This window comes from Niveibacterium microcysteis (assembly GCF_017161445.1).
In the GTDB taxonomy this organism is placed as follows: domain Bacteria; phylum Pseudomonadota; class Gammaproteobacteria; order Burkholderiales; family Rhodocyclaceae; genus Niveibacterium; species Niveibacterium microcysteis.
This window is the reverse complement of record NZ_CP071060.1, coordinates 4,633,491-4,746,051: the sequence shown is the minus strand read 5'-3', so window position 1 is coordinate 4,746,051 and position 112,561 is coordinate 4,633,491. Positions and strand designations below refer to the sequence as shown.

The 112,561-nt window shown below is 66.2% G+C and carries 101 protein-coding genes (2 of these 101 only partly in view); 67 read left to right on the top strand and 34 right to left on the bottom strand.

Annotated features, from left to right (window positions below; genetic code table 11):
• Nucleotides 1-759: the 3' portion of an SLC13 family permease gene (locus JY500_RS21535; protein WP_206254563.1), read on the top strand. It extends 381 nt beyond the left edge of the window; only the last 759 of its 1,140 coding nucleotides appear in the window; its start codon lies beyond the left edge, outside the window; it ends in the stop codon at nt 757-759.
• Nucleotides 756-1,631 (top strand): trypsin-like serine protease, encoded by an 876-nt coding sequence (locus JY500_RS21530; RefSeq protein ID WP_206254562.1) that lies wholly within the window; start codon nt 756-758, stop codon nt 1,629-1,631. The genes JY500_RS21535 and JY500_RS21530 overlap by 4 nt, the downstream gene beginning before the upstream one ends.
• A 117-nt stretch (nt 1,632-1,748) precedes the next feature.
• Here the strand turns inward: JY500_RS21530 and JY500_RS21525 are convergent, their stop codons facing one another.
• On the bottom strand, nt 1,749-2,357 hold the full coding sequence (locus JY500_RS21525; protein WP_206254561.1) for a PEPxxWA-CTERM sorting domain-containing protein: 609 nt from the start codon (nt 2,355-2,357) through the stop codon (nt 1,749-1,751).
• A 557-nt stretch (nt 2,358-2,914) separates the two neighbouring features.
• Between JY500_RS21525 and JY500_RS21520 the strand changes: the two genes are divergently transcribed.
• Complete coding sequence (locus JY500_RS21520) at nt 2,915-4,138, top strand: glycoside hydrolase family 5 protein (protein ID WP_206254560.1); 1,224 nt, start codon at nt 2,915-2,917, stop codon at nt 4,136-4,138.
• Between the two features lie 123 nt (nt 4,139-4,261).
• Here JY500_RS21520 and JY500_RS21515 read toward each other — a convergent pair whose 3' ends face one another.
• The 3 genes from JY500_RS21515 to JY500_RS21505 all read right to left on the bottom strand — a co-directional run bounded on the left by JY500_RS21515 (nt 4,262) and on the right by JY500_RS21505 (nt 6,908).
• The gene (locus JY500_RS21515; RefSeq protein WP_206254559.1) at nt 4,262-5,047 is read right to left on the bottom strand and encodes a MetQ/NlpA family ABC transporter substrate-binding protein; all 786 of its coding nucleotides are present in this window, start codon (nt 5,045-5,047) and stop codon (nt 4,262-4,264) included.
• 146 nt (nt 5,048-5,193) lie between these two features.
• Nucleotides 5,194-5,868 (bottom strand): methionine ABC transporter permease, encoded by a 675-nt coding sequence (locus JY500_RS21510; protein ID WP_172202646.1) that lies wholly within the window; start codon nt 5,866-5,868, stop codon nt 5,194-5,196.
• A complete protein-coding gene (locus JY500_RS21505) occupies nt 5,868-6,908 on the bottom strand; it encodes a methionine ABC transporter ATP-binding protein (RefSeq protein WP_206254558.1) in 1,041 nt (346 codons plus the stop codon). Before JY500_RS21505 ends, JY500_RS21510 begins: the two co-directional genes overlap by 1 nt.
• Nucleotides 6,909-7,294: 386 nt before the next feature.
• Here JY500_RS21505 and JY500_RS21500 point away from each other — a divergent pair, with 386 nt between their 5' ends.
• From JY500_RS21500 to JY500_RS21440, 13 genes are all read left to right on the top strand, one after another.
• Nucleotides 7,295-8,101, top strand: coding sequence for an alpha/beta hydrolase (locus JY500_RS21500; protein WP_206254557.1), 807 nt, complete (start codon nt 7,295-7,297; stop codon nt 8,099-8,101).
• Between the two features lie 101 nt (nt 8,102-8,202).
• Nucleotides 8,203-9,033 carry a substrate-binding periplasmic protein gene (locus tag JY500_RS21495; protein WP_206254556.1) on the top strand — a complete coding sequence of 277 codons (831 nt, stop codon included), beginning with the start codon at nt 8,203-8,205 and terminating at the stop codon, nt 9,031-9,033.
• Nucleotides 9,034-9,080: 47 nt separating this feature from the next.
• Nucleotides 9,081-9,839: a trypsin-like serine peptidase gene (locus JY500_RS21490; protein WP_246479720.1), complete on the top strand. Its 759-nt coding sequence runs from the start codon at nt 9,081-9,083 to the stop codon at nt 9,837-9,839.
• Between the two features lie 104 nt (nt 9,840-9,943).
• On the top strand, nt 9,944-11,044 hold the full coding sequence (locus JY500_RS21485; RefSeq protein WP_206254555.1) for a GGDEF domain-containing protein: 1,101 nt from the start codon (nt 9,944-9,946) through the stop codon (nt 11,042-11,044).
• A 203-nt stretch (nt 11,045-11,247) separates the two neighbouring features.
• Entirely contained in the window at nt 11,248-11,913 is a 666-nt protein-coding gene (locus tag JY500_RS21480; RefSeq protein WP_206254554.1) for a CerR family C-terminal domain-containing protein, read from the top strand.
• Nucleotides 11,910-12,866 (top strand): HlyD family secretion protein, encoded by a 957-nt coding sequence (locus JY500_RS21475; protein ID WP_206254553.1) that lies wholly within the window; start codon nt 11,910-11,912, stop codon nt 12,864-12,866. The genes JY500_RS21480 and JY500_RS21475 overlap by 4 nt, the downstream gene beginning before the upstream one ends.
• A complete protein-coding gene (locus JY500_RS21470; protein WP_206254552.1) occupies nt 12,863-13,828 on the top strand; it encodes an ABC transporter ATP-binding protein in 966 nt (321 codons plus the stop codon). The genes JY500_RS21475 and JY500_RS21470 overlap by 4 nt, the downstream gene beginning before the upstream one ends.
• A 1-nt stretch (nt 13,829) precedes the next feature.
• Nucleotides 13,830-14,975, top strand: a complete 1,146-nt coding sequence (locus JY500_RS21465) for an ABC transporter permease (protein ID WP_246479719.1) — start codon at nt 13,830-13,832, stop codon at nt 14,973-14,975.
• A gap of 201 nt (nt 14,976-15,176) precedes the next feature.
• Complete coding sequence (locus JY500_RS21460; RefSeq protein ID WP_172202262.1) at nt 15,177-16,598, top strand: circularly permuted type 2 ATP-grasp protein; 1,422 nt, start codon at nt 15,177-15,179, stop codon at nt 16,596-16,598.
• A 4-nt stretch (nt 16,599-16,602) separates the two neighbouring features.
• Nucleotides 16,603-17,550, top strand: coding sequence for an alpha-E domain-containing protein (locus JY500_RS21455; RefSeq protein WP_172202263.1), 948 nt, complete (start codon nt 16,603-16,605; stop codon nt 17,548-17,550).
• 11 nt (nt 17,551-17,561) lie between these two features.
• A complete protein-coding gene (locus tag JY500_RS21450; protein WP_206254551.1) occupies nt 17,562-17,744 on the top strand; it encodes a hypothetical protein in 183 nt (60 codons plus the stop codon).
• A gap of 101 nt (nt 17,745-17,845) precedes the next feature.
• Complete coding sequence (locus JY500_RS21445) at nt 17,846-18,580, top strand: proteasome-type protease (protein ID WP_172202265.1); 735 nt, start codon at nt 17,846-17,848, stop codon at nt 18,578-18,580.
• 270 nt (nt 18,581-18,850) lie between these two features.
• Nucleotides 18,851-22,759, top strand: a complete 3,909-nt coding sequence (locus JY500_RS21440; protein WP_206254550.1) for a DUF3683 domain-containing protein — start codon at nt 18,851-18,853, stop codon at nt 22,757-22,759.
• Between the two features lie 76 nt (nt 22,760-22,835).
• Here JY500_RS21440 and JY500_RS21435 read toward each other — a convergent pair whose 3' ends face one another.
• Entirely contained in the window at nt 22,836-23,627 is a 792-nt protein-coding gene (locus JY500_RS21435; RefSeq protein ID WP_246479718.1) for a PEPxxWA-CTERM sorting domain-containing protein, read from the bottom strand.
• Between the two features lie 359 nt (nt 23,628-23,986).
• On the opposite strand from JY500_RS21435, the gene JY500_RS21430 reads away from it, so the two are divergent.
• Both JY500_RS21430 and JY500_RS21425 read left to right on the top strand, forming a co-directional pair.
• Nucleotides 23,987-24,445, top strand: a complete 459-nt coding sequence (locus JY500_RS21430; protein WP_206254549.1) for a YybH family protein — start codon at nt 23,987-23,989, stop codon at nt 24,443-24,445.
• A gap of 129 nt (nt 24,446-24,574) precedes the next feature.
• Nucleotides 24,575-26,590, top strand: a complete 2,016-nt coding sequence (locus JY500_RS21425; RefSeq protein ID WP_206254548.1) for a M13 family metallopeptidase — start codon at nt 24,575-24,577, stop codon at nt 26,588-26,590.
• A gap of 43 nt (nt 26,591-26,633) precedes the next feature.
• Here JY500_RS21425 and JY500_RS21420 read toward each other — a convergent pair whose 3' ends face one another.
• Nucleotides 26,634-27,524 carry a hypothetical protein gene (locus JY500_RS21420; RefSeq protein WP_206254547.1) on the bottom strand — a complete coding sequence of 297 codons (891 nt, stop codon included), beginning with the start codon at nt 27,522-27,524 and terminating at the stop codon, nt 26,634-26,636.
• A 229-nt stretch (nt 27,525-27,753) separates the two neighbouring features.
• Here JY500_RS21420 and JY500_RS21415 point away from each other — a divergent pair, with 229 nt between their 5' ends.
• Complete coding sequence (locus JY500_RS21415; protein WP_206254546.1) at nt 27,754-28,740, top strand: serine/threonine protein kinase; 987 nt, start codon at nt 27,754-27,756, stop codon at nt 28,738-28,740.
• 6 nt (nt 28,741-28,746) lie between these two features.
• On the opposite strand, the gene JY500_RS21410 is transcribed toward JY500_RS21415, so the two are convergent.
• Complete coding sequence (locus JY500_RS21410) at nt 28,747-29,091, bottom strand: antibiotic biosynthesis monooxygenase family protein (protein ID WP_172202271.1); 345 nt, start codon at nt 29,089-29,091, stop codon at nt 28,747-28,749.
• A 158-nt stretch (nt 29,092-29,249) separates the two neighbouring features.
• Between JY500_RS21410 and JY500_RS21405 the strand changes: the two genes are divergently transcribed.
• Nucleotides 29,250-30,026, top strand: a complete 777-nt coding sequence (locus JY500_RS21405) for a ferredoxin--NADP reductase (RefSeq protein WP_172202272.1) — start codon at nt 29,250-29,252, stop codon at nt 30,024-30,026.
• A gap of 202 nt (nt 30,027-30,228) precedes the next feature.
• Complete coding sequence (locus tag JY500_RS21400; RefSeq protein WP_206254545.1) at nt 30,229-30,909, top strand: ankyrin repeat domain-containing protein; 681 nt, start codon at nt 30,229-30,231, stop codon at nt 30,907-30,909.
• A 20-nt stretch (nt 30,910-30,929) separates the two neighbouring features.
• Here the strand turns inward: JY500_RS21400 and JY500_RS21395 are convergent, their stop codons facing one another.
• Together JY500_RS21395 and JY500_RS21390 are read right to left on the bottom strand one after the other, a co-directional pair.
• Entirely contained in the window at nt 30,930-31,691 is a 762-nt protein-coding gene (locus JY500_RS21395; RefSeq protein WP_206254544.1) for a substrate-binding periplasmic protein, read from the bottom strand.
• Nucleotides 31,692-31,747: 56 nt separating this feature from the next.
• On the bottom strand, nt 31,748-32,650 hold the full coding sequence (locus JY500_RS21390) for a LysR family transcriptional regulator (RefSeq protein ID WP_172202275.1): 903 nt from the start codon (nt 32,648-32,650) through the stop codon (nt 31,748-31,750).
• Between the two features lie 172 nt (nt 32,651-32,822).
• Here JY500_RS21390 and JY500_RS21385 point away from each other — a divergent pair, with 172 nt between their 5' ends.
• From JY500_RS21385 to JY500_RS21315, 15 genes are all read left to right on the top strand, one after another.
• Nucleotides 32,823-33,479 (top strand): glutathione S-transferase family protein, encoded by a 657-nt coding sequence (locus JY500_RS21385; RefSeq protein ID WP_206254543.1) that lies wholly within the window; start codon nt 32,823-32,825, stop codon nt 33,477-33,479.
• 121 nt (nt 33,480-33,600) lie between these two features.
• The gene (locus tag JY500_RS21380; RefSeq protein WP_206254542.1) at nt 33,601-36,234 is read left to right on the top strand and encodes a cation-translocating P-type ATPase; all 2,634 of its coding nucleotides are present in this window, start codon (nt 33,601-33,603) and stop codon (nt 36,232-36,234) included.
• 86 nt (nt 36,235-36,320) lie between these two features.
• Nucleotides 36,321-36,782, top strand: coding sequence for an outer membrane lipoprotein (locus JY500_RS21375; RefSeq protein ID WP_216661871.1), 462 nt, complete (start codon nt 36,321-36,323; stop codon nt 36,780-36,782).
• Between the two features lie 707 nt (nt 36,783-37,489).
• Nucleotides 37,490-42,214 carry a carbohydrate binding domain-containing protein gene (locus JY500_RS21370; protein ID WP_206254541.1) on the top strand — a complete coding sequence of 1,575 codons (4,725 nt, stop codon included), beginning with the start codon at nt 37,490-37,492 and terminating at the stop codon, nt 42,212-42,214.
• A gap of 119 nt (nt 42,215-42,333) precedes the next feature.
• Nucleotides 42,334-42,774: a type II secretion system major pseudopilin GspG gene (gene gspG / locus JY500_RS21365; RefSeq protein WP_172202279.1), complete on the top strand. Its 441-nt coding sequence runs from the start codon at nt 42,334-42,336 to the stop codon at nt 42,772-42,774.
• Nucleotides 42,775-42,786: 12 nt separating this feature from the next.
• Nucleotides 42,787-43,956, top strand: a complete 1,170-nt coding sequence (locus tag JY500_RS21360; RefSeq protein WP_206254540.1) for a type II secretion system F family protein — start codon at nt 42,787-42,789, stop codon at nt 43,954-43,956.
• Complete coding sequence (locus JY500_RS21355) at nt 43,953-45,638, top strand: GspE/PulE family protein (protein ID WP_206254539.1); 1,686 nt, start codon at nt 43,953-43,955, stop codon at nt 45,636-45,638. The genes JY500_RS21360 and JY500_RS21355 overlap by 4 nt, the downstream gene beginning before the upstream one ends.
• A gap of 8 nt (nt 45,639-45,646) precedes the next feature.
• The gene (locus tag JY500_RS21350; protein WP_206254538.1) at nt 45,647-46,375 is read left to right on the top strand and encodes a hypothetical protein; all 729 of its coding nucleotides are present in this window, start codon (nt 45,647-45,649) and stop codon (nt 46,373-46,375) included.
• Nucleotides 46,372-46,878, top strand: coding sequence for a hypothetical protein (locus JY500_RS21345; RefSeq protein WP_206254537.1), 507 nt, complete (start codon nt 46,372-46,374; stop codon nt 46,876-46,878). Before JY500_RS21350 ends, JY500_RS21345 begins: the two co-directional genes overlap by 4 nt.
• Nucleotides 46,875-47,453: a hypothetical protein gene (locus tag JY500_RS21340; RefSeq protein ID WP_206254536.1), complete on the top strand. Its 579-nt coding sequence runs from the start codon at nt 46,875-46,877 to the stop codon at nt 47,451-47,453. Before JY500_RS21345 ends, JY500_RS21340 begins: the two co-directional genes overlap by 4 nt.
• Nucleotides 47,450-47,956, top strand: coding sequence for a hypothetical protein (locus JY500_RS21335; protein WP_206254535.1), 507 nt, complete (start codon nt 47,450-47,452; stop codon nt 47,954-47,956). The genes JY500_RS21340 and JY500_RS21335 overlap by 4 nt, the downstream gene beginning before the upstream one ends.
• The gene (locus JY500_RS21330) at nt 47,949-49,979 is read left to right on the top strand and encodes a secretin N-terminal domain-containing protein (protein ID WP_172202286.1); all 2,031 of its coding nucleotides are present in this window, start codon (nt 47,949-47,951) and stop codon (nt 49,977-49,979) included. The genes JY500_RS21335 and JY500_RS21330 overlap by 8 nt, the downstream gene beginning before the upstream one ends.
• On the top strand, nt 49,976-50,449 hold the full coding sequence (locus tag JY500_RS21325; protein WP_206254534.1) for a type II secretion system protein: 474 nt from the start codon (nt 49,976-49,978) through the stop codon (nt 50,447-50,449). The genes JY500_RS21330 and JY500_RS21325 overlap by 4 nt, the downstream gene beginning before the upstream one ends.
• A 2-nt stretch (nt 50,450-50,451) precedes the next feature.
• A complete protein-coding gene (locus JY500_RS22355; RefSeq protein WP_216661872.1) occupies nt 50,452-50,823 on the top strand; it encodes a type II secretion system protein in 372 nt (123 codons plus the stop codon).
• A complete protein-coding gene (locus JY500_RS21315) occupies nt 50,820-51,374 on the top strand; it encodes a type II secretion system protein (protein WP_206254533.1) in 555 nt (184 codons plus the stop codon). Before JY500_RS22355 ends, JY500_RS21315 begins: the two co-directional genes overlap by 4 nt.
• Nucleotides 51,375-51,378: 4 nt before the next feature.
• On the opposite strand, the gene JY500_RS21310 is transcribed toward JY500_RS21315, so the two are convergent.
• Nucleotides 51,379-52,611, bottom strand: a complete 1,233-nt coding sequence (locus JY500_RS21310) for a cyanophycinase (RefSeq protein ID WP_206254532.1) — start codon at nt 52,609-52,611, stop codon at nt 51,379-51,381.
• Nucleotides 52,612-52,746: 135 nt separating this feature from the next.
• Nucleotides 52,747-53,262: a cysteine hydrolase family protein gene (locus tag JY500_RS21305; RefSeq protein WP_206254531.1), complete on the bottom strand. Its 516-nt coding sequence runs from the start codon at nt 53,260-53,262 to the stop codon at nt 52,747-52,749.
• Nucleotides 53,263-53,413: 151 nt separating this feature from the next.
• Here JY500_RS21305 and JY500_RS21300 point away from each other — a divergent pair, with 151 nt between their 5' ends.
• Nucleotides 53,414-54,364 (top strand): helix-turn-helix domain-containing protein, encoded by a 951-nt coding sequence (locus tag JY500_RS21300; RefSeq protein ID WP_206254530.1) that lies wholly within the window; start codon nt 53,414-53,416, stop codon nt 54,362-54,364.
• Nucleotides 54,365-54,375: 11 nt separating this feature from the next.
• Here the strand turns inward: JY500_RS21300 and JY500_RS21295 are convergent, their stop codons facing one another.
• Nucleotides 54,376-55,263 carry a LysR family transcriptional regulator gene (locus JY500_RS21295; protein WP_206254529.1) on the bottom strand — a complete coding sequence of 296 codons (888 nt, stop codon included), beginning with the start codon at nt 55,261-55,263 and terminating at the stop codon, nt 54,376-54,378.
• Between the two features lie 111 nt (nt 55,264-55,374).
• On the opposite strand from JY500_RS21295, the gene JY500_RS21290 reads away from it, so the two are divergent.
• The gene (locus JY500_RS21290; RefSeq protein WP_206254528.1) at nt 55,375-56,511 is read left to right on the top strand and encodes an aldo/keto reductase; all 1,137 of its coding nucleotides are present in this window, start codon (nt 55,375-55,377) and stop codon (nt 56,509-56,511) included.
• A gap of 73 nt (nt 56,512-56,584) precedes the next feature.
• Here the strand turns inward: JY500_RS21290 and JY500_RS21285 are convergent, their stop codons facing one another.
• The 6 genes from JY500_RS21285 to JY500_RS21260 all read right to left on the bottom strand — a co-directional run bounded on the left by JY500_RS21285 (nt 56,585) and on the right by JY500_RS21260 (nt 64,291).
• Complete coding sequence (locus JY500_RS21285; protein ID WP_343073375.1) at nt 56,585-57,715, bottom strand: branched-chain amino acid ABC transporter substrate-binding protein; 1,131 nt, start codon at nt 57,713-57,715, stop codon at nt 56,585-56,587.
• 91 nt (nt 57,716-57,806) lie between these two features.
• A complete protein-coding gene (gene putA / locus JY500_RS21280; protein ID WP_206254527.1) occupies nt 57,807-61,730 on the bottom strand; it encodes a trifunctional transcriptional regulator/proline dehydrogenase/L-glutamate gamma-semialdehyde dehydrogenase in 3,924 nt (1,307 codons plus the stop codon).
• 108 nt (nt 61,731-61,838) lie between these two features.
• Entirely contained in the window at nt 61,839-62,264 is a 426-nt protein-coding gene (gene arsC / locus JY500_RS21275) for an arsenate reductase (glutaredoxin) (protein WP_206254526.1), read from the bottom strand.
• Nucleotides 62,265-62,280: 16 nt separating this feature from the next.
• Nucleotides 62,281-63,345 carry an ACR3 family arsenite efflux transporter gene (gene arsB, locus JY500_RS21270; protein ID WP_206254525.1) on the bottom strand — a complete coding sequence of 355 codons (1,065 nt, stop codon included), beginning with the start codon at nt 63,343-63,345 and terminating at the stop codon, nt 62,281-62,283.
• A complete protein-coding gene (locus JY500_RS21265; protein ID WP_206254524.1) occupies nt 63,329-63,700 on the bottom strand; it encodes an ArsR/SmtB family transcription factor in 372 nt (123 codons plus the stop codon). The genes arsB and JY500_RS21265 overlap by 17 nt, the downstream gene beginning before the upstream one ends.
• Nucleotides 63,701-63,766: 66 nt before the next feature.
• Nucleotides 63,767-64,291 (bottom strand): bactofilin family protein, encoded by a 525-nt coding sequence (locus tag JY500_RS21260; protein WP_206254523.1) that lies wholly within the window; start codon nt 64,289-64,291, stop codon nt 63,767-63,769.
• A gap of 323 nt (nt 64,292-64,614) precedes the next feature.
• Between JY500_RS21260 and JY500_RS21255 the strand changes: the two genes are divergently transcribed.
• From JY500_RS21255 to JY500_RS21225, 7 genes are all read left to right on the top strand, one after another.
• Nucleotides 64,615-66,003 (top strand): sensor histidine kinase, encoded by a 1,389-nt coding sequence (locus JY500_RS21255; RefSeq protein ID WP_206254522.1) that lies wholly within the window; start codon nt 64,615-64,617, stop codon nt 66,001-66,003.
• Nucleotides 65,993-66,514: a hypothetical protein gene (locus JY500_RS21250; RefSeq protein WP_206254521.1), complete on the top strand. Its 522-nt coding sequence runs from the start codon at nt 65,993-65,995 to the stop codon at nt 66,512-66,514. The genes JY500_RS21255 and JY500_RS21250 overlap by 11 nt, the downstream gene beginning before the upstream one ends.
• A complete protein-coding gene (locus tag JY500_RS21245) occupies nt 66,511-67,899 on the top strand; it encodes a sigma 54-interacting transcriptional regulator (protein WP_172202300.1) in 1,389 nt (462 codons plus the stop codon). Before JY500_RS21250 ends, JY500_RS21245 begins: the two co-directional genes overlap by 4 nt.
• A gap of 238 nt (nt 67,900-68,137) precedes the next feature.
• Nucleotides 68,138-68,476: a BON domain-containing protein gene (locus JY500_RS21240; protein WP_172202301.1), complete on the top strand. Its 339-nt coding sequence runs from the start codon at nt 68,138-68,140 to the stop codon at nt 68,474-68,476.
• Between the two features lie 111 nt (nt 68,477-68,587).
• Nucleotides 68,588-69,343, top strand: a complete 756-nt coding sequence (locus JY500_RS21235) for a J domain-containing protein (RefSeq protein WP_206254520.1) — start codon at nt 68,588-68,590, stop codon at nt 69,341-69,343.
• Between the two features lie 48 nt (nt 69,344-69,391).
• Nucleotides 69,392-70,120, top strand: coding sequence for a J domain-containing protein (locus JY500_RS21230; RefSeq protein WP_206254519.1), 729 nt, complete (start codon nt 69,392-69,394; stop codon nt 70,118-70,120).
• A gap of 17 nt (nt 70,121-70,137) precedes the next feature.
• Nucleotides 70,138-70,938 (top strand): DnaJ domain-containing protein, encoded by an 801-nt coding sequence (locus tag JY500_RS21225; RefSeq protein ID WP_172202304.1) that lies wholly within the window; start codon nt 70,138-70,140, stop codon nt 70,936-70,938.
• 22 nt (nt 70,939-70,960) lie between these two features.
• Here the strand turns inward: JY500_RS21225 and JY500_RS21220 are convergent, their stop codons facing one another.
• The 7 genes from JY500_RS21220 to JY500_RS21190 form a co-directional block, all read right to left on the bottom strand.
• On the bottom strand, nt 70,961-72,223 hold the full coding sequence (locus JY500_RS21220) for a multidrug effflux MFS transporter (RefSeq protein WP_206254518.1): 1,263 nt from the start codon (nt 72,221-72,223) through the stop codon (nt 70,961-70,963).
• A 196-nt stretch (nt 72,224-72,419) separates the two neighbouring features.
• Entirely contained in the window at nt 72,420-75,683 is a 3,264-nt protein-coding gene (locus JY500_RS21215) for a hypothetical protein (RefSeq protein WP_206254517.1), read from the bottom strand.
• A gap of 171 nt (nt 75,684-75,854) precedes the next feature.
• Nucleotides 75,855-76,901 (bottom strand): CobW family GTP-binding protein, encoded by a 1,047-nt coding sequence (locus JY500_RS21210; RefSeq protein WP_206254516.1) that lies wholly within the window; start codon nt 76,899-76,901, stop codon nt 75,855-75,857.
• Nucleotides 76,902-76,919: 18 nt separating this feature from the next.
• Nucleotides 76,920-77,831 carry a PilZ domain-containing protein gene (locus JY500_RS21205; RefSeq protein ID WP_172202308.1) on the bottom strand — a complete coding sequence of 304 codons (912 nt, stop codon included), beginning with the start codon at nt 77,829-77,831 and terminating at the stop codon, nt 76,920-76,922.
• A 99-nt stretch (nt 77,832-77,930) separates the two neighbouring features.
• Nucleotides 77,931-79,421: a PepSY domain-containing protein gene (locus JY500_RS21200; RefSeq protein ID WP_206254515.1), complete on the bottom strand. Its 1,491-nt coding sequence runs from the start codon at nt 79,419-79,421 to the stop codon at nt 77,931-77,933.
• A complete protein-coding gene (locus tag JY500_RS21195) occupies nt 79,418-81,583 on the bottom strand; it encodes a TonB-dependent receptor family protein (protein WP_206254514.1) in 2,166 nt (721 codons plus the stop codon). The genes JY500_RS21200 and JY500_RS21195 overlap by 4 nt, the downstream gene beginning before the upstream one ends.
• Before the next feature lie 69 nt (nt 81,584-81,652).
• Nucleotides 81,653-82,069, bottom strand: a complete 417-nt coding sequence (locus tag JY500_RS21190; protein ID WP_206254513.1) for a DUF2946 family protein — start codon at nt 82,067-82,069, stop codon at nt 81,653-81,655.
• A gap of 161 nt (nt 82,070-82,230) precedes the next feature.
• Between JY500_RS21190 and JY500_RS21185 the strand changes: the two genes are divergently transcribed.
• Complete coding sequence (locus JY500_RS21185) at nt 82,231-83,031, top strand: YaeF family permuted papain-like enzyme (protein WP_206254512.1); 801 nt, start codon at nt 82,231-82,233, stop codon at nt 83,029-83,031.
• A 77-nt stretch (nt 83,032-83,108) separates the two neighbouring features.
• Here the strand turns inward: JY500_RS21185 and JY500_RS21180 are convergent, their stop codons facing one another.
• A complete protein-coding gene (locus tag JY500_RS21180) occupies nt 83,109-83,702 on the bottom strand; it encodes a TonB family protein (RefSeq protein ID WP_206254511.1) in 594 nt (197 codons plus the stop codon).
• Nucleotides 83,703-84,287: 585 nt separating this feature from the next.
• Here JY500_RS21180 and JY500_RS21175 point away from each other — a divergent pair.
• On the top strand, nt 84,288-85,301 hold the full coding sequence (locus tag JY500_RS21175; RefSeq protein WP_206254510.1) for a hypothetical protein: 1,014 nt from the start codon (nt 84,288-84,290) through the stop codon (nt 85,299-85,301).
• Nucleotides 85,302-85,341: 40 nt separating this feature from the next.
• On the opposite strand, the gene JY500_RS21170 is transcribed toward JY500_RS21175, so the two are convergent.
• Complete coding sequence (locus tag JY500_RS21170; RefSeq protein WP_206254509.1) at nt 85,342-85,896, bottom strand: flavodoxin family protein; 555 nt, start codon at nt 85,894-85,896, stop codon at nt 85,342-85,344.
• Nucleotides 85,897-85,936: 40 nt separating this feature from the next.
• Entirely contained in the window at nt 85,937-86,941 is a 1,005-nt protein-coding gene (locus JY500_RS21165) for a hypothetical protein (protein ID WP_206254508.1), read from the bottom strand.
• A 266-nt stretch (nt 86,942-87,207) separates the two neighbouring features.
• On the opposite strand from JY500_RS21165, the gene JY500_RS21160 reads away from it, so the two are divergent.
• Entirely contained in the window at nt 87,208-88,242 is a 1,035-nt protein-coding gene (locus tag JY500_RS21160) for a Leu/Phe/Val dehydrogenase (RefSeq protein ID WP_206254507.1), read from the top strand.
• Between the two features lie 23 nt (nt 88,243-88,265).
• Here JY500_RS21160 and JY500_RS21155 read toward each other — a convergent pair whose 3' ends face one another.
• Entirely contained in the window at nt 88,266-88,679 is a 414-nt protein-coding gene (locus JY500_RS21155) for a YbjN domain-containing protein (protein ID WP_206254506.1), read from the bottom strand.
• 203 nt (nt 88,680-88,882) lie between these two features.
• Between JY500_RS21155 and JY500_RS22390 the strand changes: the two genes are divergently transcribed.
• Nucleotides 88,883-89,917, top strand: a complete 1,035-nt coding sequence (locus tag JY500_RS22390) for an OmpA family protein (RefSeq protein ID WP_206254505.1) — start codon at nt 88,883-88,885, stop codon at nt 89,915-89,917.
• A gap of 63 nt (nt 89,918-89,980) precedes the next feature.
• Here the strand turns inward: JY500_RS22390 and JY500_RS21145 are convergent, their stop codons facing one another.
• On the bottom strand, nt 89,981-90,655 hold the full coding sequence (locus JY500_RS21145; protein ID WP_172202320.1) for a Crp/Fnr family transcriptional regulator: 675 nt from the start codon (nt 90,653-90,655) through the stop codon (nt 89,981-89,983).
• Nucleotides 90,656-90,952: 297 nt separating this feature from the next.
• Between JY500_RS21145 and JY500_RS21140 the strand changes: the two genes are divergently transcribed.
• The 6 genes from JY500_RS21140 (at nt 90,953) to JY500_RS21115 (ending at nt 98,053) form a co-directional block, all read left to right on the top strand.
• Nucleotides 90,953-92,935, top strand: coding sequence for an AMP-binding protein (locus tag JY500_RS21140; RefSeq protein WP_206254504.1), 1,983 nt, complete (start codon nt 90,953-90,955; stop codon nt 92,933-92,935).
• The gene (locus JY500_RS21135; protein ID WP_371814710.1) at nt 92,932-93,768 is read left to right on the top strand and encodes an ABC transporter ATP-binding protein; all 837 of its coding nucleotides are present in this window, start codon (nt 92,932-92,934) and stop codon (nt 93,766-93,768) included. The genes JY500_RS21140 and JY500_RS21135 overlap by 4 nt, the downstream gene beginning before the upstream one ends.
• Before the next feature lie 12 nt (nt 93,769-93,780).
• Nucleotides 93,781-94,695: a branched-chain amino acid ABC transporter permease gene (locus JY500_RS21130; protein WP_172202322.1), complete on the top strand. Its 915-nt coding sequence runs from the start codon at nt 93,781-93,783 to the stop codon at nt 94,693-94,695.
• 14 nt (nt 94,696-94,709) lie between these two features.
• Nucleotides 94,710-95,786, top strand: a complete 1,077-nt coding sequence (locus JY500_RS21125; RefSeq protein ID WP_172202323.1) for a branched-chain amino acid ABC transporter permease — start codon at nt 94,710-94,712, stop codon at nt 95,784-95,786.
• A gap of 58 nt (nt 95,787-95,844) precedes the next feature.
• Entirely contained in the window at nt 95,845-97,164 is a 1,320-nt protein-coding gene (locus JY500_RS21120) for an ABC transporter substrate-binding protein (protein ID WP_172202324.1), read from the top strand.
• Nucleotides 97,165-97,225: 61 nt separating this feature from the next.
• Nucleotides 97,226-98,053 (top strand): ABC transporter ATP-binding protein, encoded by an 828-nt coding sequence (locus JY500_RS21115; protein ID WP_172202325.1) that lies wholly within the window; start codon nt 97,226-97,228, stop codon nt 98,051-98,053.
• A 69-nt stretch (nt 98,054-98,122) separates the two neighbouring features.
• Here the strand turns inward: JY500_RS21115 and JY500_RS21110 are convergent, their stop codons facing one another.
• A complete protein-coding gene (locus JY500_RS21110; RefSeq protein WP_206254503.1) occupies nt 98,123-98,662 on the bottom strand; it encodes a hypothetical protein in 540 nt (179 codons plus the stop codon).
• A gap of 241 nt (nt 98,663-98,903) precedes the next feature.
• Between JY500_RS21110 and JY500_RS21105 the strand changes: the two genes are divergently transcribed.
• The 10 genes from JY500_RS21105 (at nt 98,904) to JY500_RS21060 (ending at nt 109,947) form a co-directional block, all read left to right on the top strand.
• Nucleotides 98,904-100,313: a sensor histidine kinase gene (locus JY500_RS21105; protein ID WP_206254502.1), complete on the top strand. Its 1,410-nt coding sequence runs from the start codon at nt 98,904-98,906 to the stop codon at nt 100,311-100,313.
• The gene (locus JY500_RS21100; RefSeq protein ID WP_206254501.1) at nt 100,310-102,727 is read left to right on the top strand and encodes a two-component system response regulator; all 2,418 of its coding nucleotides are present in this window, start codon (nt 100,310-100,312) and stop codon (nt 102,725-102,727) included. The genes JY500_RS21105 and JY500_RS21100 overlap by 4 nt, the downstream gene beginning before the upstream one ends.
• Before the next feature lie 169 nt (nt 102,728-102,896).
• Nucleotides 102,897-104,063 carry a hypothetical protein gene (locus JY500_RS21095; RefSeq protein WP_206254500.1) on the top strand — a complete coding sequence of 389 codons (1,167 nt, stop codon included), beginning with the start codon at nt 102,897-102,899 and terminating at the stop codon, nt 104,061-104,063.
• A 2-nt stretch (nt 104,064-104,065) separates the two neighbouring features.
• Nucleotides 104,066-104,506 (top strand): hypothetical protein, encoded by a 441-nt coding sequence (locus tag JY500_RS21090; RefSeq protein ID WP_206254499.1) that lies wholly within the window; start codon nt 104,066-104,068, stop codon nt 104,504-104,506.
• A 220-nt stretch (nt 104,507-104,726) separates the two neighbouring features.
• Nucleotides 104,727-105,167 carry a hypothetical protein gene (locus JY500_RS21085; RefSeq protein ID WP_206254498.1) on the top strand — a complete coding sequence of 147 codons (441 nt, stop codon included), beginning with the start codon at nt 104,727-104,729 and terminating at the stop codon, nt 105,165-105,167.
• Complete coding sequence (locus JY500_RS21080) at nt 105,164-105,946, top strand: DUF2145 domain-containing protein (RefSeq protein WP_206254497.1); 783 nt, start codon at nt 105,164-105,166, stop codon at nt 105,944-105,946. Before JY500_RS21085 ends, JY500_RS21080 begins: the two co-directional genes overlap by 4 nt.
• A gap of 45 nt (nt 105,947-105,991) precedes the next feature.
• Nucleotides 105,992-106,999, top strand: a complete 1,008-nt coding sequence (gene dusA / locus JY500_RS21075) for a tRNA dihydrouridine(20/20a) synthase DusA (RefSeq protein ID WP_206254496.1) — start codon at nt 105,992-105,994, stop codon at nt 106,997-106,999.
• 12 nt (nt 107,000-107,011) lie between these two features.
• Nucleotides 107,012-107,755, top strand: coding sequence for a pteridine reductase (locus JY500_RS21070; protein ID WP_206254495.1), 744 nt, complete (start codon nt 107,012-107,014; stop codon nt 107,753-107,755).
• Between the two features lie 284 nt (nt 107,756-108,039).
• Nucleotides 108,040-109,011 carry a tRNA 2-thiocytidine(32) synthetase TtcA gene (ttcA, locus tag JY500_RS21065; RefSeq protein WP_246479717.1) on the top strand — a complete coding sequence of 324 codons (972 nt, stop codon included), beginning with the start codon at nt 108,040-108,042 and terminating at the stop codon, nt 109,009-109,011.
• A 36-nt stretch (nt 109,012-109,047) separates the two neighbouring features.
• On the top strand, nt 109,048-109,947 hold the full coding sequence (locus JY500_RS21060; RefSeq protein ID WP_172202335.1) for an FHA domain-containing protein: 900 nt from the start codon (nt 109,048-109,050) through the stop codon (nt 109,945-109,947).
• A gap of 63 nt (nt 109,948-110,010) precedes the next feature.
• Here JY500_RS21060 and hemE read toward each other — a convergent pair whose 3' ends face one another.
• From hemE to JY500_RS21045, 3 genes are all read right to left on the bottom strand, one after another.
• Entirely contained in the window at nt 110,011-111,078 is a 1,068-nt protein-coding gene (hemE, locus tag JY500_RS21055; RefSeq protein ID WP_206254494.1) for a uroporphyrinogen decarboxylase, read from the bottom strand.
• Nucleotides 111,079-111,157: 79 nt separating this feature from the next.
• On the bottom strand, nt 111,158-111,568 hold the full coding sequence (locus JY500_RS21050; RefSeq protein ID WP_206254493.1) for an STY0301 family protein: 411 nt from the start codon (nt 111,566-111,568) through the stop codon (nt 111,158-111,160).
• Nucleotides 111,565-111,759 carry a DUF2905 family protein gene (locus JY500_RS21045; RefSeq protein ID WP_206254492.1) on the bottom strand — a complete coding sequence of 65 codons (195 nt, stop codon included), beginning with the start codon at nt 111,757-111,759 and terminating at the stop codon, nt 111,565-111,567. Before JY500_RS21045 ends, JY500_RS21050 begins: the two co-directional genes overlap by 4 nt.
• A 78-nt stretch (nt 111,760-111,837) precedes the next feature.
• Here JY500_RS21045 and JY500_RS21040 point away from each other — a divergent pair, with 78 nt between their 5' ends.
• Together JY500_RS21040 and JY500_RS21035 are read left to right on the top strand one after the other, a co-directional pair.
• Complete coding sequence (locus JY500_RS21040; protein ID WP_206254491.1) at nt 111,838-112,458, top strand: glutathione S-transferase family protein; 621 nt, start codon at nt 111,838-111,840, stop codon at nt 112,456-112,458.
• Nucleotides 112,455-112,561, top strand: partial view of an alpha/beta hydrolase gene (locus tag JY500_RS21035; protein ID WP_206254490.1) — the 5' end (the start) only. It continues 703 nt past the right edge of the window; the window shows 107 of its 810 coding nt (coding positions 1-107); it begins with the start codon at nt 112,455-112,457; its stop codon lies off the right edge, out of view. Before JY500_RS21040 ends, JY500_RS21035 begins: the two co-directional genes overlap by 4 nt.

The following is a 112,561-nucleotide window of genomic DNA, read 5'->3' as shown; positions in this document are numbered from 1 at the left end:
CGGCTGGTGATCTTCGAAGCGCTCGCGGTGAACGCCGGCTCGGTGCTGACTCCCATGGGCAACCCGCAGAACCTGTTCCTCTGGCATCGTTCCGGCGAGTCGTTCGGGCGCTTTGTCGCCGAAATGGCGCCCCTGGCTGCGATCCTGCTCGGCACCTTGGCGCTGTTTACCTGCGTCGCATTCCCGGCCCGCCGCATCGACACGCACGAAGACATCGCACCTCCGCCGCTCGGGCGCCGCTTGCTGTGGGTGAGTCTCGCGCTGTACCCGGTGTTTCTGCTGCTGCTCGATGCGCACCAGCCCTGGCTTGGTCTCGCCCTGGTGAGCGCGGTGTTCCTCGTTGCGTTTCGCGCCGTGGTGCGCGAAGTCGACTGGGCCCTGATCGTGGTGTTCATGTTGATGTTCATCGATCTGCGCCTGGTTGCCGAATTGCCAGCGGTCCGCGACGCGGTCGCCGCGATCGGCCTGCACGACCCGCAGCGGCTGTACGCGGCCGGCGTGCTGGCCTCACAGCTGATCAGCAACGTGCCGGCAGCGATCCTGCTCGCCGAGCATTCGGATCAGTGGCGCGTGATCGCCTGGGCGGTAAATGTCGGCGGTTTCGGTTTCCTGATCGGTTCGCTCGCGAACCTGATCGCCTTGCGCCTGCTGGGCGACCGTCGCGCCTGGCTGGGCTTCCACTTCTGGTCGCTGCCCTTTCTGGCCGTGGTCGCCACCCTGGTTTGGCTGTGGCTGTTCGTCGCACGGGGCGGGGCATGAGCGCATGGCGTTGCGCCTTGGTGGCGCTGTTCATCTCGGTGTCGCTGCCGGCGAGCGCGATTCTCGGCGGCTTGCCCGATGGCGATGCGCCGGACTCGCCGGAGCGTCGGGTCGATCCCGATGGTTGCGAATCGCCCTGGGCCGGTGTGGTGAGCGTGCTGATCGGCAACGGCGTGTTCTCCGGCGTCGTCGTGGGCGATCGTTGGGTGCTCACCGCGGGTCATGTGGCCGCTGGGCGGCGCCTGAGCCCCGGTGACGTGCGTGTGCGGGTGCCCTGCGGCCCGCTCACCGCGGGCGTGCTTGAAGTCGTGCCGCATCCCGGATTCGCGGGCTACAAGTCCGACCGCATCAACCTCGATGATCTGGCCTTGCTGAGGCTGCGCGAGCCGCTCCCCGAGGCCGTGCCGCGCTATCCGCTGTTCGATCGCCCGCCGGCGCGCGGCATTGTGCTGACGCTGGTTGGCTACGGTGGTGGCGGCAACCCGCGCGATGGTGTCACGGTCGGCGCGCGCGCCGACACCAAACGCGTTGGCGAGAATGTGCTGGACGATTGGGTGAGCCGCCCGGGCCAAGGCCCTGCCGCCTACGTGTGGGACTTCGATGGCCCCGACCCGGCCAGCAGCCTGCTCGGAGGCCCCAGCCTCGGTAACCGCCGCGAGGCCACGGTGGCGAGCGGCGACTCCGGCAGCCCGGCCTTCGTGCGCGACGGCGAGCACTGGTCATTGGTCGGCATCAACACCTTCCAGATCCAGCTGCCCGCGAAGCCGCCGAAGATCTCGGTGCCCCCGCCTCACTTCGGTTCAGGCGGCGGAGGCATGCTGATCGCGCCCTATGCCGCGTGGATTCGCGGCGTAATCGACGCGGCGCGTTGACATGCCGTGCGGTGGCGGCGCCAGCAGAGCGGAAGCCCCCTCGCGGCGCTGCTGCGGTACCTGCCAAGAAAAAGAGCACCGCTGATCGGTGCTCTTTTGTCGTCTGCGCGTAGCGCTTCAGCGCATGCGACGGCGCCGTGCGGCCGCTCCGACCAAGCCCAAGCCGGCGAGCAGCATCGCATAGGTCTCGGGTTCCGGCACCGCATGCACCGCGGTCAGCGTGAACTGCACGTCGCCACCGGTGCGCACGGCATCAAAGGTGTAGGTGTCGGAATGCGCACCCGCATGCGCGAGCAGCGACGTGGTGCTGCCGCTGAAGCTCGATACGTTGCTTTGCACCCAGACGTAATGGAAGGCATCGCCGGTACCCGCGTCGCCGCTGTGCGGGGCGCTCACGTGCTGCGCATCCAGCGTGGCGGCGAGCATCGCAAACGACCCCAGATCTGGCACCGATACCGATTTGGTGTAGGAGGCGAGGCTGACATTCCAGTTCACCAGCTTGGGTGTGGAGAACAGATTCAGCGTCGAACTCGCGTTGAGCAGATCCCAGGTCCACTGTACTTTCAGATCGGTCGCGGTGTCGGTGATCACCGTCGGCGTCAGATCAAGCGCCAGCGACGCGGGCAGCGCAGAGGGTTTGCTTGCGGCAGCAAAGGCGTGCGCATTGCCCGCCGCTAGGGTGGCCAGGGACAAGGCCATGGAGAGAACGATCGGCTTCAAACGCATGCATGACTCCCGGAGAGGGCATGCGGACAGGGTTTGCTGCGCATGCCGGATTCAGACTGGGTGTCGCCGGGGTTTGTGGCCCGCGGCGACGCTGCGCTGCACAAGCAGAAACAGTGCCAATGCGCTGCATGGTGGGCCGACGGGCCGCCGACGATGCGGTGATTGATCGGGCGTCGGACGATCAAATCAAGCATTGGCGCGGTTTTCGGGTGATCTAACCTGGCGCGGTGATGGCTGCGAAAGCGGGCACTTCCGCTACGGTCGGCGCAAGAACACGCCGGGCGCGCTGTAAATTGGGTCGACACCACGTCTGAGGTACCGCCTCCGCAGTGTGCCCGGTTGTCTATCCAGGCGACTTTGCACGCGATAAACGTCGTCGACTTCGCCGCCGACGGCGGGCTACCGGTGGTATTCGGTTCCTCGGCGATGCGGTGAGGCAGTCGATCAGCGCGCCCGACACGCAAACTGGAACAACTACGCAGCGTTGGCATGAAGTCTTAACCTTCGCGCAAATCGCATTGGCATACTTGTGGTCCCCCAATCGTTGGAGTGACGCGATGCCGTCCATTCGTCGCAGGAAGTTCTTGAAGTCTGTCAGCGCGGCCCTTGGCGCAGCACCGCTTCTTGGCGCATGCGGCGGTGGGGGCGGTGGCGGCGAGCCCGTGAGCAATGCACGGGAATGCACGGTGACAGGAGTTCCAAGCAGTAAGCCGCCCCAGCTGCCGAGCGGGCCGGCGCTGCCGGCGATCTCGAATACCGCCCTGCCACGGTTGCGCGGCGCGCACCTGAATGAATACGCCGACTGGACCGATCCGCATTACTCAGGCTGGATTCAGCTTCCCCAATTGCCTGCATGGGGCGCGAACGTGCTTCGTGTGTTTCTCTGCCCCTTCGACCAGACCGGCGCGCCGTATTTGCCAGGTAGCCCGTTGAAGGACCGGCTTGCTGCGTCGCTCGCGTCACGTCAGCCGGTCATCGAATGGTGTCTTTCGAACAATGTCCATGTGATGCTGTGCTTCAGCAGTTTCCTGATTTGGCCGGTATCCCGGAACTGGCCCGAAGACGACGGCCGTTCGCTGTGGCGAGACGCCAGCGCGCAGTCCGAACTGATAGCCGCGTGGGCCGCATTGGCCGAGCGTTTCAAAGGTCGCCCCGGTCTGATCTTCGAGATCCTCAACGAGCCTCAACCGCATTACCCTGGCAGCCCGAACGGTGACGAGCGTCTGTCCGCGGGGGCCTTGAACAAGCTCTATCCTCCGGTCATCGAGGCGATCCGAGCGGTCGATCCTGAGCGCTGGGTCGCCATCGGGCCAGAGTGGAACTTCGCCGACTATCTCGACGAACTTGCGCCCATTGCCGATCCGCGACTGCTATACGCCGTCCACTTCTACACGCCAAGCTCGGTGACCCACCAAGGGATCGCGGACCCGTCAACCGCCGGGACAGTCCACTATCCGACATCCGGTGGCCAATTCGAGACGGCCCTCAACAAGGCGACGCTGGAGGCTGCGCTGAAACCGGCGCTGGATTACCAGGCTGCGCATGGCGTGAGAATCGCGGTCACCGAATTCGGATGCAGCAAGACGGCACCCGCTGAGACGCGGCTTGCGTGGACGACCGACGTTTACAGCCTTTTCGAAGCATGGGGCTGGGATTCGGTGATATTCCGCTACGAGGCCGGGATGTGGCCTGCGTGCTTTCGCCAAAGCTGGGCGCTCGAGAATTCGGAGATCGAGGGGCTCTGCCGAAGCATCTTCGCGCGTAATCTGCCGACGGCTTAGGGCTTAGTCAGGGCAGGTGCGCGTCGTCGTGCAGTGTCGTACAAGACGGGCGCGTCCTGCCGACGTGCGAACGAAAACGGCCGCTTGCGCGGCCGTCGACGGTACTGCGCGAGAAGCCGGCGTTCAGAAGGCTGGCACCACCGCGCCCTTGTACCTCTCTTCGATGAACTTCTTCACCGCCGGCGTGCGCAACGCGGCGACGAGCTTCTTCAAGGCTGCATTGTTCTCGTTGCCGGCACGTACGACGAGGATGTTGGCGTAGGCCGATTCGCCGCCTTCAATTGCGAGCGCGTCGCGGGTCGGTAGGAGGCCGGCTTCCAGGGCGTAGTTGGTGTTGATCGCGGCGAGGTCCACCTGGTCGATCACGCGCGGCAGCGTCGCGGCTTCGAGTTCGCGGAACTTGAGCTTCTTCGGGTTGCTCGCGATGTCCTTCGCAGTGGCTTGCAGGTTCTTCGGATCTTTGAGCTTGATCAGGCCGGCCTTCTCTAGCAGCAGCAGGGCGCGCCCGCCGTTGGTCGGATCGTTCGGAATCGCCACCGTGGCGCCTTCCTTGACCTCTTGCAGAGACTTCACCTTGCGGCTGTAAACGCCGAAGGGCTCGACATGCACCGCGGCGATCGATACGAGGTGCGTGCCTTTCTCCTTGTTGAAGCTGTTCAGATAGGGCTGATGCTGGAAGAAGTTGGCGTCGAGGCGCTTTTCCTCGACCTGCACGTTCGGTTGCACGTAGTCGGTGAATACCTTGATATCGAGCTCGACACCTTGCTTGGCCAGTTCGGGCTTGATGAACTGGAGGATTTCGGCGTGCGGTACCGGCGTCGCGGCGACGGTGAGCTTGTCGGCGGCGGAGGCGTTCAGGGCAAGCGCGGCGAGCAGGCCGGCGGCGAGGGAGGGGATGATTTTCTTCATTACGCGTTCCTGCAATTCGGACGAAATAAGAAGGCCCGGGCAGTGCCGGGCCGGTGTGTTGATGATCCTTGCCGTGGCAGGCAGGGTCAATGGTCAGCTTGGAATGAGGAAATCAGAATTCGTGATTAGGACGAAGCGATATCGGCTCACTTGCGGCTGAAGTGGTGCACCAGCCGGTCGCCGGCCATTTGCAGCACTTGCACGAGGATCAACAGCAGCAAGACGGTGACCACCATCACGTCGGTGCGGAAGCGCTGATAGCCGAAGCGCACCGCGAGGTCGCCAAGACCACCGCCGCCGATGACGCCGGACATCGCGGTGTAGGCGACCAGCGTGATCGCGGTGACCGTCAGCGCAGCGATGATGCCCGGCAGGGCTTCCGGGAGCAGCGCCCACAGCACGATCTGCCGAGTACTGGCACCGCTGGCGAGCATCGCCTCGACAATGCCGCGGTCCACCTCGCGCAGCGATGTTTCGACCAGACGCGCGAAGAAGGGCGTGGTTGCGACGACGAGCGGCGGAATGGCCCCGGCAACACCTAAGGAGGTGCCGGTGATCTTCACCGTGATCGGGATCATCAGGATCAGCAGGATGATGAAGGGCAGCGAGCGCAGCACGTTCACCGCGAAGGACAGCGCACCGTAGACCGCCGGTTGACGCAGCAGCTGGCGCGGACCGGTGAGGAACAGCAGCACGCCCAGCGGCAGGCCGGCCAGCGCGGTGAACAGCAGCGACGCGCCAAGCATGATCAGCGTATCGAGCGAGGCGGTGCCGATCTCGGGCCAGTCGATCGCCAGGATGATTTCAAGCAGGGCCTGCATCATTGGCCTCCTTCGGTCGTTGCCGTAGCGCGCAGGGTTTCCACATGGACGCCGCGCCCGGCGAGTTGAGCGAGCGCCGCATCGACCGCGGCGGGATCGCCGTCTAGCGCGAGCGTCAGCTGGCCGCAGGGGGTGTGTTTGATGCGTTCAACGCGGCCGAAAAGGATCGAGAAATCCACGCCGTGCTCGCGCGCGACGCTGGCGAGCAGCGGCGCGTAGACCTGTTCGCCGACGAAACTCAGGCGCACGATGCGCCCGCCCACATGGGCGAAGTTGTCGTGTTCCTCGTCCGCGTCGAGGTGCTCGGATTCCTGCACGAAGCGGCGCGTTGTCGGGTGCTTCGGATGCAGGAAAACGTCGGTCACCGGCCCTTGCTCGACAACTTCGCCGCCGTCGAGAACCGCTACGTGGTCACAGATCGCGCGCACCACGTCCATCTCGTGGGTGATCAGCACGATGGTGAGCCCGAGGCGTTCGTTGATCTGCAGGAGCAGGTCCAGCACCGAACGGGTGGTCTGCGGGTCAAGCGCGCTGGTGGCCTCGTCGCACAGCAGCAGCTTCGGTTCGTTGGCGAGCGCGCGCGCAATGCCAACGCGCTGCTTCTGCCCGCCCGAGAGCTGCGAGGGGTATTTGTCGCCCTGGTCGGCGAGGCCCACCAGATCAAGCAGTTCGGCGACGCGTGCGGCGATCTTTGCCTTGTCGCGCACGCCTGCGATGCGCAAGGGCATCGCGACGTTCTGCGCAACGGTGCGCGAGCCGAGCAGGTTGAAGTGCTGGAAGATCATGCCGACACGCTGGCGTAGCTGGCGAAGGCCCGCATCGTCGAGCGCCGTGATGTCGTCGCCGGCCAGTTCGATGCGGCCGCTGCTCGGCGATTCGAGCCGGTTCAGCAGCCGGATCAGTGTGGATTTGCCCGCGCCCGAATGACCGATGATGCCGAAGATTTCGCCTGCGGCGATACTCAGGTTCACGTCGCGCAGGGCGTGGATGTCGCGATTGCCGGCCCGATAGATCTTGCCGACCGCTTGCAGTTGGATCATGCGCTCCTCGCTTGGCTTGCCCCGGCGCCAAAACGAAAAACCCGCAGAGCAAGGCTGTGCGGGCGGCCGGTAGCTTCGTGGGCGAGGCGGGAACTACCTCTTCGCGGTGGATTGCCCGGCAGACGTCTGACGGATCCGGCGTTGAGGCTGGCAGGCCTGCCGCGCCACGGCAAAGCGCAAGTATACCAAGTTCGCGCAGGCCGAGCCGGCGCCCAAGGGCGACCAACTCCGGGCCCGGATTCGCCCGGGCGCGGCGGTGTCGTTCTGACCCAAGTCATGCCTGCGAACGATGCAGGATGACAAGTTCATCGGTCGAACCTAGAGTGCCGGGGCGCCGTCTGCCTGCAAGGTGTGGCGCCTCCCCCCAACTCGCCGGGTCACGACCGATGATCGCTTTCCGCCGCGCGCTGCGCCAGCTTTGCCTTGTCCTCACCGTTTCGCTGTTGGCCGCATGTGGCGGCGGCGGTGATTCTACGCCGGTGGATCCGGCGACCCAGCCGACGCGTGATACCAGCCTACGGATCCAGTCGACCGGCAACCAGGTTAACTACCCGATTCACGTCTACCTGCCGCCCGGCTATGCGACGAGCACCAAAGACTACCCGGTGCTCTACACGATGGATGCGGAGTGGTCGTTCCTGCCGCTGAGCACCGAGCTCTTCGAGCAGCATAAAGAGGTGATCGTGATTTCGATCGGCAACTCCGATGGCCAAGCCACCGGCCAGCGCTGGATCGACTATCAGATGCCGGGCGCTGCGGCGCACTACCGCTTCCTGACGCAGCAGGTGATTCCATACGTCGAGGCGCGCTACCGCATCGACCCCACGCGACGCACGCTGATCGGCCATTCGATGGGTGGGCTCTTTGCCGGCCTGGTGCTGCTGCTGGAAGACCCGGCGCACCGGTATTTCGCGAACTACATTTCCCAGGACGGCAGCTTCTGGGTGCAAGAGGATGTCGTCGCCGGCCTGGAGGCGGCCCTGGCGCAGCGCACCCAATCCGTGCCCGCGCGACTTTTCATCTTTTCCGCGTCGCAGGGTGACGGTAACCTGTCCACGGTTGAACCGTTCCGCGATCTCTTCGTCGCACGCAACTACCAGAACCTCGTGTATAGCTACGAGGCATTCCCGACGACGCATTCCGGCATGGTGATACCGTCGTTTCGTCGCGCGATCGCCGAGCTCTATCCCTGAGCCCGGTCCGCACTCAAGACCTTGCATCACTGCGTCGTTGAAGCCTTGGGCTGCGCTGCAGCCCGGTTTCAATTCGCCGCTGCACGATCGGGGGGCTCGGGATGTTGCTGCAAGCAGGTCACACGGATGACGCAAGGCGCGGGCGCTGGCCTAGCCGTGCGCTGGTCTGTGCGCTGCTGGCCGCGATGCCGATTCTGGCCGCGGCGGCGGGGCCTGCTTGTCGCAAGGTCGTCATTTCCGCTGATCCGAAGTACCCGCCGTTGCACTGGTACGACGGCACGACGCTGACCGGCGCCAGCGTCGAGATCGCGACGCGGGTGTTCACTCGCCTCGGCGTGCGCTGGGAGCTGCAATACCTGGGCCCGTGGCCGCGCGTGCTGAGCGCTGCGGAGCATGGCGATGTGGACGTCGTGACGACCTTGAAGGACACGCCTGAGCGGCGTGCCTTCCTCGAGTTCACACAGCCGGTGCTGAACAACCCGATCGCGGTGTTTGTGAAAGTGGATTACCCGATCAACTACTTTGGCCGTGATTCGCTGATCGGCCGCAAAGGCGGCCTGACGCGCGGCAACCGCTTCGGTGAGGAAGCCGACCGTTTCATTCGCGAGCGTCTCGATGTGGAGGAGCTCAACGATCCGCTCACCGGCTTCCGCATGTTGATGGCGGGGCGTATCGACTATTTCATGACCGGGCTGCACGCTGGGCGCGCAACGCTGATCGAGGCCGGGCTCGAAGGCCGCATCGTTGCGCTGGCGCCGTATGTCGCCGAGACCGGCAACGCAATCGGCTTCGTACGTCACAGCCCATGCCGTGCGCTCGTGCCGGCGGCCAACCGTGTGTTGTCGGAGATGGCTGCACGTGGCGAGATCAAGCAGATTGTCGATCGCAACCTCGAGCGCTGGCGCCAGAACCCGGCGCTGCCGGAGGGCTGATCGACGCCGGGTTCGACAAAGGCGGGCGCTGCGGTGCCAATCGGTGCATGCTGGTCGACCATGCCCAGCAAACCGGCCGCACCATGATCGAATCCCTGTTGCTCAGCACCACGCCGATTGCCACCTTCTTCGGCAACCAGCGGCTCACCGGCGCAACCGGCTTCTTCTTTGAACGTAACGGTTGCAGCTATCTCGTCACCAGCCAGCATGTGCTGCTCGACGATGCCACCGGGCATCGGCCCGACCGCATCGAGTTCGAAGTCCATGTTGATGACAGCAACGTGGCCGCGGTGCACGTGATCAGCCTGTGGCTATACCGCGATGGCCTCTCGGTCTGGCATGTCGGCGACGACGCGGGCGGCGCGGTGGACATGGCAGCGATACCGCTCGACCCAGCCTGCTGGCCGCCTGGTTGCCGGCGCGCGGCCTTCGGCCCGCAGCATCTGGCGCAAAGTGCGCCGATCGAAGTCGGCGCCTCGGTGTTGATCGTTGGTTATCCGCTGGGCTTTCACGACACGCTGCATCACCTGCCGATTGTTCGACAAGGCGTCATCGCGTCGTCCTTCGGCCTTCGTTTTCAGGGTGTTGGCTATTTCCTGACCGATGCGCGCACGCATCGCGGCGCGAGCGGCGCGCCGGTCGTGATGCGCATCGAACACCCCTCGCCCGAGCAGGCGGCGCTGCCGTGGCAGCTCTTGGGCATCCACTCCTCGCGGCTCGACATGGGCGGACGCGACCGCGTCGAGGATGAAGCGCTGGGCCTCAATTGTGCGTGGTACGCCGACATGCTGATGGTCATCACCTAGGCCCTCGGGTAACGATTCCGTACGCGGCGGCGAGGCCGCGGCCGGTCTGGCGCAGTCCGGCGCTGGCGCGCAGAATGGCTGATCGTTTGCGCCGTGAGCTCGCCATGACCGCGCTACAGTCCCCCGCTCTGTACAAACTCGAACGCCTGCTGCGCCTGGCGCGAGAACTGATGCAGGCGGCCGGGCAGGAGGGCGTATTCGAACTGGTCGGCGCCGCGATGCGCGAGCTCTTCGAACCGGACCGCGCGCTGATGATGGCGCCGGTGGGCGATGCAGTGCTGGCGCGCGAGTTCGACACAAGCGGCGTGCCGCGCATCAAGGATGGCGATCCGCTGCTGCACTTTTGCGCCCAGCGGGCGATTGAACAAGGCCGCGCCCAGCTCGACCCGCCGGTGCCCGACGATGTGCGCGCCCGCGCGGCACTCGACGCACCGTTCCAGCTTTGCGCGGTGCCTTTCCCGGCGATCGAACCCAGTGGCGTGATCTGCCTGCTGTGGCGTCGGCGGCGCATCGGGCGCAGCAAGGAGCTTGCCGCCCTGCGCCACATCGGCGAGCTTGCGACCGCCGCCCTCATCAACGCTACCTTGCGGGACCAGCTCGAATGCCGCATCCGCGAGGGCTCGGAGAGCGCCGATCGCTTGGATCGCGCCCACGAAGCTGAGCTGACGCGGCGCAACCAATCCGAGCGCCTGCTGCACAGGTTGTCGGTGACCGATGTGATGACCGGTCTGCTGAACCGCCGGGGCTTCGATTTCTACGCGCAGCAAAGTCTTGTGCTGGCGCGTCAGCAGTGTCTGCCGGGCCTGCTGCTGTTTGCCGACATCAATGGCCTCAAGCAGGTGAACGACGAACTCGGGCACGAGCAGGGCGATGAGCTGATCCAGGATTGTGCCGGCATCCTGCGCGAGGCCTTCCGCAAGAGCGACGTCGTCGCGAGGCTGGGCGGCGACGAGTTTGCGGTCTTCAGCATCGACGACGAACTCCCCGACGGAGTGCGCGAGCGCGTGCAGCAGCGGGTGGCACGGTTCGTCGCCGAGCACCCGCGCCCGTATCCGGTCTCGATGAGTCTCGGCATCGTGCATAGCCCGTCTGGCAGCGAGCAGCCGCTGGCCGCGCTGGTCGCAGAGGCCGATGCGCTGATGTACGCGCAGAAGCGGCTCAGCCACGCGGTACGCGGCGCGCGCGACCCGCAGCGGGGCCGCTGATGCGCTTGGCGGCCTGCCACACGCGTCTTCGCTGAACGCGATCCCTCACGCCGCCTCGTTCCGGCCGCACGGCGCCTGATCCGCAGGCGTGCCGGACAATCCGCGCCGCCATACTCAGGCGGTCGCGTCCGCGCGTTCCAGTTGGCGCTTGACCCTGTGGAAAAAGTTTTCTAAAGTGAATTGGAAAACTATTTCCAATCGCCATGAAACCAGCCCAAAACGCGTCACTCCGCCTGCCTCCGGGCGACGAAACCCGGACCGCGCTGATCCTCGCCGCCACCGAAATCTTCATCGACGAGGGCTTCCGCGCCGCGCGGGTGCAAGACATCGCGCAGCGCGCCGGGGTGCGGCTGTCGGCGATCAACTATCACTTTGGCGGGAAGGAAGGGCTTTACCGCGCGGTGTTGCAGCACCATGCGGAGCTCGCCTTGAGCCGCACACCGTTGCCGGCACCTGACCCGGCCCATCCGCGTGCAGCGTTTGAGGCTGCGGTGCGAACCCTGGTCCGCCGCTTCCTCGACCCGGCGGGCGAGAGCCGCATCGCGGCACTGTTGATGCGCGAGCTGGTGAACCCGACCGAGGCGCTGGCGATGATGATCGAGCGCTTCACCCGCCCGCAGGCGCAGATGCTGCGGCCAATCATCGCGGCGGTGCTTGGGCCGCGTGCGAGCGACGAACAGCTGTCGCGCGCAATGCTCAGTGTGCTGAGCCAATGCATGGTCTACATCAGCGCGCGTCCCCTGATCCTGCAGGTCATGCCGGTCGCGCTGAACGGCGATGACCTCGTCGAACGGGTTGCGCAGCATGTCACCGCCTTCAGCTGGGGCGGGCTCAACGCGCTGCGCGCCGAACTGGAGTCCGCCGAATGAGCGCCCGCGCCGCCCTGCTTGTCCTGGTTTCGTCTGTCTTGCTCTGCGCCTGTGGGCCAAGCGGCGAGAGGCCATTGCTCGGCTATGTCGAGATCGAACCGACGCGCGTTGCCGCGCAGCAGGCCGGTCGCCTGGTCAGCCTGTCGGTGCAGCGTGGTGGCGAAGTGGCCGCCGGTGCACCGCTGTTTGCGCTGGATACCGAACTCGAGCGCCCGGCCCTCGACGAGGCCGAAGCGCGCCGCGCGCAAAGCGACGCGCAGGCGCAGGATCTGGCGAGCGGAAAGCGGCCGGCCGAGCTCGATTCCTTCCGCGCTCGCGAGGCCGCCGCGCGTTCTGCGCTATCGCTGGCTGAGAGCGACCTTGCCCGCCAGCAATCGCTCTCTGCCGAGGGCTTCGTCAGCCCGATGAGCCTCGACAGCCTGCGCGAGCGGGTCCGTAGTGCGCGCGCGCAGCTCGACCAGGCTGCGGCCGACTTGCGCGCGGCCGAACTTGCCGGGCGCGAGGCACAGCGCGCCGCGGCAACGGCGGCGGTGAAAGTGGCCGAAGCCCAGCGCGCGCAGGCACAGACACGCTTGGCGCAGAAGCAGCTCGTAGCACCGGTTGCCGCACATGTTGAGGACACCTACTACCGCATCGGTGAATGGGTGCCGGCCGGCAGCCCAGTTGTCAGCCTGTTGCCGGCGGGCAGCACCAAGCTGCGTTTCTACATTCCGCAAGCCAGGCTCGCGGCGATGCGGCCGGGCCAGCGCATCCGCGTTCTCTGCGATGGTTGTGGCGAGGGCTTCACCGCGCGCGTCACCTGGGTCGCCAGCAGCGCGGAATACACACCGCCGGTGATCTACTCGAAGGACAACCGCGCCAAGCTGGTCTTCAAGGCCGAGGCGCAACCCGAACGCGCAGTAGCCCTGGCGCCTGGGCTGCCGGTCGACGTGTTGCCCGAGGCGGGCCAATGAACGATCTGATCGCGCCGCTCGACATTCCGCCCGAACAGCGTGCGGTGGACGTGGTTGGCCTCACCAAGCGCTTCGGCGACAAGACGGTGGTCGACCAACTGTCGATGCGGGTGCGCCGGGGTGAGGTGTTCGGCTTTCTCGGCCCCAACGGCAGCGGCAAGACGACCTCGATCCGCATGATGTGCGGCCTGCTGACACCCGACGCTGGCAGTGGCCACACGCTGGGCTACGACATCCTGCGCGAGGCGGCGGCGATCAAGCGCGAAGTCGGCTACATGACCCAGCGCTTCGGGCTCTACGAAGACCTGACGATCCGCGAGAACCTCGACTTCGTGGCCGGCGTGTACCAGATGGACCGCCGCCGCCAGCGGGTGGATACCGCGATTGAGCGCCTCGGCCTCGGTGGCCGTGCGAACCAGCTTGCCGGCGGGCTTTCCGGCGGTTGGAAGCAGCGCATGGCGCTGGCGGCGTGCATGCTGCACGAACCTAAACTGCTGCTGCTCGACGAGCCCACCGCCGGCGTCGACCCCAAGGCGCGACGCGACTTCTGGGAAGAGATCCACGCACTCGCCGCCGAAGGCATCACCGTGCTGGTGTCCACCCACTACATGGATGAGGCGGAGCGTTGCCACCGTCTCGGCTACATCGCCTACGGTCAGCTACTGGCGCTGGGCACGCCGGCACAGCTTGTGGAACGCAGCGGGTTTGCGACCTGGCATGTGCGTGGCAACGATGTGTCGCCGCTGGCGGCACAGCTGCGCGGCGCACCCGGTGTCGACATGCTGACCCGCTTTGGCAACACCCTGCATGTCAGCGGCAGTGATGCGGCGGCGCTGGTCGCCGCGATCGCGCCGTGGCGCGACGAGCCGGCGCTCGAATGGTCGGCGGCGGCGCCGCAGCTGGAGGATGTGTTCATCCATCTGATGGGGCAGACGCGCGACAACTTCCAGGAGGCGCACTGACATGTTCGCCCTGCTGCGCGGCTTGTCGTTTGCGCGCCTGATCACCGTGATGCGCAAGGAATTCATCCAGCTGCGCCGCGACCGGCTGACCTTCGCGATGATGGTCGGCATACCGATCATCCAGCTGACGCTGTTCGGCTACGCAATCAACGGCGACCCCAAGCATCTGCCGACCGTGGTCGTGGCCGAGGAGCAGAGCGCATTTGCGCGCAGCCTGACCGCCGCGCTGACGGTGTCAGACTACTTCGACATCCTCAGCACCTCTGCCACGCAGGCCGACGCTGACCGCATGCTCGCCGAGGGCAGCGCACAGTTCGCGCTGGTGATCCCGCCAGATTTCTCGCGCAAGCTGATCCGCGGCGAACGCGCTCAGGTGCTGCTCGACGCCGATGCGACCGACCCAACGGCCACCGGCAACGCCATCGCCGCGCTCAACCAGCTGGCGCCCGGCGCGCTCGCGCGAGACCTGGGTGGCCCGCTGGCTTCCCACGCCGCCGCGCCACCGCCGTTCGACGTGGTGGTGCAGCGCCGCTACAACCCGGACGGGCTCACCGCGTGGAACGTCGTCCCCGGCCTGATGGGCGTGATCCTGACGATGACGATGATCATGATGACCGGGCTCGCGCTGACGCGCGAAGTCGAACGCGGCACGATGGAGAACCTGCTCGCCACGCCGGTGCGGCCGGTAGAGGTGATGGTCGGCAAGATCCTGCCCTTCATCCTGATCGGCTTCGTGCAGGTGGTGCTGATCCTGATTGCCGCGCGATTGCTGTTCAACGTGCCGTTCATCGGCACCAAGCCGGTACTGCTGCTCGGCGTGCTGGTCTTCATCGCCGCCAACCTGGTCGTCGGCATCACGATCTCGAGCGTGGCGCGCAACCAGATGCAGGCGATGCAGATGACCTTCTTCTTCTTCCTGCCGTCGATCCTGCTGTCCGGCTTCATGTTCCCCTTCCGTGGCATGCCGGGCTGGGCGCAGTTCATCGGTGAGGCGCTGCCACTGACCCATTTCCTGCGGCTGGCGCGTGGGGTGATGCTCAAGGGCAACGGTTTCGTCGAGATCTGGCCACACCTGTGGCCGCTGCTGTTGTTCATCACCGTCGTGCTGGCCATCGGGCTCAAACGCTTCCGCAAGACGCTGGACTGAGCGGGCACGCACCACGACGGGGCGCGTCCGGGCGATGCGCCGGATTGGTGCGCCGCCGCGTCGCCCCATCGTTTTCGCGCGCCGTAAGCGTGCATGAGCGGCCCTGGAAGACCCGGAAAGCCCATGTTTTCCGGTTGGCACAGTTCTCGCAAAGCCCCTGCTGCCGGCTCGCAACGCAGCGAGCCGTACGCGGAGGCGAGCATGGGAGCAAACGGGGCGTTCTTCGATGAGATGAACGGCGCGGCTGGCGAGACACGGCCGCATTACGAAGCCTTTGAGCGCTGGCTGGAGGCGACCGCGTCTTCACGCATCGAGCGCAAGCGGGTGCAGGCCGATGCGCTGTTCCGGCGCGTCGGCATTACCTTCGCCGTGTATGGCGAGGCGGCGGGGACAGAGCGGTTGATTCCGTTCGACCTGATTCCCCGCATCATTCCGGCTGCCGAATGGCAGCAGCTTTCCGCCGGCCTGTCGCAGCGGATCCGCACGCTCAACGCCTTCCTGCATGACATCTACCATGACCAGGAGATCCTCAAGGCCGGCGTGATTCCCTACGAGCAGGTGCTGCAGAACGCGCAGTACCGGCCCGAGATGAAGGGCGTGGACGTCGCTGGCGGCATCTATTCGCACATCTCCGGCGTCGACATCGTGCGTGCCGGCGCCGGCGAGTTCTACGTGCTGGAAGACAACCTGCGCGTGCCGTCCGGCGTCTCGTACATGATCGAAGACCGCCGCATGATGATGCGGCTCTTCCCCGACCTCTTCGCCACCCACCGCATCGCGCCGGTGGAGCACTACCCGGACCTGCTGCTCGATACGCTGCGCACCGTCGCGCCAAACGGGGTGTCGGACCCGACCGTGGTGCTGCTCACGCCCGGCAGCTACAACAGCGCCTACTTCGAGCACGCCTTCCTCGCGCAGCAGATGGGCATCGAACTGGTCGAAGGGCGCGATCTCTTCGTCACCCACGAAGGCGTGTTCATGAGCACCACCCGCGGCCGCCGCAAGGTGGACGTGATCTACCGCCGCATCGACGACGACTTCCTCGATCCGCAGGCCTTCCGCAAGGATTCGATGCTCGGCGTGCCGGGCCTGTTTGCCGCGTATCGCGCCGGCAAGGTCACGCTCGCCAACGCGATCGGCACGGGCGTGGCGGACGACAAGTCGATCTACCCGTATGTGCCGGACATGGTGCGCTTCTACCTTGGCGAGAAACCGCTGCTCAACAACGTGCCGACCTACATGCTGAGAAAGCCCGACGATCTGGCCTACACGCTCGATCACCTGGCCGAACTGGTGGTGAAGGAAGTGCACGGCGCCGGCGGCTACGGCATGCTGGTCGGGCCGGCATCGACCAAGGCGGAGATTGAAGCCTTCCGCCAGCGCATCATCGCCGCGCCGGAGAAATACATCGCCCAGCCAACGCTCGCGCTGTCCACCTGCCCGACCTTCGTCGAATCCGGCATCGCGCCGCGCCATATCGACCTGCGGCCCTTTGTCCTTTCGGGCAGCGAGATCCGTTTCGTACCCGGCGGCCTCACGCGCGTCGCGCTGAAGGAAGGCTCGCTGGTGGTGAATTCCTCGCAGGGCGGGGGCACCAAGGACACCTGGGTACTGGAGGCCTGAAAACATGTTGTCCCGTACCGCAGACCACGTTTACTGGATGGCGCGCTACATGGAGCGCGCCGAAAACCTCGCGCGCATCCTCGATGTGCACCACCGCATGTCGCTGTTGCCGCAGAGCGCCGGCGAGATCGAACGGCAGTGGACCGCCACGCTCGACATCATGGGCATGCTGGGCGCCTACCGCGCACAACATGACGTGATCGACACCGACACGGTGATGCACTTCCTGATGTTCGACCGCGACAACCCGTCGAGCATCGTCTCCTGCCTGCGCGCGGCGCGCGAAAACGCGCACACCGTGCGTGGCACGCTGACCTCCGAGCTGTGGGAGGCCATCAACGCGACCTGGCTGAAGGTGAATGACTTCGCCCCTTCGCGCCTCGCCGAAACCGGCCCGACCGAGTTCTTCGACTGGGTGAAGTACCGCTCACACCTGTCGCGCGGCGTCACCGTCGGCACCATGCTGCGCGACGAGGCCTTCCACTTCACCCGGCTGGGCACCTTCATCGAGCGCGCGGACAACACCCTGCGCATCCTCGACGTGAAGTACCACCTGCTGCGCGGCGCCCACACACCGAACGATGCCGCGGTCGACTACTACCAGTGGAGCGCGCTGCTGCACTCGGTGTCGGCCTTCGAAATCTACCGCCGCGTGTATCGCGATCAGATCACGCCGAGCCGCGTTGCCGAGCTGCTGCTGCTGCGCCCGGACATGCCGCGTTCGCTCGCCTACTGCATGCGCGAGGTGTACGGCCTGCTGCAGGCGGTGGCGAACGGCCGTTCGGCCGAGACCCAGCGCCGCGCCGGCGAGTTCGAGGCGAGCCTGCGGTTCGGCCGCATCGAGGAACTGATGCGCGACGGTTTGCATCCCTACCTCGACAGCGCGCTGGAACGCATCCTCGATCTCGGCCAGCGCATCTCCGACGACTTCCTGGTTCCCGTTACCACCTGAGGAGGCTTGCCATGACCCGTTCGCACCCGAATCAGCCAACGCCCGACGCGCCTGCCACGCCGCCCGCTGCGATGCTTGCGTTGTGGACCAATCCGCTGGAAGACACGCCCTACACACTGCAGCCCGAAGCCGGGCGCTTTGCGCCTGAGCCCTGGCAACTGACACCGGCCGAGCGCGGCGCGCCGCCCGGCTGATCCATGGTTCGCGGCGGCCCGCACGGTCGCCGCGAACAAGCGCTGGCCCCGCCCCGCAAGGGCGGCGACAATCCCGCCTTTCTGCGACCAAGCCTTTTCCCATGACCTACTGCGTCGGCATGCTCCTCGACGCCGGCATCGTGTGCCTGTCCGACTCGCGCACCAATGCCGGCGTTGATCACATCAACTCCTTCCGCAAACTCAATGTCTTCGAGCGCCCGGGCGAGCGGGTGATGGTATTGATGACGGCCGGCAACCTCGCGATCACGCAGGCGATCGTGACGATGCTCAACGAACGCCTCAGCAGCACCGAGGGCACCAGCCTGTGGAGCGTGCCCAACCTGTTCGAGGCGGCGCGCCATGTTGGCGACACGATTCGCGACGTGCACCGGCGCGACGCCGAATCGCTGCAGGCCTTCGGCATCGATTTTTCCGCCAGCCTGATCCTCGCCGGGCAGATTCGCGGCGAACGCCCGCGCTTGTTCAACATCTACGCCGCCGGCAACTTCATCGAGGCGACGCCCGAGACGCCGTACTTCCAGATCGGCGAATCGAAGTACGGCAAACCGATCATCGACCGCGTCATCACGCGCGGCACCTCGCTCGACGAAGCAACGAAGTGCGCGTTGATCTCGATGGATTCGACGATCCGCTCGAACCTGTCGGTCGGCCTGCCGCTCGATCTCGCGCTGATCCGCACCGACGAATGCCGCATCGCGCGCCACCGCTCGATCGAGTCGCAAGACCCGTACTTCAGCATCGTGCGCAGCGAATGGGGCCAGGCGCTGCGCGACGCCTTCAACGCGCTGCCCAACCCGGATTGGTCGCGCGACTGAGGCGCCAGCTGTCGCGGCGGCGCCACGCAAGGTGCTGAGCCGATTGCGGCGGCGGTCGGCCGGTTTGGGGCGTGCCAAAGGCCGGGCGGCCGCTGCACTGCAGCATCCGAACTGTGTTCGTGACCCGGTGTCCAACCCCCAATTCCCGCAATTTTCTTGCCCCCACAGCCCGTAAGGTCTTGAATTTTCGGGTGCATGGGCGGGTCCGGCGGGATAAAATGGCCGGCTTCCCCAGAAGCGTGCCGTGCCGCACACAAACAGGACACCCTGATGCAAGCCGCCCCCGAGTTTGTCCGCGAGACCCCCGCGTCGACCCGCCTGCGCGAGATTCCGTACAACTACACCTCCTTTTCCGACCGCGAGATCGTGATCCGCCTGCTCGGCGAGGAGATGTGGTCGGTGCTCGAATCGTTGCGCGCCGAGCGCGTGACCGGCCGCTCCGCCCGGATGCTCTACGAAGTGTTGGGCGACATCTGGGTCGTGCAGCGCAACCCCTACCTGGAAGACGACCTCGTCGCCAGCCGCGAGCGCCGTGGTGCGCTGCTGAGCGCGCTGCGCCACCGCCTTGACGAAGTGGAAAAGCGCCGTGCCGCGGCCGAGAGTGAAGACCCGGTGCGCGCCGGCATCGTCGCGCAGCTGGTGGCCGCCGCGAACAAGGCGGTCGACGCCTTCCAGCGCCACTTCGAGACCACCTACGACCTGCGCAAGCGCACCGAGAAGCTGCTTTCCAAGCACACGCGCCGCGACAACATCGCTTTTGATGGCATGGCGCGCGTCTCGCATGTCACCGACGCAACCGACTGGCGCGTCGAGTACCCCTTCGTCGTGCTGTACCCGGACACCGAGGAAGAGATCGGCCATCTGGTGCGCGGCTGTATCGAGCTGGGCCTGACCATCATCCCGCGTGGCGGCGGCACCGGCTACACCGGCGGCGCCGTGCCGCTGTCGCCGTATTCGGCCGTGATCAACACCGAGAAGCTGATCGATCTGGGCAAGGTCGAACAGCAGATGCTGCCGGGCGTTGACCGACCCTACGCGACCATCACCACCGGCGCGGGCGTCGTCACCCGCAGGGTCATGGATGCGGCAGAGGGTGTTGGCCTCGTATTCGCCTGCGACCCGACCTCGGCGGATGCCTCCTGTATCGGTGGCAACATCGCGATGAACGCCGGCGGCAAGAAGGCGGTGCTGTGGGGCACTGCGCTCGACAACCTGGCCTGGTGGAAGATGGTTACGCCGGACGGCAACTGGCTCGTTGTCGAACGCCTAAACCACAACCTCGGCAAGATCCACGATCAGGAAACCGTCCAGTTCCGCCTCAAGAAGTTCGACGAATCCGGCAAGCGTCCGCTCGGCGAAGAGATCATCGAGATGCCGGGCGCCGCCTTCCGCAAGGTCGGGCTGGGCAAGGACGTCACTGACAAGTTCCTCGGCGGTGTGCCGGGGGTGCAGAAGGAAGGCACCGACGGCATCATCACCTCGGCCTGCTGGATCCTGCATCGCCTGCCAACGCACACCCGCACCGTGTGTCTGGAGTTCTACGGCCAGGTGCGCGAAGCGGTGCCGGCGATCGTCGAGATCAAGGACTACCTCGACCAGCAGCCGGGCGGCGTGCAGCTTGCCGGCCTCGAACACCTCGACGAGCGCTATGTGAAGGCCGTCGGCTACGCGCCGAAAGCCAAGCGCCATGGCCGGCCGAAGATGGTGCTGATCGGCGACATCGTTGGTGACGATGAAAACGCGGTGATGCTAGCGACCTCCGAAGTCGTGCGGATGTGCAACGCGCGCGGCGCCGAGGGCTTCATCGCGGTGACGCCGGAAACGCGCAAGAAGTTCTGGCTCGACCGCTCGCGCACCGCTGCGATTGCGAAGCACACCAACGCGTTCAAGGTGAACGAGGACGTCGTGATCCCGCTCGATCGCATGGGCGACTACTGCGACGGTATCGAACGCCTCAACATCGAACTCTCGATCCGCAACAAGCTGCGGCTGGCTGACGCGCTGACCGAATTCCTGCACGGCGAGCTGCCGCTGCATCGCGGCGAAGCCACCGTGGATGCCGAGGAACTGATCGGCGATCGCCGCGCGCAAGCGCTCGAACTGCTGTCCAACGTGCGCAACCGCTGGCAGTGGATCTTCGATCACCTCGATACGCCATTGGCCGACGCCGAAGCGCGCTTCGCCGAGCTGGGCGTCGTCGCTGGCGAACTGACCAACAAGGCGGCGCAGCCGCGGCTCTTCCACCGCGTGCAGGATTATTCGGTGCGCATTTCGTGGAAGGCTGAACTGCAGCCGCAGCTCGAAGACATCTTCGAGGGTAAGGTCTTCGATCCGCTGCGCGAGCGCATCGTTGCGATCCACAAAGAAGTGCTGCGCGGCCGCGTGTTCGTGGCGCTGCACATGCACGCCGGCGACGGCAATGTGCACACCAACCTGCCGGTGAACTCCGATCACTACGAGATGCTGCAGGAGGCCAACGCCACCGTCGCCCGCATCATGGAACTCGCACGCAGCCTCAACGGCGTGATTTCCGGCGAGCACGGCATCGGCATCACCAAGCTCGAATTCCTCACCGACGCCGAGATGGCGCCGTTCCGCGCCTACAAGCAGAAGGTGGACCCGGAGGGCCGCTTCAACAAGGGCAAGCTGATGCCCGGCGGCGACCTGACGCATGCCTACACGCCCAGCTTCAACCTGATGGGGCATGAGTCGCTGATCATGCAGCAGAGCGACATCGGCTCGATCGCCGACTCGGTGTCCGATTGCCTGCGCTGCGGCAAGTGCAAGCCGGTCTGTACCACCCATGTGCCGCGCGCGAACCTGCTCTACTCGCCGCGCAACAAGATCCTCGCGACCTCGCTGCTGATCGAAGCCTTCCTGTACGAGGAGCAGACGCGGCGCGGCATCTCGATCCGCCACTGGGAAGAGTTCGAGGATGTGGCCGACCATTGCACCGTGTGCCACAAGTGCGTCACGCCTTGCCCGGTCGACATCGACTTCGGCGACGTGTCGATGAACATGCGCAACCTGCTGCGCAAGATGGGCAAGCAGAGCTTCAACCCGGCGAAGAAGCTGGGCATGGCCTTCCTCAACACGAAGAATCCGGAAACCATCAAGTTCCTGCGCAAGACCAGCATCGAGTGGGCCTACAAGGCGCAGCGCCTCGGCGTCGACCTGCTCAAGCCCTTGTCGAAGGAAACCACCAAGCAGCCGCCGTCCACCGTCGGCAAGGCGCCGCTCAAGGCGCAGGTGATCCACTTCGTGAACAAGAAGATGCCGGGCAAGCTGCCGAACAAGACGGCACGCGCGCTGCTGGACATCGAAGACGCGGCCGTGGTGCCGGTGATTCGCGATCCACAGAAGACGCGGCCGGATTCCGAGGCGGTGTTCTACTTCCCCGGGTGCGGCTCGGAGCGCCTGTTCTCACAGGTCGGGCTCGCGACCCAGGCGATGCTCTACAACGTCGGCGTGCAGACGGTGCTGCCGCCGGGCTACCTGTGCTGCGGCTACCCGCAGCGCGGCTCGGGCGACTACGACAAGGCCGACAAGATCACCACCGACAACCGGGTGCTCTTCCACCGCGTGGCGAACACGCTCAACTACCTCGACATCAAGACTGTGGTGGTCAGCTGCGGCACCTGCTACGACCAGCTCACGATGTACGAATTCGAGAAGATCTTCCCCGGCTGCCGGCTGATCGACATCCACGAGTTCCTGCTCGAGAAGGGCGTCAAGCTCGAAGGCGTGAAGGGCGTGCGCTACATGTACCACGAGCCCTGCCACAACCCGATGAAGCAGCAGGATTCGGTGAAGACGGTGAACGCACTGGTGCAGACCGCCGACGGCACGAAGATCACGAAGAACGACCGTTGCTGCGGCGAGGCCGGCACCTTCGCGATCGCGCGTCCGGAAATTGCGACACAGGTGCGCTTCCGCAAGGAAGAAGAGATGCAGAAGAACGCCAGCGCACTGCGTGCCGATGGCTTCGAAGGCGATCTCAAGATCCTGACTTCCTGCCCGGCCTGTCTGCAGGGGCTGCATCGCTACAAGGACGATATCGCCGGCCTCGACGCCGATTACATTGTCATTGAAATGGCGCGCCACCTGCTGGGTGAAGACTGGCTCGAACGCTTCGTCGAAACCGCCAACAAGGGCGGCATTGAGCGCGTGTTGCTGTAAGGCGACACAGCCTTCGGCGGATCAAAAAACAAGGGGCCTTTCGGCCCCTTGTTCATTCACACCGAAGTGCGAAGGTTTACTTCATGCGGCGACGGGCCATTGCGCCGACCATGCCGAGGCCAGCCAGCAGCATCGCGTAGGTCTGGGGTTCCGGCACGGCCGGCACGCCGTAGCTGTAACCCGACGCCGAGGTCAGGCCAACGCCGCTGCCGAGCGAGAAGTTCAGCGTGGCGGTGTCCTTGAAGTCGGCGATGCCGCCGTTCTTGGCGCTTGCGCTCAGCGTGGCGACCAGCGCGTAGGTCTTGCCGAACGTGAAGCTGAAGTCGCTTTCGTACTCGTTGCCGACAGTCAGCTTGCCCTTGCCGTAGGTGTGGCTATCGGACACGAGCAGCTGCGAGGTGCCTGCAGCGACGTCGAACAGCGAGATGTTGTACTCGTACGTCGCGGAGCCCTTGGCGCCGCCCTTCAGGCTGCCTTCCAGGGTCGACAGGAACAGGCCGTCGGCTGAACCCGAGCCACCGGTGAAGGTGACGTAATCGGTGAAGCTGGCGGTGCCAACGGCGTTGCTGGCCGAGCCGATTGCTGCGCCCGGTGCGAACGAGGTTGCGGCGTAAGCCTTCAACGCGCCGCCAACCGCTTCACCGCTGGCTTCGAAGCCGAAACCCTTGCTGCTGCCGCTGACAGAGGACTCGGCGCCGGTTGCATCGGAATCAGACCCAACGCCGCTGCCGGACTTGCCGCCAAGGGTGTACGTATAGTTGCCCGAGGCAGAGCTGGAGCCGGTGGCTGCCGGCAACGCCCAGGCGCTCGACGCGGTCACGGTGGCGACCAGCGCTACGACCAGGGGGGACATTTTTTTGGTAAGCATCTAACTCTCCTGAAAAACACACGTGTGCGACCGCGGGGTACGCGGCCGCTTCAGGAGTATGCAATTTGCACACCAGTGCACGATGAATCTTGCATGACGGGCATGAAATGCTGCATAGCACACTGATTCGTAAGGCCTTTTCGGTGCCGCTGACCATGTGCGGGTGACGGATCAATGCGGCGGCGCAGCAAAATGCCATCGCCATGTCAGCTTTTTCGACAGAGGGATGTTTGCGCTGCAGCAGGCTGCGCAGTGCTCATGGCGAACGATGCAAGGAAGCAACTTGTCGCCCGGTGGCGACACGACTAGGCTGAAGCCATCGGCGCCCGACCTCGGGCGCCCTCGCCTGGGAGTACGTCATGGCCCGACGGCATCGTTTCGCGCTGGTCCTGGTTCCGTTGCTGGCTGCTTGCGCTAGCGCACCCGCGCCCGTCGATCTCGCTCAGCTGCGTGCTGAAGTGATCGAGACCGAGACCGTGTTTGCGCAGACGATGGCGCGGCGCGACCACCCGGCTTTCGCCACATTCATCGCGGAAGACGCTGTGTTCTTCAACGGAGCGACAAGCTTGCGCGGGCGGGCGGCGGTGGTGGATGCCTGGCGGCGCTGGTACAGCGCGCCGCAGGCACCGTTCTCGTGGGCGCCGGAGCGGGTGGAGGTGCTGGCGACCGGTTCGCTCGCGCTGAGCAGTGGCCCGGTCCATGATCCACAGGGCAAGCGTATCGGCAGCTTTTCGTCGATCTGGCGGCGCGAGGCGCCGGGTGTCTGGCGCATCGTGTTCGACAAGGGTGAGAACAGCTGTGAGCCCGAAGCACATTGAGTTTTCACCGCTGCTACAAAACGATACGAAACGGATACGCAGCCGCGCTGCTCTCCGTTAATCTGCGCCCTCAGTCTGGCGTGGCCCGATCGGTCTCGCCTGTCGTTTTTGCTCCCACGAGGACATTGCATGAAAGCATTCCGCCTGGCGCCGCTTGCTGCGCTCCTGCTCGCGGCTGGCGTCGCCGCTGCCGCCCCACTCAATGCCGGTCTCGATTCGGCAGGTTTTGATCCCGCCTCGCGTGCTCAGGACGACCTGTTCCGCGCTGCCAACGGCCGTTGGGTCGACACCACCGAGATCCCCGCCGACAAGGCCGACTTCGGCACCTTCATCCAGTTGCGCGACAAGTCGGACAAGGAGGTCCGTGCGATCGTCGAGGAACTGGCCGCGAAGAAGCAGAAGGCGGGCAGTGTCGAGCAGAAGATCTCCGCCTTCTACGGCTCGTACATCGACACCGCTGCGATCGACAAGGCTGGCATGAAGCCGGTCAAGACGATGCTGGCCACGATCGACGCGATCAAGACGCGCCAGGATCTCGCCGTCTGGATGGGCACGGTGCAGGGCGCCATGGATACCCCGGTGAACCTGTGGGTGACGGCGGACTTCAAGGAGCCGACGGTCAACCGCGTGATGACCTGGCAGGGCGGGCTGGGCATGCCCGATCGCGATTACTACCTGAAGGACGACGAGCGCATCGCCAAGGCCCGTGGCGCCTACGAGCAATACCTTGCGACGCTGGCACGCCTTTCCGGCGACAAGCATCCGGACGCCACGGCAAAGCAGGTGCTGGCGCTGGAACGGCGCATCGCCGACGTGCATTGGGACAAGGTGGAAAACCGCAATCCGGTGAAGATCTACAACCCGATGACACCGGCCGAGCTGAAGAAGAGCGCGCCGGAGCTCGACTGGGATGCTTTCCTCAAGTCGGCCAAGCTCGAAGGCATCGATCGCCTGTCCGTGTCGCAACCCAGCGCCACGGTTGCGATCGCAAAGCTGCTGGCGGAGACGCCGCTGCCCGAAGTGAAGACCTATCTGAAGCTGCGTGCGCTCGATGAATCTGCGGACGTCCTGCCGAAGGCATTCCGTGACGCACGGTTCGCCTTCCGTGGTGCCGCGCTGACCGGGGCGAAGGAAGACAAGCCGCGCTGGCAAAAAGGCATCGCCGAAGTGAACGGCGCGCTCGGCGAGGCGGTCGGCCAGGTCTACGTGGCACGCCACTTCCCGCCGGCCTACAAGGCACGCATGCAGGAACTGGTCGCCAACCTGATGAAGGCGTACAGCGATTCGATCGACGGCCTCGCATGGATGTCGCCGACGACCAAGGCGCAGGCCAAGGACAAGCTGTCGAAGTACATGACCAAGATCGGGTACCCCGACAAGTGGCGCGACTACAGCAAGCTCGTGGTGAAGGAGGGCGACGCGCTCGGCAACCGCCAGCGCTCCACCCGCTTTGAGTGGGAGCGCCTCGCCGCCAAGGCCGGGAAGCCGGTCGACCGCGCCGAATGGGAGATGACGCCGCAGACGGTGAACGCGTACTACAACCCCTCGCTGAACGAGATCGTGTTCCCCGCTGCGATCCTGCAGCCGCCCTTCTTCGACATGGGCGCCGACGATGCGGTGAACTACGGTGCGATCGGTGCGGTGATCGGCCACGAGATCAGCCACGGCTTTGATGACCAGGGCAGCCAGTTCGACGGCGACGGCAAGTTGCAGAACTGGTGGACCGACGATGACCGCAAGGCCTTCGACGCACTGGGCGCCAAACTCGTCGCGCAGTACGAAACCTATGAGCCGATTCCGGGCCACAAGCTCAACGGCAAGCTGACGCTGGGCGAGAACATTGCTGACCTCTCTGGGCTGCAGATCGCCTACAAGGCCTACACGCTGTCGCTCGGTGGCAAGGAAGCACCGGTGATCGACGGCTACACCGGCGCCCAGCGCTTCTTCCTCGGCTGGTCGCAGGCGTGGCGGAACAAGGTGCGCGAAGAGCGCGCGCTGCAGTTGCTGACGATTGATCCGCACTCGCCGCCGCAATTCCGCGCCAACGGCGCAGCGGTGAACCACGATGGGTTCCATGCGGCCTTCGGCACCAAGCCGGGCGATGGCATGTACAAGGCGGACGCGGATCGTATCCGCATCTGGTAAGTCTGCCCGTTGCAATGTGAAGGCCGCCTGTGGGCGGCCTTTTTCATGGCGCGGGGCTGTCGCCGAGTGCGGTCAGCAGGGTGCGGTAGCGGGTGCGCTCCGATTCCGGCAGGAGCGCTGCATAGGCGTCCCGCAGTCGCCGGCGGGCATCGGCGAGTCGTGGCTGCGCGGCATCGATGGCGCGCAGCGCGCGGAGGGCGTCCGGGTGGCGGCTGCAGCCGATCTGCGCCGGCACCAGCGCGGGTGCCTCGGTTAGCGGGAAGTAACGCAGTTCCTCGATGCTGGGGTCGCTGAGCCGCAACTGCTCAACCTCCAGCGAGTAGCCGAGTGCCAGTTCGAAGCGCCCTCGCTGCATCAGCTTGAGCAGACCGGCGACGACGCCTTGTTCAGCAAATTCGAGCACCGAATCCGGATGCTGACGACGCGCCGCGGCGATGACTTCATCGATGCTCGGGCCGAAGCTGCGTTTCGGCACCACCCCGAGATGGAGCTTGCCGAGCGCCAGCGTGCCGCCGAGCGAAACCGAGCCGTTTCGCTCCACCGGCAAGGCGTTGTCTTGCGCCACTGCGCGCGGCACGATCAGCACCACTGGCAACTGCAGCTGGATCGGTTGCTGCGCGAAGTGCATGAAGCTCTCGCGTTCCGGAGTGCGCAGCATTGACAGCGTGCACACCGGCTGCGCGGCTCTCATCAGCGCCGTCTGGCGTTCCGCCCCGCTGACCTCGATCTCATGGCGAAAGCCGGGCAATTCGGCGATCAGGGTCTGCAGAAACTGGTCGCGCAAACCCTCGCCGCGATTCGGGCCGCTGACGATGTGGTAGGGCGGGAAGTCGAGGATCTGCCAGCGGATCAGGGGTAGCGGTGTCGTCGCGGCGAGTGCGGGCGCCGCACCGAGACCAAGGCAGAACAGGATGCCGAAAAGTCGCCGTTTCATTCGTGTCGCCCCCCTTGCCGTGCGCGCCGGCACGGTCTGCTGGGGAAACAGCTTACCCCCAGCCGCGCCCGCCGCGGTAGTCCGGCCGGGCGTGGGTTGGACATGAACGCCGGGAGTCCGCGCGAGAGGAGGCAGGAGACGCTTCTCGCAGCCGAACCCAAACACGCCTGGATGCTGGTGTGCAGCAAGCCGGGTGGTAAGGTGTGAGCTCACAGCAACCGGATTCACCATGACGCCCGACGCCGCGCACCCGTATTCCCGCCTCACGCCCGATACGCTGCTCGATGCGGTGGAGTCCGTCGGCTTGCGCGCAGACGGCCGCCTGCTTGCGCTCAACAGCTACGAAAACCGTGTCTGGCAGGTGTGGATCGAGGACGAGGCGCCCCTGGTCGCCAAGTTCTATCGGCCTGAACGCTGGAGCGACGAACAGATCCTCGAAGAACACGCCTTCGCGATCGAGCTGGCGGAGGCCGAGATTCCGGTGGTCGCGCCGCTCGCCTACGCGGGCCGCACGCTGCATGAACACGGGGGCTTTCGCTTCGCGCTGTTCCCGCGCCGCGGGGGCCGCGCGCCCGAGTTCGATGACCCGAAGGTGCTGGAATGGATTGGTCGTTTTCTCGGCCGCATCCATGCCCGCGGTGCGACGCGTGCGTTCGCGCATCGGCCGGCGCTGACCATCGCCAGCTTTGGCGAAGGCCCGCGCGACTGGATCGCCGCGCATGACTGCGTGCCACGCGATCTGCTGGAGAGCTGGACGACTACGGTGGACCACGCCCTCGCCGGGGTACGCCGTTGCTACGAGCGCGCCGGCGATGTCGCCACGATTCGCCTGCATGGCGACTGCCACGCTGGCAATATCCTGTGGACCGACGAGGGGCCGCATTTCGTTGACTTCGACGACGCGCGAAGCGGGCCGGCGATTCAGGATCTGTGGATGTTGCTGTCCGGCGAGCGCGCCGATCAGCAGCGGCAGCTGTGCGATGTACTCGCTGGCTACGAGGACTTCGCCGACTTCGATCCGCGCGAGCTCAACCTGATCGAGGCGCTGCGAACCCTGCGCCTGCTGCACTACGCCGCGTGGATCGCCAGCCGTTGGGACGACCCCGCCTTCCCGGCTGCCTTCCCGTGGTTTGCCACGCAGCGCTGGTGGCAGGACCAGATCCTCGGCCTGCGCGAGCAGATCGCGCTGATGGACGAGGCGCCGCTGGTGGTCTGACGCGGCTCAGGTGTCGTCGCGTCGCATCGAATAGGCACGCTCGACGCGTGCCACTCGCACCTCGAAGCCGGCGTACCACGCCGATCGCCCCATGCTGCGGGCGATCTGGTGTTCGGCGTTCGCCTTCCAGTCGGCGATCGCCTGCTCGCTTTCCCAGTACGACACCGTGATGCCCAGGCCGTCGGCGTCACGCGTGCTCTCCACGCCCAGAAATCCGGGTTGCTGTGCCGCCAGCTCAACCATGCGTGCCGCCATGTCGGCATAGCCGGTGTCGGCTGCGCTGCGCTGATTGGTGAAGATCACCGCCCAATAGGGCGGCTGCGGGGTCTTCGCAAAACGCGCTTCATTCATGCTTTCCCTCGTCTCGGGTGGGGTGCTTTATTACCCATGCGGCTAATAAGGCCTTGTTTTATTACTTTTTTGTCGTCACTTATACCCAACTGGTCGCGCCGATGCTGCAGTGCGTTCGTACAATGCACGCCTTCCGAATATTTTGCCCAGTTGCGACCATGGCGGCCTACATCACCGAAAAAGTACTCAGCGTGCACCACTGGAACGACACGCTGTTCTCGTTCACCACCACCCGCGATCGTGCGCTGCGCTACGAGAACGGCCAGTTCGTGATGATGGGGCTGGAGGTGGAGGGTCGCCCGCTGACGCGCGCCTACTCGATCGCCAGCGCCAACTACGAGGAAAGCCTCGAGTTCTTCAGCATCAAGGTACCGAATGGCCCGCTGACCTCGCGCTTGCAGCAGATCCAGCCCGGCGACGACATCCTGGTGTCGCGCAAGCCCACTGGCACGCTGGTGCTGCACGATCTGCTGCCGGGCAAGCACCTCTACCTGTTTTCCACCGGCACCGGCCTCGCACCGTTCATGAGCGTGATCCGCGATCTGGATGTGTATGACAAGTTTGAGAAGATCGTGCTGATCCACGGCGTGCGCACGGTGTCCGAGCTGGCGTACCAGCACTACATCGAGCATGAGCTGCCGCACCACGAGTTTCTCGGCGAGCTGGTCAGCGAGAAGCTGATCTACTACCCGACGGTGACGCGCGAGCCCTTCCGCAACCAGGGCCGCCTGACCGATCTGATCGAGTCCGGCAAGCTGTTCGAGGACATCGGTTTGCCGCCGCTCGATCCGGCTGTCGATCGCGTCATGATCTGCGGCAGCTCGGCGATGCTGAAGGATTCGCGCGAGCTGCTCGACCGTCGCGGCTTCAAGATGTCCAAGCGGATCGGCGAGCCCGGCGACTACGTGATCGAACACGCCTTCGTCGAAAAATAAGCGCCCCGACTGCTTGCCGTACCCAAAGCCCGGCCTCGTGCCGGGCTTTTTGTTTGTGCCTGCACGCAACTCGATTTGAAAACATTGCGGCATGACAAGGCGGCAATTCGCTCCACGATCGGTAATGTCGGATCAGGGCTTGGGGGGGCCATGGTGGTACGCCCTTGGCCGTTCGCAACCACGCAACCCGAGCGAGGGCATCATGACCGCCTTGCACAGCGCAGCCGAACGCGGCAACACCGAGGAAGTCCAACGTCTGCTGGCCGCGGGGGAGGACGTCAACCTGCTCGACGAATTCCGCCAGAGCGCGCTGCAGCTCGCGGCCCAGTCGGGCAACGAGGCGCTGGTAGGTTTGCTGTTGGCCGCCGGCGCCGACGTCAATTCGGCCGACCGCTTTGGCCGGCGCGCGCTTCACGGCGCCGCCTGTCACGGCCATTTGCGCATTGCGCAGCGCCTGCTGGCCGCCGGCGCAATGCCCGACGCAACCGACTCGGAACGCAGCACCGCTTTGTTCTGGGCGGCGGGTGATGGTCACGCCGCGCTGGTGACCGTACTTATCGCGGCGGGTGCGAACGTCAATGCACGCAACGTGTATCAGTCCAGCCCGCTCAACTGGGCGGCGCGTAACGGCTGGACCCAGGTGGTCGCGCTCTTGCTGGCGGACGGCGCCAAGGTGAACGTGGCCTGCGTGAATGGCTGGACGCCACTGCACGAGGCCGCGATGTACGGGCGCGATGCCGTTGTGCAGTGTCTGCTCGATGCCGGGGCGGACGTCTCGCTGGTCGATCGAAAAGGGCTGACCGCGCAGGCGCGGGCGCTGCAGCAAGGCCTGCACGCGACGGCCGATCTGCTGCAGCCGCATAACACGGCACAGGCTGCCTGATCGGCAAGCCCTCTGGCGTGTCAGCGCCGCGGGCTTGCGGGCGCGGCGGCTTCCAGCCGGCGCAAGCCTTCGGCGAGCAGTTTTCCGGCGCGCCGCCCGGCGCTGTCGGGGCGGAACGCAACATGCAGCGTCTTGCGTTCAAGCAGGTGCGGATTGATCACCAGCTCGCCGAGATACGGATGCAGCATCGGATCGTTGGCCATCAGCCAAGCGAAGACCATACGGTCCACCACCGCGACATCCACGCGGTGATGGGCGAGTTTCAGCAGGTTGATCCGGTCCGACACCGAGCGCTCGAACGGCTGATCGCCGCTTGCGATGCGGGCGTCCAGCGCGTCAGTGTTCACATAGTCCTGCACGACGCCCACGTGCAGTGGCGCGAGCGTGTCCGGGCCGCGCCACACGATCGGCCGGTCGTAGGGTTCGGCAAAGCCCAGCTCGCTGTTGCCGACCGGCTCCGACAGCAGCCAGTGCTTTCGTACCGTAGCGGCATCGTATTCGGGAAAGTAACCGATCACCGCCGGGTCGGTACGCGCCGCCATCACTGCGCGGGACCACGGCAAGTATTCAACCTGCAGTTGCACGCCGACCGCCGCATAGGCGTCGCGCAGGCGAGCGACTGCGGAGCCGCCGTCGGGCAGCGTCTCGCCGGTGTAAGGCGGCCATTCGAGTGATGCGATGCGAACCGTCATCGACTCGGCCGCGATGGCCGGCCCGGCGAGGACGGCGCCGGCGAGCAAGGCGGCAAGCAGGGCGCGGAGCGGTGACTTCAGTATCGACATGGGCCGCACGCTAGCCCACTTGGATGACGTGCGTACTGATCGGGCGCAGCCATGCCTCACGGCGGTGTGCCGATGCGTGCTGGCAGTTCGCGCCGCAGCCAGTCGACAAACAACCGGGTACGTGCTGGCAGCAAGCGTGCTTGCGGATACACCACGCTGACCGGCACCGGTGGCAGGCAGTATTCCGGCAACACCAGTTGCAGCCGTCCGGCGGCGAGCAGATCGCTCACCTGGTAGGAGAGGAACATGCCGATGCCAAGGCCGTCGACGCAGGCATCGATCAGCGGCGCGGCCTGGCTGGCAGCAAGCGGGCCGCTGACCACCACCTCATGCCGCACGCCATCTTCGAGGTACTGCCACTCCGCGCGCGGCGTAACAACGGTAAAGCGCAGGCAGGCGTGCCGGGCCAGTTCGCGCGGATGGCGCGGTGTGCCGGCGCGCGCGAGGTAGTCGGGGCTTGCACACCACATGCGGCGCACCTCGCCGACCGGATGCGCGATCAGGCCGGAGTCGGGCAGGTGGGCGATACGGATGCCGACATCCACGCCTTCCTCGACCATGTCCACGATGCGGTCGAACAGCAGGGCCTCGACGCGCACCTCGGGGTGCTGGCGCGTGAACGCACTCGCCAGCGGCACCACGTGCATGCGGCCGAAGAGCGCTGGCGCGGTAAAGCGCAACGGGCCGCGCGCCACCTCCCCCGGTTGCCCGAGCAGGGCCTCGGCATCGCTGATTTCGGCCAGGATGCGCTGGCAGCGCGCATGGAATTCGCGCCCCTCCGGCGTCAGCGCCATGCGCCGCGTGGTGCGGTTGAGCAAGCGCACGCCGACGCGTTGCTCCAGCCCGGCGAGCAGACGCACCATCGATGGGGTCGACAGTTGCATCGCCTCGGCCGCTGCCGTCAAGCTGCCGGCCTCCACGATGCGTACGAAGGCTTCCATCTCGCGCAGTTTGTCCATGGGCCGATTATTTATCCGAATTGCGGAACAATCCATTCCGGAATTACGCATTTATCCGGCGGACGAATCGATCGATCATGCGCGCCTTCCCCGCAGCCCAGTCGCACGCCGCGTCATCGTCCTGACATGTTGCGTCGCGCATGCTGCGCCCCTCGACTTCCGGAGGCCCGAGATGATCACGCTCTACACCTACGCCCAGTCCGGCAACTGTCACAAGGTTCGCCTCTTCCTTGGCCTGCTTGGTCTGGCCTTCGAGGCGCGCGAACTGAACCTCGCACAGGGCGAGCACAAGACCGAAGAGATGCTCGCGCTCAATCCGTTTGGCCAGGTGCCTGTGCTCTCCGATGGCGAGAAGACCTTCTCGGATTCGCAGGCGATTCTGGTCTACCTCGCACGTCGTTATGGCGCCGATCACTGGTTGCCGCTCGACCCCGAAGGCCTCGCCAAGGTGACCCGCTGGCTTGCGGCGGCGGCCGGCGAAGTGCAATACGGGCCTGCGGCCGCGCGCGTGGCGGTGATCTTCCGCGGCGAAGCACCCTCGGACGATGCTCGCACCCGCACCACCCGCCTGTTGCAGGCGATGTCGCGCACCCTCGCGCTGGGCGAATGGCTGGCGGGTGACCAGCCGACGATCGCCGATGTCGCGGTCTTCCCCTACCTCTCGGTCGCCCACCATGGCCTGATCGATCTGAGCCCCTTCCCACGTGTACGCGACTGGCTCGCCCGCGTGGCGGCGCTGCCCGGCTTCGTGCCCATGCCGGAACTGACGCCTGCCTTCGCCGACCGCCTCGCCACCGTCCAGGCTGCGCAGACGATCAAGGCGGCCTGAGTGGCGTAGCAGGGCCGATCGGCTTTGACCTGAGTCGCATCCGGCGCGCCACCAGCGCGCACAATGGGGCTGCCCGCCGGGTGCGCGCATTGGCTGCGTGCCGCGGGCGCGAGGGCAGCCGATGGCCCACATTGCATATCTACCGCCGGATCAGGCGCTCACCAGCCTGCGCAGTTCGCTGCAGGGCTTGAGCAGCGCCGAGGCTGCGCGCCGTCGTGTCGAGTTCGGCCCCAATCGCGTTGAAGCGGCCAGGCGGGTCTCGCCCTGGCTCTCGTTCCTGCGCGAGTTCACCCACTTCTTCGCGCTGATCCTGTGGCTCGCAGCGGGCCTCGCGCTGATGGCCGATTACTACCAGCCGGGTAGCGGTATGCGGCCGCTTGCCTTTGCGATTCTCGGCGTCATCGCGGTCAACGGCGTGTTCTCGTTCTGGCAGAGCTGGCGCGCAGAGCGCGCGCTTGCGGCCCTGCGCGAGCTGCTGCCGCAACGCGTTCGTCGCCTGCGCGACGGGGTCGAGCAAACCGTCGAGGCCGCCGAACTCGTGCCGGGCGACATCGTCATGCTTGGCGAGGGCGACAAGGTGCCGGCCGATTGCCGCATCCTCGCCACCGACGGCATCCGCATCAACCTTGCGACGCTCACCGGCGAGGCGCAGGCGCGTTCGGGCCTGGTCGAAGCGGTGGCGGAGCCGGATCCACTGGCAGCCCGCAACCTGCTGCTGGCGGGCACGCTGGTCGTGTCGGGCAACGCAACGGCGCTGGTCTTCGCCACCGGCATGCGCACCGAATTCGGCCGTATCGCTCATCTGACCCAGACCGCCGGCGAGCCGGAATCACCGCTGCAGCGCGAGATCCGCCGCGTCTCGCGCATCGTCGCGGTGCTCGCCGCCGCGTTGGGTGTGGTGTTCTTCGTCATCGGTCGCGCGATTGGCCTGCCGTTCTGGGACACCTTCATGTTCGCGATCGGCGTCATCGTCGCCAACGTGCCAGAGGGCCTGTTGCCTACTGTCACCCTGTCGCTCGCCATGGCGACGCAGCGCATGGCGCGGCGCAACGCCCTCGTGCGGCATCTGCCTGCGGTCGAGGCGCTCGGCTCCACGACCGTCATCTGTTCGGACAAGACCGGCACGCTGACCGAGAACCGGATGTCGGTGCGGCGCTGGCATGTCGCGCCGGGGGTGGATGCCGTACCGGAAGCGTTACGCGCCGTGGCGGGCCTCTGCCACGACCTGCGCTTCACGGCGGGCGACGCAAGCGGCGACCCGATGGAACTCGCACTCTGGCAGTTCGCCGGCAAACCGCCAGCCTCCCTGCGCTGCGGCGAACTGCCCTTTGACGCGGATCGGCGCCGCATGTCGGTGATGCACGCCGTCGACGACGCGGTTCATCTGCGCTGCAAAGGTGCGCCGGAATCGGTGATCGCCTGTTGCAGCACGCGCTGGACGCCCCAAGGCGAAGCGCCGCTCAACCATGCCGAGCGCGTCGAACTCACGCGCGTCCAGGAAGCCATGGCTGCCGACGGCCTGCGCGTGATCGCGTGTGCCGAGCGGCGTTTCGCGCCCGGTACGGCGGCGCATGAAGGCGGGCTTTGCCTGGTCGGTCTCATCGGGCTGGAAGATCCGCCACGCGCCGACGTGGCCGAGGCGGTGTCACGCTGCCACATCGCCGGGATACGCGTGATCATGGTGACCGGCGATCACCCCAGCACGGCGCTTGCGATCGGGCGCGAGATCGGGCTGGTCCGTGGCGCAACGCCGGTGGTGCTGCGCGGTGAATCGATTCGCCGCATGACGCCTGCGCAACTGCAACTGGCGCTCGATGCGCCCGAGGTGATCTGTGCCCGCGTGAGCGCGGAGCAGAAGATGCTCGTGGTGCAGGCACTGCAACGCAAGGGCGAGATCGTTGCGGTGACCGGCGATGGCGTGAACGACGCGCCGGCCTTGAAGACCGCCGACATCGGCATCGCGATGGGGCGCAGCGGCACCGACGTCGCGAAGGAAGCCGCCGATCTCGTGCTGCTCGACGACCACTTCGGCAGCATCGTCAATGCGGTGGAGGAGGGGCGTGCGGTGTTCGCCAACATCCGCAAGTTCCTCACCTACATTCTCACGTCGAACATCCCGGAGGTCGTGCCTTACCTCGCGTTCGTGTTGCTGCGCATTCCGCTGCCGCTGACGGTGATCCAGATTCTCGCCGTCGACCTCGGCACCGATCTGCTGCCGGCGCTGGCGCTGGGTGCCGAACCGCCGCGCGACGACGTGATGCACCAGGCGCCGCGCAGGCGAGGCGAAAGGCTGCTCAACTGGCCGCTGTTGCTGAGGGCTTACCTGTGGCTCGGCCTGATCCAGGCGGCGCTGGCGATGACGGCATTCTTCGTCGTGCTGCGGCACGATGGCTGGCGTTGGGGCGAGGTGCTCGGTCCGCAGGACCCGACTTACCTTGCGGCCACCACCGCTTGCCTGGCCGCGATTGTCTGCGCCCAGGTCGCGAATCTCTTTGTCTGCCGCGATCCGCTCGAAGCATCATGGCGGCTTCCGCTCTGGAGCAATCGTCTGCTCTGGGCCGGGCTGGGCTGCGAGCTGCTTCTGCTGGCTCTGATCGTTTACGCACCGGCACTGCAAAGCCTGTTCGGCACCGCTGCGCTGCCGCTTGGTCTGTGGCCCTGGCTGGCCTTGGGTGCTGCGCTGCTCTTCGCGCTCGAAGAAGGCCGCAAGGCTTGGATGCGGCATCGTCAGCGCGGGCGCTCGTCGCCGCGTTAATCGGTGTGTGAAATACGGCGATACGTTCCTGCCGTGGAAATTCCGGTAACGCCTGCCACACTGAAATCGAACCGGAGACCATCAAGATGATTCGATACTCGAAGCTGGTGCTCGCAGCGGGCGTTTGCATGGCGCTCAGCGGCTGCATGTCCACCTTGTCCGGCGACAGCTATTCGCGCGACGAGGCCAGGCGTGTTCAGACGGTCGAATACGGCCAGATCGTTGCGTTGAGACCGGTCGTGCTGGAAGGCACCAAGACGCCGATCGGCACGATTGCCGGTGCGGCGATTGGCGGGATTGCCGGCAGCGCCGTAGGGCAGGGCAAGGGTTCGGATATCGCTGCAGTGGTTGGCGCTGTCGCGGGCGGCATCGCAGGGTCGTCGGTGGAAGAGGCTGCGACGCGGTCGCAGGGCGTGGAGATCACCGTCAAGACGCAGCGCGGCGACACCATCGCGATCGTGCAGCAGACCTCACCACAGGACGATTTCAAGGTTGGCGATAGCGTGCGCCTGCTATCCAGCGGGGGCACGACGCGGGTCAGTCGCTGAGTGGGTGGCTGTTAGCGCCGGCAGCGGCCTTTTTCCAGTGCGCATGACAATGGCATTGATTTGCATCAGGCTAGCCTGATTTCCTGGTGCGACAACGTTTAATCATTTTTGCGGCGCAAAATCCAGTTCCGACAAGGGTTTGGTGTGGTTCGTGACATAGTTCACGGGCTGGGCGTGCTGCGATGCACCAACAAAAAATGTTGAAATCTGATCTATTCGCTGATTAACTGATAAAAATATTGAATCGAGGCACCTCAAGGTGCCCGTCACTCCGTTGCGGAGCCACGTGCCGTCCCTCCCGGGCCGGCTAGCGCGTCGTGGTAGGGCATCTCCGCCAATGGTCCTGGATGGTTCCATGGAGTTGCAGCATGAAGCTGAAGTGCGCGCGCGCAGCGCTTGATTTCCAGCCCCACCGGGCATTCCGTCGATCTTCCCGGCTACCCGCCGGCGTTGCCGTAACACCCATCCGACACCTGCGCTAGGCCTCAGGTCAAAGCCGTTTCCATGTCTGCCATCGCCGCCCCGCTTGACGGGCGGCCATGTGCTGCCTTGCACGCGTTCGCGCTGAGTCTCCTGCTCCGACTCCGCAATGCGCCCCCGCAAGGCTCTTCAACCCGATTCGCCGGCCGCCAGTTGCGGACCGGGGCAGCACCCGTCACAGCAGCGGAGCAGGCCCAAAACAACAGAAGGCTCTGAAGGAGACAACCATGCGTTTTCGCATGAAGCCCCTGGCGCTATGCGTGGCGACCCTGTTCGCCACTGGCCTGCCGGTGGCACAGGTGGAGGCCGGCATTCCTGCCGCGCACGTGTATCACAACCATATGCCGAACTTCTGGCCGTTCTACGGCGTCGACGTCACGGCAACGTACAACGGCACCGCAGTGGGTGCCCCCATCCGCTACATGTACGACGGCCAGGTGATCAACCTGAAGAAAAGCCCCCCGGCCGGCTACAGCTACTACCTGCCAGCCTCGGCTGGCGGCGGCATCATGCCGCACGACGATCTGGTGTCGTACTACACGCCGGACGCCAAGACCGGGGCCTACCAGTCGTGGCCGCAGACCGTGGCGAGCGAACTGCAGAGCTTCTCGGGTGGCAGCGGCCAGGTGCACGTGACGATGTCCGGCGCGGTCATCAACAACGTCAACAGCCTTGAAAACCTGCAGAACGTGCCGGGTTACACGAACCCGAGCTGGGGCACGTCCTGGACCAACACCTTCAACAGCCTTAAGACGACCAACGGCTACCGCACGCTGGATACGATCCACTTCACCGGCCACCATTCAATGGGGCCGCTGGTTGGGTCGGACTACTTCCTGAAGGACCTGATCTACCAGAACGCGACCCTGGCGCAGCCGTACTTCCTCGGCAGCAGCTTCACCTCGTCAAAGGGTTTCTTCCCGACCGAGCTGGGTTTTTCGGAGCGCCTGATCCCGGTGCTGGCGAAGATGGGTGTGCAGTGGTCGGTGCTCGGCAACAACCACTACTCGCGTACGCTGAAGGACTACCCGTACTCGACCTACGATGCGACCGGCGACACACTGGTTTCGCCGCCCAACCGCGCTGACCTGCGCAATACCTCGACGGTGGGCAGCTGGGTTGCGAACGGCATGGCCCACGAGCAGCAGGTCATCGTCAACAAGTTCCCGTTTGCCTCGACGCCGCACTATGTGCGCCATGTTGATCCGGCGACCGGCGCCGTTTCGCAGGTGGCCGGCATCCCCGTCAGCCAGAACGGTTCCTGGCTCGAAGGCTGGGATGGCTCGACCTCGGTGGACGAGGCCGTGCCCTATGCCAGCATCGAGCCGCGCCAGTTCTTCGTCGTCGCGCACGACGGCGACAACTCCGGCGGCCGTGCCGGCTCGCTCGACACCTGGCGTGCCGGATACAGCGCAACCTGTACCGGCAACGGGTACTGCCTCGGTATCGACGAGTACCTGAAGAAGTTCCCGATCCCGGCGACCGATGTGGCGCATGTGCAGGATGGCTCCTGGGTCGATACGCGCGACTCGTCGTCCGATCCGACCTGGTATCACTGGCATCTGCCGCTGCTGATCTGGAAGGGCCAGTTCACCGCCTTCAACACCGCGACCGGCATGAACCTCGCGCCGAAGAAGAACCTCAAGGGTCTTGAGGAAGGTGCAACGGTCTCGCTCGAATACGGCTGGCACTACCTAGAGCGCAACTTCGCGTTGCTGCAGGCTGCGCAGAACTATGCGAAGACGGCCGAGCAGATCTGGCTGGATGCGCACCCGAGCTACTGGTCGCCCAGCACCACGCTGGACAACCAGATCACCTACCCGGGCAACCAGCTCAATCCGTGGATGCTGTCCTACCCGGTCAAGGGCGATGCAAGCAAGGACTACGCAGGCGGCGCCAACCCGGCGGAACTTGCCTGGTACTTCCTGCTGCCGGCGATGGATTCGGGCTTCGGCTACTACGACGAGAACAAGGACGACAGCGTCAAGCCGACGCTGGCATTCAACAACTCGCTCGCGTTCTCCAAGCCCTACGTCACGGCGAACATCGCCAACGACAAGACCGGCCCGTCGGTCTGGTGGCCGCAGCGCTATCCGTACAACCCGGGCTCGGTAAATGGTTCCAAGGCCGAGGGCTGGACGGTTCAGCACTACAGCAAGGACTTCGCGATCTACACCTACGGCTACGATGTCTCGGGCATCGCCAGCGCGAAGGTGATGGTGCGTACCCACGCCACCAAGACGATCGACGCGAGCGACGACACCTACAAGGTCTATGACCCCGCCGCGATGGTGGGCAAGGCCGGGCTGTCGATCACGCCGTCCAGCGTCAGCGCCTGGAAGTCCTACCCGATGCAGATGCGTGACCTCAAGCCGGTCATGAACGGCGTCGCATGGAACAAGACCACGCAGGACACGCTGGCCGTGCTGCCCGCGCAGGAGATCGGCAACCTCTACTACAGCTACATCTCGGACTACCGCGACCAGTTGCTCGACTACTACGTCGAGATGACGGACTCGAAGGGTAACGTCACCAAGTCCGAGATCCAGCAGGTGTATGTGGGCGCCGGTACCTACACAGCGAGCGCCACCGGTTCCGGGTTCGTCGAAGACGTCAACGGCACGGTGCCGGGTGTGTATCCCTTCCTGGTCGTCGACACCACGGCGCCGACCGTACCGGGCACGCCGGCCGCTTTGGTCACCACCGACCGCAGCGTCACGCTGAGCTGGACTGCCGCCACCGACAACATCGGCGTCACCGGCTACCAGGTCTTCCGTAACGGCACCCTGGTCGGTACCAGCGCCACCAACAGCTACACCGACAGCGGCCTGACCGCTTCGACTGCCTACACCTACCAGGTGCTGGCGGTGGACGCGGCCGGCAACCAGTCGGCCAAGAGCGGCACGCTCAGCGTCACCACGCAGGCACCGGACACGGTTGCCCCGGGTGTGCCGGGTACGCCGGTGTCGTCGGCCGTGACCTCCAGCTCGGCCACGCTGACCTGGACCGCCGCAACCGACAACTACGGTGTCGCAAGCTACCTGGTGTTCCGCAACGGCGTGCAGGTGGGTACCACCACCGGGCTGAGCTACAGCGATAGCAACCTGTCGCCCTCGACCACCTACAGCTACACGATCAAGGCGCAGGACGCGGCCGGCAACACCGGTGCCGCCAGTGCAGCGGCGAGCGTGACCACGCTGACAGGCAACGTCGCGACGGTGTACTACAAGCCGGCCTCGACCTGGACGACCGCCTACATCCACTACTCGCCCACCGGCGGTACGTGGACCACGGTGCCCGGCGTGCAGATGAGTGCCGCCTGTACCGGCTGGAAGGTCTACAGCGCCAACCTCGGCAGTGCCACCGGCCTCGCCGCGACCTTCAACAACGGCTCTGGCACCTGGGATAACAACGGCGGCAAGAACTACGCCCTTGGTACCGGTATCCAGGTCGTCGAGAACGGCGCAGTGACCAGCGGCACCAACCCCTGCGCAGCGGACACCGTTGCGCCGACCGCCCCGGCCACCGTGACCGCCACGGCGATCGATGCCAACAGCGTGAACGTGACCTGGACCGCTGCGACGGATAACGTCGGCGTTGCCGGCTACTCCGTCTATCGCGCCGGCGTGCAGGTGGCCAATGTGACCACCGGCACCGCCTATGTCGACAACGGCCTCACCGCTTCGACCGCCTACGCCTACACGGTGAAGGCCTACGATGCGGCAGGCAATGTGTCGGCTGTCAGCGCGACCGCGAACGTGACGACCCCGGCCAAGACGGACACCACGGCACCCACCGTGCCGACCGCACTGGCTTCGTCGAGCATCACGACCACCGGCGCCACGATCAGCTGGACGGCGTCGACCGACAACGTTGCTGTGGCCACCTACCTGGTGTTCCGTAACGGTACGCAGATCGCGACAACCGCCGCGACCAGCTACACCGATTCGGGCCTCACTGCGGCGACCACCTACAGCTACACGGTCAAGGCGCAGGATGCGGTGGGCAACACCTCGGCGGCCAGCACGGCGCTGAACGTGACCACCTCGGGCGGCAACACCGCGACGGTCTATCACAAGATCCCGACGGGCTGGACCACCACCAACATCCACTACGCCCCGACAGGCGGCAGCTGGACGGCGGTACCGGGTGTGCTGATGGACGCGGCCTGTACCGGCTGGAAGATGCAGACTGTTTCGCTGGGCGCCGCCACGGGCCTGCAAGCCGTCTTCAACAACGGCTCCGGAACCTGGGACAACAACAGCGGCAACAACTACCAGCTCACGAGCGGCATCTCGGCAATCAACGCAGGTGTGGTGACCAAGACCAACCCCTGTACCGGTGGTGACACCACTGCGCCGACGGTCCCGACCGCGCTGACCAAGACTGCTGCCACTGCCACCAGCGTGTCGCTCTCCTGGACGGCCTCCACCGACAACGTCGGCGTGACCGGCTACGAGGTGTATCGCAATGGCGTGAAGATCGGTACCGTCGCCGGCACCACCTACACCGACACCGGTGTGGTCGCCAGCACCACCTACAGCTACACGCTGAAGGCGTACGACGCAGTGGGCAACACCTCCGCGGCCAGCACGGCGCTGTCGGTGACCACGCCTGCAGCGAACGCATGCCAGGTGACCTTCACGATCGCCAACGCAAGTACCGTCACGGGCCAGAACCTGTATGTCGTCGGCAACCAGACCGTGCTCGGCAGCTGGGCACCGGCTTCGGGCTTTGCGCTGACGATCCAGGGCTCGGGTGCCAACGTGCCCTGGACGGGGACGGTGACCTTGCCGGCAGGTACGGCGATCCAGTACAAGTACGTGAAGTGGAACGGTTCGACCGCCGTATGGGAAAGCAACCAGACCACGACTTCGGGTAACCGCGAACTGACGACCCCGGCAAGCTGCAGCGCCGCGATCAGCCAGAACGACGGCAACTTCAAGTTCTAAGTCACAATCGGCAAAGGGTCGCGCAAGCGGCCCGCAACGGCACCGCCCCGAAGGCGGTGCCGTTTGCGCAGCAGGCCCCCCTGTCTGTTGCGCAAACGGCTCACCGGAAGCACCGCAGCATGAAGAACAGAACGCAAGTCCCCCATCGCAAACACACTGATTCCGCCGGCTTCACGCTGCTGGAACTGCTCGTTGTCGTCGCCATCATCGGCATGCTCGCCGCGCTGGTCGGCCCGCGTGTGTTCGGCCATGTCGCCAAGTCGGAAGTCACCACGGCGAAGGCGCAGCTCGAATCCTTCTCGCGTGCGCTCGACGCCTATCGGCTCGATGTCGGGAGCTACCCGGATTCCGCGCTCGGGCTTCAGGCCTTGCGCGTTGCGCCGGCAGGCGCCGCGAAATGGAATGGCCCCTACATGCAGAAGGACATCCCCAACGATCCGTGGGGCCATCCGTATCAGTACCGCAAGCCCGGTGCCCGCGGCGAGTACGACATCCTGTCGCTCGGCCGCGACGGTGCGCCCGGCGGCAGCGGGGAAGACGCCGACATCATCGTTCCCTGAGCCGCGCGCAGCATGCGTTTTGAAGTCCGCGCGCTCGGGCCCGAGCAGATCGAGACCCTGATCGTCGATGCGATCGACGAGGCCGAGGCGCGTCGCCTCGTCGCCGCGCGCCAGCTCACCGCGCTCGCGGTCAAGCGCGCCGCCAGCCGGCGCGGTTCGGCCTTCGACCTCACGCTCTTCGCGCAGGAGCTGATCGAACTGCTCGATGCCGGCCTCGAGTTGGCGGAGGCAATTGAAGCGCTCGACGCGCGCGGCGGGCAGGGCGAGGGCGCACGCGTCACGCATGCCTTGCTGACACGGCTGCGCGAAGGGCAATCCTTCTCGCAGGCCCTCACCGCCGCGGACGAGGACTTCCCGCCGCTTTTCATCGGCCTCGTACGTGCGGCCGAGCGCACCAGCCATCTGCAGGACGCGCTCGCGCGCTACCTCGAATACCGCAACCGCTTCGATGCGCTGCGGCAGCGCATCGGCGGCGCGTTGATCTATCCGTCCATCCTGCTTGGCGTTGGTGGCGCGGTGAGCCTCTTCCTCCTTGGCTATGTGGTGCCCAAGTTCGCCACCGTGTACCGCGGTAGCGCACACAAGCTGCCGTGGCTGTCGCGCGTGATGCTCGATCTGGGCGAGTTCGTCGCTGCGCACGCCGGCGTACTCGGCCCGGCGCTGCTGACACTGCTGGTCGGCGGCGGCTTGGCCCTGCGCGGTGCATGGCAACGCGGTCAGCTTGAGGCGGCGCTGCGCCATTTACCGATGCTCGGGCCGCGCATCGAACTCTTCCGTATCGCACAGCTCTACCTCGCGCTCGGCACCTTGCTCAACGGGGGGCTGCCGGCCTTGCAGGCGCTCGCGCTGGCGGAAGGCGTGGCGACGCCCGCGATGCTGCCGCGCCTGCGCGCGGTGGGCGCTGCACTGCGGCGGGGCGAAGCCGTGACCGACGCACTCGCCGCGGCCGAACTGGTGACGCCGGTCGCGCTGCGCCTGTTGCGTGCCGGCGAGCGCAGCGGCCGGCTCGGCGAGATGTTCATCCGCGCCGCGCGCCATCACGATGCCGAACTGGGCCGCTGGATCGAGCGCTTCTCGCGCATGTTCGAGCCGCTGCTGATGGCCGCCATCGGGGTCACCGTCGGTGTCATCGTGGTACTGCTCTACCTGCCGATCTTCGACCTCGCCGGGAGCCTGCAATGAACGCGCGAGCGCCGCTCCCGACCTTGACTGCTGACGCGCTGCGTGGCGCGCGTGCGACCGCACAGGCGACCGCGCGACCGCTGTTCGATCTGCTCGCCGAGCAGTTGGGTGTCGACACCCGTGATGCCGCGCGCTGCGTCGCCGACACGCTGCAGTTGCCGTTCTTCGACAGCGATCAGCTGCTCGCCGCGCAGGCCGACTACACGACGATTCCGCTCTCGCGCGCCCTCGCGCGCGGCTGTGTCGAAGTGGTGTCGCAAGGCGCGCGCCATGTTTTGATCGGCGATCCGTTCGACGCGACCCTGCTCAACTGGATCGAGGCGCGCTACCGCGAACCGGTCAGCTTCGCGGTGGCGGCACCGGCCGATCTGCATGCGCTGCTGGCCAGCGCAGAAGCGGCGGCGCGCGCACTCGACGCGGGTAGCCAGGCGACGCACGAAGGCGAGGGCGACAGCCGCGGCGAGGAACTCTCGCTGGTGTCGATCAGCGAAGACGGTTCGCCTGTCGTGCGTCTGGTGAACTCGACGCTGTACGACGCGCTTCGCGCTGGCGCCAGTGACATCCACTTCGAATGCGGCCCGGCCGGCATGGAGGTGAAGTACCGCGTCGACGGCGTGCTCGACGTGGCGACCCGCATCGCGGGCCGCACCTTGGCCGAGCAGGCGATCTCACGCATCAAGGTGCTTGCCGAGCTCGACATCGCCGAACGCCGCTTGCCGCAGGATGGTCGCTTCCGCGTATCGGCGGGCGGCCGCACGACGGATCTGCGTGTGTCGGTGATGCCCAGCATCCACGGCGAAGACGCGGTGCTGCGCATCCTCGACAAACGTCAGCTGGTGCCGGAAGGCAGCGCACTGACGCTGGATCTGCTCGGCTTCGATGCCGAGTCGCTCGCCCGCATCCGGCGCTTGTCGGCATTGCCGTACGGCATGTTGCTGGTGACGGGGCCGACCGGTAGCGGCAAGACCACCACGCTTTACGCCGCGATTTCGGAGACGCGCACCGGGCGCGAAAAGATCGTCACGATCGAAGACCCGGTTGAGTACGAATTGCCGGGCGTGCTGCAGATTCCGGTGAACGAGAAGAAGGGTCTCACCTTCGCGCGTGGCTTGCGGTCTATCCTGCGCCACGACCCGGACACCATCATGGTCGGCGAGATCCGCGACGCCGAGACGGCCGAGATCGCGGTGCAGTCCGCGCTGACCGGCCACCTGGTGCTCTCCACGGTGCACGCGAACAGCGTGTTCGATGTGTTCTCGCGTTTCTCGCACATGGGGGTCGATCCGCATGCGCTGGTGTCGGCGCTGAACGGCATCTGGGCGCAGCGGCTGCTGCGTGCGGTGTGCCAGCATTGTGCGGTGGACTATGTGCCGGACGAGGCGGAGCGCGCGTTGCTCGGCTTCGCACCCGATGCGCACCGCGGCCACCGCTTCCTGCGCGGACGCGGCTGCGGTGATTGCCGCGGCACCGGCTACCGCGGGCGCCGTGCGATCGCCGAGATCCTGACCCTGACCGACCCACTGCGCGAAGCGATCCTCGCGCGGGAATCCATCCTCGCCGTGAAAGCCATCGCTGCCCAAGGTGGTACGCGCAGCCTGCGCGGTGCCGCGCTCGATCTGGCCTTGCGCGGCGAAACCACCTTGCAGGAAGTGCTGCGCGTGACTTTGCAGGACAGTGCATGAAGCGCCCCATGATTCCAACCCGCCCGCAGATGTGGGTCGGCGCAGACACTGCCAGTCTGCGCGACCCGCAAGGAGCGATCCACTGCATCGCATTCCACGACGCCGCGGCGCTGCGTGCCGGCGTCGCCACGCTGGCTGCCGAGCAGTCGCGCTGGCGTGCGATCGACGTGGTGGTGAGCGACGCGCACTGCCGCTATCTCGTGTTGCCCCGCATCGCGGGCACACAGGGCCGCCGCGAGTTGGCCGAAGGCATCGCCGCGCGTTTTGCCGCCAGTTTTGGTGATGACGCCGCCGACTGGGTGTTGCAGCACGATGCGTCGCCCCTGGGCACCGAGGACCTCGTCTGTGGCATGCGCCGCACGGTGGTCGAGGCGATTCTCGGCGGCCTTGGCGATGCGCGCCGGCGCGCATACCGCGTGCAGCCCCTGTGGGTGTGGTGCAGCCAGGCGCCGCTCGGCAAGCCGCACGCACCGCACTGGCTGGCGAGCAGCGATGGCCACACCCTGACTTTGGGCCTGTTTCATCAGCGGCGTTGTGTCGGTGTGCGTGCCACTCGTCTCGGTACTTCGGGCCTGGCTGCGGCGCTCAACCGCGAAGCTGCGCTGCAGGCAGCACACAGCGCGGGAACGCCGGTCTGGCTGTTCGGCGGCGTGGGCACGCCGGCGCGTCTGGCCGACGGCAGCCCGGTGGTCACCGCATCGCTCCCACTCGCCCTGGTGCCCGGAGGTGTCGCGTGAGCCGCGTGCCGATCGACTTTGCGCCCGCGGCGCGCTGGCGCCCCGGTCTCCCCGTTGGCTTCGGCGTGCTGGCGCTGATCGCGGCCCTGGGGATCGCCGCGCACACCGCCTGGCAGCGCGATGCTCAGCTGCAGGCGCTGCGCGCCCAGCTCGCTGCGCGCGCGCCAGCGCCCGCTCCGGTCGTACGGTTTGCGCCGCCCAGCCATGAGCAGGCTGAGGCGGTGAATTCCGCGATCACCTTGCTGAATCTGCCTTGGCCGGCACTGCTCGATGGTCTGAACGCCGCGAGGCCGAACGATGTTGCCGTGCTGCGCATCGAACCCCGTGCCGCACAGCGCAGCCTGCGCGTGGTGGCGGAAAGCGAACGCGCCGATGCGCTGTTCGACTTTTCCGATGCGCTCGCGCATCAGCCGCCCTTCGTTCGGTTCAAGCCGATCAGCCAGGTGCGGCTTGACTCGCCGCCGCGGGTACAGGCGACCCTCGATCTGGAGTGGCAGCAATGAGGATGCCCACGCCACCCAATCTGCGCAGCGCCACGCGCAGGCCGGTCACCGCCCAGGGCTTGCGACTCGCGCTCGAATTGCTGCTGGTGCGGCACGGCCTGGCATTGATCGGCTTGGGCCTGCCGACGATCGCGCTGCTTTGGCTGTTGCTGGGCGTGCTGCCTGCGCAGCAGCGTGAACTGGCATCGCTGCGCGCACGCGTGAAAGCGCCGGCGCCGGTGGTGCTGGCCGTAGCGCCGCAGGACCCGATGGCGCCTTTCCGCGCCGTATTGCAGCCGGACGAAACGAAGATGGAGGTGGCGCGTGCGCTGTGGCGCGCCGCGGCGGATGCGGGCCTGCAGCCTTCCCGCGTGGACTACCGCAACAGCCCGGTCACGCCGGCAGGCTTCTCGCGCTTCGATCTGACGCTGCCGGTCGCGGGGCCGCCGGACGTGATCCGCCAGTTCGCCTTCTCACTGCTCGAACGCTATCCCGGCCTTGCCCTGGAGAAGATCGAACTGCAACGCGAAGCGGCCATGCAGGATCAGGTTGAGGCGCAGCTTGCCTTCGTGCTGTTGTTGGAGGCGCCGAAATGACGCCGAAGAAACGCATGGCGATGCTGCTTGCCGGCTTTGCGGTTTGCGCCGGCTTGGTGATCGCGGATCGCCAGTCGCCCGCAGCCGACGACGAAGTGGTGCAGCCGGTCACTCGCAGCGCGGCCATGCCGGCCCCGCGCACGGTGCCCGCCTCGGACGAGGGCGGCATCCTCGCGCTCGCACCGCGCACCGACTATGGCAAGGCCGGTGACGGCTTCTTCGCGCCGGTGCGGCCGCCAGCGCCCCCGCCGCCGCCCCCGGCTCCACCCCCACCGCCGCCCAGCGCACCCCCGCCGCCCTTCGCGGTGATCGGCAAGCAGCTGGTGGATGGCAAGTGGGAAGTCTTTCTCGCCTTTGGCGAAGCGAGCCTGATCGCACATGCGAACGAACGGCTCGACGCGAACTGGCAGGTGGTGGCTATCCGCCCGCCGGTGATGGAACTTGAATACCTTCCGCTCAACCAGCGCACGACGCTGGCGATTGGTGCCAACTTTGATGACTAGACTCTCCCGGATCCGCGCCGCCTCGGCGCTGGTGTTGCTGCTGCTGGCCGGTTGCGCAGGGCAGAAAGCCTTTCGCGCTGGCGGCGAGCTGATCGAGCAGAAGCAGTACGAAGCGGCGCTCGAGCAATACCGCGCAGCGATTGCGGCTGACCCGAACAACGCCGAGTTCCGCTTGACCTACCTGAAGGCGCGCGATCAGGCGGTGGCGCAATGGCTTGCCGAAGCCGAACGGGCGCAGGCCGCAGGCCGCAGTGGCGAGGCCGCGCCGCTCTTCATGCAGGTGCTGCGTGCCGACGAGAAGAACGCGCGGGCGATTCGCGGCCTACGTGCGATGGAACGCGACAACCGCCATGCGCAGTACGTGGCCGAGGCGCAGAGTGCCTACTCGCAGGGCGATCTGGATGGCGCCCAGGCCAGGCTTCGCATCGTGCTGAGCGAGAACCCGGCCTACCCGTCGGCGATCGAGCTCAACGGCCAGATCGAGCAACGCCGCGCGCAGCCACGCGGCGCGAGCGAGCAGCGCCTCGCCGAGGCCTTCCGCAAGCCGATCTCGATCGAATTCCGCGATGCGCAGCTGCGTCAGGTGTTCGAGGTGATCTCGCGCGCCTCCGGCCTCAACTTCGTGCTCGACAAGGAAGTGCGCGGCGACCAGCGCACCACGATCTTCCTGCGCAACAGCACCGTCGCCAACGCGCTTGCATTGACACTGCTGACCAACCAGCTCGAGCAACGCGTGCTCGATTCCAGCTCGGTGCTGATCTTCCCGTCGACGACGCAGAAACTGCGCGACTACCAGGCGCTTGCCGTGAAGACCTTCGTGCTCGCCAACGGCGACGCGAAGAATGTTGCGAACACGCTGCGCACGATCCTGAAAACCCGCGACGTGGTGGTGGACGAGAAGCAGAACATGCTCATCGTGCGCGATACGCCTGAGGCGCTGCGCATGGCGGAGAAACTGATCACGCTGCACGATCAGGCGCCGCCGGAAGTGATGCTGGAAGTCGAGATCCTCGAAGTGCAGCGCAACCGCCTGCTCAAGCTCGGCATTGAATACCCGGGCCGTGCGTCGCTCACGCCGCTGGCGTCGGACGGCAAGACGCTGACGCTCGCCGACCTGCTCGATCTGGGCTCGCACAACATCGGCGTGACGATCGATCCGCTCGCGATCAATGCCAACCGCACCGTGTCCGACGTGCGGGTGCTGGCCAATCCGCGCATCCGCGTGCTCAACCGCGAGAAGGCGAAGATTGTGGTCGGCCAGAAGGTGCCGACGATCACCAACACCGCCACCTCCACCGGCTTTGTCGCGGGCTCGGTGTCCTACCTCGACGTGGGCCTCAAGCTCGAAGTGGAACCGAACGTGTCGCCGGACGGAGAAGTGACGATCAAGATGGGGCTGGAGGTCAGCAACATCCTCGACCGCATCCAGCAGAAGGACGGCACCACGGTCTACCAGCTCGGCACCCGCAATGCCGATACGATCCTGCGGCTGCATGACGGCGAGAACCAGGTCCTGGCCGGCCTGATCAACGATAGCCAGACCAGCGGCGGCAGCCATATCCCGGGGCTCGGCGACATCCCGGGCCTGGACCGCGTGTTCGGTTCCAAGACCGACGATTCGCAGCAATCCGAAGTGGTGCTGTCGATCACGCCGCGCATCGTGCGGCCGGCGGTGCGCCCCTCGGTGCGTGATGCTGAATTCGAAGCCGGCACCGAGGCGAGCCTCAAGCCGCTGAGCCTCGGCGATATTCCCGCGCCGACGCAGCAGGGCAACCCGAACAACGTACCGCCACCGCCGCCAAACAACCCGCCGCCACCACCGCCTCAGGCTCCGGCGGCTCCTGCTGCGGCATCGCCGGCCGCGCCGGCGGCTGTTGCACCCTCGGCCAAGCATGGCGATGGGCGGTTGGCCTTGCGCAGCAGCGTGCAACTGAGTCAGCCGCCGGCCGCACGGCCGGCCGATGAGGCACCCAGCCACGAATACCGCTTCGCACTCGCGGGCGACGCACTGCCACAACGATGAAACGCAATGCCGGCTTCACGCTGATCGAACTGTTGGTGACGCTCGCCATCATGGCGCTGCTGGCCACGCTCGTGATGCCGGTGGCGGAGCTGGCGCTGCAACGCTCGCGCGAGGCCGAACTGCGCACCGCACTGCGCACGCTGCGCAACGCGATCGATGCGTACAAGCAGGCCAGCGACGACGGCCGCATCGCCCTGAAGGCCGGTGGCTCGGGCTATCCGCCCAAGCTCGAAGCATTGGTCGAAGGCGTCACCGATGCGAAGTCGCCGAAAGGCGCGAAGCTCTACTTCCTGCGCCGCATTCCGCGCGACCCGACGAGCACCGACACCTACGCCGAGCCGGCAGCCACCTGGGCGACCCGCAGCTACGCGAGCGACCCGGATCACCCGCGCTCGGGGGACGATGTGTTCGATGTGTTTTCCCGTTCGCCCGGCATCGGGCTGGACGGCACGCCCTACGCGGAGTGGTGAACATGCGCCAGCGCGGTTTCACCCTGATCGAACTGCTGGTGGTGCTCGCGATCGTGGCGCTGCTGCTCACGCTCGCGCTGCCGCGCTACATGGGCAGCGCCGAGATCGCGAAGGAGCGCGTGCTGGTCGAGAACCTGCGCGTCACCCGCGACGCGATCGACAAGCACTTCGCTGACCGTGGCCGCTATCCCGAATCGCTCGACGCACTGGTCGAGCGGCGCTATCTGCGCGAGCTGCCCTTCGATCCACTGCGCGATAGCCGCACCGCGTGGAACGTCGTACCCCCGCCGAGCGGGCGCGATGGTGGCGTGTACGACCTGCACAGCAGCGCCCCCGGCAACGCGCACGACGGCCGTGCGTTCTCAGAGTTATGAGCCGCCAGCAGGGCTTCAGCTACATCGGCATCCTGATCCTGCTCGCGATCATCGGCGCGATATCGGCGCAGACCATGGAGTTCGCCAGCACCGTCGCGCTGCGCAGCAAGGAAGCCGAGTTGCAGGCGCAGGGTGACGAGTTCAGCCGCGCCTTCAAGCGCTACTACCGCGCAAGCCCGCAGGGCTCGCCGTCGTATCCGAAGGATCTGCGCGATCTGCTGCGCGATCCGCGCTTCCCCGGCACCGTGCGCCACCTGCGCCGCATTCCGCGCAACCCGCTGACCGGCAGCACCAACTGGATGCCGATCCCCGCGCCCGGCGGCGGCATCATGGGTGTTGCGGTGATCGCGCCAGGCGAGCCGATGCGCAAGCCGCAGCGCACGCTGGCACCGGCCACCGTCGGCGCGCCGACGCCGGCCGGCGCAACCGCACCGCAGGTGGCAGCGCCGGCCAGTGGCTATGCCACCTGGCGCTTTGGCTACGACCCGGCACAGGCGACCGGCACCATCACGCCGGATGCCAACGCCAGCGCGCCGCAAGGCGCTGGTTGAGCGATCAGAGCGGGTAGGCCCAGGTTAGGGCCGGCAGCGCACCGTTCGTGACGTCGATGTAATGCGGCGTCAGTTGCGACCAGTCGGTCGTGAACCACGAGGACAGGTCGAATACCGTGTCCGAGTCGCCGAGTTTCTGCACCTCGATGTTGGCCATCGTCAGCGGAATCTTCACCGCGCACACGGATGGGTCCGCCCGCGGGCGCACGAAGTACACCGCGCTTTCGGTCGTCGTGGAGACATTGGTGACGCGCCGTGCGCTCAAGCTTGGCGCGCTCGCATTCCCCTGCACCAGCAGTGCGGTTTCCACATCGACACCGATACCGCGCGCGCCGTTGCTGCCGGTGCCCGATGCCAGCACGCCGCCGCTGCAGCCACCACCCGCGGTGTTGGGCTTGATCATGCGCGCGACGAAGCCGAGCAGGCGGCCGAGCCGGTCGCGTGAGTCGAGGTGGGAATCGAGGATCGTGTTGTTCAGCGCGGGCGGCATGATGAAACCGGCGCCGCCAAGCGGGCTCGGGTCCAGGGTCATGTAGCGGTTGTAGGGGTTGTCGAGCGCCTGCTTGGTGGTGACGCTGCCGTTGAGCGCTGCAAAGTCGGCCCAGCCGAGTACCGCCAAGCCTGCGCTGGTGCCGCCGAGCGGCACGTTTCGAGCCATCAGCCCGCGCAGCGTGGTGTCCAGCGCGGTGCCTTTCCAGTACTTGATGTAGTCGCTCTGGTCGCCACCGGCGATCCAGACGGCGTGCGCCTTGCCGACCACGTTGTTGACGAAGGCGTCGTTGGCCGCGGCGACACTCGGGATCACCAGTGTCTCGACCGAGGTGAGGCCCAGCGCTGCGCCGCCAACCCAGCCGTCGGCAAATGTCGACGATGTGCCGGATGCTGCATCGCTGTAGTAGATGTAGGGGTTGTAAGCGTCGGTGCCGGTGGCCCGGATCACCACGAAACGGCCACCGTGACCCGGCGTGATGCCGGCACGCTGGATCATCCAGCGGAAGGCCTCATCCACGTCCGGCCCGCCGCCCATCAACACGAAGCTGGGTTGCACTGGCGCCGAAACACTTGCGGGCGCGGCGGCATTGCCGAGCACCGAATACGTGTATGGCGCCTTCGCGGCCAGCGCGATGTTGCAGGCCGCGATCAGGCTGCAGCCGGCAATCAGGCGGAGCAGGGTATGCGCGAAGCGGCGCGCGGTCGTTGCCCGGTTGTGGCCGGGATACGCGGTCGAGGTGCCCATGTTGTGATTCCCTTCAGCGCTGCGTCGCACGGCGGCGGGACGCCGTCGGGGCGTGTCCTCAGTATAGGCAGGCCCCACGCGGGCTTCCGGCGGCATCGGGCCGAGGCGCGCAGCGCGTCACGGCCCCGGTGTCGCTCAGAGGGCCTCGCTCGCGGTGGCGAGCCTGACGCGTGTGGACAGCGCGTTGAGCGCGATCAGGTGAAGCATCTGGCTGACGGTGGTGCAGCAGTCGCTCAGCACCGTCACGGCGTAGGGTTCGGCGGCCTTCGAGATCGCGGTATGGGTTACGCAGTTCTGCGTCATCATGCCGCACACCAGCAGCTCGGTTGCGCCCAGCGCATCGAGCGTTGCCTTCAGCGTGGTGCCGTGGAAGGCATCGGCAAAGTGCTTCACCACCACTGGCGCGTCCGGGGCCGCGGCGAGAATGCGCGGATGGATCTCGACCCCCGGTGTGCCGGCGTTGAAGAAGGGCGCGATCCCGCGTGACGCGTCGGCGATGTGCTGAACATGGATCACCGGCACGCCCTTGGCACGCGCTTGCTCGATTGCGCGCTCGACGTTGGCGAGCGTTTCCTCCGGATGCCACTGCGGGAATTTGCCGTCGGGGAAGTAGTCGTTCTGCAGGTCGATGACGATCAGTGCCTTGCTCATGGATGGGCTCCTTGTGGGGAAGTGCGTGTTGGTGAGGCGCATTGTTCGCCTTGCGCCGCCTGCGACGTGAGTGGCCTGAACGACAAACTCCGATAAGATCGGGCCAATCCCTTCGTCGGGCCTACTGCCCGCGCCTACCCGGAGTGCAGCGATGGAAAAGCCGGTGGTCGCCGTGGTGGCCTTCGACCAGATCAGCCCCTTCCACCTGTCCGTCCCCTGCGTGGTGTTCGGCGACACCCACCCGGGCGTACCGCGTTTCGATCTGCAGGTCTGCGCCGCCGAAACCGGCCCGCTGCGCACCACTGCGGGCTTCCGGGTGCAGGTCGATCATGGGTTGGAGGCCTTGGCACGGGCCCAGATCGTGATCGTGCCGAGCTGGCGCGACCCGGCCGAGTGCGCGCCGCAGGCGCTGTGCGAGGCGTTGCGGGCTGCCCATGCGCACGGCGCCCAACTGGTCGGGCTGTGCCTGGGCGCCTTCGTGCTGGCCGACGCGGGTCTGCTCGATGGTCGCCGCGCCACCACCCACTGGGCGGCGGCACATGCCTTCGCGCAGCGCTACCCGAAGGTGGTGCTGGATGCCGACGTGCTCTACGTCGAGGACGGCCCCATGCTCACCTCGGCAGGCACTGCGGCGGGCATCGACTGCTGCCTGCATCTGCTGCGCCAGCGCTACGGCGGTGAAATCGCCAACCGCGTTGCGCGCCGCCTCGTCACACCGCCGCACCGCCAGGGCGGGCAGGCACAGTTCATCGAGCAACCGCTGCCGGCGCACCCGCGCGATTCGCGCCTGACCGATCTGCTCGACTGGGTCCGGGCGCATCTCGACCAGCCCCACTCGCTCGACAGCCTCGCCGCGCGCACGCTGATGAGCCGCCGCACATTCACCCGCCATTTCCGCCAGATCACCGGCACCACGGTTGGCGACTGGCTGCTCGGCGAGCGCCTGGCGCTGAGCCAAAGGCTGCTCGAGACCACCGATCAGCCGGTCGAACGCATCGCCGCGCTGGCTGGCTTCGGTTCAGCGGTGTCGCTGCGCCAGCACTTCGGCCGTGCCTTCGGCGTGTCGCCGAGTGCCTGGCGGCAGACCTTCCGCGGCGAGTGATCGGGCGGCGTTCAGCCGCGCCAGACTTCGAGGAAGCAGCGCAGCTTGGCCGGCGGCTGGCGGCGCGAGGGGTAGTAGAGATGAAAGCCGGGGAAGCGGGGCGTCGCTTCGGGCATCACTTCGAGCAGGCGGCCGGCGGCCAGATGCGGCTGCGCGGCGCTCGCCAGCACATAGCCGAGGCCGAGGCCGTCGAGGGCCAGCGCGAGCATCGCGCCGGTGTCGTTCACCGTCAGCGTGGCCGGCGCATCGAGCGTGATCTCGCGGCCGCCTTCCAGCAGTTCCCAACGGTACAGCGCGCCGCTCGACGGCATGCGGAAGCGGATGCAGGTGTGCTGCGTCAGGTCGGCGATCGAGCGCGGCGTGCCGTGCTGGGCGAGGTACACCGGCGTGGCGACCAGCGCGATGCGTTCCTCGCGGCTCAGCGGCACGCTGACCATGTCCTTCGCGATCGCTTCGCCAAGCCGGATACCGGCGTCGTAGCCTTGTTCGACGATATCGACGAAGCCGTCGTCAAAGCCGAATTCCAGCCGCACATCAGGGTAGCGGGCACGAAAGCTGGCGAGGCGTGGCTGGATCACCGCCGCAAAGGCAACGCGCGAGAGGTTGATGCGCAGCAGGCCGGACGGCGTATCGCGCAACTCTCCAATCGCATCGGCCGCGTCGAGCAGCTCGCCCAAGGCGGGGCCGACGCGCGCCATGAAGCGTTCCCCGGCTTCGTTGAGTGACACGCTGCGCGTGGTGCGGTTCAGCAGCCGCAGTTGCAGGCGCGATTCGAGCGCGCGTACCGCCTGACTCACGGCCTGCGGCGACACGCCCAGCTGCGCGGCCGCGGCAGTGAAGCTACGGGTGCGTGCGACCGCGGCGAAGGCGATGTAGCCGTCGAGCTGGTGGATCTTCATGAGTATTATCAATTACGGCTTGATAGTGCATCAAGATTATCAGTCTTTGTTCAGGGCTGCCGAGCGCCCACACTGGGTTCATCCCGATTCCTCACCCCAAGGAGCCAAACGATGAGCCTCGCTTCCACCTACACCCTGGGCCGCAGTGGCCTGCGCGTCAGTCGCCTTGCGCTCGGCACGATGACCTTCGGCACCGACTGGGGCTGGGGCGCCGACAAGGCGACGGCCCGCGCGATGTTCGATGCTTACGTTGATGCCGGCGGCAACCTTGTCGATACCGCCGATCTCTACACTAACGGCAATAGCGAAACCTGGTTGGGCGAGTTCGTACGCGAGCGAAGCCTGCGCGACCGCATGGTGATCGTCACGAAGTACGGCTACAGCGCGCAGCCGGATAACCCGAACGCCGGCGGCAACGGCCGCAAGAACATGATCCGCGCGGTGGAGGGTTCGCTGCGCCGGCTCGGCACCGACTACATCGACCTCTACCTGCTGCACAGCTGGGACCAGCTGACGCCGGTAGACGAGGTGATGCGCGGCTTCGACGACCTGGTGCGCGCCGGCAAGGTGCGCCATGTCGGGCTCTCGAATGTGCCGGCGTGGTATGCCAGCCGCGCGCAGACGCTGGCTGAACTGCGCGGCTACGAGCCCCTGAGCGCGCTGCAGCTGGAGTACTCGCTGGTCGAACGCGCGGTCGAACATGAATTCATCCCGCTCGGCCAGCAGCTGGGCATGGGGCTGATGGCCTGGAGCCCGCTGGCAAGCGGCCTGTTGTCCGGCAAGTACCGGCCCTCGCGCGATGGCCAGTTCGGCGATGGCCGGCTGCAGACCATGGCGGGCGCTGACAACCCGGCTTTCGCCAAGCTCACCGGGCGCAACTTTGCGATCGTCGCCGAGCTGGAGGCGGTCGCCCGCGAACTTGGCCGCAGCATGGCGCAGGTGGCGTTGAACTGGGTGGCCCATCGTCCCGGTGTGGCCTCGGTGCTGGTCGGCGCAACCCGCCCCGAGCAGCTCGCCGACAACCTGGGCGCGCTCGACTTTGTGATTCCGCCCGCCTTGCGCGATCGCCTCGACGCTGCGAGCTCGATGCCGCCGGGTTACCCCTACAGCTTCTTCACGCCCGGCATGCAGGCAATGCTGGCGGGGGCCAATCCGGTGGGCGACAAACCGGCCGGCTACCAGCCACCGATCCGGATCGAGGCGCCGGCCGCCGCCGTGGGGGGCGCGGCGCCCGCCGAAAACGCCTGATTCACACGCAAAGAAAACGGCGCCCGGAACTGCGGGCGCCGTTGAGGCGGGCTGCGTGCGGCCTACTGGCCACTCACTTGCCGCCGATGCTCTCCATCGCTTCCCACTTGCCCTTGACCACCTTGTAGACGGTAATGCCGCCTTCCTTGAGGTCGCCCTTGGCGTCGTAACCAAGGCGTGACGTGGTGACGCCCTGCAGCTGCGTGGCGGCGAGCGCAGGCAGGTACTTGGCCGGGTCGACCGAGTCGGCCTTCTTCATCGCCATGAACATCGCCATCGCGCCGTCGTAGGCGTAGGGCGAGTAGGTTTCGACCTTGGCGCCGAAGCGCTTCTCGTACTTCGCCACATAGGCGGCGCCGCCCGGCATCTGTTCGATCGGCAGGCCGGCCAGCGAGGCGATCACGCCCTCGGCGGCGTCACCGGCCAGCTTGATGAAGTTGTCGCTCTTCACCATCTCGCCGGAGATCAGCGTCGCGCTGATGCCCAGCTCCTTGATCTGGCGCGCCATCGGTGCGGCCTGCACTTCCGAGCCGCCGTAGAAGATTGCCTGCGGCGCCTGCGCCTTGAGCTTGGTGAGGATCGCGCGGAAGTCGACCGACTTGTCGGTGGTGAACTCGCGCGCAACGATGGTCGCGCCGGCGGCCTTGGCGGCCTTCTCGAACTCGTTGGCGAGGCCTTGCCCGTAGGCGGTGCGGTCGTCGATCACGGCGATCTTCTTGAAGCCCAGCTTGCCCACCGCATAGCTGCCGACCACCGAGCCCTGCTGGGTGTCCGAGGTCATCATGCGGAAGGTGGTCTTGAAGCCTTGCTCGGTGTAGGCCGGCGCGGTGGCCATCGCGATCTGCGGAATGCCGGCGCGTGCGTAGATCTTGGACGCCGGGATCGTGGTGCCGGAATTGAAGTGCCCGAGCATGCCGGCGATGTTGTCGTCCACCAGGCGCTGCGCGACGACGGTGCCGCTGCGTGGGTCGGCCTGGTCGTCTTCGGCAAGCAGTACGAACTTCACTTCCTTGCCGCCAATGGTGGGTTTGCTGGCATTCACTTCTTCGACGGCGAGCTGCACGCCGTTCTGGAAATCCTTGCCGTAGTGCGCCTGCGGCCCGGTCAGCGGGCCGGCAAAGCCGATCTTCACTTCCACCGGTGCAGCAAAGGCGGTGCTGCCAAGCGCGAGCAACAAGGCTGCGGCGGACATCTTCATCGTCATGCGTGCCTCTCCCATGTTGTGTGGCGTGTGGCCACGGATCGGGGCGGCCGCTCGGTGAGCAGCCGAAACCCCGATTCTGCGCCTGAATGGCTCAGCCAATCATCATCAGGGTGGCATTTCCCCCAGCGGCCGAGGTGTTGAGCGACACGACCCGCTCCGCCAGCAGGCGTTCGAGCGGGTAGCGGCCGCGGCCGTCGCTGGCGGCACAACTGAGCAGGGGGCCTTCACGCACCGCCAGGGCGCGCTGGATGTCGCGCAGCTGGTCGGCGTCACCGGCGAACAGTGCGGCATCCACGTCGGCGGCCAGTGGCGCATCCACCCATTCGATGCGTTCGGCGAGCGGTGCCGGCAAGCTGGCGAACAAGGCCTCGGCCCGATCCTCACGCGCCAGCGCCGCGCGGTTGCCTGTCGCAAGACAGGCCGCCAGTTGTGGCACCAGCGCCTCGGCCGTGTTGGCGAGGCACAGCACGGTGCCGCGCGGCAGCAGCGCATACAGGTTGGCCTCACCGGTCGGGCCGGGCAGGGTGATCAGGGTGCCGACCGGTGGAGCGGCCGCCAGCGCTTCGGCGATGGCGCGTTCGGGCGACGCGTCGGCGCACCAGCGCGCAAGCAGGCCCAGCCGTTCGCGCGCTTCGGCGTTGAGCAGGCTGCAGCGTGCTTCGAGCGGCGTCAGCGCGCCGCGTGCTTGCAGGCTGGCCGGCGCTCCGGCACTGCCCGGCAGTTGCGCCGCGCCGCCCAGCACCAGGCGCGACAGCGCCAGCGGCCCGCCGGCCTTGGGCCCGGTGCCCGAGAGGCCCTCGCCGCCAAAGGGCTGCACGCCGACCACGGCGCCGATCACGTTGCGGTTCACATACAGGTTGCCGACCTTCGCATGCGTGGTGACGTAGCCGATCGTCTCGTCGATGCGGGTATGCAGGCCCATCGTCAGGCCGTAGCCGGTCGCGTGGATCTGTTCCAGCAGTGCCGGCAGCGCCTCGCGGCGGTAGCGCAGCACATGCAGTACCGGGCCAAACACTTCGCGCTGCAGCGCTGCGAGTTCCGGCAACTCGATCACCGTGGGCGGCACAAAGTTGCCGTGCGCGCAGCTGTCGGGCAGCGGCGTCTGGTGGATGCGGCAGCCGCGCGCACGCAGGCGTTCGATATGGGTGAGGATGCCGTTGCGCGCTTCGGCGTCGATGACCGGGCCAACGTCGGTGGCAAGCCGGTCCGGCGGGCCGATCACCAGTTCGGCCATCGCGCCGCGCTGCATCTCGATCACGCGGTCGGCGATCTCTTCCTGCAGGCACAGCACACGCAGCGCCGAGCAGCGCTGCCCGGCCGAATCGAAGGCGGAGCCGATCGCGTCATTCACCACCTGTTCGAGCAGTGCGGAGGAATCGACCAGCATCGCGTTCTGGCCGCCTGTTTCGGCGATCAGCGGTACCGGCGAGCCATCGGGCAGCAGGCGGCCGGCGAGCTGGCGGGCGATCAGGCGGGCGACCTCGGTGGAGCCTGTGAACATCACGCCGCGCACCAGCGGGTCGGCGACCAGTGCGGCGCCAACGGTCTCGCCGCGGCCGGGCAAGAGTTGCAGCGCGCCTGCCGGCACGCCGGCTTCGTGCAACAGGCGCACCGCGGCGGCGGCGATCAGCGGCGTCTGCTCGGCCGGTTTGGCGAGCACTACGTTGCCGGCTGCGAGGGCGGCAGCGATCTGCCCGGTGAAGATCGCGAGCGGGAAGTTCCACGGGCTGATGCAGACCACCGGGCCGAGCGGGCGGGCGCCATCGTTGGAACGCGCCAGGCCGGCGTAGTAACGCAGGAAGTCCACCGCCTCGCGCACCTCGCCCACCGCGTTCGGCAGCGATTTGCCGGCCTCGCGGATCGCCAGCCCGATCAACGCATGGCGTTCGGCTTCGAAACGGTCGGCGGCGCGCTCCAGCACCGCGGCGCGCTCCGCGGCTGGCGTGGATTGCCACACCGGCTGCGCCTGGAAGGCGTGGCCCAGTGCGTCGGCCACATCCTGCGTGCTGGCTTCGATCACCTCGCCGACCACATCGCGCCGATCCGCCGGATTCGTGACCGGCTGGGCGAGACCGGCGCGCGGGCCATCGGCCAGCAGTGGCACGGCGCGCCAGGTTTGCTCGCGCGTTACCAGCAAACCGGCTGAGACGGAGGCGAGCCGTTGTTCGTTGGAGAGATCAAGCCCCGCCGAATTGAGTCGCCCATCCGGGAACAAGGCGCGCGGCAGTGGGATCGCCGGATGCGGCGCGCCCACCGGCTGCAGCGCTTCGGCCTCGGCGACCGGGTCGCCGACCAGTTCCGCGACCGGCACCTTGTCGTTGCCGACCTTGTTCACGAAGGAACTGTTGGCGCCGTTCTCCAGCAGCCGGCGCACGAGGTAAGGCAGCAGCGTCTCATGCGAGCCGACCGGCGCATACACGCGGCACGGGCGGCCGAGCTTGTCCGCGCCCACCACCTCTTCGTACAGCGGTTCGCCCATGCCGTGCAGGCACTGGAATTCGTACTGGCCGGCGTAGTAGTTCTGCCCGGCCATCTGGTAGATCGCGGCGACGGTGTAGGCGTTGTGCGTGGCGAATTGCGGGTAGATCGCCTCGGGTGCGTCGAGCAGCTTGCGCGCGCAGCCGAGGTAGGCGACATCGGTGTGCAGCTTGCGCGTCCACACCGGGTAGCCTTCGAGGCCGTCCACCTGGGCGCGTTTGATCTCGCTGTCCCAGTAGGCGCCCTTCACCAGCCGCACCATCAGGCGCCGGCGGCTGCGGCGGGCGAGTTCGATCACATGGTCGACCACATGCGGCGCGCGCTTCTGGTAGGCCTGAATCACAAAGCCGATGCCATGCCAGCCGGCAAGTTCGGGGTCAAAGCACAGCCGTTCCAGCAGGTCGAGCGAGATTTCGAGCCGGTCGGCTTCCTCCGCGTCGATGTTGAGCCCGATGTCGTAGCGGCGCGCGAGCTTCGTCAGCGCGGCGAGCCGCGGGTACAACTCGTCCATCACGCGGTCACGCTGGGCGCGGCTGTAGCGCGGATGCAGCGCCGACAGCTTGACCGAGATGCCGGGCCCTTCATAGATGCCGCGTCCGGCGGCGGCCCGGCCGATGGCGTGGATCGCCTGCTCGTAGGCGGCGTAGTAGCGCTCGGCGTCGGCGGCGGTCAGCGCGGCTTCGCCGAGCATGTCGTAGGAGTAGCGGAAGCCCTTGGCCTCGTGGCTGCGCGCGTTCTCCAGCGCTTCGGCAATCGTTTCGCCGGTGACGAACTGCTCGCCCATCAGGCGCATCGCCATGTCCACGCCCTTGCGCACCACCGGCTCACCGCTCTTCGCGATCAGTTTCGACAGTGCGTTGTTGAGGCCCGATTCCGACTGCGTGCCGACCAGCTTGCCGGTGATCAGCAGCCCCCAGGTGGCGGCGTTCACGAACAGCGAGCCGGACTGCCCGAGGTGGGCGGCCCAGTCGCCGCGGCCGACCTTGTCGCGGATCAGCGCGTCGCGGGTGGCGCGGTCGGGGATGCGCAGCAGCGCTTCGGCGAGGCACATCAGCGCCACGCCTTCCTGGCTGGAGAGTTCGAACTCGTGCAGCAGGCCTTGCACCAGCCCGTTGCGGCCGCCGCCGGTGCCTTTCGCGCGCAGCGCTTCGACCAGCTGCGTCGCGAGCGAGCGGGTCGCATCGGTGCGTTCGGCCGATTGGCGTGCCAGCGGCAACAGCATCGCCAGCGCTTCGGGTTCCGGCCGGCGGTAGGCGGCGGTGATGGCGGCGCGCAGTTCGCTCTGCGGTTGCACCCCAAGCGCCAGGTCGAGGAAGGGTTGCGGCCCTTCGGCCGGGGCCGGGCGCTCGTCCGCCTCGATCAGCGCACCGCTGCCGTCGTATTCCGGCGGTGTGTGGCCGTGCTCCAGCGCGTCCAGGTAATGGAAGATGGCCTGCTTGATCAGCCAGTGCGGCGTGCGCTCAAGCCCTTGTGCGGCCAGGCGGATGCGTTCGCGTGCGGCGTCGTCGAGTTTGACGCCGAGGGTGGTGGCGGACATGGTTGCACCTGTGTTCTCTGTGGGTGCAACCAGTATGGTTCGCGGTGGCGCCGGCCGCTACCCGGTGCACGACAATCTCGTTCCGGATTGCGGCGGCGCGGCGCTGGCTCAGATCAGGCGGCGGCCCTGCGCGTCCACCACCGCTTCGCCGTCCTCCTTGGTGAAGGCGCCTTGCTGCGGCTGCGGCAGGATGTCGAGTACCAGTTCCGAAGGCCGGCACAAGCGGGTGCCGAGCGGCGTGACGACGATCGGCCGGTTGATCAGGATCGGATGCGCGAGCATCGCGTCGATCAGCGCGTCGTCGCTCAGCGCCGGGTCGGCGAGGCCCAGTTCTTCGTAAGGCGTGCCCTTCTGGCGGATCACGTCGCGCACCGCGAGGCCGCTGTCGCGGATCAGCGCCAGCAGGGTGTCGCGGCTGGGCGGCGTCTGCAGATAGAGCACCACCTCCGGCTCGATGCCGGCATTGCGGATCATCGCCAGCGTGTTGCGCGAGGTGCCGCAGGCGGGGTTGTGATAGATCGTCACCTGACTCATCGGGGGTGTCCTGTTCTCAGCGGGGTTGTTGTTCGTACCAGGGCTTGCTGGCATTGACGATGCGCACGACCAGCAGCATCACCGGCACTTCGATCAGCACACCGACAACGGTTGCGAGCGCTGCACCGGACTGAAAGCCGAACAGGCTGATCGCGGCCGCGACGGCCAGCTCGAAGAAGTTGGAGGCGCCGATCAGCGCCGAGGGGCAGGCCACGCTGTGGCGCTCGCCAAGGCGCCGGTTGAGCCAGTAGGCCAGCCCGGCATTGAAGAAAACCTGGATCAGGATCGGCACGGCGAGCAGTGCGATCACCAGCGGCTGACGAATGATCGCTTCGCCCTGGAAGGCGAACAGCAGCACCAGCGTGGCCAGCAATGCACTGATCGACCACGGGCCGATGCGTGTCATCGCGGCGTCGAAGGCAGCCTGGCCCTTGGCGAGCAAGCTGCGGCGCCACAACTGCGCGAGGATCACCGGAATCACGATGTACAGCACGACCGAGGTCACCAGGGTCGCCCACGGCACCGTGATCGCCGAGATGCCCAGCAGCAGGCCGACCAGCGGCGCGAACGCGAACACCATGATCGAATCGTTCAGCGCCACTTGCGACAGCGTGAACAACGGGTCGCCATGGGTCAGGCGGCTCCACACGAAGACCATCGCGGTGCAGGGCGCGGCGGCGAGCAGGATCAGCCCGGCGATGTAGCTGTCGATCTGGTCGGCCGGCAGCAGCGGCGCGAACAGCTGGCGGATGAAGAGCCAACCGAGCAGCGCCATCGAGAAGGGCTTCACCAGCCAGTTCACGAACAGTGTCACGCCGATGCCGCGCACATGCTGGCGCACCTCGTGCAACGCGCCGAAGTCCACCTTCACCAGCATCGGAATGATCATCACCCAGATCAGCAGACCGACCGGCAGGTTCACCTGCGCGAACTCAAGCCGCCCGATGGCCTGGAACACGCCGGGTAACAGCTGGCCGAGCGCGATGCCGGCCAGGATGCAGAGAAAGACCCACAGGCTGAGGCCGCGCTCGAAGGCGCTCATGGGGGTGGGTGGTTTGGCGGTGTCAGGGGTGCGCGTCATGGTGTGCATCGATTTCGTCCGGGGCGTCGGGGCAACAGGGGGTGGTAAGCAGATCCGCACAGGCCTCGGGTCGGCCGCCGCAACATTCGGCGGTGAGGTAGGTAACCAGCTCGGCAACCCGTGCAATGTTCGGGCGATAGCGCTGAAAGCGCCCTTCCTGTTCAACCGTGGCGAGCCCGGTATGCAGCAGCGATTTCAGGTGGAAGGAGAGTTTGTTCGGCGCGATATCGAGCGCGCTGGCAAGATCGCCCGCCACCATGCCGGCCGGCCCTTGCCGGACGAGCAGCCGGAATACATCGAGCCGGATGCCCGATGCGAGCGATTCGAAGACCGTAGCGGCGTCGTCCCTGTCCATCGTTCAATATTACAAGAAATGTTGAAATGAAGGGCCGGCGAAGCGGCGCCTTTGCGCCGCAGGGGCTCAGGCCAGCAAGGCCGTGATCGAGGCGATCTGCGCGCTGGGGCGCTCTGCCGTAGCGGCGTTGTCGGCCTGGCTCGCCGGTGCGACGTCACCGAACAGCGTGGCGTCGGCTTCCACCACGAGGCTGCCATAGCGCACCTTGCCGCGGATTTGCGCGCCCGCGCGCAGTTTGAGGCGGCCGGTCACATGCAGTTCGCCCTCGAAGCGGCCGCTGATGTCAGCGGCCTCCACCCGTGCGGCGCCGTTGAAGCTGCCGCCGGCGGCGATCTCGATCACGCGGCTCTCCAGCGCGGCGTCGACATGGCCTTCCACCCGCAAGGTGTCGCAATCGAGGATCTGCGCGCCGCTCAGTTTCACGCGCGGCCCCACCACCAGCCGGTTATCCGCCACCGGGCTGCTCGATGTGGCCGGGAAGGGGGCGGGCTTGAAGGGTTCGGGTACGCCCGGCTGGGAATCGGATGCCGGCGGGCGCCGGATGCTGCGGGATTCGCGGTGCTGGTCGAGGATGCTGGGTTTGGCGATCATGTGGACTCCTGCCGGTTCGGTGATGCGCCCGGATGCATGGGCAGGGCCGTCAATGCAGTTTGCATGCCAGTGCCGGCGGGCCGGGCGATTGCGCGATAATCATCGAAGCCTGTCGGTGCCATTGGCGCAAAAGTGTCGCTCCACGGCGACGCAAAAATCGGTGGCAAGCCCCGATCCGGCTGGCCTTGCGGCACTCAAGTGTGTCGGGATGTGACGACAGCGTCGCTGCCTCTGGTCAAGCGGGCGCATGCGTGTTCTGATCGCGGCTCCTGATTCCATTGGCATCACCGGCGGCGCGCCGTGGATGGCCACGCTCGCCGCAGATGTCCCGGGTTTCCTTTCGCCAGCTTCTCCTTGTCGCCTTCCTGCTGATCGCGCTGCTCCTAGGCAGCACGGCCTGGCGTGGTGTGCGCATGCTCGAAGCGTTTGCGGCCGAAAGTCGCGCCGCCGCGGCCCATGCGGTGGAGGTGACGGCCGCGACGCAACTGGTCGGCGAGCGCACGGTGGACATGGCGCGCAGCGCGCGGCAGTTCCGTGTGCTGCGCGACGAGGCCTTGCGCGGCCGCTTCATGCAGGCGCGCGACGAGGCACTCGCGTCGCTGCAGCCGCTGCGCCCGGCGCTCGGCGGCCATGTCGCCGACTGGGAGTCCGCCGCCAGCGCGGTGGCCGGTCTGCTCGACGACACCGCGGCGCATCCGCTGCAGGAAGGCTTGCAGCGGCTGGGTGACGTCAACGAACAACTCGCCACCGCAGCGCAGCAGGTGGTGGAACACCAGAACCGCGAGCTGCTCGATACGCTGGATGGCAATCGTGCGCGCCTCGGCCTGCAGGTGTTCGCCGCACTGGCCGGCAGTGTCGTGCTGGCGCTGGTGTTCGGCCTGTGGCTGGTGCGTCCGCTCGGGCGACTGGAGCGCAGCATCGACGACCTGGGCGCCAATCGTTTCGATACGCCGGTGGATATCCGCGGCCCGGCCGACCTGCGCCGCGTCGGGCGGCGGCTCGATTGGCTGCGGAGCCGGCTTGCCGAGCTTGAAGCCGATCGCCAGCGGGTGCTGCGCCATGTGTCGCACGAGCTGAAGACGCCGCTCGCGTCGCTGCACGAAGGCATCGCGCTCCTCGAGGACCGTGTGCTCGGCCCCCTGCAGGACGGGCAGGCCGAAGTCGTGAAGATTCTCACCGAGAACAGCGTGCTGCTACAGACCCGGATCGAGGCGCTGCTCGGCTACAACGCGGCGGCTTTCGACGCGCGCCGGCTCGACTGCAAGAAGCTCTCGCTGCGCGAGGTGATCGAGGCGGTGATGCGGGAACAGGCGCTGCCCTGCCAGTCGCGCCGTATCGAAGTGCAGTTGAGCGGGCCGGACACCTTCGTCGTGGCCGATGCCGGCAAGCTCGCGATCGTGTTCGGCAACCTGCTCTCCAACGCGATCCGCTTCAGCCCCAACGGCGGCCTCGTGCGCTTCGTGCTCGGGCGCAACGAGCGCAACGTGTGGGTGGATTGCATCGACCAGGGGCCGGGCGTTGCGCGGCAGGATCGCGGCCGCATCTTCGACCCCTTCTACCAGGGCAGCCGTCAGCCGGAGGGCGCGCGTGGCGGCAGTGGCATCGGCCTGTCGATCGTGCGCGAGATGGTGCAAGCGCACGGCGGCAGCATCGCGCTGCTGCCGGACGACGGCGGTGCGCATTTCCGCGTGGAGTTACCGCATGAAGCCTGAGATGAGCGCGGTGCGCGCGACGCTCGCCGCGTTGCTGCTGGCCATGCTGGGCGCCTGCAGCACCCAGCCGACGCGCGTCGAGGAGCCGGTGCGTGCACCGGACGACAGCGCGCTGCATGCGGCGCTGGCCTTCTACAGCGCGAGCCAGAAGCCGGGCGCGGCGGTGGCGCCGGCACGGCCGCAAAACCCGCTGCAACAGATGCAGCTCGCGATGCAGCTTGGCAGCGGCGCAAATCCCGACTTTCCACGCGCTCTGGCGCAGCTCGACGCGGTGTTGCGTTCTGATGCGGCGCAGGCGCAGATCCTACAGCCGCTGGCGCGCCTGCTGCATGACCAGTATCTCGCTCGCCAGCGCGCCGAACTGGCGGCGGACCGTGCCAGCGCCAGCGCACGCGAGGCGCAGCGCCGTGCCGATGCACTGCAGGACAAGATCGATGCGCTCGCCGAAATCGAGCGCAGTCTCCCCAACCGCCCGGCACGGCCGGCCCCTCGAAAGGAGAGCACGCGATGAGCGTTCCCTACGTGGTTTCACAGTCCGACACAGCGCGCGCCGCCCACCTGCTGCTGGTGGATGACGACGCCGACCTGCTGCGGCTGATTTCGATGCGCCTGTCGGCCAATGGCTACCGCGTGACCGCTGCCGCCTCGGCCGAGGCGGCGCTGGCGCGCCTGTCGGTCGAGCGACCGGATCTGGTGATCAGCGACGTGCGCCTGCCCGACCGTGACGGCCTTGCGCTGTTCGGCGATATCCAGCGCAGCCATCCGTCCTTGCCGGTGATCCTGCTGACCGCGCACGGCACCATCCCCGATGCGGTGGAGGCGATGTCGCGTGGTGTCTTCGGCTACCTGACCAAGCCTTTCGACAGCCGTGTGCTGCTCGACAAGGTGACGCAGGCCTTGTCGCTCGGCGCGACCACCGAGTCGGCTGGTGCCCATGACGACGCCAGCTGGCGCGCCGGCATCGTCAGCCGCAGCAACCGCATGGCCGAAGTGCTGGAAGAGGCACGCATGGTGGCGGCCTCCGACGCGAGCATCCTGATCCGCGGCGAGAGCGGCACCGGCAAGGAATTGCTGGCCCGCGCGATCCACCGTGCCAGCCCGCGCGCTGCTGCACCCTTCATCGCGATCAACTGCGGTGCGATCCCAGAGCAGTTGCTCGAATCCGAGCTGTTCGGCCATGTGAAGGGCGCTTTCTCCGGCGCAATCGCGTCGCACAATGGTCTGTTCCAGGCGGCCGACGGCGGTACGCTGTTCCTCGACGAAATCGGCGACATGCCGCTCGCGCTGCAAGTAAAGCTGCTGCGTGTGCTGCAGGAGCGCGCGGTGCGGCCGGTGGGGGCAACCCGCTCGGTGCCGATCGATGTGCGCATCGTCTCGGCGACCCACCGCAACCTCGACACTGCGATGGCGGAGGGCCAGTTCCGCGAGGATCTGTTCTACCGTCTCAACGTTGTGTCGCTGCTGCTGCCGCCGCTGTCGGAGCGGCGCGAGGACATTCCGCTGCTGGCAGCCTCCTTCCTGCGCCAGCTCGCGACGAAGTACCGCAAGACGCTCAGCGGCTTCGCGCCGGATGCGATCGAGGCGCTCGCCACGGCGGCCTGGCCTGGCAACGTGCGCCAGCTCTACAACGTGGTCGAGCAGGTCAGCGCCCTGTCCACCGCGCCTTTGATCCCGGCGTCGCTGGTGCAGCGCGCGCTGCGGGTGCGCAGCATGGAGGCGCTGACCTATGCGGAAGCGAAGCAGCGCTTCGAGCGCAACTACCTGACCCAGCTGCTCAAGCTCACCGATGGCAACGTGTCGGACGCCGCGCGGCTGGCCGACCGCAACCGCACCGAGTTCTACCGTTTGCTGCAGCGCCACGAGCTGACGCCGGCGATGTTCCGCAACACCGCCTGAGCGTCGCACCGACGCGACGCCGCGAGGCTCCGCCAAACGGGCGAATGCAGCAGATCCCTCGTCCGGCGTCGTGGCAGCGCGACGGTTTCGGCCGCAACGCCCGTGGCGACGGCCGTTCCGGTTCGCGCAACGCCTTGCAGGCTAACGCTTTCCGGGCGATGGCACGGCGGTTGCGAGATGGGGCGTGCCGTGGCGCTCAGCGCCACGCATCCGATCATCCTGATTCAAGGAGCGTCCCATGAACTACCCCAAGACGATTGTTGTACTGCTGACTTCCGCTTCGCTGGCCGTCGGCCTGAGCGCAGTGCTGCAGGCGGCCGAACCTGCCGCCAACGCAAGCACGATGGCCACGCCGAGCGCGAAAGACAAGGCGCTGCAGGCGCAAGTGAGTGCCACGCTGAAGGCCGACCCGGCCCTGGCCGAAGCACGCATCGAAGTCGAGGCGCTCGAAGGCGTAGTGACCCTGCGCGGCGGGCTGCGCGATGCCGACAGCGTGTCGCGCGCGCTGGCGCTGGTGGCCAGCGTCGACGGCGTGCGCCGTGTGGAAAACGGACTGGAAGTCGACGCCAGCCGTTAAGTGCTTCACCGATGCCGCAGCAAGTGGCCGTGCTGCGGCATTTTCTGACAGGTCCGAGGGCGATGCGCCGCTAGAATCGACAAATCCGTCAATTCCGTTGCAGCACGCCCCATGGCCCGCACGCTGTACCAGGTTCTCGGCGCGCATCCGCGTGCCAGCGAAGTCGAACTGCTCGCCGCATGGCAGCGGCTCGCCGATCCGCTCGAACGCGAAGCCAAGATCTCCGGGTCGGCTGCGGAGCGACTGAGCGAACTCAACGCCGCCTGGGCGGTGCTGGGCAACCCGGAAGCGCGCGCCGCCTACGACGCTACCCTTCCCGACAGCGTCTTCACCGAACCCCCAACAGACGAGGTTCTGCCCGATCTGGATGCCGCCGCTGGCCGGCCGCTTCTTGACTGGCGCGTCGGGCGTCTGCTGGTGCTGATCACTGTGCTGAGTCTGCTGGCGATCGGATGGCGCAGTTGCAGCTTCTCCTTTTCGAGTGATCGTGCCCGCGCGCAGGCCGAAGCGATGGAAGCCGAGGCGCGTGCCCGCGACGCTGAGACCCGCGCGCGGATTGATGCGCAGATCAACGGTCGCGATGACGGCCATCCAGCCGGCGAGGCGCGCTGGCAGCGCGAGCAGGACGAACGCGCCAACGAGGAAGCACGGCGCGAGTCCGACGCCCAGATTGCAGCCCGCGAGGCGGCGCGCGAGCGTGAAGCGGCCGAAGCGGCTGAACTTCGCGCACGGGCCGACGCCGAGCGCGCGCAGGCTGAAGAAGAGGCGGCCGAGCGCGCCGCTGAGAACCGCGCCCGCCTGGAACGCGAAAAGGCCCTGCTGGAGCGTTTGCAGGACGACAACAACCGCGCGATGCGCCTGCATTGACGCGATCCACCTGAACCCCTTATCGACACCGCAAGCGCGACGGACCCCATGAAGCGAACCCTCTACGACGCCTTGCAAGCCCGCGCCGATTTCACTGATGCGCAACTCAAGCGTTGTTACGAACGCCTGATCGAATACCTCGACAGCCCCGCGGCTGCCGAGCAACCTGATCGCGACGCGCAGCAATTTGCCGTGCGGGAGGCCTGGAGCGTGCTCGGCAATCCGGTCACGCGCGCCGCCTACGACGAACGTCTACGGGGCGCGCCGCCAAGCCGAGAGGCGCTTGCGTTGGCCGGTGTTGGCGCTGGCGACGAGACCGCTGGGCGCATGCGCTGGCTGCTGCTCGGACTGGTCGTCCTCTTGGCCTTCGGCCTGTGGCAGGGCGTGCGTAGTTTCCTGCACCAGAGTGACCGATGGGCGCAGGGCGTGTCGTCAGAAATCGAGGCCAAGCGTCGCGAGGCCGCCAGTCGGATTCAGGTGCAGGAGCGCGTCGGCGGCGCGCCCCAGGCGGAGAGCGCGGACGCGCGCCGCCAACGCGAATACGAAGCGGCGATGAAGGCCGCCGACACCAACGAGCAGGCGCGCGAAGCGGCCGCTGATGAGGACGAACCGATGTCGGCGCGCGACACCGCGTTGGCTGAGCGCGAGGCTCGTGAGCAGGAGGCCAAGCGTGCGGAGGCGCAGCGCGCCTACGAGGCACGCCGCCGGCTGGAGCGCGACAAGGCCGAACTCGAACGCCTGCAGGAAGAGAACAACACTGTGATGCGCCTGCGCTGAACGCTATCATCCGGCCCATGAAAAAGACCCTGTACGACGTGCTAGGTGTGGCGCAGAACGCGGATCAGGCGACGCTGCGCGCCGCGACTGATCGCCAGCTCGCCGAGTACGCGCCCGAGCGCGCCACGCCGGCGACCGCCGAGGACTACGCGATTCGTTGTGTTGCGGTGCGTGAGGCCTGGTACGTGTTAGGCGACGAACAACGGCGCGCCGCTTACGATGGCTCGTTGCGCCCGGTCATGACGCCCGACGAGGCGATCGCTGCTTTTGCACCGGAACTGCAGTCGTCCGGTCTTCGTCTGCCTGGATCGCCGCGCCTGATCGGAGCGCTGCTCGCGCTTTTGCTGATCCTGCCGGCTGGCTGGTGGTTCCGCCTGGGTGCCACGGTTGGATCGCCCGAGGACGCGGCGGCTCGCCAGCGTGCAGAAGTTGAGCGGATCGAACGCGAGCAGACCGAGGGATCGCCGGAAGACCAGGCGCGTGAGCGCGAGGCGCGCGTGGCACGAGAGGCGGAGTGGCGCGAACGCCGGGAGCGCGAAGCTGCCGAGCGGGCCGAGCGTCAGCGGCAGCAGGAAGTGGAGCAGGCGCGCCGGGAGGCCGACAGCGTGTCGCGCGATCTTGAGTACAGCCGACAGCGCGCCGAGCAAGACGAACGCCAGCAGGCTGAGCGTGCCCGCCGCGAGGCCGAGCGGTTGGCGGCCGAGGACCGCCGCGAGCGCGAACGCCAGGCGGCGGAAGCCCGCCGCCGACTCGAACGCGACAAGGCCTACCTAGAGCGACTGCAGCGCGAGAACCAGGGCTATCGCAGCGACTACTGAGCGGCGGTCGTCCTGAAAGCGATTAACTGTCCTGCTGGGCCTGCTGTTCCGAGCGGATGACGCGCCGGACATCCATTCGGTAGAGCTTCCACGCCGCCCAGCCGGCGAAGCCGAGGACGAAGGATGCCAGCGCAAGGCCAGCGACGCTGGCCATTGCGATCGGTGCAACGAGCCCGGCGACAATCGCGTTCGACAGGCTGGCAAGGCAGGCCTGCAGGGACGAGGCCAGACCCAACCGTTCCGGGAAGCGATCCAGCACCAGCAGCGTCACGCAAGGTGCCAGCATCGACCAGCCGAAGCCGATCAGGCCCACCGGCAGAATCGCGGAGAACACGTTGGCCGGCACGAAGGCGTGGTACAGCGTATTGACGAACGCGACCACCAGCAGGATGCCGAAACCCCAGCGCACCTGCCGCTCGCGCGGAATGCGCCCGGCCAGTCGGCCGCTTGCCCAGGCACCCCCCATGATCCCGCTGATGCCCCAGCAGAAGAGCCAGAAGAACTGCGTCGGCGCGAGCTTCAGATGATGGCCCAGCAGCATCGGCGCCGACAGGATGAACACGAACATCGCATTGAACGGTACGCCGGCTGCCAGCGTCAGCAACAGGAAGCGCTTGTCCGACACGACCTGCCAGTAACCGCGCGATAGCGCCAGCGGTGTGAAGGGCTGGCGGCGCTCGGGAGGCAGGGTTTCGGGTAGCGTGCGGGCGGCCAGCACCAGCACGCTGACGGCGACGAGCGCGAGGAACCAGAAGATCGCCCGCCAGCCGAACCCGGCGAACAGCCAGCCGCCGATGATCGGCGCGATGGCCGGCGCGGCCCCGAAGAACAATGTGATCTGGCTCATCAGCTTTTGCGCATGCACCGCGGCGAACAGGTCGCGCACGATCGCGCGCCCGACCACGATGCCGGCGCCGCAACTCATGCCCTGAAGCACCCGGCCGGCAATCAGCACGCCCACATGCGATGCGGTGGCGCATACGACGCTGGCCAGCGCGAACACCGCAAGCCCGACGAAGACGACGGGGCGGCGGCCAAAGCTGTCCGATAGTGCGCCGTGGAACAGCATCATCACCGAGAAGCCGGCGAGATAGCCCGACAGAGTCTGCTGCAGATGGACCGGCGTCGTCGCCAGCCCCTGCGCAATCCCCTCGAAGGCCGGAAGGTAGGTGTCGATGGCGAACGGACCAAGCGAAGACAGTGTCGCCAGCAACGCGGCGAGCACCCACACCGGCCGATGCCAGGTCACGGCGGGCTGGAACTCAGCGTTGGGCGGGGCTGACATGGCTTGTGCCGGGCAGGAACGAAGCCGCTGCGGCAACGCAGCTGGCGGATGAAGCAAGCGCAGAAGGGCGCTGCGCCAGGGTGAGGCGGGGTGTCACAGTCAAGCTTCCTTGTCGCAATGGACAAGGATACCGCGACGACGGCCGACGCTGCGCCGATGCGGCACGATTGCCACACCGGCGCAGTTCGCGTGTTTGCTAGCGCACGCGGATGATGCGGACGTTGGGGACGTCGGTGCTGCCGTCGGTCGTGACCGCCGGCATCGCCATCAGCACGCCATGTTTGCGGTCAAACACGAAGCGGCTGTAATACCCGTAACGCGCAGCGCTTGGGCCGGTGCCAGTCGTGCTGAGCAGCTTGCCGCTCCAGTCGTTCGGGTTGATCTCCCAAAGCCGGCCATTGCTCGCGTTCTCGAGGATGTAAACACGATCCTCGGCGCGCGTGGCGCCGGGCGCGAAGGCTGCCCCCGCGACGTCACCGGTGTAGGGCAAGTCATTCACGACTGCTTCCCAGCCCTTGCCGGTGGGATCGACCTTGTAACTGCGCGTGAAGTCATCCAGCGTGAGCACGTGCACTGGTGTGCTGCTGTCCTTCGGACGGAAGCGAAGTACCTCGCCGCGTTCCGGCATGTGCACCGCGATCTCTTTCCAGCGGCACGGGTAGGTTGCCGCCAAGCCAGTGATCGGCGCGTAGCTGCCAACCGCCTTACTGCCGTCTGCCAACGTTGTCTGCCCCGCTGGATCGAATACCCAGCCACCGTACTCGCTCGTGGCGCAGAACACGTACACCTTGCCCTTGTGCGGCCACGCCTGGATGTCACTGGACCACTTGGAGGCTGTCCAGTCGAGGAATGGCTTGCGCCATTGTTTGGCGGAGAGATCCCAAATGACGCTCCGCCTCACGCCGAGGAACAGTTCATCACGCTCAGGGATCCACGCGTAGCCATACCAACCGTGTGAAGCCATCGGATTGCCATCGGCGTTCAGCGAATCGGTACCCGCATCGTTCGTCGACCAGTTGCCGCTGTTGCCGAGGATCTGCTCCCGCGGTGTGCCACCCCAGGTGGTGCTCCAGCGATAGTTGTCAAAGCCGAAGAACAGCAGGCCGTTCCACTTGCCGTCGCCGTGGCCGCCGCCGAAAAGGTGCAGGCCGTTGCGTTTGGTATCGAGTGCGGCCCCGCCCCATGCGTAGACGATCGAGGTCAGATCGCTGGCTGTGAAACCGGCTGGCACGGCGACATTGTCGAGCAGGCGGGAGCCCGGCATCTCGGTCCATGCGTTCAGTGGCAGGGCCGCAAACCACTCCGGCTTGATTGCGCCGTTGGCGTCGCGCGGCAGGTCATCGACGACCGGCGGCAAGGGTGGCGTCGGCGTCGTGCCGCCGCTGTTGAGCCCCGGCGATCCGCTGATGCCGGCTACCGCGGTTCGCGGAACGATGTTCCAGGTCGGGTCTCCGAGGTAGGCGTTGGTGCCGCCCTTCTTCAGGATCTGTTCGCGCACGAATACGAAAGCGTCGTCCGCTTTGGCGACGCCGGCGTCATGCGCTGCGCTGAGCGCGGCGTAGGCCTGGATCGCGTAGCCGGCTGAATCGCCGGTCGAGTGCAGGTCGGTCGGTGCCCCGGTGGTGCGGGTGTAGAAGCTGTAGCGGGTCAAGTCCGCCATCGTCTTGATCGGCACATTGCCTTTGAGCAGGCCGGCCAGGCGATAGCTGGTGCCATCGAAGGGGCTGAAGTCAGGGCCGCTGGTGAAGCGCTTGGCGGTGAAGCCCAGCGTCCAGTCGCGTGTGGCTGCGGCCGGGTAACCCAGATCCGAGCAGTACGCCAGCATCAGCGCGAAGAAGTCATTCATCCACGGTGAGAACCAGTGCGTGACCTCGGGCGACATGCCCGGCTCGGGTGCCTGCTCCAGCGATCCATCGGTGCTGGAGGTGCCTTTCCACCATCCGAGTGGATTCATTGGAATCGCGTTGGCGGCGTACCAGCTGAGGTTCTGGCGCACCTTGTCGTCGAAGTACGCAGCCTGCCAGTCGGTGCCCGGCGCGATCCATGCCGCATGCGTGAGCGTGCGCATCGACCACGCCTGTCCGCGGACCTGGTCGTTATGGACGAGGCCTTTTTCCTTCTCGCGGTAGTCATGGTGCATCGAGATGAGGTTCCAGTCAGCCCAGAAGTACAGCTCGTCGAGGTAGTAGCGATCACCGCTGATCATGTACGGCACGAAGGCCAGCGAGGGCTGGTGGGCGGTATCCGGCTGATGCGGTGTCGTGCGCGGCAGCGTGGTGTTGGGCAGGCGGTCGGCCGGGTCCGACCACTGCGAGGCGCTGCCGAGGGTGACGGTTGGATGCTTGTTGATGCTGATGATGTCGCCCGTCTCTGCGTCGCGGTAATGGACCGAGAACACACCGGCACGCTCGGCGGCGTCATACATCACCGCCAAGGCCTTCGGATCGCCTGAGAGCAGTGCGACGACGGTCCATCCCGGAAGCGGACCGATGTCCATCCGCCCGCCGGTGTTGGGCATCGCCGATGTGACGATGCCGCTGTCGAAGAGCCCGCGTTTGGATTTGGTCCATTGGCTGACGATATTGTCGACAGCGCTCGCCGGCAGCGGCGTGTCGGTGTAGTTCAGGATGGCGCGGCTCTTCTTCAGCAGCGCTACATCCGGTGCCACGATCGGGCTTGCTGCGCCACCGAACTGGAACACCTTGCGGTAGCGTGTCTGGAAGGGCTGCGTGATGGCGGTCTGCGTGAACAGCACGGTGCCGCGCTCGTCGGTCATCGTGATGTCGTACGTGCGGTCACCGCGCGCTGCGGTGGACTCGACGTTCTCGATCGTGATCGAGGCCCGGCCCCGCTTGCTGTTCTCGAAGCGTGCGTCGAACAGCACGCGCAGACCCGGGTGCGCGACCTTGTTGGCGTCCACGGGCGCCACACGCGCACGCCATTCGTTCACCAGCGGCCCGCTGAGCCAAGGGTCGCCGCCGTTCTTGAGCGCGTCGCGCAGGCTGGTGCGATAACTCGTGCCGGCTTCGCGGATCTCCACCGTGTAGTTGACGGTGCCGGCCAGCATCGTGGCGAGTTCGGCACCCCCCGTTGCACTGGTATTTGCAGTGGCCAGTTTGATCGGGCCACCTGCGGCGTCCGGCAGTTGGGTCGAGATGATCGCGTGGCGGATCGTGCCGTCGGCGTGGCGACGCTTGACGTCGATCTGCGTGGCGATATTCGCGCCGGCGCGCTGCGCAATGATGTTCTCGGCCGTGCCAGGCGGCAGCGTGACGCCGAAGGTGGCAACGATTGGGCCGCTGGCATCGGTGACTGGGGCCACCGTGACGGTGCCGATTGCCTGGCCAGCAATGATGTTGGGCGGCGCGACCACTTCGCCTTCGTTGCCGCTACCGCCACCGCCGGTTGTGCCACCTGAGCTGGTGCCTGATGCGGCGCCGCCGCCGCCACATGCCGACATGAGGGCGACTGCGACGGCCGAAAGGCCTGCGGAGCGAAGCCATTGAAGCGATGTGAATCTCTGAATACCCATGTGCTGCCCCGCAAATCGCTGAAAACTACAAAAAGTGAGTTTCGGATGATGCATCCGTAATAAATGACAAGCAACTGCCCCGACTGGCTTGCTGGCGACTCAGGCGGGCACGGCTGGCCGCGCGCTGACCCCGCAGAGCGCGAGGAAGGCCTTTTCAAGTGGTGCGCGGGGCAGATCGCGCGTGATGAAGACCAGCCGGGTGTCCCGGTCGGCGTCGGGCCAATCCGGCAGGCTGCTGTCCGGATAGCGTTCTTGCTGTACTGCGTGGACAACGCGCGGGCCCGCTTCGCCAGCGATGTGTACGAGGCCTTTCACGCGCAGGATGCGCTCGCCGGTGACTTGCAGCAGCAGATCCAGCGCGTCGGCGAAGGCATCCCACTCGAATGGGGTTTCAAAGCGCAGCAAGTGGGTCTGGATGTCGCGTGAGTGGGTCGCGCGCACGCTGCGGCCGAACGCGTCGCGCGCATCGGCGGCTTCGATTCGCCCGCTGCCCAGCCAGGTGCCGAGTGCCGCCGTCGCGCTCGGCCCGGCGCTGAAGGCCATGCCGGCCAGCAGTTCGCTCGGTACTCGTCCCATGCGGCCTTCGAAGCGTGCTGCCGAGGGGTTGAGGCGATCAAGTGCCCGGCCGGCGGCATCGCGTTCGGCCTGCGTTGCGATGTCGCACTTCGTCATTACGATCCGGTCGGCGTAGGCCACCTGGCGTTCTGCCTCCGGGTGCTGGGCGAGTTGCCAGCTCGCATGGCGCGGGTCGACCGTCGCCACGACGCCGTCAAGCCTGAAACGATAGGCGAGGAACGGGTCGCGCATCAGCGTGTGGATCACCGGTGCCGGGTCGGCGAGGCCGGTGGTTTCGATCACTACGCGGTCGAGCCGGGCAAGGCGCCCTTCTTCCTGTCGCACGCATAGCTCACGCAGGGTGCGGGCCAGGTCGCCGCGCACCGTGCAGCACAGGCACCCTGATTCGAGCAGCACGACTTCCTCGTCCACCCGTTCGATCAGCAGATGGTCGAGCCCGACCTCGCCGACTTCGTTGATCAGGACGGCGCAGCCGGCCAAGGCCGGGTCGCGCAGCAGGTGGTTGAGCAGGGTGGTTTTTCCGCTGCCCAGGAAGCCGGTCAGCAGGGTGACGGGAACAGGAGATCGCATCTGCTGATTGTAGGTCGGCTATTGGCGCGTGCCGGTATCAATCAACCCGTCGTAGAGATACGCCTTCAGCGCCATGCGTTGGTGCCAGGGCAGATGTTGATGGGTGTCACCAAACGAGAGGCCGTAGTGCAGCAGGCCGCCCTTGCGTGTCTGCTGATTCCGGATGATGCATGGCAGCGAGAGCATGTAGGCCTCGTTGTCGAGGCGCATGCGGAAGGTCAGTGTCACCTGGCTGCCGATCTCGCCGATCACGAATTGCGTGTCGACGGCACAGCCCTTGTCGGACATGTCCGAGATTGCAACCTTGAGCTTTTCCTTGCCGGCTGCGTCGATCACCGCAGGCAGCGCTGCGCTGACCCGCAGCGACGAGCGATAGGCCTTGCGCTGTGCCACTTTCGGGTAGCCGAGCATCAGATAGGCGGTGGGCGCGGCGCCGTAGCGCGTCACACTGGTCTCGAAGGCGTACAGGTAGCGGCCGCTGCGCAACTTCACGAACAGCGGCAGGCCCTCGTGGTCTCGCCAGAAGAAGTTACGGCTGATGAACGGGGCGCCGACGATCAGCGCCTGCATCGGCATCAGGCCAAAGAACGGCACGCTGTAGGGGCGCGTGTCGTCGTCCCCGGGCAGGCGCAGGAACAGCTCGATCGATTCGACCGAGTGACCCAGCTCGCGGAACGGGTCGCGGCTCTCGCCGATCAGCAGTTCCTTGTCGCTCTCGTCCACCAGCGCCATGCCTGCGCGCGCGATGCCTTCGGCGGTGCGGAAGGGGCGCGTACTGAGCAGGCGGCTCAGCATGTCGTCGTCGGCCACCACCGAACCGGCCGCCAGCACCAGGATGCCGCCACGCGTGAACAGGTTGTACGGCACCGGCTTGCCGACGGTGAGCTCGAAATCTGCGACCGGAATCAGGACCTGCTGCTTGTCGGACATCGGGCACGGTTTGCTTGATGGCCCGTCGCGGGTTCGCCTGGGCCCAACAGCATTGTCGGCGAAATCCGTAAAAGCTGAAGGGCCCCAGGCAACGCAGCCCTACGGCGTCGCGACGCTGGCTATTGCCGCACCATGCCGTGCCGGGCGGCGGCGCTGGTTCGGCCGCGGCAGGCGCAGGAACAACAATGCGCCCACGAGGCCCAGGGCGACCACGCCCACGGCTACGCCAGCCTGTATCCACTCGATGGCGTCCTTCCATGCCGGGTGCCAGCGCCACATGTGGGCGACAGCGAAGACGCTGCTTTCCAGTGCGTCTGTATCGCTTGCGCGCACGACCACGCCGCTCAACGGTTCGACGTACAGGCGGGCGTCCGGCGCATCGACACGAAACACCGGCAGCCGCTTGAAGCGAAAGCCGTACTCCCCGCCGAAGCGGGTGATCCAGGCGCCGGCGCGCAGCGGTGTGCCGGGCGCCCCCGTTGCGCTCGCTGCCTGGGCGAGTGCGAGCGCATCAATGCGATGGCCGAGTTCAGCGCCACTGCCCGCTGCAAATCGCACCCAACGAGGCAGATTGACGCTGCCGCCATGCCCTGAATGGCCCCCGGACGCAACGCCGCTCGCTGCGAGGTCTTGTGTGTGGGCGGGCTGACCCAGCCATTCTGCGTGTGACCCGGCTGCGACCAGCGCCAGCTGCGTGAAGCGGCCCGCGGGCACCGCGCCCAGCTCGCTGCTTGGCACTGACAGCTTGGCCTGCAGTGGGGGCGCGGCGTCCTGTGCGACACCGACCCATAGATGCAGCAGTCCACTGAGGCTGAAGGCGAGCATGACCAAGGCAAGCGGCCAGGCGAGCCGCCGATGCCAGCGTGCCAGCGGACGTCGTGCCAGCCTGCGCGCTGCGTTGTGCCGCAAGGCCCACCAGAACCACAAGCCGATCAATGCCGAGAGCGCGTTGAACACCAGCAGTAGCGATACCAGGGCTCGTTGCGCCCCGGGCCAGCCGGCCAGGGGCTCGAAGTTGTGGCCGATGCGGAACAGGCGGCTCAGCAACGCGCGGCGATCATCAGTGAGGCTGACAAGGCGCCCCTGCGCGGTATCGACATAGGCGCGCAGCCCGCCGGCGTCGGCGAAGTCGACGCGCCAGACCGGGAGGATGCGGTTGCCGGCTCGGTAGTCGTCATCGAAACGGTGTACTGGTGTCACGGCGCGCAGGGGCACGTCCGGCCGCCCGGCGTAGTGCCGCGCGAGCGCGATGGCCCGCATTTGATCCGCGCCATCCAGCTCGCCCCCGGTGTCGAGCGCGAAATAGCGCGGCGTGGTGCCCGGCTGGGTTTCGACCCGCCATGCGGCCTGACCCGCCACGTCAGCGAGCGACAGCGCGGCGACGCGTTCTACGCCAGCCGCTTGCAGCAGGCTTGCGAGCGGTGCGGCGGCATCGGTGTCGATGCTGCGCATCGGCGGCTGCATTGCAGCGGCCCTCGGCTGGACACGTGAGAGCACCGGATGCAGTGCGCCAGACAACCCCCACAACACGATGCCGATGCAGCTGAGCATGCCGAGCCAGCGGTGTGTCGCCCAAAGGATTGCTCTCATGAGCGCACCCCGTCGTTGTGGGTTTGGGCGGTCTCGGTGGTGCTCGCCTCTGGCGGGGTGCCGCCGAAGTGGTAGCGCAGACCGATGAAGAAGGTGCGTGGTGCGCCGGGCGTGTAAGTGTCCTGCTTGTCGGGGGCGCGTAAGCCGCTTCCGGTGTAGCTGCTGGCCGCAATCTCGGCGTAGCGGGCGTCGAACAGGTTGGCGATGCGGCCGAATATTTCCCAATCGCCCTCGCGCCAGCTTGCACGCAGGTGCGCCAGGGTGTGGCCGTCGTAGCGCACGGTGTTCGCGTTGTCCATCCAGTAGGCGCCGACATGTTGGCCTTCCAGCGCGATGCGCGCGCACTCGCCCGGCAGCCATGCCAGCTCGGCGTTGGCGAGCAGACGTGGTGCGCCGGGCATGTCCTTGCCGCTGAAGTCGAGCGTCGAACTCGGGCGGTAGTTGCCGTAGCGGTGCTTGGCCCATGCGCCGGAGAACATCACCTCGAAGCTGCCCAGCCGCGCCTGGCTGCCGAATTCGACGCCGACATGGCGGGTGCTGCCGGCGTTGCGCGGTTCCGACACCCCGGGGCGGATCGTGTAGCTGAGGATCTCGTCGCTGCCGGCGAGGCGATAGACCGTCAGTTCCGCGCTCAGGCGGTGGTCTGGCCGTGCCCAGCGCGCGCCGGCCTCGATATTGTCGAACACCGCCGGGCGCAGATCCGGCGTGGCGAGCGCGCCACCGTACTGGCTGCTGACCTCGGGCGGCGTGAAGCCCTGGCTGTAACGGGTGTAGAGGTTGAGCGTGCGGGTCGCGTCCCACGCCGCGCCGATGCTCGGGCTGGTGTGCGAGTAGTCGCGCGAGCCGGAGGCTGCGCCGGTGGTGGCCGACGGCGTCAGATGGTTGGTGTAGTCGTAGCCGATGTCGTCGTGCCGCGCCCCGGCGGTCAGCGTGAAGCCACGCAGCGGTCGCCATTCGCCCTGCAGGTAGGCGGCGACGCTGTGCACCGTGACGTCGTAGTCGCGCCGCGCCGAGACCACTCGGTAGCCGGTGTAGCGGCCGCTGGCCGGGTCGCGCGTGATTGCGAGGTTGTCCTCGCGGGCGTCCACCGGCGAATGGTCGAGGCTTACGCCGCCAATCAGGCGCAGCGTGCGGGCGACGTCCTCGCGGTGCCGAAGATCCGCGCCCAGCGAGCGGAAGTGCTGGTCGGTGGTGCGGCCGGACGCGGCACTCGCGCCGGTATCGAAGATCAGGTAGCTCGGTAGTTGATCGGTGGAGTTGTCGCGCCACCAGGCCGTCAGCGTGCTGAGGCTCTCGGCACGCCAGCGCGACTCCAGCGCCGACGACAGTCGCATCGCCTCGACATTGCGGAAGGTGAAGGTGTTGGGCGAAAACGCCGGCCGGCTGGCGTAGTCGGACGCGTTGAGCGAGCCGGGCATGTCGGTATCGAGGTAGTTGTAGCTCGCCACCGTCTTGAGCCGCAGCTGCGACGCGATCTGCCAGTCCCAGCGCAGCGACAGGCTGCGCTTGTCAGCGTCGGAATGAGTCTGCCAGCCGTCCCGCTGTGTGCCAACGTAGCCGCTCGCACGCAGGCCGTGCGCGCCGAAGTTGGTCGAGGCATCGAACTCGGCGCGGGTGTAGCCGTCGTTGCTGCGCTGAATTCCCAACTGCAGTTCGGGCGCCTCGCTCGGCGCCGCGGTCAGCAGATTGATCGCACCGCCGACGGAGTTGGCGCCATACAGCGAGGATGCAGGCCCTTTGATGACCTCGATGGCGCCGGCCGACGCGAGGTTCAGCTCGTACAGCGCGTTGTGGTTGAAGAGGCCGACCGGGCGGATCGGCAGGCCGTCTTCCAGGTACAGATACACCGCCTGGTAGGACAGTGGCTGCCGGATCGAGGTGTTGTGCTGCTCGTTGCCAAGGTCGGTGATGTACACGCCGGGGGCGGTGTTGAGCACCTGGCCGATGAAAGTGGGGCGGCGCGCATCGAGCATCGCCTCATCGATGCGTTCAACCGCGGCGGGCGTGGCGCGCAGTGAGGTGGCTTCGCGCGAGCCGGATACGACGATGCGTTCGACCTGCGCGACTTGCGTGGCCGGAGCGGTGATAACGGGTTCTTCGGCGTGCGCACAAGCACACGCCATCGCGGCCGCGAGCGGCGCGAGACGGAAGTGTTTCGACATGATGGACCTGATTGAAGTGCGATCGATGGCGCAACGCCCGGGTTGGGCAGCGCGTGGTCGTGCGGAACTTCAGCTCAGGTGCGGAGGCTCATGCTTTCGTAGCGCGGTCCACAAGGTGCCGCCCTGCGGCGCAGGTGGCAGCGTTGGCGGTACCGGCGCCTGGGCACGCAGCGCCACGCGGTACCACGCTGCTTCGGCCGATTGCGTGTGCAGCGAGGGGGCGTGTCCGGCCCCTTGGCACAGCTTGCAGTGGCCGTCGTCCTCGGCAGCGGGAAGCTTCTCGACATGACCGTCCGCAAACTGCAATACCTGGTGCGTGCCGCGTACCGAACAGAGTTCAAGCAGCGTCGCGCCTTGCCAGATCCGCACGCCGTGCACGAGTGCCGGCGCCAGCAGTGCGAACAGCACGGCAAGCAGCGTGAGGCGGACGATCAGGCGGCGATACAGGAACAAGGGGCGAACGCTCGGTGACAAACCGGCCGCCATTCAATCATGCGGCTTTCGGCGCGGTAAAGGCAGCGCAGCGCGTTTTCTTGACCGGTGCAAAGCGGACCGGCACGCCGGGCATTCCATGAAGTGCTTCTGACTCTGGCGCCGGGCAGCGCGAATCTGCTTCAATCGCGACTTCGTCTTGAAGGGCTCCGCCTGTGATCCAGAGAATTGTCCTGATCGCGCTGCTGCTGTGCTGCAGTGCGTGTGCCACCCAGGTGGCGGAAAAACCGCTTGAAGCGCTCGAGCCGGGTGGCCAGCCGCCGATCGCCTTCCAGCGCGCGGCACTGTCTCCGCACAACGGCGGCACGCTGATCGGTGCGCAACTGCTGCGCGCGGGGGACATCCTGCTCTCGGCCGCCAACGGCATCACGTCGGCGGGGATCCGGTTGTTTACGCTGGCGCCGGTGAGCCACGCCGCGTTGTACATCGGCAATGGCGAAGTGGCCGAAGCCGTGGGCGAGGGCGTGCGGGTGCGATCGGTGGCCGAGGTGCTGGACGAGGAATCGGTGGTTGTCGCCTTCCGCCATCCGTCGCTGGACGATACCGGCGCTGCGCGCATCCGCAGCTTCGCGCAAGAGAAAGTGGGCGATCGCTATAACTACGTCGGTGTGATGATGCAGGCGCCGTTCTCGATCGAGCGTCGCTTGTGCGAACTGCCGACGGTGCCAGCCTCGATCCGCGATGCGTGCATCAACGGGCTTGCCACCGTGCAGTTGGGCAATGGCAGCGCGGGTGACGACCGCTTCTTCTGCTCGCAGTTCGTGCTGGAGGCCTACCGCGAGGCGGGCCACCCGATCACCAAGTCCAATCCGACCTGGGTTTCGCCGGCGGACATCCTCCACATGCGGGAGGGCGACGTGTCATCGATCCAGGTCGACCAGCCGCTCACTTACGTCGGTCACCTCAAGTTCCCGCCCGCGCCCACGCCGATGGTCCGTATCCCCGACGGCGCCTGAGTCGGACTCAGCGCAGTGACACAAAGGGCGCCCGTGGGCGCCCTTGTCGCATCAGTGTCAGCCGCGCGCCCGGGCGCTTAGTCGTTGGTCTCCAGCACCTGCAACTGCACCTTCTGCGCCACGGTCTGGCCGGGCGGGTTGTAGCGCCACTGGCGAATGGCGTCGACCACGGGCTGACGCAAGGCCGCGTTACTGATCTCCAGCACCTCCAGATCCGCTACGGCACCTTCCGGCGTCACGTTGAAGCGCAGCGTGGCGCTCTGCGCGCCCTTCAAGCGCCGGCGCACCGGTGTTGGAATATCCGGCTCGACCATCGTGACCAGCGTCGGCTGGGGAGGCGGCGGCAGGGCGGCAGGCTCTGGCGCCGCGGGTGGTGGCGCCTCAAGCGCCGGTGCCGCGATGGCGAGCTTCTCGGGCGCTGCTTGGGCTTCCGCTGCCGGCGCGGCCGTTGCGGGCTTGTCGGCCGCAGCCGTTGCGGGCGCCGGCGCCGGTGCTGGGCGAGGTTTCGCGGTAGCGACAGGGGCGGCGGGCTTCGCCTCGCGCGGCGGCGCCGGCTTCTTGTCCTTGTCTTTGTCCTTTGCCTGTTCCACCTGCAGGATGAAGCGCATCGGCCCTTCCGCCTGCCGGCGGGTGGCTTCCGAGACCTCGGTCTCCGACATCACCTGAGGCATCGGTTTTGCGTTCTGTGCGCTTACCGGCGCGTGCCAGCCTGCCAGCAGCGCGGCGCCGCAAAGCCAGTTCCAGCGATGTTTCCTGCTCTGCGCGCGGACTCCGGTGCGCGCGCCTTCCCATGCAGCCAAGCGCTTCAATCGAGCGACCCCCCAGATCATCAATCCCAAGGCAGCCGCCGGTAGCAGCCACCCCTTGCGCGCCAGACGGTCTCCAGCGCCAGAATTGCGAGAAGCAAAAAATACGCCGAATCTGCCGCGGCAGACTTCGCGCCTGGCTGCAGCTCGGATGATGTTCGATTGCCGCATTGCGCCCCCCGGCGCAATGACTTGGAAAATCAGGCTGATACGGGGCGATTTCACTGCGCCGTTCGTATCAGGGCGGCAATTGTGGCGTGCAAGCCGCGTGGCGCACAACCCGCCCGGTGACAATTTTGGTGTTACTGCCAAAGCGTCGGCGATGCACCGCCGTGGCGCCTGTTGCGCCACCCCAAGGCACGTAATGACAAGTGTTGACGCAGGCACTGGCGCTGCCATCGCGCCGCGCTCACCATGCGACTTGGCACACCACGGCGACGGAGGCAAACCATGGGACTGTTCGATTGGCTGCGTAAGCAAGAGGGCCCCGCGCCGGCTGAAACGGTTTCGCCGCAGCTCGTGCGCGATGCAACAGACTTCCTGATCCGGCAGACCGATCCGAAGCTGGCGTTGTGCTCGCGCTACGACGAGCGCTTGGCTCCCGGCGTTAGCGCGACGATCCGCCACATCATCGCGAGCGTGAAGCAGATGCCGACACCGTGCGATGCGTCGCCCGACCACTGGCATGGCACGCCTGAGCTGGCGGCCTTCTTCGTCTCGCCCGACGAGTTGGTGAATGCGTTCAGCCGCTCCGAGCCGCTGCAGGCCTTGTTCGAGCAGAACCCGACGCTGGACGCCGCGTACGCGGTGCTGGGCACCACGCTGATCGAGCGCAAGGGGCTCGGGATGGCGATGGAGGGCGAAATCCTTCGTCGCGACGTGGTGCAGACCAGCGTGAGCTTCTCCAACCCCAGAGTGCATATTGTCGCCCCTGACGCGGAGGGGCTTGGTCGCACCGTCGCGTGGCGGATGTTCGAAGAACTGGCGATGGTGGCCCTGGAGCGCATCGATGCCCTGCGGGACGAGCGCAAGAGCCTCTCCGACGACCGTGCCTTGCTGCAAACGCGCTTGCAGATGCTGCATGGCCACGGCACCGGCTTCGATGTGCACGACGGGGGGAAGGACGGCGAAGCGCTCAAGGCCTTGCTGGAGGAGAACACCCGTGCGCTGGCGGCCTCGGGCGCCGGCGTTGATGCGTTGGAACACGAGCTGGAAGTGGTGCGCGGCGTGCTTGAGAGCGCCGAGTCGCTGGTCTCGATCACCACGCGCACGATGCGCCTCACCGCGATGAACCTGCTCGTCGAGGGCGAGAGCAACGAGCCGCTGCGCGAGATCCGCTTCGCCTATGCCAGAGCCGAGCGGCTTCGCCCAGTCACCCGCGCAGCCCTGCAGGTGCGTTTCCCGCGCAGCGCGATGCGCAAGGTGACGATGAGCTTTGCCGAGGCAAGCCGCCTGCCGATCTGAGGCCGGTGCGCAGCGTGGCGCCGGCCCGGCGCGGCGGGCGTCAGACCGGTGCGGTGAGAAAGGTGTGCGCAACGGCCAGTGCGGCCGTGTCGGCCAGCACGGCGTTCGGTGCGCCGCCCTTGCCCCACAGCGCGCCCATCCACTGCATGCCGAGGAAGTCGGCGCACAGCTTGTAGCTGTCGAACATCGGCTGCGCCTTCGCACGGTCGCCACTGGTGGCGATCACCCACAGGCGTTTCTTGCCCATGTGGGTCTTGAAGTCGACGCCGGGCACCCGCATCCAGGCGCTCCACTGGTCAAGGTAGGCCTTCAGCGGCGAGGGTACCGAGAACCAGTAGACCGGCGATACGAACACGATGTCGGTGGCTGCCAGCGTGGCATCCAGCAGCGTTGCTGCGTCGCCCTCCGGCGGCGGGTAGCTGCCGGCCGTGTGGCGCAGGTCGACGAAGGCTGGCAGCTGGCATTGTGCGAGCGCGATCCACTGCTGGGGCGTGTCCGCTGGCAGCGCCTCAGCGGCTGCACGGGCAAGCGTTTCGGTGTTGCCAACATGGCCCGGCTCGCGGGTGCTGGCCGTTAGAAAGAGAAAGCTGCGCATCGGGTGTTTCGTTTTGAAAGGGTGATGGGGCGTCGCCGGTTCAGCGTTCGAAACGCATGCCGCAGCGTGCGTCCGTGCTTGGCGCCGGCCAAAGCTGAACCTGCTCCAGCGTAAGAGTTCTGCCTTGCAGGACTGCCGTTCCCTGCAAGCGTAGCCCTTCGGGAATTCGGTTGCCGCCCTCGGCGGTGAACGTGATTGTGCCGCGCTCGGGATCGTGACGATAGCGACCCCAGTAGTCCTTGTACGCCTCGAAGGGTTGGCGGGTGACGCTGAACTCGCCGCCGGCGTCGAAGATCAATTCTTGTACCGGCTCGCCGGGGCTCAGTTCGCGGCCGTCGCAGGCGAGCTCAGCAACCTGGTGCCAACGCCCTGCGAGGGGGTGACGGTGCGCGTCGAATACGCGCAGAGAACCCTTCACTTCGCGTCCGCCGACTTGCGCGCGTACGTTGACGAGACTGCCGTCCAAGGTGTCCGGCGGGATGCGGATGAGGCCGTGCTGATCGACGCTTGCCGGCAGGTCCACGGACCAGCGATCGACACAATTGTCAGGAAGCGCGTGCATCAGGCCGGGCCGCTCGACACGCCAGACCTTCGCATTGACGACACTGGCCGGTGCGGTGTCGACGGTATGGTCCCAGATCATGAGGCCGCCCGGTCCGCCGCAGGCCTGCGCTTCGGACGGATGGGGCGCGAAGGCCAGCTCACCGCGTTCCGCATCCCAGCGCCAGGCCGCGGGTGCGAGTAGACGTGCCGAGATTCGCAGCAACAGCGGCCCGGGGAGCTGCTGCGGATCTGCCGGCCGGGCTCGCAGCCGCGCGGCGAGCAGGTCGCTGTGAAGGTCGTCGCCAGCTAGTGCCTTCCGCCAGCGTTCGCGTGCGCTTGCGCTCAGGCGCCAGGCGGACGCCTGCCATGGATCGGGCCAGGCTGCGGCGGGGCGGACATCGCAGCGCGACAGCGAAAGCACGACGGTCTCGCGCGCCGCGTCGAGGACATCGAGAAACGGCTCGCAGGCGGCCGCCCCGGCGATGCCCGGCGCAGCGAGCAACGCCGTTGCAAGCGGTGCGGCCCGCCAGCGCATCGACAGTGCTTTCATTGATCAGGTCTTCCGATGCTCGGGCGATTGTCCTGCGTGGGCCGCAAGGTATGCGTACGCGACAGACCGGATTGACCCCGCGGGGGCTCACCGCTAAGGTGCGGCCTCGCTCTTTTTCCTACCCGGTATCGCGCACGGCCACAAACTGCAGCGCGAACCATGTGCCAAGCCCAGACCCGGGGGCGGCGCCAATCCCAACACCCACAGGGAGCACCAACATGGTCTTCGATCACACCGACTTCGACCAGCATGAGCAGGTCGTCTTTTGCGCCAACCCGATGGCCGGGCTGGCTGCCATCATCGCCGTCCACGATACGCATCGCGGCCCCGCGCTGGGCGGTTGTCGCCACTGGCACTACACCGATGACGCTGCCGCGTTGACCGATGCGCTGCGTCTGTCGCGCGGCATGAGCTACAAGGCGGCGCTCGCGGACCTGCCGCTTGGCGGCGGTAAATCGGTAATCCTCGCCAACCCGGCGGCGGAGCGCGCCCGCATGTTCGAAGCCTTTGGCGAAGCGGTGGAGCGTCTTGGCGGACGCTACATCACGGCCGAGGATGTCGGCACCACCACGACCGACATGTCGGCGATACGCCGTGCCACGCGCCATGTCAGCGGCGTCGCGGCAAGTGAAGGTGGCCGCGGCGATCCGTCCCCGGCGACGGCGCTCGGCGTGCTGAGGGGTATGCTCGCGGCGCTCGAAGCGCGGTTTGATTCCGATACGCTGCAGGGGCGACGCGTTGCTGTGCAGGGCCTCGGCAGTGTCGGCTTCGCACTGTGCCACCTGCTGCACGAACGCGGTGCGCGATTGATCGTTGCCGATATTGCCGCAGAGCGTGTCGAGCGCGCGGTACGCGAGTTCGGCGCGGTTGCGGTTTCGGTCGATGTGATTCACGCCGTCGAAGCCGATGTGTTCGCCCCATGCGCGTTGGGCGCCGTGCTTGACGCGGTACGCGTGCCACAGCTGGCTTGCGCCGTCGTGGCCGGGGCCGCCAACAACCAGCTTGCCCATGACGGTATCGACGAAGCGCTGCGCGCGCGCGGGGTGCTGTACGCCCCGGACTACCTGATCAACGCCGGAGGGCTGATCAAGGTTGCCGGCGAGTACCTCGGCTTCCCGGTCGAGGAAGCCGACCGGCGCGTGCTGGCCATCCGCGAACGGACGACCGAGGTGCTGCTCACCGCATTGCGTGAAGGCGTGCCGACTGCGCAGGTGGCCGACCGGCTGGCGCGCGCGCGTATCGGCCGCGCCTGATCCGCCGGCACCGCGGCGTGGGTTCATTCGAGCAGCCCCGCCGCGTGCTCGGCGATCGCCTGCGGGCAGATCGCGCAGAAGCGCTTTACGCTCAACGCGATCTGCCGCGCGGTAATGCCGCCGGCGAGCAGCAAGTGATACGAAAACCGTAACTTGCCGCGCTCGTCGATGGCCGCGCGCACCAGCACGTATTCCCGATTGATCCGGTTCGCGCATTCGAGCCGGGCAAGATGCGGCACGTCGTCCATGAAGCTGTACTGAGCCGCGAGCGTGATGCGATCGTGCTCCGGCTCGGGGAGCAGCACATAGCAGACGATGCCCTCACGCACCAACACATCGCCGTCGCCATCGATCTCGACTTCCATCAGTGCGGCGTCCAGAATCTCGTAAAGCGTGTCGCGCGTGACGGCCTCCCGCGCGAAGTAGCCAGTGCTCATCATGTTGTTCCTCCGTAACGCAGATCACGGTGTCTGCCCTGTATAGGACGAACCGTTTGCGATTTGTCAGGAGGCGCGCGCTGCGAACTGGCGAAAGCGTGTCTGCGGGTCTATAAACGGCTCGCGGGGCCGTGACAGTTGTCTATCCCCGGCCCGCAGTCCCGAAGACCAATAACAAGCAGTGTCTAGATAGGAGATCAGCCATGTCCGCGCTACGTATGCGCATTGCCGCGTTGGGGATTCTTGCGCTCGCAGGAACCGCTCACGCACAGGAAGCCTACAACCCCTCTTGGTATGCGCTCCCCAGCGTTACCACCCTTGATTCGGACAAGGACTGGAAGTCCGATGACATGAAGGTTGGCGGTGGTCTGGCGTTTGGTGGCCCGCTGTCGCAGGCTTTTGATCTGCAGATTGGTGGATATGGCAATCGCACTACCAATCCGAACTCTTATCGCCAGAACATCCTCGGTGCCGACGTACTGTGGTTGTTCTCCCGGAGCAGCTTCCGTCCTTTCGTGCTAGCGGGCGGCGGAATTGAGGATGACAAGCTTGGCTCCGAGACAGGAACGTATAGCAAAAACGCGGCCTATCTGAATGGCGGCGCCGGTTTCCAGTGGTTCTGGGGTGAGCAGTTCTTCCTGCAAGCGGATGCGCGGTATATCTACGGCTTTACCAACAAGGACAAGTGGGGCGAGAACCTCGATTCGAGCGGCAACATCATGTACCGCGTCGGTTTGGGCTGGGTTTTCAGCCCGCCGCCGAAACCCGCTGCGCCGGTTACGGTTGCTCGGGCCGAGGCACCGAAGCCAACCGCACCGGCGCCGGTGGCGCCTAAGCCGTCGGCTGAGAAGGTGACGCTGGCGGCAGATGCCTTGTTTGATTTCGACAAGGCCGTGCTGCGCGAAGATGGCAAGGCGAAGCTGGCTGAGTTTGCCGCCGCGACGAAGCAGCTTTCGACGCTGGAAGTGATCACTGCAGTGGGCTACACCGATCGTCTGGGCAAGGACGCCTACAACCAGACCCTGTCGGAGCAGCGTGCCGCAGCGGTGAAGAACTTCCTCGTTGAACAGGGGATTGATCCGAACCGCGTGGCGACCGAAGGCAAGGGCAAGGCCAACCCGATTGCGCCTTGTACCGGTCTTGGTGCTGAGTCCAACCGCAACAAGGTGCTGGTCGAGTGTCTGCAGACCAACCGCCGCGTCGAGGTGGAAGTCATCGGCACGCGCATGCCTCAATAAGCGCAGCACAAGCAGAAAACCCCGCCGAGGTCTGGCGGGGTTTTTTATTGTTGCGTGGCCGATTCAGGGGCCGAAGCGGCGCAGCCCTTCGAGATCCTTGATCGTCAGGCCGCCGTACTCAACATGCAGCAGGCCTGCCTGTTCAAGCACCTTCAGGGCCTGGTTGACCCGCTGGCGCGACACGCCGGCGAGGTAGCCGATTTCTTCCTGTGAGATCTGCAGCTGGGCGCCAATGCCCGGATACAGCACCGTGTTGAAAAGCCCCGCCAGGCAGCGCGCAACCCGCGCATCCGGGTCGAGCAGGCGGTCGTTTTCAACCGTGGCGATGAACTGCCCGAGCCGCTCGTTGAGTTGCTGCAGCAGGAAGCGGTTGAACGGGATGCTGGTGTCGAGCAGCCACATGAAGGTGGCTTTGGGCATCAGCGCAATGTGCGAATCGCGCAAGGCGATCACATCGTATTTGCGCAGCTCGTTCTTCAGGATTGAACCTTCGCCGAACCAGCCGCCACGCGGCACGCCAGTGAAGGTGGTTGAACGGCCATCGGCCGAGAAGGTGTTGATCTTCACCAGGCCGTCGACGATACCCAGCCAGTGTTCGACCGGGTCCCCCTTGCGTACTACCGTCGCCCCGGCGGCGAAGAAACGCACCTGCACTTCGCGTTCGACGCGCATGCGCTGGATATCGGTCAGGTCGATCGTCCAGAGGCTGTCGCGCAGCAGGTCTGCAAGCGTGCTCATTTTGATTGTCCGTATGGTGACAGCACGCTGTAAGCGCGCTTGGCTATGGTGCAAGCGATCTTGGCAAAAGCGTGCTTGCGGCAGTGCACGATTGAGCCGACGACCGGGACACAGTACAAAGCGTTGTGCGCGGGGGTGACGCAGGGCCGCGGGGGATTCGGCCAAGTGTCAGCGCACGACACCGGAACGCACAGGCAAAGAACCTGGGCGCGAACAAAGGAGGATTCTGGCACAAGTCGCGGCCTCGCGATTCGCGCCAGACGGCGTACTGCGCCGACAAGACGAGGAGGGTGGGGAATGCCGGAATCCGGCTTGTCGCGCCACGCACCGGACGCTGCGCTGGATACCTTTCCACGCCTGCTCGCCCATCACGCCCAGGTCCGCGGCACCCGGCCTGCGGTGCGTGAGAAGGAATTCGGCATCTGGCAAACGTACACCTGGGCCGACGCTGCCGAACAGGTGCGGGCGATCGCGTGCGGGCTTGCCGAACTCGGCTTTCAGCGCGGTGATCGACTCGCGATCATCGGCGACAACCGGCCACGGCTGTACTGGTCGATCTGTGCGGCGCAGGCACTGGGCGGCATCCCGGTGCCGATGTACCAGGACGCGGTGGCGCAGGAGATGGCCTTCGTCATGGCCGACGCCGAGATCCGCTTCGCGATCGCGGAGGACCAGGAACAGGTCGACAAGCTGCTCGACGTGCGCAGCACCGTACCCGCGCTGGGGCACATCCTGTACGACGATTCGCGCGGCATGCGGCATTACGCTCAGGCGGGGCTGCTGTCGCTCGACGCGTTGCAGGCCAAGGGGCGCGAACGCCACCAGCGCGACCCGCACTTCTACGCCGCCGAAGTGGCGCAGGGTGCCGCCGACGACGTCGCGATCATGCTCTACACCTCTGGCACCACAGGTACGCCCAAGGGGGTGATGCTGTCGCACGCGAACCTGTTGCGAACCGCCAAGAACGCGGCGGATTTCGACGGACTGACCGATCAGGATGAGATCCTCTCCTACCTCCCGATGGCCTGGGTGGGCGACAACATCTTCTCGTGCGCGCAGGCCTACGTCACGGGCTTCTGCATCAACTGTCCGGAATCGTCCGAAACGGTGATGACCGATCTGCGCGAGATCGGGCCCACCTACTACTTCGCGCCGCCGCGGGTGTTCGAGAACCTGCTCACCAGCGTGATGATCCGCATGGAGGATGCCGGGGCGATCAAGCGCGGGCTGTTCCACCATTTCATGGCGGTGGCAAAGCGGGTCGGCCCGCAGATACTGGATGGCAAGCCGGTCGGCCTGCTCGATCGCCTGCATTACGGTCTCGGCCAGCTGCTGGTGTATGGGCCGCTGCGCAACGTGCTTGGCTTTTCGCGAGTGAGGGTGGGCTATACGGCGGGTGAGGCGATCGGGCCCGAGATCTTCAGCTTCTATCGATCACTGGGCATCAACCTGAAGCAGCTCTATGGCCAGACCGAGGGCTGCGTGTTCATCTGCATGCAGCCGCACAACGAGGTCTTTGCCGATACGGTCGGGCCGCCCGCGCCGGGGGTCGAGATCCGCATTGCCGACAACGGCGAGGTGCTCTACCGTGGCCCCGGTGTGTTCCAGGCCTACTTCAAGAATCCGGAATCCACCGCCAGCACCAAGACTGCAGACGGTTGGGTGCACACCGGCGATGCGGGCTACTTCGATGCGCGCGGCCACCTCAAGATCATCGATCGCGCCAAGGATGTCGGCCGCCTGACCGACGGCAACCTGTTCGCGCCGAAGTACATCGAGAACAAGCTCAAGTTCTTCCCCAACATCAAGGAAGCGGTGGCCTTCGGCGATGGCCGCGGGCAGGTGTGCGCCTTCATCAACATCGACATCAGCGCGGTCGGCAACTGGGCCGAGCGGCGCAACCTCGCCTACGCGGGCTACACCGATCTTGCCGGCCGACCCGAGGTGTATGCGCTGATCCGCGAATGCGTCGAACAGGTCAATGCCGATCTCGCCGCGGACGAGAAGATGGCCGCCTGCCAGATCCATCGCTTCCTGATCCTGCACAAGGAACTCGATGCCGACGACGGCGAGCTGACCCGCACCCGCAAGGTGCGCCGCCGCTTCATCGAGGAAAAGTACGGCACGCTGATTGCCGCGCTCTACGATGAAACGAAGACCAGTTGCTATATCGAAACCCAGGTGAAATACGAGGACGGTCGCAGCGGCATGATTGCAGCCGATCTGCGCATCGAAGCGGCGCGGGTGTTCCCGCTGGCTGCTGCGCAGCGGGCGGCATGACGATGAGGCTGAACGAATTGCAGCAGGTGGGAGATGCCGTGGCGGAAACCGCAGGGCGCAAGATCGGCGATGTGATCCTGAGCCTGGAACACATCTCGCTCGCCTTCGGTGGCGTGAAGGCGCTCACCGATATCAGTTTCGACGTTCGAGAAGGCGAGATCCGCGCCATCATCGGTCCTAACGGCGCGGGCAAGAGTTCGATGCTCAACGTCATCAACGGCGTCTACCACCCGCAAGAAGGGCGCATCGTCTTTCATGGCAGGGAGCGCCGCGCGATGGAGCCGCACAAGGCGGCGCGCCAGGGCATCGCGCGCACCTTCCAGAACATCGCGCTGTTCAAGGGCATGTCGGTGCTCGACAACCTGATGACCGGCCGCGTCACCAAGATGCACCACGGCCTCTTCGCGCACATGCTCGGTTTCGGCCCTGGCCGCCGCGAAGAGCTCGCACACCGCCAGAAGGTCGAGGAGGTGATCGACTTCCTCGAAATCCAGCATATCCGCAAGACACCTGTGGGCCGCCTGCCATACGGGCTACAGAAGCGCGTCGAACTGGGCCGTGCGCTGGCCGCCGAGCCGAGCCTGCTGCTGCTCGACGAACCGATGGCGGGCATGAACGTCGAGGAGAAGGAGGACATGTGCCGTTTCATCCTCGATGTGAACGACCAGATGGGCACGACCATCGTGCTGATCGAGCACGACATGGGGGTGGTGATGGACATCTCGGATCGCGTCGTCGTGCTCGACTATGGCAAGAAGATCGGCGACGGCGTACCGGCCGAAGTGAAGGCTAATCCCGACGTAATCAAGGCCTACCTCGGCGCCGGGCACTGAAGGGAGCAAGGCATGCAATTCTTCTTTGAAGCGCTGATCGGCGGCCTGCTCTCGGGCGTGATGTACTCGCTCGTCGCCTTGGGCTTCGTGCTGATCTACAAGGCGTCCGGTGTGTTCAACTTCGCGCAGGGCGCGATGGTCTTCTTTGCGGCGCTGACGGTGGTCGGTTTTGTCGGCAAAGGGGTGCCGCTGCCGATCGCGATCGTGCTGGCCTTCGGCGCGATGGTGCTGCTGGGCTTGGCGACCGAACGCTTCGTGCTGCGCAAGCTGGTGGGCCAGCCGCCGATCTCGCTCTTCATGGCCACGATCGGGCTGACCTTCTTCATCGAGGGGCTTGCACCAATGCTGTGGGGCGACGCGGTGCAGCCGATCGAACTGGGCATTCAGGACGAGCCGATCCCGTGGTTGCTGGAGCGCTTCGACATCGTCGTCAGCCGCTTCGATCTGGTGGCTTCCGGCATCGCGGCGGCGCTTGTTGTCGTGCTCGCGATCTTCTTCCAGAAAACCCGCATCGGCCGCGCGCTGCGTGCGGTGGCGGACGACCATCAGGCCGCGCTCTCGATCGGGATTCCGCTCGAACGCATCTGGGCCATCGTGTGGGCGGTGGCGGGCTTTGTGGCACTGGTGGCGGGCCTGCTGTGGGGCTCGCGCAACGGCGTGCAGTTCGCGCTCACCTTCACCGCGCTGAAGGCGCTGCCGGTATTGGTGCTGGGGGGGTTCGACTCGGTTGCTGGCGCGATTGTCGGCGGGCTGATCATCGGTGCCTCCGAGAAGCTCGCCGAGATCTACTTGCCGCCGCTGATGCAGGCTGGCTTCGGCGGCAATTTCGGCGGCATCGAGGGCTGGTTCCCTTACGTGCTGGCGCTGCTGTTCCTGCTGGTGCGACCGGAAGGTCTTTTCGGCGAACGCCACATAGACCGCGTTTGATTGGGAGATCCTGAATGCTCTACCGTGAAGCCGGTCAGTTCAAAGCCTCGTTCGCCGAGGACATGCAGATCTTCCCGATCCGGCAAGATCGCATCGCGATCGGGCTGCTGCTGGCATTCGCCTTCTTTGGCGTACCGCTGTTCGCCAGCGAGTACTGGTTCTCCGCGATCCTGATTCCGTTCCTGATTTTCGCGCTGGCTGCGCTGGGCCTCAACATCCTTACCGGCTATTGCGGCCAGCTTTCGCTGGGGACGGCGGCCTTCATGGCGGTCGGCGCCTACGCGGCCTACAACTTCCAGTTGCGGGTGGAAGGTATCCCAATCCTCGTGTCCTTCGTGCTAGCCGGCTTCACCGCGGCGGCGGTAGGTGTGCTGTTCGGCTTGCCGAGCCTGCGCATCAAGGGCTTCTACCTCGCGGTGGCGACCCTCGCTGCGCAGTTCTTCATCGTCTGGGTGCTGACGAAGTTCCCGTGGTTGTCGAACAACTCCTCGTCGGGCGTGATTTCGGCGCAGAAGATCCAGATTCTCGGTTTCAGCTTCGATACCCCTGTCTCGAAGTACCTGCTGGTGCTGGGCATCGTCGTCGTGATGGCCCTCGCGGCGAAGAACCTCGCCCGCAGCGGTACCGGGCGTGCGTGGATGGCGGTACGCGACATGGATGTGGCGGCACAGGTGATCGGCATTCCGCTGATGCACACCAAGCTTACGGCCTTCGCGGTCAGCTCGTTCTACTGCGGGGTCGCCGGCGCGCTATATGCCTTCTGCTATCTCGGCTCGGTGGAGCCGGACGGCTTCAATCTGGATCTTTCCTTCCGCATCCTGTTCATGGTGATTATCGGCGGCGTCGGCACGGTGCTCGGCTCCTTCCTCGGGGCGGCCTTCATCCTGCTGTTGCCGATCTTCCTCGACAACACGCTGCTACCGACGGCGCATGCGCTGGGCTTGCCGTTTTCGAACGCCACCGTGTCGCACATCCAGTTCATGGTGTTTGGTGCGCTGATCATGTTCTTCCTGATCGTCGAACCGCATGGTTTGGCAAGGCTCTGGCAGATCACGAAAGAGAAGTTGAGGCTTTGGCCATTTCCACATTGATCGGGGGATCGACGTGGCCATGGAAAACACAACGAGAAACACCCGGAGGAGACATCGCATGAAACGCATCGCACTCGCCGTCGCGGCCGCCGCGACCCTGGCACTGGGCAGCATCGGCACGGCTCACGCGCAGGCGAAGGAACAGTTCTTCCCGATCCTGTCATACCGCGTCGGGCCTTACGGCGCGAACGGCCAGTCGCTGTTCGGCGGCATGATCGACTACCTGCAGTACGTGAACATGAAGGGCGGTGTGAACGGGGTCATGATGACCTGGGAGGAATGCGAGACCGAGTACAACAACGCCAAGGGCGTCGAGTGCTACGAGCGGCTCAAGGGCAAGGCAGGTGCGAACTCGGCACCGGTGTTTCCGCTCTCCACCGGCATCTCCTACGCGCTGATCGACAAGTCCGCGGCGGACAAGATTCCGCTCGCGATGGTGGGCTACGGCCGCACCGATGCGGTCGATGGCTCGGTGTTCCCCTTCGCCTTCACGATGGTCGGCACCTACCAGATGCAGGCAACCGCGATCGTCAAATACCTGAAGGATCAGAACAAGGGCAGCCTTGCCGGCAAGAAGATCGCCTACATGTATCACGACTCCGCCTACGGCAAGGAGCCGATCGTCGCACTCGAAGCCGAGGCGCGGGTGAACAAGTTCGAGCTGGTACAGATCCCGGTCGCGCATCCGGGCAACGAGCAGGGTGCACAGTGGTTGAAGGTGCGCCAGGAGCGGCCGGACTACGTGATCTTCTGGGGCTGGGGCGTGATGAACCAGACCGCGCTGAAGGCCGCGCAGAAGGTCGGCTTCCCGCGCGAGAAGATGATCGGTTCCTGGTGGGCCGGGTCGGAAGAAGACACCGTGCCGGCGGGTGATGCGGCGAAGGGCTACATGAGCGCGACCTGGAACGTCGCCGGCAAGGATGTGCCGCTGGTCGCCGACATCGAGAAGGTGGTGTACGGCGCCGGCAAGGGCAACCTGAGTGACAAGGGGAAGCTCGGTTCAGTGCTGTACAACCGCGGCGTGTCGTACGGCATTCTCGCGGTCGAAGCGATCCGCAAGGCGCAGGAAAAGTACGGCAAGGGCAAGACCATGAGCGGCGAGCAGATCGCCTGGGCCATGGAGAACCTCGACCTCAACGACGCCAAACTCAAGGCTCTGGGCGCCACCGGCCTGCTGCCGCCGATCAAGACCTCGTGTGAGGACCATGAGGGCTCCGGCAAGATCAAGCTTCAGCAGTGGGACGGCACCAAGTGGGTGGTGAAGACGGACTGGATCGACGGTAACCGCCAGCTGGTGCACCCGCTGTTCAAGGCGAGCGCGGCGCAGTTCGCCAAGGACAAGGGCATCACGCCGCGCGACTGCAAGAAGGCGATGTAAGTCGCGCGCCGGCGGCGCACCAAAGCGCCGTCGGCTACCCGCTACCGTACCGGATCTGCCCATGTCGAACGCCCAGCCCGCACCTGCAACCGAGCGCTACCTCTCGGTCAACAACATCGAGGTCATCTACGACCATGTGATCCTGGTGCTCAAGGGGGTGTCACTCGAGGTGCCCAAGGGCCGCATCGTCGCGCTGCTGGGCGCCAACGGGGCCGGTAAGAGCACTACATTGAAGGCGATCTCGAACTTGCTCGGCGCCGAGCGGGGCGATGTCACCAAAGGCAGCATCGAGTTCGCCGGCACCCGCATCGACCGCCTCACGCCGGCCGAACTGGTGCGCCGCGGCGTGATCCAGGTGATGGAAGGGCGCCACTGCTTCGGCCACCTGACGATTGAAGAGAACCTGCTCACCGGCGCCTTCACGCGCAACGGCTCCCGCAAGCAATTGGCCGACAAGCTCGACAAGGTCTATACCTACTTTCCGCGTCTCAAGCAGCGGCGTACGTCGCAGGCGGGCTACACCTCGGGCGGCGAGCAGCAGATGTGCGCGATCGGCCGTGCGCTGATGGCCGAACCCGAGATGATCCTGCTCGACGAGCCCTCGATGGGCCTCGCACCCCAGATCGTCGAAGAGATCTTCGAGATCGTGCGCGACCTCAACCAGAAGGAAGGCGTGAGCTTCCTGCTCGCCGAGCAGAACACCATGGTCGCGCTGCGTTATGCGCACTTCGGCTACATCCTCGAATCCGGCCGCGTTGTGATGGAAGGCGACGCCGAGACGCTGCGCAATAACGAGGATGTGAAGGAGTTCTACCTTGGGCTGTCGAGCACCGGCCGCAAGAGCTTCCGCGACGTCAAGCACTACCGCCGCAGGAAACGCTGGTTGTGAGGTACGGCCGCTTCGGCGACGTGCTGCGTTGAGGCGGTGCGGTGTCGCCCGCACAATGCGTGATCAAGATCAGGGTGGCGTGAACTCGTAACAAGGGCTGCCGCCCCCGTTGGACCAGCCCTTCGCCCACTGATCCTTCGCGGCAGTAATGATCGCGAGCTGACTGTTCGTAAGCATGCTCTCGTATGAACCGATCATGTCCGCCGCGAAATTGCTCATCTCGCAGGGCGGCCGCAGGCGTGTCCGCTTGGTTGCCTTCGCACGCCGTAGCGGCTGCCCCGGCATGGTGTCGTAGATGTGGCCGCCGTACTCGATCCACATATGCTCCGGTGCGCCGTCGGTGGCGTACTGAAAGCCACCATAGATGGTGCATGCCAATGCCGTCGAAACGTCGGTCCGACACGCTTCGACAAGGCCCTGGATCTTCGCGTCGAGGTTGGTGTCAGCGACGAGCTTCCTGCGTTTGCGTGCTCTTGTGCCGTCGAGCGCGGCCAGCAAGGCTTCGCTGGACTTGTTGTCGTACAGCATGTTTACGTTGTGCGCCAGAACATCGCTGCGATATCCGTCAATTGCCCAGACGTGGCAGGAACACCCCTCAACGAATGACATCATCAATCTCCGGTCTATGAAGTCGTCATGGCGAGACGCGAACGATAGGTGCATTGCGTTGTCGCGTCCACCGCGAGGGGGCCCAGGCCGGCAGTCACGCGCACCTGCGGCAGAACCGGGTCGTGGTGCGGCATGACCGGGTAATGCGGGCGTCACGAAAAACCCTATCGACGGTATGCCTTTCGGGTTGCGAGAACGTGACCAATACTGAAGCTCCAGGGTACCGAGAAAGGATGGAGTAATGCGCCATCCTGTACGCGTCGCTGAAGCGCTGGATGATGCGGTGCTTCTTGAAGAGTTGTGTGAGGTGGTGCCGGTCGGGATTGCGGTGCTGGATGCTGACCTGCGCTACCTGCGCGTCAATCGCGCGTTCTCGGCAACCACGGGCGCTGATCTCGCCGAGCATGTGGGTCGCAGTGTGCGTGAGCTGTTGCCAGAGGCGGCTGACGGCATCGAATGCGCGATGCGTCAGGTGCTCGCGAGTGGTGAGGCCGTGCTCGACGAGCCGCTCTTCGCGGCGCCGGGCGAGCCGCGTAGCTGGCTTGCCTCCTATCATCCGCGCCGCAGTGAGCATGGTGATGTCGTCGGCATTCTTGCCGTGACGCGGGACGTCACCGCGCAACGCGATGCGCTGCAGGAGAGCGAAGCGCGCTTCCGCCAGGCGGTTGAGTCGGCACCCGATGGACTCACGATGGTGGACGCGGTGGGCCTCATGCAGCTGGTGAACAGCAAGATGGAGGTGCTGTTCGGCTACACCCGCGCCGAGTTGCTGGGGCAACCGATCGACATGCTGATGCCGGAGCGATCGCGCGCCCATCACCCGACGCTGATGCGCGGCTTCTTTGCCAACCCCAGCGTGCGCGACATGGCGAACCGTCGCGAACTCTACGCACGGCGCAAGGATGGCAGCGAGTTCCCGGTCGAGATCGGGCTCAACCCGATCCCAGCCAGCAATGGCCAGCTGGTGCTCGCTTCGATCGCGGACGTCACCGCACGCAAGGCTGCGCAGGCGCAGATCGAACGCGCGCTGGCGGAGAAGACCGCCTTGCTGGACGAGGTACACCACAGGGTCAAGAACAACCTGCAGGTGGTGTCGAGCCTGCTCAACCTGCAAACCCGAAGCGCCACCCCGGAAGCGCAGGCCTTGCTCGCCGAGAGTCAGCGGCGTGTCCGCGCGATGGCGCTGATTCATCAGCTGCTCTACGAGCGGCGGGATTTCAGCGAGGTCGATCTCGGGACCTATCTTGAGCGGCTCGTGGCCTTGTTGCGTGACTCGATGGCACGTGGTCGCGCGGGACTGCGTCTGCGGCTCGAATGCAGTGCGCGTGTGGTGCTTGATCTGCAGCGCGCGGTGCCGTGCGGGCTGGTGGTCAACGAGCTGGTCACCAACGCGATCAAGCATGCCTTTCCGGATGGTCGCAGCGGTGAGGTGCTGATCGCGTTGCAGCGCGATGCCGACGGCGCCGGCCGGATCATCGTCGCCGACGATGGCGTGGGCCTGCCGCCAGCGGTGCAGCCGGGTGAGGTGGTCACGATCGGCTTCCAGTTGCTGCCGTTGCTGGTCGACCAGCTACAGGGTCACTTCATTCTCCACCGCGACAGCGGGACGCGCTTTGAGATCGTATTCCCGGCCGACAAGGAGGCAACATGAAGGGTATCCGCGTGCAGATCGTCGAGGACGAGCGAATCGTTGCGCTCGACCTCAAGCACAGCCTTGAAGCCTTGGGTTGCGAGGTCACCGGTATCGCCGCGCGCGGCGACGACGCGGTGGGGCAGGCCGAACGCCATCACCCCGACCTGGTCTTGATGGACATCCATCTCGACGGTGCGATGGATGGCACCGAGGCGGCGCGCCAGATCCATGAAAGCCTGCGCATCCCGGTCGTCTTCCTCACTGCATACGCGGAAGATGAGACGCTGACTCGCGCGGCCGCCAGCGTGCCCTACGGCTACCTCCTGAAACCCTACGAATTGCGCGAGCTGCGCGCCACCGTGCGCATGGCGGTGAACCGCCGCAATGCCGAGCTTGCGACCGAACGTGCGGAAGAGCGCTTGCGCATGGCGGTCGACGCCGCCGAGCTGGGCGTGTGGGAGTGGGATGCCGCCGGGGATTGCATGCAGGTCGGCGGCCATTTCAAGCGGATCCTCGGCAACGAGCCGCGCGCCTTCAGCGAGGGGCATGCCGCGTTTCTTGAACAGGTGCATGAAGACGACCGACTGGCGCTGATGTCCGCGTTTGAGTCGGAGGATGGTATCCATGCCACCGTTCGAATGCGGCGCGAGGACGGCATCTTCATCTGGGTCGAAGTGCATGCGAAGAGCTTCCGTACGATGCCGGACGATGGCTGCCGTCTCGTCGGCGTGTTGTGCGATGTCACGGAACGGCGCGAGATGGAGGAGAAGCTGCGCCAGGCCAGCGTCGTGTTCCGCACGACAGCGGAAGGCATCGCGATCATGGATGCGACGCGCAGCATCATCTCGGTGAACCCCGCTTTCTGCTCGCTGACCGGTTACACCGCGCCCGAGGTGATTGGCCGTAACCCGGACGAGTTCCTGCATGCGCGCCGCCACAGCGATTCCTTCTACGCGCGGCTTGAGGCCTCGGAGCAGGGGTACTGGAACGGCGAGATCAATTGCCGCCAGAAGGGCGGCGCGATGTTTCCCGCCTGGGAGCATGTCTGCGCCGTGCGCGACGAAGCCGGCACTGCCCTGCAGTTCGTGCTCGCGTTCTCCGACATCAGCGCGATCCGCGAAGCGGAAGCCCAGCTCAATCACCTTGCTTACCACGATGCCCTGACGGGGCTTGGCAACCGCCATTTGCTCGGCGAGTGTCTGGAAACCGAAATCGACCGCGCACGCCGCAGCGGCATGCCCCTGGTGCTGCTGTTCATTGATCTGGATGGCTTCAAGACGATCAACGACACGCTGGGCCATGCGATCGGCGATGCGCTGCTCAAGGAGATCGCAATGCGGCTGCGCGGCGCCACCCGGCGCAGCGATACCGCGGTGCGCCTCGGTGGCGACGAGTTCTTCATCATCGCGCCCGACATCGCCCGCGTGGAAGACGCCGCCGCGCTCGCCGAAAAGTTGCTGCAGGCGATCGCCACGCCGATCGACGTGGCCGGCGAGCAGCTTGTGGTCTCCGGTTCGATCGGTATCGCGATCTATCCGGCCAATGGTGATGACGCCGACTTCCTGATCCGCGCGGCCGACAGCGCGATGTACGACGCCAAGGCGCGCGGCCGCAACCGCTACTGCTTCTACGCGCCGGATATGGCAGAGCGGGCGCTGGAACGGATGACGATCGAGCAGGGCTTGCGCCGTGCGCTGGAGCGGCAACATTTCGAAGTGCACTACCAGCCGGTGGTGGCGCTCGATGATCGCCGCGTGATCGGCTTCGAGGCACTGGTGCGTTGGCGGCATCCCGAGCGTGGTCTGATCGGGCCCGACCGATTCATCCCGGTCGCCGAGGAATGCGGCCTGATCGAACCGATTGGCCGCTGGGTACTTCGGACTGCTTGCGAGCAGGGGGCGAAGTGGCTCGCGGAAGGCCACGCCCCGAGCCAGATTGCGGTCAACGTTTCGGTGCGTCAGTTTGGCGCCGAGGACTTCGTCTATACCGTCCGCAGTGTGTTGGCCGAAACCGGTTTTCCGGCCGCGCAGCTCGAACTCGAGATCACCGAGAGCGTGCTGCAGGAGATCGAGCACAGCCAGCATGTCATCGAGGCGCTCAAAACGCTCGGCATCCGTATTGCGATCGATGACTTCGGCACCGGCTTCTCCTCGCTGTCCTTGCTCAAGCATCTGCCGATCGATCGCCTGAAGATTGATCGTTCCTTCGTGCGCGATCTGCCGCACGACGCGAACGACGCGGCCATCACGCGCGCGATCATCGGCCTGAGCCACACGCTGGAACTCGAGATGACCGCCGAAGGCATCGAAACCGAAGCCCAACTCGAATTCCTCCGTGAGCTGGGCTGCCAGTGCGGCCAGGGCTACCTCTTCGCGCGGCCGGCGCTGGCTACTGCGCTATTCGTCGACGGGCAATCCAAGGGCCTCAACTAGCGATTTCACCGCGCCTGTGTCATCGCGCCTCAAGTTCGCGGCGGGCGGGCCGTTGGTGCGAGCATTGAGGTCGTACCCCTTGCCCATGATCCGCACGCCCGCCACGCAGGTAATGATTGCCCGGAGTCGCCGCGCGCGGCTGCGGCAGTGTGCGTATGCGGGTCGCCGGTTGGCGATCGTGGCAGCGCTGGCGTTCATGGGCCCGGCTCACGCCAGCGAGCCGGATTGGCAGCTCAACGGCTTCGCCAGCCTTGGGGTGGCGCGTTCCAGTTTTGACGACGCGGCCTACCGGTACCAGCCAACCGCCGATGCGGCGATCGGCACCGATCCCTCACCGCGTATCGACACCCTCGCGGGCATGCAGCTGCGCTACCAACCGACGGATTCGCTGAACTTCACGGCGCAACTGCTGGCGCGTGACCCGCCGGTCAGCGGCTCACCGGTCGTCCTCAACTGGGCCTACCTCGGCTGGCAGATGGCCGACCGCACCGAGCTGAAGCTCGGGCGAATCCAGCTGCCATTCTTCATGTACTCCGACACCCGCAACGTTCGTTACGCGCAGACATGGGTGCGCCCGCCGGGTGAGCTCTACGGTCTGGTCGGCAACAGCGAGCATCACGACGGCGCCTACCTGCGTAACCTTCAGGCGCTCGGCAGCTGGAGCATGGTGACCGAGTTGTTTGTCGGCTACGGCGCCAATCAGAACCGCAACTCGTCGCCATCCGGTACCTACTACGGCATTGCGTTGACCGGCTACGACGCGCACTGGACCTTGCGTGCCATGTGGCTCAACGGCAACACGCACATGGAATCGCAAGCGCTCGCGGCGGTACTGGCCACCCTGCAGCAGCGTGCCCCGGACGTCGCCGCCGACTACGCCTACGAAACCTTGAAGAACGCGGGCTACCACACGATCGGGCTACGCTATGAGGACGAGCGCTGGCTGCTGGTTGGCGAAATCGCCGGTACGCGAACCGGCAATACGCGAATCCTCGCCGACGACGTGGCCGCCTACCTCACTGCCGGTTGCCGCTTCGGCGCCTGGCAGCCTTACCTGAGCTACGCCGCGCGGCGCAGCGCCGGTGTCGATGCCGATCCGCGCATCGTCGATCCGATCGCTGCGCGCACCGTCGGTGCGGTGCTGGCGGCGCAGAACTACTCGCAGGACACGGCCAGCCTTGGGCTGCGTTGGGACCTTGCGCTGAACCTCGCCCTCAAGGCGCAGTTTGATCGCGTCATGCCGCGTGACGGCGCGCGCGGCACGTTCACCCAGCCGCTGCCTGCCGGGCGGCAGCACAGTGACGTGATCAGCTTCGCCGTGAATCTGATCTTCTGATCATGCGGCGCGCCCTAGTCCTTCTCCCCCTGCTGGCCTTCGCGCTGGGCATGCCTGCGCAGCTACGCGCCGCCGAGCCTGGCGAAGCCGTCGTGGTGGTCGCCGGACACGCCAGCGCCATCACCGGACTGACCCGCGATGAAGTCACCCGGCTCTATCTGGGTGAGCGACTCGATGGCGGCAAGGCGCCCCTGAAAGCACTTGAACTCGATATCCCGCCGTGGACGCGCGAAGCCTTCTACGCGCGACTGTTGGGGCGTTCGCCGGTGCAGATGCGGGCGCTGTGGGCACGCTTGGTGTTCAGTGGCAAGGGCCGGCCGCCCCGCATCGTGGCCGACGTGGACGCGGCCATGCGCGAGTTGGAGAGCGATCCGAACACCGTCGTCTTCATGCCCGCCGAAAGTGCCGTGACGGCCCGGCTCAAGCCGTTGTTCGCGTTCTGAGCCGCTGCGTACGTATCCAGCCTGTCAGCAAGGGTTGCCAAAGATGTCGGCGCGGCCGCACGCGCTGGCTGCAGTTCACCCGTGTGCGCAGCGCGTGCCGCCCGGTCGCGGCGAGCCTGCGGCAAGACACACCTGCACACATCCTGTCGCTCACGGGTCACAGGTGCTTGCTGCCTAGACTCTGCGCACGGCATGTGCCGTGTTCCGGAGTCCAATCGTGATGACTCGAAATCGCAACTGGCTGCAAGGCGGGATTCTCGTCGCGCTGATCGCAGGCGCCACCCCGGCGTTCGCGGCGCGCGATGCCTCGCAAGCATCGGCGCAATCCTCCGCGGCGGTCTCTTCGGCCGTTGGCGCGGTGGTGGGTGGCAGCGCCGAGGCATTGTCGGCAGGCGGTGAGTTGTCGGTGGTGGTGATCGAGCGTGGCAGCGAAGCGACGGTGCTGGTGCTCAAGCAACTGGGCAGCGGCGTGGAGGTCTCGGTCAAGCTCGCAGGGCAGGCGGCCGGTGGGTTGTCGGTCGCCGTGGGCACCACCGTGCAGGTGATGACCGAAGCCGCCGGCTATGTGCTGACCTCCGCGGGCAAGGCGATCGCCTTTGTGCCAAATGAAGTGGGCAACAGCCTGTTGCAGCACACCCGCCTGACCGAGGCCACAAAATGAAGCGACTGCGCGCGTGGCTGCTTCTGCTGCCGCTGCTGGCGGCGCCCTGCGTGCAGGCGGGCCAGGCTTGCACCGAACATGCGCTCGAGCCTGAGAGCCTGCGTAAGGCCTTCGGGCTGGCCCTCAAGACGCGTGAGGCGCTGGACCAGAGCGGCGCGGAAGTGGTGCTGCTGGCGCGGGTGGGGCAGGACTTGTCGAAGTGGGGGCTGCGCTACACACACCTTGGCTACGTCTGGCGCGATTCACCCGACGGCCGCTGGACCGTGCTGCATGAACTCAATCAGTGCGGCAGCGCGACTTCAGCACTGTATGCCGAGGGCCTGGCGAACTTCCACGCTGACGACCTGTTCCGCTGGGAGGGCCTGATCCTGGTACCGCCGCCTGAGCTGCAGCAGCGCCTTGCCGCCGCCTTCCGCAGCGGGGCGTACATGACGATGCACGACGCGCGCTACAACATGCTCGCCTATCCCTTCGACGCGCACTACCAGAACTCCAACCAGTGGGCGATCGAAGTGCTGGCGGACGCCGAGGGCGGGCCGTTTACCGGCCGCCCGGAGGCGCAGCGCTGGTTGCGGCAGGCCGGCTATCAGCCGACCACGCTGAAGATCGACGCTGCCACCCGCCTGGGCGCGCGCATGTTCCGCGCCAACGTGGCTTTCGATGACCAACCCTTCGACCGCCGTATGGCGGGCCAGATCGATACCGTGACGGTGGAGTCGGTCTACACCTGGCTGGCGCGCTACACGCCGGCGGCCCGGCGCACGCTGGTGCGCCTGTAGCGCAAGCGGGCGGGGCGGTGGCGGCGATCCGCTAGAATCGGGCGGATGACTCACGCTGCAAAACCGCTGCCGCCCCGCCGCCTCTCCGTCGCGCCGATGCTCGACTGGACCGATCGGCACTGCCGCTACTTCCACCGCCTGCTGGCGCCGCACGCTTGGCTGTACACCGAGATGGTGACGACCGGCGCGCTGCAGTATGGCGATGTCGAACGCCATCTGCGCTTTCATGGCGAGGAGCACCCGGTCGCGCTGCAACTGGGCGGCTCCGACCCAGCCGCGCTGGCACATGCCGCGAAACTCGGCGAGGCGTGGGGCTACGACGAGATCAACCTGAACTGCGGCTGCCCATCGGAACGGGTGCAGAACGGTGCTTTCGGCGCCTGCCTGATGGCCGAACCCGAGCTGGTGCGCGATGGCTGCCGCGCGATGCGCGACGTCGTCTCGATCCCGGTCACGGTAAAGCACCGCATCGGCATCGACCGGATCGAGGACTACAGCTTTGTGCGCGACTTCGTTGGCACGGTCGCCGAGGCAGGTGTCACCACCTTCATCGTGCATGCCCGCAATGCGTGGCTCAAAGGCTTGTCACCGAAGGAAAACCGCGAGATTCCGCCGCTGCGCTACGAGTTTGCACATCGCCTGAAGCAGGAATTCCCGGAGTTCGAGATTCTCGTGAACGGTGGGCTTGCCAGCACCGAGCAGATCGAAGTTCAGCTCAAGCATGTCGATGGCGTGATGATCGGGCGCGAGGCTTACCAGAACCCCTGGGCGCTGACCGAGTGGGAGCGCGCCCTGTTTGCGCCGGAATGGGCGCCGTCGCGGGAACATGTGATCGCCGCGCTGGTCAGCTACTGCGAGCGCGAGAAGGCGCAGGGGACCACGGTGCGTGCGATCGTGCGCCATGTGCTGGGGCTGGCGAACGGCTTGCCCGGTGCGCGCGGCTTTCGCCGGCTGCTGTCCGACCCGCAGCGCCTGCGCGCCGACGACCCGCAGCTGCTGTGGGAAGCGTGGGCCTGTGTCAGCACAAGCCCGACCGATGCGACAACCGACTGACGAGATCCACCCATGGCCCATGCTGAAAGAGTGATCCTCATTACCGGCGCCGCGCGCCGCGTGGGGGCCTGCATCGCGGCCACCCTGCATGCCGCCGGCTGCAGCATTGCCATCCACTGCCGCGGATCCCGCGGCGAGGCCGATGCACTGGCCGCTTCGCTCGAAGCGGCGCGGCCGGGCACGACGCTGGTGCTGCAGGCTGATCTGCTCGACCTCGATGCGCTGCCCGGCCTTGTTTCAGGCGTCACGACGCGTTTCGGGCGACTCGATGGTCTGGTGAACAACGCGTCCAGCTTCTTCCCCACGCCCGTTGGCACCCTGACTGCCGCACAGTGGGAAGACCTGTCCGGTTCCAACCTGCGCGCGCCCTTGTTCCTGTCACAGGCGGCGGCGCCCGCCTTGCGCGAGGCCGGTGGCGCGATCGTGAACATTGTCGATATCCATGCCGAGCGGCCGCTCGCCGGCTACCCGGCCTACTCGGCTGCCAAGGCGGGTCTGCTGGGTCTCACGCGGGCACTGGCGATCGAGCTGGCGCCGCGGGTGCGGGTCAATGGCGTGTCGCCGGGTGCGATCGAGTGGCCGGAGGATGGCCAGTTCCCACCCGACGAGCGCGAGGCGATCGTTCGGCACACCCTGCTGCAGCGCGTGGGGTCGCCGCAGGATATCGCCGGCGCGGTGCGCTTTCTGATGCTCGACGCACCGTACGTCACCGGCCAGATTCTTGCCGTCGACGGCGGTCGTTCCGCCCGGCTCTGAACGTCGTAATCGCCAAATTCGGTAGGGAAGCTGGGGTCGGCGGGGCTCCCTCGACGCCACGAACGGGACGATTTCCCATGCCATGCGATTGAAGACCGGCTCATAGCGCCGTTCTTCCATTTCAAGTCATTGCGATGGGGCCAATTAAGTATTGATTTATCAATGGCTTGGGCGGTTTTGGCCGTGTAATGTATCGACGCCCATATTGCGCTGCAATGGGCGCTCCGAAAGCCCCAAGCCCCCAGCTATAATCACGCGTTACCCTGACCCCCCGCAGAACGCCCGTGGACGCCATCTCCGCCTTGCCCGAGCAAGGTGAAACTTCCGTTTCGAATACTTTCCTGCGCCTCAAGAAGCATCTGGAGCGCCAGGTCGGCCGCGCCATCGGCGACTTCAACATGATCGAGGATGGCGATGTCGTGATGGTCTGCTGCTCCGGCGGCAAGGATTCCTACTCGCTGCTGTCGCTGCTGCTGTCGTTGCGCGAGCGCGCACCGATCAACTTCCGCATCATCGCGATGAACCTCGACCAGAAGCAGCCAGGCTTCCCGGCCGAGGTGCTGCCGGCGTATTTCGAGAAGCTGGGCATCGAGTACCGCATCATCACGGAAGACACCTACTCGATCGTCAAGGACAAGATTCCCGAGGGCAAGACCACCTGCTCGCTGTGCTCGCGGCTGCGCCGCGGCATCATCTACCGCGTCGCGCGCGAACTGGGTGCGACCAAGATCGCGCTGGGCCACCACCGCGATGACATGCTCGAAACGCTGTTCCTGAACATGTTCTTCGGCGGCCGCATCAAGTCGATGCCGCCCAAGCTGACCAGTGACGACGGCCAGCACATCGTGATCCGCCCGCTCGCGTACTGCAACGAACGCGACCTGTCGCGCTTCGCGCGTGCGATGGAGTTCCCGATCATTCCTTGCAACCTGTGTGGTTCGCAGGAGAACCTGCAGCGCAAGCATGTCAAGGCTATGCTGCAGGAATGGGAGCAGCGTTATCCGGGGCGCATCCAGTCGCTCACGACAGCGCTCGCCAACGTGGTGCCGTCACACCTGCAGGATCAGCGGCTGTTCGACTTCAAGGGCCTGCAGAAGGGTCAGCCGCTTGCAGAGGGTGACGTTGCCTTTGATGCCCCCGATTTGCCGCAACAGGAAGCTGCAGTGGGTATTGCGAGCATCGTCCGTGTTGACCGTGACGCGGTGGCTGGCGCAGAAGAGGCTTCAGGCTCTATGCTCGTGAGCCGTAAATGTTGATTCCGAATGCATCCGTTTTCCGCGGGACGTGACCAGATGTCGAACCGGACCGATTTCAATTGCGTGCTGTTTGCCGAAATCCTTGGCAATCAGAAGCTTGCCGACAAGCTTGGGCAGGCAGAGGCCCAGCGCGCGCTCGACCGGGGCCGCAACCGCATCATGCGCTCGGTGGATGCCCACCATGGCAAGGCGCTGCTCGATCGTGCGCATCGCCTGATTGCGGTGTTCAAGAAGGCCGACGATGCGGTGCAGGCTGCGGCCGACATGCAGGAAAAGGTGCGTCGCCTGCCGCCGGTTTCCGGCATTAACCTGGGCCTCAAGATCGGGCTGCACTGCGGTGAGCTGCGTGCCGGTGACGAGCCGGCCGGCTCCGCCGTCGATCTGGCCGGCCGCCTTGCCGATGCCGCCCAGCCGGGTCAGGTCCTGCTGACGGGCGAACTTGCGCTGCATCTCACCGAAGGCGTGCGTCCGCTCGCGTCGGCTGTCCTTGATCGTGGCTTCCGCCACGAAGGCGTTGAGGTCCCGCTGTTCGAACTTTTCATGCAGGATGGTCCCGAGTCCGCCATGACTGCGACCGGCCCGCACAGCGAACCGGGCCTGTCGCGCACACGGCTGGTGCTGCGTCACCGCGGTGTCGCACACATCGTCACTGAGGCGCGTCCGATCCTGCTGATGGGGCGTGAAGAAGGCAATGACATCGTCGTGCTCGACCGCCGCGCGTCGCGTCACCATGCCCGCATCGAATGGCGCAGTGGCCGCTTCTTCCTGATCGACCAAAGCTCGAACGGCACCTTCGTGGCGCCGGACGACGAGGCGGAGATCATGCTCAAGCGCGAGGAATGCGCGCTGCCGGCGACCGGCAAAGTTGGTTGTGGTTTCTCCTGTGAGGAAGACAGTCAGGGCGAACTGGTGGCCTTCGAAGTCCGCGAAGGCTAACGCTGGAAGCCACCGGAATGAAAAAGGGCCGCAACGCGGCCCTTTTCTTTTGCTGCAGGCCGTTCAGGCGCTGCGGATTGCGCGGCTGTGCGAGCGCACGGTTTCCACCAGGGCAGTCACATTGTCCGGGTTGGTGAACTGCGAAATGCCGTGCCCCAGGTTGAAGACATGACCCGGGTGGTTGCCGAAGGCGTCGAGTACGCGGCGCGCTTCGGCCGACACTGATTCCGGAGAGCCAAACAGCGCCGACGGATCGAGGTTGCCCTGCAGCGCTACCTTGTCACCAACGCGTGCGCGCGCCTGCGCGATGTCGGTCGTCCAGTCCAGTCCGACCGCATCGCAGCCAATCGCGGCGATGTCTTCCAGCCACTGGCCACCGCCCTTGGTGAATACGATCACCGGCACGCGTTCGCCGTCGTGCTCGCGCTTGAGGCCGGCGATGACGCGTTGCATGTAGGCGAGCGAGAACTCGCGGTAGGCATGCGGCGTGAGCGTGCCACCCCAGGTGTCGAAGATCTGCACTGCCTGGGCGCCAGCTTCGATCTGCGCGTTGAGATACTGCGTCACCGCATCGGCGGTCACGCCGAGGATGTGGTGCAGCAGATCGGGGCGCGCGTACAGCATGCCCTTCAGATGACGGTAGTCGCTCGATCCGCTGCCTTCGACCATGTAGCAGGCCAGCGTAAAGGGACTGCCCGAAAAACCGATCAGCGGTACCGAGTTGTCGAGCGCGCGGCGGATCTCGGCGACCGCGTCGATCACATAGCGCAGCTTGTCGTGCGGATCCGGCACCGTGAGGTCACGGATCGCCCATTCCTCGCGCAGCGGGCGCTCGAAACGCGGGCCTTCGCCTTCGGCAAAGTACAGGCCCAACCCCATCGCGTCGGGCACGGTGAGGATGTCGGAGAACAGGATCGCGGCGTCGAGCGGGAAGCGGGTCAGCGGCTGTAGGGTGACTTCGCAGGCGAGCTGCGGGCTCTTGCACAGCGCAAGGAAGTTGCCAGCGCGGCGACGAGTCTCACAGTATTCCGGCAGGTAGCGCCCGGCTTGCCGCATCAGCCAGGTCGGCGTGTAGTCCGTGGGCTGGCGCAGCAAAGCGCGCAGAAAAGTATCGTTGCGGGGACGGGACATGGCGCGACCTAGGATGGAAAGACCGCGATTTTAGCGCGAGCACCCCGATCGGCGGCGAATCCGGCGTTGGCGAAGCCGTTCAGCGGCAGTTGAAGTTGAGCGGCGACGGCTCTGCGCCGGCGAGCACCCGCCCGCCCGTGATCAGTTCGCAAATCCTGGGCGCGGGCTCGATCCTGCGCGTCAGCATCAGTCGGCTCCCGTCGTAGCGGCAGCCGAGCCAGATGCCTCGTGGCGCTGCGGTATCAAAGCGCCATACCTGCCGCTGCCCACCATGGCCGATTTCAGGTTTGAGCTCGGCGCCCTCGGAGGGTGGCCCATCAAAGAGCGAAATCGCGGCCAGGCGCTGCGGCTGTCGCAGCGGCACCACCGACCAGCCGTCCGGTGTTGCCGCAAGGCTTTGCTGGCTCTCGAGCACGCCAGGGCAGTTTGGCGCGGCTGATGCAAGGGCCGCGTTCAGAGCCAGCACGATCGCGACGGCGCTGGTTCTCAAAGCCGCCTCAGGAGTAGCGTCGCCAGTATCGATAGCAACACGGTCATGCCCAGTGCGATACGAATTTCGCGGCGGCCCAGGCGCAAGCGCAGATCGCCCGGCAAACCGTGCGGAAAGCGTGCGCGCAGCCAGCTGTCGAATATCCCCGAAGCCAGGGCCAGCAGCACGATCACCAACAGCCATTTGATCATCGATCACTCCGTCGCCCGGGCGATACCGCGCCGTACGGAAGAGTGGGATGATGTGCACGTGCAACATCGGAGACGGGAATGATCACGCTGTATACCTGGGCAACGCCAAACGGCCGAAAGGTCTCGATCATGCTGGAAGAGTGCGGGCTGCGCTACTCGGTCAAGCCGATCGACATCAGCCGTGGCGACCAATTTGATCCGGCGTTTCTGGCCATGAACCCAAACAACAAGATTCCGGTGCTGGTCGACGATGAGGGCCCGGACGGCCAACCCATCACGCTGTTCGAGTCCGGCGCGATCCTGGTGTATCTCGCAGCCAAGACAGGGCGGCTGCTGCCGGCCGACGATAGGGGCCGCTTCGAGGCGTTGCAGTGGTTGATGTTCCAGATGGGCGGATTGGGGCCGATGTTGGGCCAGGCGCACCATTTCCTGCGCTTCGCGCCGGAGGCTGTGCCCTACGCGATGAAGCGCTACTCGGACGAAGCGCGTCGGCTTTACGGCGTGCTGGAGGGACGTTTGGCGCAGCATGTGTGGCTGGCGGCCGATACCTACACGATTGCCGACATCGCCGCGTTTCCATGGATCGATCGTCACGACTACCAGCATATCGATCTGGCGGACTATCCCAAGGTGCAGGCCTGGCATGCGCGCATTGCGGAACGCCCGGCAGTGCAGCGTGGCATGAAGGTGCCGGCATGAACGCGCGCGCACCGGCCTCGCTCGAAATCCTTAGCGCCTTGCCGGCCACGGGCGCCAACGGCGAAAGACCACCACTGCTCTTCGTGCATGGCGCCCACGCGGG

What these genes read in the sequence shown, in the direction of transcription:
- JY500_RS21440 (WP_206254550.1), top strand. Translation starts at nt 18,851, where the DNA reads ATGCAAGCCGCCCCCGAGTTTGTCCGCGAGACCCCCGCGTCGACCCGC.
- JY500_RS21340 (WP_206254536.1), top strand. Translation starts at nt 46,875, where the DNA reads ATGAGGATGCCCACGCCACCCAATCTGCGCAGCGCCACGCGCAGGCCG.
- JY500_RS21335 (WP_206254535.1), top strand. Translation starts at nt 47,450, where the DNA reads ATGACGCCGAAGAAACGCATGGCGATGCTGCTTGCCGGCTTTGCGGTT.
- JY500_RS21530 (WP_206254562.1), top strand. Translation starts at nt 756, where the DNA reads ATGAGCGCATGGCGTTGCGCCTTGGTGGCGCTGTTCATCTCGGTGTCG.
- JY500_RS21230 (WP_206254519.1), top strand. Translation starts at nt 69,392, where the DNA reads ATGAAGCGAACCCTCTACGACGCCTTGCAAGCCCGCGCCGATTTCACT.
- hemE (WP_206254494.1), bottom strand. Translation starts at nt 111,078, where the DNA reads ATGTCCCGTCCCCGCAACGATACTTTTCTGCGCGCTTTGCTGCGCCAG.
- JY500_RS21410 (WP_172202271.1), bottom strand. Translation starts at nt 29,091, where the DNA reads ATGAATGAAGCGCGTTTTGCGAAGACCCCGCAGCCGCCCTATTGGGCG.
- JY500_RS21105 (WP_206254502.1), top strand. Translation starts at nt 98,904, where the DNA reads ATGCGCCATCCTGTACGCGTCGCTGAAGCGCTGGATGATGCGGTGCTT.
- JY500_RS21260 (WP_206254523.1), bottom strand. Translation starts at nt 64,291, where the DNA reads ATGATCGCCAAACCCAGCATCCTCGACCAGCACCGCGAATCCCGCAGC.
- JY500_RS22355 (WP_216661872.1), top strand. Translation starts at nt 50,452, where the DNA reads ATGCGCCAGCGCGGTTTCACCCTGATCGAACTGCTGGTGGTGCTCGCG.
- JY500_RS21115 (WP_172202325.1), top strand. Translation starts at nt 97,226, where the DNA reads ATGTCGAACGCCCAGCCCGCACCTGCAACCGAGCGCTACCTCTCGGTC.
- JY500_RS21435 (WP_246479718.1), bottom strand. Translation starts at nt 23,627, where the DNA reads ATGCTTACCAAAAAAATGTCCCCCCTGGTCGTAGCGCTGGTCGCCACC.
- JY500_RS21205 (WP_172202308.1), bottom strand. Translation starts at nt 77,831, where the DNA reads ATGTCCGACAAGCAGCAGGTCCTGATTCCGGTCGCAGATTTCGAGCTC.
- JY500_RS21175 (WP_206254510.1), top strand. Translation starts at nt 84,288, where the DNA reads ATGGGACTGTTCGATTGGCTGCGTAAGCAAGAGGGCCCCGCGCCGGCT.
- JY500_RS21225 (WP_172202304.1), top strand. Translation starts at nt 70,138, where the DNA reads ATGAAAAAGACCCTGTACGACGTGCTAGGTGTGGCGCAGAACGCGGAT.
- JY500_RS21400 (WP_206254545.1), top strand. Translation starts at nt 30,229, where the DNA reads ATGACCGCCTTGCACAGCGCAGCCGAACGCGGCAACACCGAGGAAGTC.
- JY500_RS21390 (WP_172202275.1), bottom strand. Translation starts at nt 32,650, where the DNA reads ATGGACAAACTGCGCGAGATGGAAGCCTTCGTACGCATCGTGGAGGCC.
- JY500_RS21510 (WP_172202646.1), bottom strand. Translation starts at nt 5,868, where the DNA reads ATGCAGGCCCTGCTTGAAATCATCCTGGCGATCGACTGGCCCGAGATC.
- JY500_RS21505 (WP_206254558.1), bottom strand. Translation starts at nt 6,908, where the DNA reads ATGATCCAACTGCAAGCGGTCGGCAAGATCTATCGGGCCGGCAATCGC.
- JY500_RS21155 (WP_206254506.1), bottom strand. Translation starts at nt 88,679, where the DNA reads ATGAGCACTGGCTACTTCGCGCGGGAGGCCGTCACGCGCGACACGCTT.
- putA (WP_206254527.1), bottom strand. Translation starts at nt 61,730, where the DNA reads ATGTCCGCCACCACCCTCGGCGTCAAACTCGACGACGCCGCACGCGAA.
- JY500_RS21445 (WP_172202265.1), top strand. Translation starts at nt 17,846, where the DNA reads ATGACCTACTGCGTCGGCATGCTCCTCGACGCCGGCATCGTGTGCCTG.
- JY500_RS21170 (WP_206254509.1), bottom strand. Translation starts at nt 85,896, where the DNA reads ATGCGCAGCTTTCTCTTTCTAACGGCCAGCACCCGCGAGCCGGGCCAT.
- JY500_RS21235 (WP_206254520.1), top strand. Translation starts at nt 68,588, where the DNA reads ATGGCCCGCACGCTGTACCAGGTTCTCGGCGCGCATCCGCGTGCCAGC.
- arsC (WP_206254526.1), bottom strand. Translation starts at nt 62,264, where the DNA reads ATGAGTCAGGTGACGATCTATCACAACCCCGCCTGCGGCACCTCGCGC.
- JY500_RS21490 (WP_246479720.1), top strand. Translation starts at nt 9,081, where the DNA reads ATGCTGGTCGACCATGCCCAGCAAACCGGCCGCACCATGATCGAATCC.
- JY500_RS21520 (WP_206254560.1), top strand. Translation starts at nt 2,915, where the DNA reads ATGCCGTCCATTCGTCGCAGGAAGTTCTTGAAGTCTGTCAGCGCGGCC.
- JY500_RS21180 (WP_206254511.1), bottom strand. Translation starts at nt 83,702, where the DNA reads ATGCCTCAGGTGATGTCGGAGACCGAGGTCTCGGAAGCCACCCGCCGG.
- JY500_RS21160 (WP_206254507.1), top strand. Translation starts at nt 87,208, where the DNA reads ATGGTCTTCGATCACACCGACTTCGACCAGCATGAGCAGGTCGTCTTT.
- JY500_RS21450 (WP_206254551.1), top strand. Translation starts at nt 17,562, where the DNA reads ATGACCCGTTCGCACCCGAATCAGCCAACGCCCGACGCGCCTGCCACG.
- JY500_RS21465 (WP_246479719.1), top strand. Translation starts at nt 13,830, where the DNA reads ATGTTCGCCCTGCTGCGCGGCTTGTCGTTTGCGCGCCTGATCACCGTG.
- JY500_RS21350 (WP_206254538.1), top strand. Translation starts at nt 45,647, where the DNA reads ATGATTCCAACCCGCCCGCAGATGTGGGTCGGCGCAGACACTGCCAGT.
- JY500_RS21040 (WP_206254491.1), top strand. Translation starts at nt 111,838, where the DNA reads ATGATCACGCTGTATACCTGGGCAACGCCAAACGGCCGAAAGGTCTCG.
- dusA (WP_206254496.1), top strand. Translation starts at nt 105,992, where the DNA reads ATGACTCACGCTGCAAAACCGCTGCCGCCCCGCCGCCTCTCCGTCGCG.
- JY500_RS21525 (WP_206254561.1), bottom strand. Translation starts at nt 2,357, where the DNA reads ATGCGTTTGAAGCCGATCGTTCTCTCCATGGCCTTGTCCCTGGCCACC.
- JY500_RS21240 (WP_172202301.1), top strand. Translation starts at nt 68,138, where the DNA reads ATGAACTACCCCAAGACGATTGTTGTACTGCTGACTTCCGCTTCGCTG.
- JY500_RS21285 (WP_343073375.1), bottom strand. Translation starts at nt 57,715, where the DNA reads ATGACGATGAAGATGTCCGCCGCAGCCTTGTTGCTCGCGCTTGGCAGC.
- JY500_RS21515 (WP_206254559.1), bottom strand. Translation starts at nt 5,047, where the DNA reads ATGAAGAAAATCATCCCCTCCCTCGCCGCCGGCCTGCTCGCCGCGCTT.
- JY500_RS21315 (WP_206254533.1), top strand. Translation starts at nt 50,820, where the DNA reads ATGAGCCGCCAGCAGGGCTTCAGCTACATCGGCATCCTGATCCTGCTC.
- JY500_RS21305 (WP_206254531.1), bottom strand. Translation starts at nt 53,262, where the DNA reads ATGAGCAAGGCACTGATCGTCATCGACCTGCAGAACGACTACTTCCCC.
- JY500_RS21255 (WP_206254522.1), top strand. Translation starts at nt 64,615, where the DNA reads ATGTCCCGGGTTTCCTTTCGCCAGCTTCTCCTTGTCGCCTTCCTGCTG.
- JY500_RS21310 (WP_206254532.1), bottom strand. Translation starts at nt 52,611, where the DNA reads ATGGGCACCTCGACCGCGTATCCCGGCCACAACCGGGCAACGACCGCG.
- JY500_RS21110 (WP_206254503.1), bottom strand. Translation starts at nt 98,662, where the DNA reads ATGTCATTCGTTGAGGGGTGTTCCTGCCACGTCTGGGCAATTGACGGA.
- JY500_RS21325 (WP_206254534.1), top strand. Translation starts at nt 49,976, where the DNA reads ATGAAACGCAATGCCGGCTTCACGCTGATCGAACTGTTGGTGACGCTC.
- JY500_RS21090 (WP_206254499.1), top strand. Translation starts at nt 104,066, where the DNA reads ATGCGGCGCGCCCTAGTCCTTCTCCCCCTGCTGGCCTTCGCGCTGGGC.
- JY500_RS21135 (WP_371814710.1), top strand. Translation starts at nt 92,932, where the DNA reads ATGACGATGAGGCTGAACGAATTGCAGCAGGTGGGAGATGCCGTGGCG.
- JY500_RS22390 (WP_206254505.1), top strand. Translation starts at nt 88,883, where the DNA reads ATGTCCGCGCTACGTATGCGCATTGCCGCGTTGGGGATTCTTGCGCTC.
- JY500_RS21360 (WP_206254540.1), top strand. Translation starts at nt 42,787, where the DNA reads ATGCGTTTTGAAGTCCGCGCGCTCGGGCCCGAGCAGATCGAGACCCTG.
- JY500_RS21085 (WP_206254498.1), top strand. Translation starts at nt 104,727, where the DNA reads ATGACTCGAAATCGCAACTGGCTGCAAGGCGGGATTCTCGTCGCGCTG.
- JY500_RS21265 (WP_206254524.1), bottom strand. Translation starts at nt 63,700, where the DNA reads ATGGACAGGGACGACGCCGCTACGGTCTTCGAATCGCTCGCATCGGGC.
- JY500_RS21500 (WP_206254557.1), top strand. Translation starts at nt 7,295, where the DNA reads ATGATCGCTTTCCGCCGCGCGCTGCGCCAGCTTTGCCTTGTCCTCACC.
- JY500_RS21080 (WP_206254497.1), top strand. Translation starts at nt 105,164, where the DNA reads ATGAAGCGACTGCGCGCGTGGCTGCTTCTGCTGCCGCTGCTGGCGGCG.
- JY500_RS21370 (WP_206254541.1), top strand. Translation starts at nt 37,490, where the DNA reads ATGCGTTTTCGCATGAAGCCCCTGGCGCTATGCGTGGCGACCCTGTTC.
- JY500_RS21415 (WP_206254546.1), top strand. Translation starts at nt 27,754, where the DNA reads ATGACGCCCGACGCCGCGCACCCGTATTCCCGCCTCACGCCCGATACG.
- JY500_RS21425 (WP_206254548.1), top strand. Translation starts at nt 24,575, where the DNA reads ATGAAAGCATTCCGCCTGGCGCCGCTTGCTGCGCTCCTGCTCGCGGCT.
- JY500_RS21485 (WP_206254555.1), top strand. Translation starts at nt 9,944, where the DNA reads ATGACCGCGCTACAGTCCCCCGCTCTGTACAAACTCGAACGCCTGCTG.
- JY500_RS21195 (WP_206254514.1), bottom strand. Translation starts at nt 81,583, where the DNA reads ATGTCGAAACACTTCCGTCTCGCGCCGCTCGCGGCCGCGATGGCGTGT.
- JY500_RS21470 (WP_206254552.1), top strand. Translation starts at nt 12,863, where the DNA reads ATGAACGATCTGATCGCGCCGCTCGACATTCCGCCCGAACAGCGTGCG.
- JY500_RS21070 (WP_206254495.1), top strand. Translation starts at nt 107,012, where the DNA reads ATGGCCCATGCTGAAAGAGTGATCCTCATTACCGGCGCCGCGCGCCGC.
- JY500_RS21220 (WP_206254518.1), bottom strand. Translation starts at nt 72,223, where the DNA reads ATGTCAGCCCCGCCCAACGCTGAGTTCCAGCCCGCCGTGACCTGGCAT.
- JY500_RS21330 (WP_172202286.1), top strand. Translation starts at nt 47,949, where the DNA reads ATGACTAGACTCTCCCGGATCCGCGCCGCCTCGGCGCTGGTGTTGCTG.
- JY500_RS21130 (WP_172202322.1), top strand. Translation starts at nt 93,781, where the DNA reads ATGCAATTCTTCTTTGAAGCGCTGATCGGCGGCCTGCTCTCGGGCGTG.
- JY500_RS21385 (WP_206254543.1), top strand. Translation starts at nt 32,823, where the DNA reads ATGATCACGCTCTACACCTACGCCCAGTCCGGCAACTGTCACAAGGTT.
- JY500_RS21455 (WP_172202263.1), top strand. Translation starts at nt 16,603, where the DNA reads ATGTTGTCCCGTACCGCAGACCACGTTTACTGGATGGCGCGCTACATG.
- JY500_RS21375 (WP_216661871.1), top strand. Translation starts at nt 36,321, where the DNA reads ATGATTCGATACTCGAAGCTGGTGCTCGCAGCGGGCGTTTGCATGGCG.
- JY500_RS21100 (WP_206254501.1), top strand. Translation starts at nt 100,310, where the DNA reads ATGAAGGGTATCCGCGTGCAGATCGTCGAGGACGAGCGAATCGTTGCG.
- JY500_RS21250 (WP_206254521.1), top strand. Translation starts at nt 65,993, where the DNA reads ATGAAGCCTGAGATGAGCGCGGTGCGCGCGACGCTCGCCGCGTTGCTG.
- JY500_RS21125 (WP_172202323.1), top strand. Translation starts at nt 94,710, where the DNA reads ATGCTCTACCGTGAAGCCGGTCAGTTCAAAGCCTCGTTCGCCGAGGAC.
- JY500_RS21295 (WP_206254529.1), bottom strand. Translation starts at nt 55,263, where the DNA reads ATGAAGATCCACCAGCTCGACGGCTACATCGCCTTCGCCGCGGTCGCA.
- JY500_RS21060 (WP_172202335.1), top strand. Translation starts at nt 109,048, where the DNA reads ATGTCGAACCGGACCGATTTCAATTGCGTGCTGTTTGCCGAAATCCTT.
- JY500_RS21495 (WP_206254556.1), top strand. Translation starts at nt 8,203, where the DNA reads ATGTTGCTGCAAGCAGGTCACACGGATGACGCAAGGCGCGGGCGCTGG.
- JY500_RS21300 (WP_206254530.1), top strand. Translation starts at nt 53,414, where the DNA reads ATGGAAAAGCCGGTGGTCGCCGTGGTGGCCTTCGACCAGATCAGCCCC.
- JY500_RS21210 (WP_206254516.1), bottom strand. Translation starts at nt 76,901, where the DNA reads ATGCGATCTCCTGTTCCCGTCACCCTGCTGACCGGCTTCCTGGGCAGC.
- JY500_RS21245 (WP_172202300.1), top strand. Translation starts at nt 66,511, where the DNA reads ATGAGCGTTCCCTACGTGGTTTCACAGTCCGACACAGCGCGCGCCGCC.
- JY500_RS21215 (WP_206254517.1), bottom strand. Translation starts at nt 75,683, where the DNA reads ATGTCGGCATGTGGCGGCGGCGGCGCCGCATCAGGCACCAGCTCAGGT.
- JY500_RS21140 (WP_206254504.1), top strand. Translation starts at nt 90,953, where the DNA reads ATGCCGGAATCCGGCTTGTCGCGCCACGCACCGGACGCTGCGCTGGAT.
- JY500_RS21355 (WP_206254539.1), top strand. Translation starts at nt 43,953, where the DNA reads ATGAACGCGCGAGCGCCGCTCCCGACCTTGACTGCTGACGCGCTGCGT.
- JY500_RS21120 (WP_172202324.1), top strand. Translation starts at nt 95,845, where the DNA reads ATGAAACGCATCGCACTCGCCGTCGCGGCCGCCGCGACCCTGGCACTG.
- JY500_RS21200 (WP_206254515.1), bottom strand. Translation starts at nt 79,421, where the DNA reads ATGAGAGCAATCCTTTGGGCGACACACCGCTGGCTCGGCATGCTCAGC.
- JY500_RS21190 (WP_206254513.1), bottom strand. Translation starts at nt 82,069, where the DNA reads ATGGCGGCCGGTTTGTCACCGAGCGTTCGCCCCTTGTTCCTGTATCGC.
- JY500_RS21145 (WP_172202320.1), bottom strand. Translation starts at nt 90,655, where the DNA reads ATGAGCACGCTTGCAGACCTGCTGCGCGACAGCCTCTGGACGATCGAC.
- JY500_RS21045 (WP_206254492.1), bottom strand. Translation starts at nt 111,759, where the DNA reads ATGATCAAATGGCTGTTGGTGATCGTGCTGCTGGCCCTGGCTTCGGGG.
- JY500_RS21405 (WP_172202272.1), top strand. Translation starts at nt 29,250, where the DNA reads ATGGCGGCCTACATCACCGAAAAAGTACTCAGCGTGCACCACTGGAAC.
- JY500_RS21380 (WP_206254542.1), top strand. Translation starts at nt 33,601, where the DNA reads ATGGCCCACATTGCATATCTACCGCCGGATCAGGCGCTCACCAGCCTG.
- gspG (WP_172202279.1), top strand. Translation starts at nt 42,334, where the DNA reads ATGAAGAACAGAACGCAAGTCCCCCATCGCAAACACACTGATTCCGCC.
- JY500_RS21475 (WP_206254553.1), top strand. Translation starts at nt 11,910, where the DNA reads ATGAGCGCCCGCGCCGCCCTGCTTGTCCTGGTTTCGTCTGTCTTGCTC.
- JY500_RS21430 (WP_206254549.1), top strand. Translation starts at nt 23,987, where the DNA reads ATGGCCCGACGGCATCGTTTCGCGCTGGTCCTGGTTCCGTTGCTGGCT.
- JY500_RS21290 (WP_206254528.1), top strand. Translation starts at nt 55,375, where the DNA reads ATGAGCCTCGCTTCCACCTACACCCTGGGCCGCAGTGGCCTGCGCGTC.
- JY500_RS21460 (WP_172202262.1), top strand. Translation starts at nt 15,177, where the DNA reads ATGGGAGCAAACGGGGCGTTCTTCGATGAGATGAACGGCGCGGCTGGC.
- arsB (WP_206254525.1), bottom strand. Translation starts at nt 63,345, where the DNA reads ATGACGCGCACCCCTGACACCGCCAAACCACCCACCCCCATGAGCGCC.
- JY500_RS21395 (WP_206254544.1), bottom strand. Translation starts at nt 31,691, where the DNA reads ATGTCGATACTGAAGTCACCGCTCCGCGCCCTGCTTGCCGCCTTGCTC.
- JY500_RS21480 (WP_206254554.1), top strand. Translation starts at nt 11,248, where the DNA reads ATGAAACCAGCCCAAAACGCGTCACTCCGCCTGCCTCCGGGCGACGAA.
- JY500_RS21420 (WP_206254547.1), bottom strand. Translation starts at nt 27,524, where the DNA reads ATGAAACGGCGACTTTTCGGCATCCTGTTCTGCCTTGGTCTCGGTGCG.